77 protein-coding genes and 2 pseudogenes (1 of these 79 only partly in view) are annotated in these 84,503 nt (G+C 70.9%); 45 read left to right on the top strand and 34 right to left on the bottom strand.

The window, feature by feature from the left end; translation table 11 throughout:
* From ABZT02_RS33075 to ABZT02_RS33055, 5 genes and pseudogenes are all read right to left on the bottom strand, one after another.
* A pseudogene (locus ABZT02_RS33075) lies at positions 1 to 95 on the bottom strand (alkaline phosphatase PhoX); the annotation flags it as partial.
* Between the two features lie 127 nt (positions 96 to 222).
* A complete protein-coding gene (locus ABZT02_RS33070; RefSeq protein ID WP_356024114.1) occupies positions 223 to 2,400 on the bottom strand; it encodes a 3-hydroxyacyl-CoA dehydrogenase NAD-binding domain-containing protein in 2,178 nt (725 codons plus the stop codon).
* Positions 2,401 to 2,442: 42 nt separating this feature from the next.
* A complete protein-coding gene (locus tag ABZT02_RS33065; protein WP_356024110.1) occupies positions 2,443 to 3,657 on the bottom strand; it encodes an acetyl-CoA C-acetyltransferase in 1,215 nt (404 codons plus the stop codon).
* Positions 3,658 to 3,679: 22 nt separating this feature from the next.
* Complete coding sequence (locus ABZT02_RS33060) at positions 3,680 to 4,822, bottom strand: acyl-CoA dehydrogenase family protein (protein ID WP_356024108.1); 1,143 nt, start codon at positions 4,820 to 4,822, stop codon at positions 3,680 to 3,682.
* On the bottom strand, positions 4,819 to 5,973 hold the full coding sequence (locus tag ABZT02_RS33055; protein WP_356024105.1) for a CaiB/BaiF CoA-transferase family protein: 1,155 nt from the start codon (positions 5,971 to 5,973) through the stop codon (positions 4,819 to 4,821). Before ABZT02_RS33055 ends, ABZT02_RS33060 begins: the two co-directional genes overlap by 4 nt.
* Positions 5,974 to 6,199: 226 nt before the next feature.
* On the opposite strand from ABZT02_RS33055, the gene ABZT02_RS33050 reads away from it, so the two are divergent.
* Positions 6,200 to 7,378 carry a saccharopine dehydrogenase NADP-binding domain-containing protein gene (locus ABZT02_RS33050; RefSeq protein ID WP_356024103.1) on the top strand — a complete coding sequence of 393 codons (1,179 nt, stop codon included), beginning with the start codon at positions 6,200 to 6,202 and terminating at the stop codon, positions 7,376 to 7,378.
* Positions 7,379 to 7,385: 7 nt separating this feature from the next.
* Here the strand turns inward: ABZT02_RS33050 and ABZT02_RS33045 are convergent, their stop codons facing one another.
* Both ABZT02_RS33045 and ABZT02_RS33040 read right to left on the bottom strand, forming a co-directional pair.
* Entirely contained in the window at positions 7,386 to 7,544 is a 159-nt protein-coding gene (locus ABZT02_RS33045) for a hypothetical protein (protein ID WP_356024101.1), read from the bottom strand.
* Positions 7,545 to 7,629: 85 nt separating this feature from the next.
* Positions 7,630 to 8,319 carry an endonuclease V gene (locus ABZT02_RS33040; RefSeq protein WP_356024098.1) on the bottom strand — a complete coding sequence of 230 codons (690 nt, stop codon included), beginning with the start codon at positions 8,317 to 8,319 and terminating at the stop codon, positions 7,630 to 7,632.
* A gap of 42 nt (positions 8,320 to 8,361) precedes the next feature.
* On the opposite strand from ABZT02_RS33040, the gene ABZT02_RS33035 reads away from it, so the two are divergent.
* Positions 8,362 to 8,658, top strand: a complete 297-nt coding sequence (locus ABZT02_RS33035; protein WP_356024096.1) for a YciI family protein — start codon at positions 8,362 to 8,364, stop codon at positions 8,656 to 8,658.
* Positions 8,659 to 8,661: 3 nt separating this feature from the next.
* Here the strand turns inward: ABZT02_RS33035 and ABZT02_RS33030 are convergent, their stop codons facing one another.
* Both ABZT02_RS33030 and ABZT02_RS33025 read right to left on the bottom strand, forming a co-directional pair.
* Positions 8,662 to 8,991: a plasmid stabilization protein gene (locus tag ABZT02_RS33030; protein WP_356024094.1), complete on the bottom strand. Its 330-nt coding sequence runs from the start codon at positions 8,989 to 8,991 to the stop codon at positions 8,662 to 8,664.
* A gap of 50 nt (positions 8,992 to 9,041) precedes the next feature.
* Entirely contained in the window at positions 9,042 to 10,106 is a 1,065-nt protein-coding gene (locus tag ABZT02_RS33025; RefSeq protein ID WP_356024091.1) for an oxidoreductase, read from the bottom strand.
* A gap of 290 nt (positions 10,107 to 10,396) precedes the next feature.
* Between ABZT02_RS33025 and ABZT02_RS33020 the strand changes: the two genes are divergently transcribed.
* A complete protein-coding gene (locus tag ABZT02_RS33020; RefSeq protein ID WP_356024089.1) occupies positions 10,397 to 10,813 on the top strand; it encodes an SsgA family sporulation/cell division regulator in 417 nt (138 codons plus the stop codon).
* Here ABZT02_RS33020 and ABZT02_RS33015 read toward each other — a convergent pair.
* Positions 10,807 to 11,645: pseudogene (locus ABZT02_RS33015) on the bottom strand (isocitrate lyase/phosphoenolpyruvate mutase family protein). The gene ABZT02_RS33020 and the pseudogene ABZT02_RS33015 overlap by 7 nt on opposite strands.
* Positions 11,646 to 11,703: 58 nt before the next feature.
* Positions 11,704 to 12,351, bottom strand: coding sequence for a GPP34 family phosphoprotein (locus ABZT02_RS33010; RefSeq protein ID WP_356024087.1), 648 nt, complete (start codon positions 12,349 to 12,351; stop codon positions 11,704 to 11,706).
* 283 nt (positions 12,352 to 12,634) lie between these two features.
* On the opposite strand from ABZT02_RS33010, the gene ABZT02_RS33005 reads away from it, so the two are divergent.
* Complete coding sequence (locus tag ABZT02_RS33005) at positions 12,635 to 14,257, top strand: ABC-F family ATP-binding cassette domain-containing protein (protein WP_356024084.1); 1,623 nt, start codon at positions 12,635 to 12,637, stop codon at positions 14,255 to 14,257.
* Here ABZT02_RS33005 and ABZT02_RS33000 read toward each other — a convergent pair.
* Entirely contained in the window at positions 14,226 to 14,933 is a 708-nt protein-coding gene (locus tag ABZT02_RS33000; protein WP_356024082.1) for a MerR family transcriptional regulator, read from the bottom strand. The genes ABZT02_RS33005 and ABZT02_RS33000 overlap by 32 nt on opposite strands.
* Before the next feature lie 51 nt (positions 14,934 to 14,984).
* Here ABZT02_RS33000 and ABZT02_RS32995 point away from each other — a divergent pair, with 51 nt between their 5' ends.
* The 3 genes from ABZT02_RS32995 (at position 14,985) to ABZT02_RS32985 (ending at position 17,508) form a co-directional block, all read left to right on the top strand.
* Positions 14,985 to 15,419, top strand: coding sequence for a DUF6194 family protein (locus tag ABZT02_RS32995; RefSeq protein ID WP_356024122.1), 435 nt, complete (start codon positions 14,985 to 14,987; stop codon positions 15,417 to 15,419).
* Positions 15,420 to 15,548: 129 nt separating this feature from the next.
* On the top strand, positions 15,549 to 16,325 hold the full coding sequence (gene ddaH, locus ABZT02_RS32990; protein WP_356024079.1) for a dimethylargininase: 777 nt from the start codon (positions 15,549 to 15,551) through the stop codon (positions 16,323 to 16,325).
* 205 nt (positions 16,326 to 16,530) lie between these two features.
* Complete coding sequence (locus ABZT02_RS32985; protein ID WP_356024077.1) at positions 16,531 to 17,508, top strand: acyl-ACP desaturase; 978 nt, start codon at positions 16,531 to 16,533, stop codon at positions 17,506 to 17,508.
* A gap of 340 nt (positions 17,509 to 17,848) precedes the next feature.
* On the opposite strand, the gene ABZT02_RS32980 is transcribed toward ABZT02_RS32985, so the two are convergent.
* Entirely contained in the window at positions 17,849 to 18,097 is a 249-nt protein-coding gene (locus tag ABZT02_RS32980; RefSeq protein ID WP_356024075.1) for a WhiB family transcriptional regulator, read from the bottom strand.
* A gap of 228 nt (positions 18,098 to 18,325) precedes the next feature.
* Between ABZT02_RS32980 and ABZT02_RS32975 the strand changes: the two genes are divergently transcribed.
* Positions 18,326 to 19,117, top strand: coding sequence for a VOC family protein (locus ABZT02_RS32975; protein ID WP_356024073.1), 792 nt, complete (start codon positions 18,326 to 18,328; stop codon positions 19,115 to 19,117).
* Positions 19,118 to 19,130: 13 nt separating this feature from the next.
* Here the strand turns inward: ABZT02_RS32975 and ABZT02_RS32970 are convergent, their stop codons facing one another.
* From ABZT02_RS32970 to ABZT02_RS32960, 3 genes are all read right to left on the bottom strand, one after another.
* The gene (locus ABZT02_RS32970) at positions 19,131 to 20,156 is read right to left on the bottom strand and encodes a LacI family DNA-binding transcriptional regulator (RefSeq protein ID WP_356024071.1); all 1,026 of its coding nucleotides are present in this window, start codon (positions 20,154 to 20,156) and stop codon (positions 19,131 to 19,133) included.
* Between the two features lie 361 nt (positions 20,157 to 20,517).
* The gene (locus ABZT02_RS32965; protein WP_356024068.1) at positions 20,518 to 21,441 is read right to left on the bottom strand and encodes an ornithine cyclodeaminase family protein; all 924 of its coding nucleotides are present in this window, start codon (positions 21,439 to 21,441) and stop codon (positions 20,518 to 20,520) included.
* 14 nt (positions 21,442 to 21,455) lie between these two features.
* Complete coding sequence (locus ABZT02_RS32960) at positions 21,456 to 22,436, bottom strand: multicopper oxidase domain-containing protein (RefSeq protein WP_356024066.1); 981 nt, start codon at positions 22,434 to 22,436, stop codon at positions 21,456 to 21,458.
* A 189-nt stretch (positions 22,437 to 22,625) separates the two neighbouring features.
* Between ABZT02_RS32960 and ABZT02_RS32955 the strand changes: the two genes are divergently transcribed.
* A complete protein-coding gene (locus ABZT02_RS32955; protein ID WP_356024064.1) occupies positions 22,626 to 25,121 on the top strand; it encodes a ThuA domain-containing protein in 2,496 nt (831 codons plus the stop codon).
* On the top strand, positions 25,121 to 27,313 hold the full coding sequence (locus ABZT02_RS32950) for a family 16 glycoside hydrolase (protein ID WP_356024061.1): 2,193 nt from the start codon (positions 25,121 to 25,123) through the stop codon (positions 27,311 to 27,313). Before ABZT02_RS32955 ends, ABZT02_RS32950 begins: the two co-directional genes overlap by 1 nt.
* Here ABZT02_RS32950 and ligD read toward each other — a convergent pair.
* Positions 27,300 to 28,331 (bottom strand): non-homologous end-joining DNA ligase, encoded by a 1,032-nt coding sequence (gene ligD, locus ABZT02_RS32945; RefSeq protein WP_356024059.1) that lies wholly within the window; start codon positions 28,329 to 28,331, stop codon positions 27,300 to 27,302. The two genes, ABZT02_RS32950 and ligD, sit on opposite strands and share 14 nt — an antisense overlap.
* A gap of 65 nt (positions 28,332 to 28,396) precedes the next feature.
* On the opposite strand from ligD, the gene ABZT02_RS32940 reads away from it, so the two are divergent.
* On the top strand, positions 28,397 to 29,458 hold the full coding sequence (locus ABZT02_RS32940; RefSeq protein WP_356024056.1) for an ATP-dependent DNA ligase: 1,062 nt from the start codon (positions 28,397 to 28,399) through the stop codon (positions 29,456 to 29,458).
* Between the two features lie 9 nt (positions 29,459 to 29,467).
* On the opposite strand, the gene ABZT02_RS32935 is transcribed toward ABZT02_RS32940, so the two are convergent.
* Complete coding sequence (locus tag ABZT02_RS32935; RefSeq protein WP_356024054.1) at positions 29,468 to 30,658, bottom strand: zinc-dependent alcohol dehydrogenase; 1,191 nt, start codon at positions 30,656 to 30,658, stop codon at positions 29,468 to 29,470.
* Between the two features lie 195 nt (positions 30,659 to 30,853).
* Between ABZT02_RS32935 and ABZT02_RS32930 the strand changes: the two genes are divergently transcribed.
* A complete protein-coding gene (locus ABZT02_RS32930; protein ID WP_356024051.1) occupies positions 30,854 to 31,870 on the top strand; it encodes a DUF3048 domain-containing protein in 1,017 nt (338 codons plus the stop codon).
* On the opposite strand, the gene ABZT02_RS32925 is transcribed toward ABZT02_RS32930, so the two are convergent.
* A complete protein-coding gene (locus ABZT02_RS32925; protein ID WP_356024049.1) occupies positions 31,871 to 32,335 on the bottom strand; it encodes a MarR family transcriptional regulator in 465 nt (154 codons plus the stop codon). It lies immediately after the preceding gene.
* Between the two features lie 178 nt (positions 32,336 to 32,513).
* Between ABZT02_RS32925 and ABZT02_RS32920 the strand changes: the two genes are divergently transcribed.
* The 8 genes from ABZT02_RS32920 to ABZT02_RS32885 all read left to right on the top strand — a co-directional run bounded on the left by ABZT02_RS32920 (position 32,514) and on the right by ABZT02_RS32885 (position 39,933).
* The gene (locus ABZT02_RS32920) at positions 32,514 to 33,296 is read left to right on the top strand and encodes a CoA transferase subunit A (protein WP_356024046.1); all 783 of its coding nucleotides are present in this window, start codon (positions 32,514 to 32,516) and stop codon (positions 33,294 to 33,296) included.
* Positions 33,296 to 33,940: a CoA transferase subunit B gene (locus ABZT02_RS32915; RefSeq protein WP_356024044.1), complete on the top strand. Its 645-nt coding sequence runs from the start codon at positions 33,296 to 33,298 to the stop codon at positions 33,938 to 33,940. Before ABZT02_RS32920 ends, ABZT02_RS32915 begins: the two co-directional genes overlap by 1 nt.
* Positions 33,937 to 35,139, top strand: a complete 1,203-nt coding sequence (locus tag ABZT02_RS32910) for a thiolase family protein (RefSeq protein ID WP_356024042.1) — start codon at positions 33,937 to 33,939, stop codon at positions 35,137 to 35,139. The genes ABZT02_RS32915 and ABZT02_RS32910 overlap by 4 nt, the downstream gene beginning before the upstream one ends.
* Positions 35,140 to 35,260: 121 nt before the next feature.
* Entirely contained in the window at positions 35,261 to 36,034 is a 774-nt protein-coding gene (gene pcaH, locus ABZT02_RS32905) for a protocatechuate 3,4-dioxygenase subunit beta (RefSeq protein ID WP_356024040.1), read from the top strand.
* Positions 36,035 to 36,040: 6 nt separating this feature from the next.
* The gene (gene pcaG, locus ABZT02_RS32900) at positions 36,041 to 36,646 is read left to right on the top strand and encodes a protocatechuate 3,4-dioxygenase subunit alpha (RefSeq protein ID WP_356024037.1); all 606 of its coding nucleotides are present in this window, start codon (positions 36,041 to 36,043) and stop codon (positions 36,644 to 36,646) included.
* Positions 36,643 to 37,974: a 3-carboxy-cis,cis-muconate cycloisomerase gene (gene pcaB, locus ABZT02_RS32895; protein ID WP_356024035.1), complete on the top strand. Its 1,332-nt coding sequence runs from the start codon at positions 36,643 to 36,645 to the stop codon at positions 37,972 to 37,974. Before pcaG ends, pcaB begins: the two co-directional genes overlap by 4 nt.
* Positions 37,971 to 39,092 (top strand): 3-oxoadipate enol-lactonase, encoded by a 1,122-nt coding sequence (gene pcaD, locus ABZT02_RS32890; protein WP_356024033.1) that lies wholly within the window; start codon positions 37,971 to 37,973, stop codon positions 39,090 to 39,092. Before pcaB ends, pcaD begins: the two co-directional genes overlap by 4 nt.
* Positions 39,093 to 39,141: 49 nt before the next feature.
* Positions 39,142 to 39,933, top strand: coding sequence for an SDR family NAD(P)-dependent oxidoreductase (locus tag ABZT02_RS32885; protein ID WP_356024030.1), 792 nt, complete (start codon positions 39,142 to 39,144; stop codon positions 39,931 to 39,933).
* 58 nt (positions 39,934 to 39,991) lie between these two features.
* Here the strand turns inward: ABZT02_RS32885 and ABZT02_RS32880 are convergent, their stop codons facing one another.
* Positions 39,992 to 42,661: an AAA family ATPase gene (locus ABZT02_RS32880; protein WP_356024028.1), complete on the bottom strand. Its 2,670-nt coding sequence runs from the start codon at positions 42,659 to 42,661 to the stop codon at positions 39,992 to 39,994.
* A 254-nt stretch (positions 42,662 to 42,915) separates the two neighbouring features.
* On the opposite strand from ABZT02_RS32880, the gene ABZT02_RS32875 reads away from it, so the two are divergent.
* From ABZT02_RS32875 to ABZT02_RS32865, 3 genes are all read left to right on the top strand, one after another.
* A complete protein-coding gene (locus ABZT02_RS32875) occupies positions 42,916 to 44,160 on the top strand; it encodes an MFS transporter (protein WP_356024026.1) in 1,245 nt (414 codons plus the stop codon).
* Between the two features lie 4 nt (positions 44,161 to 44,164).
* Positions 44,165 to 45,319 carry an anhydro-N-acetylmuramic acid kinase gene (locus ABZT02_RS32870; protein WP_356024024.1) on the top strand — a complete coding sequence of 385 codons (1,155 nt, stop codon included), beginning with the start codon at positions 44,165 to 44,167 and terminating at the stop codon, positions 45,317 to 45,319.
* A gap of 85 nt (positions 45,320 to 45,404) precedes the next feature.
* The gene (locus tag ABZT02_RS32865) at positions 45,405 to 46,415 is read left to right on the top strand and encodes a DUF2510 domain-containing protein (RefSeq protein ID WP_356024021.1); all 1,011 of its coding nucleotides are present in this window, start codon (positions 45,405 to 45,407) and stop codon (positions 46,413 to 46,415) included.
* A gap of 150 nt (positions 46,416 to 46,565) precedes the next feature.
* On the opposite strand, the gene ABZT02_RS32860 is transcribed toward ABZT02_RS32865, so the two are convergent.
* Entirely contained in the window at positions 46,566 to 47,180 is a 615-nt protein-coding gene (locus tag ABZT02_RS32860) for a TetR/AcrR family transcriptional regulator C-terminal ligand-binding domain-containing protein (protein WP_356024019.1), read from the bottom strand.
* A 232-nt stretch (positions 47,181 to 47,412) separates the two neighbouring features.
* Here ABZT02_RS32860 and ABZT02_RS32855 point away from each other — a divergent pair, with 232 nt between their 5' ends.
* Both ABZT02_RS32855 and ABZT02_RS32850 read left to right on the top strand, forming a co-directional pair.
* Positions 47,413 to 48,213: a phosphatase PAP2 family protein gene (locus ABZT02_RS32855; protein WP_356024017.1), complete on the top strand. Its 801-nt coding sequence runs from the start codon at positions 47,413 to 47,415 to the stop codon at positions 48,211 to 48,213.
* The gene (locus ABZT02_RS32850) at positions 48,210 to 49,139 is read left to right on the top strand and encodes a hypothetical protein (protein ID WP_356024015.1); all 930 of its coding nucleotides are present in this window, start codon (positions 48,210 to 48,212) and stop codon (positions 49,137 to 49,139) included. Before ABZT02_RS32855 ends, ABZT02_RS32850 begins: the two co-directional genes overlap by 4 nt.
* 51 nt (positions 49,140 to 49,190) lie before the next feature.
* Here the strand turns inward: ABZT02_RS32850 and ABZT02_RS32845 are convergent, their stop codons facing one another.
* Together ABZT02_RS32845 and ABZT02_RS32840 are read right to left on the bottom strand one after the other, a co-directional pair.
* Positions 49,191 to 50,048, bottom strand: coding sequence for a phospholipid scramblase-related protein (locus ABZT02_RS32845; RefSeq protein WP_356024012.1), 858 nt, complete (start codon positions 50,046 to 50,048; stop codon positions 49,191 to 49,193).
* 63 nt (positions 50,049 to 50,111) lie between these two features.
* Positions 50,112 to 52,166, bottom strand: coding sequence for a phosphocholine-specific phospholipase C (locus ABZT02_RS32840; protein WP_356024010.1), 2,055 nt, complete (start codon positions 52,164 to 52,166; stop codon positions 50,112 to 50,114).
* Positions 52,167 to 52,334: 168 nt separating this feature from the next.
* Here ABZT02_RS32840 and ABZT02_RS32835 point away from each other — a divergent pair, with 168 nt between their 5' ends.
* Positions 52,335 to 53,621, top strand: a complete 1,287-nt coding sequence (locus ABZT02_RS32835; RefSeq protein ID WP_356024007.1) for an MFS transporter — start codon at positions 52,335 to 52,337, stop codon at positions 53,619 to 53,621.
* On the opposite strand, the gene ABZT02_RS32830 is transcribed toward ABZT02_RS32835, so the two are convergent.
* From ABZT02_RS32830 to ABZT02_RS32790, 9 genes are all read right to left on the bottom strand, one after another.
* Positions 53,568 to 54,539 (bottom strand): sugar phosphate isomerase/epimerase, encoded by a 972-nt coding sequence (locus tag ABZT02_RS32830; RefSeq protein ID WP_356024005.1) that lies wholly within the window; start codon positions 54,537 to 54,539, stop codon positions 53,568 to 53,570. The two genes, ABZT02_RS32835 and ABZT02_RS32830, sit on opposite strands and share 54 nt — an antisense overlap.
* Positions 54,536 to 55,147 carry a nucleoside deaminase gene (locus tag ABZT02_RS32825; protein ID WP_356024003.1) on the bottom strand — a complete coding sequence of 204 codons (612 nt, stop codon included), beginning with the start codon at positions 55,145 to 55,147 and terminating at the stop codon, positions 54,536 to 54,538. The genes ABZT02_RS32830 and ABZT02_RS32825 overlap by 4 nt, the downstream gene beginning before the upstream one ends.
* A 21-nt stretch (positions 55,148 to 55,168) precedes the next feature.
* Positions 55,169 to 56,677: a GMC oxidoreductase gene (locus ABZT02_RS32820; protein ID WP_356024000.1), complete on the bottom strand. Its 1,509-nt coding sequence runs from the start codon at positions 56,675 to 56,677 to the stop codon at positions 55,169 to 55,171.
* A 30-nt stretch (positions 56,678 to 56,707) separates the two neighbouring features.
* Entirely contained in the window at positions 56,708 to 57,853 is a 1,146-nt protein-coding gene (locus tag ABZT02_RS32815) for an ROK family transcriptional regulator (RefSeq protein WP_356023998.1), read from the bottom strand.
* Positions 57,854 to 58,022: 169 nt separating this feature from the next.
* Complete coding sequence (locus ABZT02_RS32810) at positions 58,023 to 58,844, bottom strand: carbohydrate ABC transporter permease (protein WP_356023996.1); 822 nt, start codon at positions 58,842 to 58,844, stop codon at positions 58,023 to 58,025.
* The gene (locus tag ABZT02_RS32805) at positions 58,841 to 59,782 is read right to left on the bottom strand and encodes a sugar ABC transporter permease (RefSeq protein ID WP_356023994.1); all 942 of its coding nucleotides are present in this window, start codon (positions 59,780 to 59,782) and stop codon (positions 58,841 to 58,843) included. The genes ABZT02_RS32810 and ABZT02_RS32805 overlap by 4 nt, the downstream gene beginning before the upstream one ends.
* Positions 59,779 to 61,080 (bottom strand): extracellular solute-binding protein, encoded by a 1,302-nt coding sequence (locus ABZT02_RS32800; RefSeq protein ID WP_356023991.1) that lies wholly within the window; start codon positions 61,078 to 61,080, stop codon positions 59,779 to 59,781. The genes ABZT02_RS32805 and ABZT02_RS32800 overlap by 4 nt, the downstream gene beginning before the upstream one ends.
* A gap of 224 nt (positions 61,081 to 61,304) precedes the next feature.
* Positions 61,305 to 63,260, bottom strand: a complete 1,956-nt coding sequence (locus ABZT02_RS32795) for an RICIN domain-containing protein (protein WP_356023989.1) — start codon at positions 63,258 to 63,260, stop codon at positions 61,305 to 61,307.
* A gap of 109 nt (positions 63,261 to 63,369) precedes the next feature.
* Positions 63,370 to 65,601, bottom strand: coding sequence for an alpha-L-fucosidase (locus ABZT02_RS32790; RefSeq protein ID WP_356023986.1), 2,232 nt, complete (start codon positions 65,599 to 65,601; stop codon positions 63,370 to 63,372).
* A gap of 445 nt (positions 65,602 to 66,046) precedes the next feature.
* Here ABZT02_RS32790 and ABZT02_RS32785 point away from each other — a divergent pair, with 445 nt between their 5' ends.
* From ABZT02_RS32785 to ABZT02_RS32715, 15 genes are all read left to right on the top strand, one after another.
* Positions 66,047 to 67,111, top strand: coding sequence for a sugar ABC transporter substrate-binding protein (locus tag ABZT02_RS32785; protein WP_356023984.1), 1,065 nt, complete (start codon positions 66,047 to 66,049; stop codon positions 67,109 to 67,111).
* A gap of 47 nt (positions 67,112 to 67,158) precedes the next feature.
* Positions 67,159 to 68,724 (top strand): sugar ABC transporter ATP-binding protein, encoded by a 1,566-nt coding sequence (locus ABZT02_RS32780; protein ID WP_356023982.1) that lies wholly within the window; start codon positions 67,159 to 67,161, stop codon positions 68,722 to 68,724.
* Positions 68,717 to 69,757: an ABC transporter permease gene (locus tag ABZT02_RS32775; RefSeq protein ID WP_007386062.1), complete on the top strand. Its 1,041-nt coding sequence runs from the start codon at positions 68,717 to 68,719 to the stop codon at positions 69,755 to 69,757. Before ABZT02_RS32780 ends, ABZT02_RS32775 begins: the two co-directional genes overlap by 8 nt.
* Before the next feature lie 94 nt (positions 69,758 to 69,851).
* Positions 69,852 to 71,177 carry an L-fuconate dehydratase gene (locus ABZT02_RS32770; RefSeq protein WP_356023978.1) on the top strand — a complete coding sequence of 442 codons (1,326 nt, stop codon included), beginning with the start codon at positions 69,852 to 69,854 and terminating at the stop codon, positions 71,175 to 71,177.
* Positions 71,170 to 72,072 carry an amidohydrolase family protein gene (locus tag ABZT02_RS32765; RefSeq protein WP_356023976.1) on the top strand — a complete coding sequence of 301 codons (903 nt, stop codon included), beginning with the start codon at positions 71,170 to 71,172 and terminating at the stop codon, positions 72,070 to 72,072. The genes ABZT02_RS32770 and ABZT02_RS32765 overlap by 8 nt, the downstream gene beginning before the upstream one ends.
* Positions 72,063 to 72,500 carry an RbsD/FucU domain-containing protein gene (locus tag ABZT02_RS32760; protein WP_356023973.1) on the top strand — a complete coding sequence of 146 codons (438 nt, stop codon included), beginning with the start codon at positions 72,063 to 72,065 and terminating at the stop codon, positions 72,498 to 72,500. The genes ABZT02_RS32765 and ABZT02_RS32760 overlap by 10 nt, the downstream gene beginning before the upstream one ends.
* On the top strand, positions 72,497 to 73,540 hold the full coding sequence (locus ABZT02_RS32755) for an alcohol dehydrogenase catalytic domain-containing protein (protein WP_356023970.1): 1,044 nt from the start codon (positions 72,497 to 72,499) through the stop codon (positions 73,538 to 73,540). Before ABZT02_RS32760 ends, ABZT02_RS32755 begins: the two co-directional genes overlap by 4 nt.
* Positions 73,537 to 74,298, top strand: coding sequence for an SDR family oxidoreductase (locus tag ABZT02_RS32750; protein WP_356023969.1), 762 nt, complete (start codon positions 73,537 to 73,539; stop codon positions 74,296 to 74,298). The genes ABZT02_RS32755 and ABZT02_RS32750 overlap by 4 nt, the downstream gene beginning before the upstream one ends.
* On the top strand, positions 74,295 to 74,927 hold the full coding sequence (gene eda / locus ABZT02_RS32745) for a bifunctional 4-hydroxy-2-oxoglutarate aldolase/2-dehydro-3-deoxy-phosphogluconate aldolase (RefSeq protein WP_356023967.1): 633 nt from the start codon (positions 74,295 to 74,297) through the stop codon (positions 74,925 to 74,927). Before ABZT02_RS32750 ends, eda begins: the two co-directional genes overlap by 4 nt.
* Positions 74,924 to 76,018: a sugar kinase gene (locus tag ABZT02_RS32740; protein WP_356023965.1), complete on the top strand. Its 1,095-nt coding sequence runs from the start codon at positions 74,924 to 74,926 to the stop codon at positions 76,016 to 76,018. The genes eda and ABZT02_RS32740 overlap by 4 nt, the downstream gene beginning before the upstream one ends.
* Before the next feature lie 46 nt (positions 76,019 to 76,064).
* Complete coding sequence (locus ABZT02_RS32735) at positions 76,065 to 77,093, top strand: aldo/keto reductase (RefSeq protein WP_356023962.1); 1,029 nt, start codon at positions 76,065 to 76,067, stop codon at positions 77,091 to 77,093.
* A complete protein-coding gene (locus ABZT02_RS32730; protein ID WP_356023960.1) occupies positions 77,084 to 77,806 on the top strand; it encodes a FadR/GntR family transcriptional regulator in 723 nt (240 codons plus the stop codon). Before ABZT02_RS32735 ends, ABZT02_RS32730 begins: the two co-directional genes overlap by 10 nt.
* Before the next feature lie 128 nt (positions 77,807 to 77,934).
* Entirely contained in the window at positions 77,935 to 79,008 is a 1,074-nt protein-coding gene (locus ABZT02_RS32725) for an aromatic ring-hydroxylating dioxygenase subunit alpha (protein WP_356023958.1), read from the top strand.
* Positions 79,005 to 79,193: a hypothetical protein gene (locus tag ABZT02_RS32720; RefSeq protein WP_356023955.1), complete on the top strand. Its 189-nt coding sequence runs from the start codon at positions 79,005 to 79,007 to the stop codon at positions 79,191 to 79,193. Before ABZT02_RS32725 ends, ABZT02_RS32720 begins: the two co-directional genes overlap by 4 nt.
* Positions 79,190 to 80,128, top strand: a complete 939-nt coding sequence (locus ABZT02_RS32715; RefSeq protein WP_356023953.1) for a PDR/VanB family oxidoreductase — start codon at positions 79,190 to 79,192, stop codon at positions 80,126 to 80,128. Before ABZT02_RS32720 ends, ABZT02_RS32715 begins: the two co-directional genes overlap by 4 nt.
* Here ABZT02_RS32715 and ABZT02_RS32710 read toward each other — a convergent pair.
* Complete coding sequence (locus tag ABZT02_RS32710; RefSeq protein ID WP_356023950.1) at positions 80,043 to 80,897, bottom strand: IclR family transcriptional regulator C-terminal domain-containing protein; 855 nt, start codon at positions 80,895 to 80,897, stop codon at positions 80,043 to 80,045. The genes ABZT02_RS32715 and ABZT02_RS32710 overlap by 86 nt on opposite strands.
* Positions 80,898 to 81,058: 161 nt before the next feature.
* Between ABZT02_RS32710 and ABZT02_RS32705 the strand changes: the two genes are divergently transcribed.
* From ABZT02_RS32705 to ABZT02_RS32690, 4 genes are read left to right on the top strand one after another with little or no spacing between them, the layout of a single operon-like run.
* Positions 81,059 to 82,030, top strand: coding sequence for an ABC transporter substrate-binding protein (locus ABZT02_RS32705; protein ID WP_356023947.1), 972 nt, complete (start codon positions 81,059 to 81,061; stop codon positions 82,028 to 82,030).
* Complete coding sequence (locus ABZT02_RS32700; RefSeq protein ID WP_356023945.1) at positions 82,027 to 82,800, top strand: ABC transporter permease; 774 nt, start codon at positions 82,027 to 82,029, stop codon at positions 82,798 to 82,800. The genes ABZT02_RS32705 and ABZT02_RS32700 overlap by 4 nt, the downstream gene beginning before the upstream one ends.
* Complete coding sequence (locus ABZT02_RS32695; protein ID WP_356023943.1) at positions 82,797 to 83,576, top strand: ABC transporter permease; 780 nt, start codon at positions 82,797 to 82,799, stop codon at positions 83,574 to 83,576. The genes ABZT02_RS32700 and ABZT02_RS32695 overlap by 4 nt, the downstream gene beginning before the upstream one ends.
* 26 nt (positions 83,577 to 83,602) lie before the next feature.
* Complete coding sequence (locus ABZT02_RS32690; RefSeq protein ID WP_356023941.1) at positions 83,603 to 84,418, top strand: ABC transporter ATP-binding protein; 816 nt, start codon at positions 83,603 to 83,605, stop codon at positions 84,416 to 84,418.
* Here ABZT02_RS32690 and ABZT02_RS32685 read toward each other — a convergent pair.
* Positions 84,387 to 84,503, bottom strand: partial view of a discoidin domain-containing protein gene (locus tag ABZT02_RS32685; RefSeq protein ID WP_356023938.1) — the end only. It continues 2,025 nt past the right edge of the window; the window shows 117 of its 2,142 coding nt (coding positions 2,026-2,142); its start codon lies off the right edge, out of view; its stop codon occupies positions 84,387 to 84,389. The two genes, ABZT02_RS32690 and ABZT02_RS32685, sit on opposite strands and share 32 nt — an antisense overlap.

Raw genomic sequence — 84,503 nt, 5'->3', positions numbered from 1 at the left:
ACGCCCTCGCCGTCCTCGGCGATGACGAGGCCGCCGTACGGGGAGACGGTGATGTTGTCGGGGCCGTCGAAGGCGCCGTCCTCGGAGGGGTCCGGCCCGTCCCGTCCCCAGGGGCGCTGCCCCTTCGACCCCGGTTCCTGGGGGCTGCGCCCCAGGCCCCCCATCGGCCCGAAGGGCCTCGTCCTCAAACGCCGGACGGGCTGAACAAACCGGCACCCACCGTCACTCGTCCCCGCACCGCTCCCCCTTCTCGGCCTTCTCCACCAGCAGGGCCGGCGGTGTGAAGCGGTCGCCGTAGCGGGCGGCGAGTTCGCGGGCGCGGGCGACGAAGCCCGGCAGTCCGCCCTCGTAGCCGTTGATGTACTGCAGGACGCCGCCCGTCCAGCCCGGGAAGCCGATGCCGAAGATGGAGCCGATGTTGGCGTCGGCGACCGAGGTCAGTACTCCCTCCTCCAGGAGCTTGACCGTGTCGAGGGCCTCGGAGAAGAGCATGCGTTCCTGCATGTCCCGGAAGGGGATCTCCGAGCCCGGGCGGGTGAAGTGTTCCCGCAGGCCCGGCCAGAGGGCGACCCGCTTGCCGTCGTCGCCGTAGTCGTAGAAGCCGCCGCCCCCGCTGCGGCCGGTGCGCCCGAACTCGTCGACCATGCGGTCGATGACCGCCTCGGCGGGGTGGGCCGTCCAGGTGCCGCCCGACTCCTCCACCGCCTGCCTGGTCTCCTTGCGGATCTTGCGCGGGAGCGTCAGCGTCAGTTCGTCCATCAGGGAGAGGACCTTCGCCGGGTAGCCCGCCTGCGCCGCCGCCTGTTCGATCGACGCTGGCTCGATGCCCTCACCGACCATCGCCACGCCCTCGTTGAGGAAGTGGCCGATCACGCGGGAGGTGAAGAAGCCGCGGGAGTCGTTCACGACGATCGGTGTCTTCTTGATCTGGCGGACCAGGTCGAAGGCCCGGGCCAGCGCCTCCTCGCCCGTCCTCTCGCCCTTGATGATCTCGACCAGGGGCATCTTGTCGACCGGTGAGAAGAAGTGCAGGCCGATGAAGTCGCTCTGGCGCTCCACGCCCTCGGCCAGCGCGGTGATCGGCAGGGTCGAGGTGTTGGAGCACAGCAGTGCGTCCGGCTCGACGATGTGCTGGATCTCCTGGAAGACCTTGTGCTTGAGCGCCGTGTCCTCGAAGACCGCCTCGATGACCGCGTCGCAGCCGGCCAGGTCCTGGGGGTCGGCCGTCGGGGTGATGCGGGCCAGCAGCGCGTCCGCCTTCTCCTGCGTCGTACGGCCCCGGGAGACCGCCTTCGCGCAGAGCTTCTCCGAGTAGGCCCTGCCCTTGGCCGCCGCCTGCGCGGACACGTCCTTCAGGACCACGTCGATGCCCGCGCGGGCGCACGAGTACGCGATGCCCGCGCCCATCATCCCGGCGCCGAGCACGGCCACCTTGCGGACCTGGCGAGGCCGCACGCCCTTGGGGCGGTTCGCGCCGGAGTTCACCGCCTGGAGGTCGAAGAAGAACGCCTGGATCATGTTCTTCGAGGTCTGGCCGGCGGCCAGCTCGACGAAGTAGCGCGCCTCGATGACCTGCGCGGTCTCGAAGTCGACCTGGGCGCCTTCGACCGCGGCCGCGAGGATGTTGCGCGGGGCCGGGTAGGGCGCGCCGTTGGTCTGCTTGCGCAGGCTCGCCGGGAACGCGGGCAGGTTCGCCGCGAACTTCGGGTTGGCGGGCGTGCCGCCGGGGATGCGGTAGCCCGGCTTGTCCCAGGGCTGCTGGGACTCGGGGTTGGCCTCGATGAACGCGCGGGCCTTGGCGAGGAGTTCGTCCTGTGTGGTGGCCACGTCGTCGACGAGGCCGTTCTGGAGGGCGCGCTGCGGGGCGTACTGCGTGCCCTGGAGCAGCACCTTCAGGAGGGCGTCCGCGATGCCGAGGAGTCGGACGGTGCGGACCACGCCGCCGCCGCCCGGGAGCAGGCCGAGCGTGACCTCGGGGCAGCCGATCTTGGAGCCGGGCGCGTCGAGGGCGATGCGGTGGTGGCAGGCCAGGGCGATCTCGTAACCGCCGCCCAGGGCAGCTCCGTTGATGGCGGCGACGACGGGCTTGCCGAGGGTCTCGATGCGGCGGAGGTTGCGCTTGATCGCGAGGCCGCCGTCGAAGAGGTCCTGGGCGGTCTCAGGGGTGACCCGGATGAGGTCGCGCAGGTCGCCGCCGGCGAAGAAGGTCTTCTTGGCGGAGGTGATGATGACACCGCGGATGGTGTCCTTCTCGGCCTCCAGGCGGTCGGTGATCACCGCGAGGGAGTCGCGGAACGCCTGGTTCATGGTGTTGGCGGACTGGTTCGGGTCGTCGATGACGAGGGTGACGACGCCGGTGCGGTCCTGTTCCCAGCGGATGGTCGTGGACTGAGTGCTCATGTGGAAGTGCTCCGTGTGATCCGTCGTATCCGTGGGAGGGGGTCAGATGCGCTCGACGATGGTGGCGATGCCCATGCCGCCGCCCACACAGAGCGTCGCGAGGCCGTACCGCTTGTCCTGGCGCTCCAGTTCGTCGATCAGGCTGCCCAGGATCATGGCACCGGTCGCGCCGAGCGGGTGGCCCAGCGCGATCGCGCCGCCGTTGACGTTGACCTTGTCCAGGGAGAGGCCCATGTCCCGCACGAAGCGCAGGACGACCGCCGCGAAGGCCTCGTTGATCTCGACGAGGTCGATGTCGTCGATGGTCAGGCCGGCCTTGGCGAGGGCCTTGCGGGTGGCCGGCGCGGGGCCGGTGAGCATGATGGTGGGCTCGGAGCCGGAGACGGCGGCGGAGACGATCCGCGCCCGCGGGGTCAGGCCGTAGCGCTCGCCGACCTCCCTGGACCCGATCGCGACCAGCGACGCGCCGTCCACGATGCCGGAGGAGTTGCCCGCGTGGTGGACGTGGTCGATCTTCTCGACCCAGTGGTACTTCTGCAGGGCCACGGCGTCGAAGCCGCCCAGGTCGCCGATGTCCGCGAAGGACGGCTTGAGCTTGCCCAGGGAGTCCGCGGTGGTGCCGGGGCGCAGGTGTTCGTCGTGGTCGAGGACGGTCAGGCCGGCGCGGTCCTTCACGGGGACGACGGAGCGGTCGAAGCGGCCCTCCTTCCAGGCCGTCGCGGCGCGCTCCTGCGACAGGGCCGCGTACTCGTCGACGTCACGCCGCGAGAACCCCTCGATCGTGGCGATCAGGTCGGCGCCGATGCCCTGCGGCACGAAGTTGACGGCCAGGTTGGTCATCGGGTCGTTGAACCAGGCACCGCCGTCGGAGGCCATCGGCACCCGGGACATCGACTCGACACCGCCCGCGAGAACCAGGTCCTCCCAGCCCGAACGCACCTTGGCGGCGGCCATGTTGACGGCCTCCAGGCCCGAGGCACAGAAGCGGTTCTCCTGCACGCCCGCGACCGTGTCCGGGAGGCCCGCGGCGATCGCGGCGATCCGGGCGATGTCGGAGCCCTGGTCGCCTACCGGGCCGACGACGCCGAGCACGATGTCGTCGACCGCCGCCGGGTCCAGGTCCGGGAAGCGGGCCCGGATCTCGTGGATGAGTCCCACGACCAGGTCGATGGGCTTGGTGCCGTGCAGGGAGCCGTTCGCCTTGCCGCGGCCGCGCGGGGTGCGGATCGCGTCGTACACGTACGCTTCGGTGCTCACGGGGAAGCCTTTCAAATGAGGGTCAGCTCAGCAGGGAACGGCCGATGATCTCTTTCATGATCTCGGTCGTGCCGCCGTAGATGGTCTGGATCCGGCCGTCGGTGAAGGCCCGCGCGACCGGGTACTCGCTCATGTAGCCGTAGCCGCCGTGCAGTTGCAGGCAGCGGTCGGCGACCCGCTTCTGGAGCTCGGTCGCCCACCACTTGGCCATGGAGGCGTGGACGGCGTCCAGTCCCCCGTCACAGTGGTCCTCGACGCAGCGGTCGACGAACGTCCGGGTGACGGCGCACTCCGTGGCCATCTCGGCTATCTCGAACCGGATGTGCTGCTTGGTGGCGAGCGGCCGGCCGAAGGCCTCGCGCTCCTTGACGTAGTCGGTGGTGATCTCCAGGAGGTGTTCGGCGGCGGCGATCGCGGAGACGGCGATGCTCAGGCGTTCCTGGGCGAGGTTGGTCATCAGGTGGCCGAAGGCGCCGTCGCGCTCGCCGAGGAGGTTCTCCTTGGGCACGCGTACGTCGTGGAAGAACAGCTCGGCCGTGTCCTGGGCCTTCTGACCGATCTTGTCGAGGTTGCGGCCGCGCTCGAAGCCGGCCGTGCTGCGCTCGACGACCAGCAGTGACAGTCCGCGGGCCCCGCCCTCGGGTGTGGTCTTCGCGACGACGATCACCAGATCGGCGATGATCCCGTTGGAGATGAACGTCTTGGAGCCGTGCAGCAGCCAGTGGTCGCCCCGGTCCTCCGCGTGCGTGCGGATGCCCTGGAGGTCGGAGCCCGCGCCGGGTTCGGTCATGGCGATGGCGGTGACGAGCGAGCCGTCGCAGAAGCCGGGCAGCCAGCGGCGCTTCTGCTCCTCGGTGGCGAGGCCGGTGAGGTAGGGGCCGATGACGTCGTTGTGCAGGCCCAGGGCGAGTCCGGGAGCGCCCGCGCGCGTGAACTCCTCGGCGAGCACGGTGGCGTAGCGGAAGTCCGTCGTGCCGCCGCCCCCGAACTCCTCGGGCACGGCGAGCCCGAGCAGGCCCTGCTTGCCGGCCGCCCGCCAGGCCTCGCGGGAGACGATGCCGTCCTTCTCCCACTGCGCGTAGTGCGGCAGCACCTCCCTGGCCAGGAAGGCGCGCACGGTCTCGCGGAACGTGTCGTGCTCGGGGGCGAAGAGCTGCCGCTTCATTCGGGGCCTTTCCGGAGTTCCTGGTCCTTCACGAGGTCCGGTACGTCCCACTCGCGTGCCACGTCCGCGGTGTCGGCGCCGTCCCGGGCGGGCCCCGTGCGGACGGCCGTGGGGGTCGCGGAGAAGCGGGGCGCGGGCGCGGGCTGGGTGATGCCGCCGTGGTCGGTGAAGGTGCCGCGGGCGGCGAGGTGCGGGTGGTGCGGGGCCTCGCGCAGTGACAGGACGGGCGCCACGCACGCGTCGGTGCCCTCGAAGACGGCCGCCCACTCGTCTCTCGTACGGCTGCGGAAGCGGGCCGCTACCGCCTCGCGCAGATCGCCCCAGCGGGTCCAGTCCTTGCGGGCGTCCGCGAAGTCCGGGACGCCCAGCAGGTCGAGGAAGAGATCGTAGAACTGCGGCTCCAGCGCGCCCACCGCCATGTACTTGCCGTCGGCGGTCTCGTAGGTGCCGTAGTACGGGCAGCCGCCGTCGAGGAGGTTGGCGCCGCGCCGGTCCTGCCAGCCGCCGGCCGCGGTCATGCCGTGCAGCATCGCGGCGAGGTGGGAGGTGCCGTCGACGATGGCCGCGTCGACGACCTGGCCGGTGCCGGTCGCGCGCGCGTGGTGCAGGGCGGCGAGGACACCGACGACGAGGTAGAGGGAGCCGCCCGCGTAGTCGCCGAGGAGATTGGCGGGGACGGCGGGCGGACGGCCCGGTTCGCCGATCAGGCCGAGGGTGCCGGTGAGGGCGATGTACGCGATGTCGTGCCCGGCGCGCTGGGCCAGCGGCCCCTCCTGGCCCCAGCCGGTCATCCGGCCGTAGACGAGGGCCGGGTTACGGGCGTGGCAGTCCTCGGGGCCGACGCCGAGGCGCTCGGCGACGCCGGGGCGGTTGCCCTCGATGAGGATGTCGGCGCGGGCGGCGAGATCGAGCACGCGCGCGGCGCCTTCGGGGGCCTTGAGGTCGACGACCACCGAGCGCTTGTTGCGGTTGGTGATGTCGAAGTCGGGGTCGATCGAGAGGGCGGCGCCGCCGGGGCGGGAGACGCGGACGACGTCGGCTCCCAGGTCGGCGAGGAGCATGGCGGCGAACGGGCCCGGCCCGATCCCGGCGAGCTCCACCGCGCGCACGCCGGTGAGCGGGCCGTGCCCGGGCGTCGTTGCCGTTGTCATCCAGCCCCCATTGGCGTGACACAACTGATGTAACACCAGTGATGCTATGAACGCGTTCCAGTGGACACAAGACCTGAGCGAGCAAGCGCTTAGCCAATTATCGGCCTCTTCAGGGCATTCCCGGGCACGGCCACCGTCCCACCTCCGGCCTCGTCGTCAGGCTCCGCAGTCCTCACGCTAGCCTCGGCCACCGACAACGGCGCGCGCGGCGGCATCCAGGAGTGTCATGAGCAGGCTGAAAAAGACGGACCGTCCCTACGACATCGTGCTCTTCGGGGCGACCAGCTTCGCGGGAGCGCTCACCGCGCACTATCTCGCCTCGCACGGCCCGGACGATCTGCGCTGGGCGATCGCCGGCCGCAGCGAGGACAAGCTCCGGGCGCTGCGCGCGAAGCTGCCGGAGGGCACGGACGTGGGGGTCCTCACGGCCGACGTCTCGGACCCGGACTCGCTGCGCGCCCTCGCCGGGCACGCACGCGTGGTCGCCACCACGGTCGGCCCCTATCTGACGTACGGCGGGGCGCTCGTCGCCGCCTGCGCGGACGCCGGGACGGACTACCTCGACCTCTCGGGCGAGCCGGAGTTCGTGGACCTGATGTACGTCCGGCACGACGCACGCGCGCGTGAGACGGGCGCGCGGCTGGTGCACGCGTGCGGCTTCGACTCGGTTCCGCACGACCTGGGGGCGTACTTCACCGTCCGGCAGCTACCGGAGGGCGTGCCGATCACCGTCGACGGGTTCGTGACCGCGGACGGCATGTTCTCCGGCGGGACCTTCGCCTCCGCCCTCAACCAGTTCGCGCGCGGTCGGCAGATGATCGCCGCCGCCCGTGACCGCGGACGGCACGAGCCGCGCCTGGTGGGCCGGCGGGCCTCCGCACCGACCGGCACCCCGCGGTACGCGCAGGAGGTCGGCGCCTGGGCCCTGCCGCTGCCGACCATCGACGCGCAGATCGTCCGGCGCTCGGCGAAGGCCCTGGAGCGTTACGGCCCAGACTTCCGCTACCGGCACTACGCGGCCGTACGGCGGCTGCCGGTCGCGGTGGGCGGGGTCGCGGCCGTGGGCGCGCTGTTCGCGGCGGCCCAGCTGCCGCCCGCGCGGCGCTGGCTGTCCGGCCGGGTCAGGCCGGGTGACGGACCGAGCCCCGAGAAGCGGGCCAAAAGCTGGTTCTCGGTGCGGTTCGTCGGAGAGGGCGGTGGGCGCCGGGTGTTCACCGAGGTCACGGGCGGCGACCCCGGATACGACGAGACGGCGAAGATGTTCGCCGAGTCGGCACTGTCCCTGGCCTTCGACGACCTCCCGAAGACGTCCGGTCAGGTCACCACGGCGGTGGCGATGGGGGACGCGCTGATCGAGCGACTGCGGCGCGCCGGGATCACCTTCCGCGTGGCGTCGAGCCGGTGAGCCCGCGTCACAAGGACCAGCCTGCCACCGTGTAGATCATCCCCGCGATCCAGCCGAGCCCCGCGAGCACGCCGAGGACCAGCGCTGCGGTCACGGCACGTTCCACGGGCCGGTTCGGGTCGGCGAGGGGCTTGGGGGAACGGTGGGTCATGCGGTGCGTCGTCATGCGGGACAGCCTGCCGAGTACACCGGGGCACGCACATCCGTACAGATACTCAGACGACGTACTCAGTACCGTTCCTGGAGGCCGGTCAGGAGGTCGCCTCCCGCAGCGCCCGTCGGCACAGCGCGTCCGCCCTGCGCGTCGTCTCCGGCAGGCGGTACGCCGGCGTGAGCGCGAGGGTGTGGGCGCAGGCGTTGTCGAGGCTCACGCGGTGGCCGACCGAGACGAAGACCGGCTTCACCGCCTCACGCGTGCGCAGGGCCCGGCCGACCTCCTCCGCGTCCGCCAGCAGCGGCGTCCACGCACCGCGCCGGACGCCGGGATCCTCGTACGTGAAGGTGAACGGGTTCTTCGCGACGCCGATGGTGGGCAGGCCCGTGAGCACGCCGAGGTGGCTGGCGAGGCCGAAGCGGCGGGGGTGGGCGAGTCCGTAGCCGTCGCAGACGACCAGGCCGGGCGGGCACGGCAGGGCGTCGAGGGCGGCGAGGACCGTGGGGATCTCGCGGAAGGCGAGCAGGCCGGGCACGTACGGGAAGGAGATCCGGCCCACGGCGGTCGCCTCGGCCACGACCTCCAGGCTCGCCGCGTCCAGCACCACGGCCGCCGCCGCGACGACGTCCCGCTGGTCGTCGTAGGCCACGTCGACCCCGGTGACATGGCCCGTGCCGGGCGGGGGGCCCTGCTCGTCGAGGACCGTCCCCGCCCTCAACTCGTCCTGGACCGCGCGGGCCTGCTCCTCGGTCGCGGGCCAGCCCGCGGGAATGTCCACTGTCGTCATGGTGGGGACGAGCGTACGGCGGGGCGGCGTAGGCTCGCGATCATGTTCGTACTGGAGCTGACCTACACCGCGCCGCTCGATGCCGTGGACGCCGTGCTGCCGGCGCATGTCGCCTGGCTGGACGAGCAGTACGAGAAGGGCGTCTTCCTGGCGTCCGGGCGCAAGGAACCCCGCGACGGCGGGGTGATCATCGCCGTCGCGGAGGACCGTGCGCGGATCGAGGAGATCGCCGCGGGCGATCCCTTCGTCGCGGCCGGGGTGTGCGCGTACCGCGTCACCGAGTTCGCCGCGACGAAGACGGCCCCCGCGCTGAAGGAGTACCGGGAGACGCTCGGCTGAAGGTCAGCTCTTGCCACCCAGGGCGCGCTGGAGCTGGCTCTTGTTCATGTCCGAACGGCCCTTGACGCCCTTGCGCTTGGCCTCCTCGTAGAGCTGGTCGTAGGTCGGACCCTGCGAGCCCTTGCCGGACCGCTGCCCGCCCCGCTTGCCCGAGGACATGTCCTGGGTCGAGGTCCGGCTGGCCGTCTTGGACTCGCCGGACCGGGCGCGTTCCTTGTTGACCGTCCGCGCCGCGATCTCCTTGGCCCGCCCGGTGCTCTCGCCCCGGTCCTCGGCGCTCTCCTTGATGTGCTCGTACTGGCGTTCGCGCTTCGAACTCGAACCGGCTGGCATATGGGATCACTCCTTTCGCCGTCGGCGACCGGGTACCCACATTCCGCCACTCAGCTCTCCAGACGAGCCACCCGTCCCTTCTCCCCGGCCGCCCAGCAGCCGCCGTCGACCGTGCAGTCCACGGTGTCGTACGAGCCGGTGTCCACGGTCCGCCAGGTCCGGCCGCCGTCCCTGGTGAGGTCCGTGCCGGTGGGGCCGACCGCGAGGGCGGCGGTGCGGCTGCGCGGGAGCCAGGCCACGCCGGAGCGGTAGGCGTTCACCGGGGCCGCGGCGGGCCGCCAGGTCGCGCCGCCGTCGCCGGTACGGGCCGCGGCCCGCGGAGAGTCCTGGTCGGGGCGGTAGTCGCCGCCGACCGCGAGTCCGTGCGCGCGGTCGCGGAAGGCCAGCGCGAAGACGCCCTTGGCCGGATCGCCCGCCGGGATCGGCGTGTCGGAGGCGGTCCAGGTCAGGCCCCGGTCGGCGGAGTGCAGTACACGCGCGCGTGCGGCGCCGCCGGTGGCCAGCCAGACATCGCGCGGGCCCGAGCTGACCAGGCACTGCCCACTCGCCGCGAAGCCGGCCTCGCCGTCGAGCGCGGTCGGCATGCCCTTGTTCGGCAGCACCTTCCAGGAGCGGCCGCCGTCGGAGGTCGACAGGATGCGGAACTTCCCGTCGACCGGGTCGCTCATGGCGAGGCCGTGGCGGCGGTCGAAGAAGGTGAGGCAGTCGTAGAAGGCCTTGGCGTCGGTGTTGCGGAAGGACTCGGTCCAGGTCGCGCCGCCGTCGTCGGTGCGGTAGACGCGGGACGCCTCGCCCTCCCCGATGGCCAGGACGACCGCCCGGCGCGCGTCGAACGCCTCGATGTCCCGGAACTGCAGCTCGGCGGCACCGGGCGGCGAGACGTTCCGCCAGCTCGCCCCGCCGTCCGTGGTGCGCAGCACGGTGCCCTGGGTGCCGGCCACCCAGGCGGTGTCCCGGCTGACCGCCGACAGCCCGCGGAACCGAACCTCGGGGGTACCGCTGTCCTTGAGCTCCCAGTGCGGTGTACGGCCGTCCGTGTCATGTGCCTCGGCCGGTACGACGGTGAGGGCGGCCAACGCCGCCGCACAGGCCGCCGCCGCGGCGATGGTCCGCATCGCCGGACCCGTCCGTCTCTTGCCTCGCGTGTTCCCCAAGCGCCTCATGGCGGGCGAAGCTAGCCCACGCGTCCAGTGCCGTCCAGATGCCCTCGGCGGTCGGCCGACCGGGGCGCGAGGTGTCACAAGTGCCTCCCGGGGCACGGGAGAAGGACTGGATCACACCGGTGCATGGAGACGGTGACAGAGGTCACTCGACTCTCGTGTACACGGATTGGCTCATTCCGACGTCTCTTCCAGTGCCCGTCCCACTCCGGAAGCACGATCAGCCGTCACAAGGGAGCAAGGCGTTGTCCACCGTCATCGAGCAGCCCGTCGAGGCCCGTCTCGTCGCCGCGGCGCCGCGGATGCCGAGCATTCCCGCCACACTGCGCTACGACCGCTGCGATCCGTTCGCCGTCCGCATGACCTTCCCCGCCCCGGCCACCCTGGAGGGCGTCGAGGTCTGCTGGACCTTCAGCCGCGAACTTCTCACCACCGGTCTCCACGAGCCCGAGGGCCACGGCGACGTCCGCGTGCGTCCGTACGGCTACGACCGCACCGTTCTCGAGTTCCACGCCCCCGAGGGCACCGCCGTCGTGCATGTGCGCACGGGTGAGCTGCGCCGGTTCCTGGAGGCGACGAACGACCTCGTGCCGACCGGTCTCGAGCACCTCCAGCTCGACCTCGACCACGACCTGGCCGAGCTGATCCGCGACACCTACTGACGGGAGCCGGCGAAGAGCGCGTCGAGCTCGCCGTGGTCCAACCCGTCGGCGAGCGCGTCGTACGTCCCCGCGTCCAGCAGCTCCCGCGCGGCGCGGCGGACCAGGGCGTGCGCGGCCTGGGCGATGCCCGAGCCGACGCCGACGCGGGCCACGCCGAGTGAGGCCGGCTCGGCGACGGACGGGGCGCCGGGTCGGGCCATGACGTTCAGCGGAGCGTCGATCGCGTCGACGAGGAGCTTGACGGTCCCCGGGTCGACGGCCCCGGGGACGACGATCCCGTCGGCACCCGCGGCGAGGAAGGCGGCGGCCCGCTCCGGAGTGAGGTCGACTCCTCCGGCGCCGCGCAGGAACGTGTCGATCCGGGCGTTGACGAACAGCGGCACGCCCTCCGCGTCGGCGGCCTCCCGGGCCGCGGCGATCCGCTCCGCCTGCTCGCCGGCCGGCCGCAGCGACTCGCCCCCGTCGCCGTACAGGGCGTCCTCGATGTTCACTCCGACCGCGCCCGCCGCGAGCACCCCGCGCACGGTGTCGGCGACGCCCGCCGCGTCCCGCGCGTAACCGCTCTCGATGTCCGCGCTGACCGGCACCCGCAGCACGGCGGCGATCCGTCCCACGGCGTCCAGGGCCCGCTCCCGGTCCAGGCGGTCACCGTCCGCCGCACCGAGGGCCAGGCGAGCCCGGCGCTCGTGGTGGCCACGGCGGCGGCACCCGCGTCCTCGACGATGCGGGCGCTCGTGAGATCCCAGGCGTTCGGCAGGACGAGCGGGGCGCCGGGGACGTGCAGGGAACGGAAGACGAGGGCGCGGTCGCGGAGCGTGTCCTGTTTCGTCATGCAGGTCACTCGACAGTCGGCTCCCGCGCCCGCGCCGGCAGGAATCCGACACCGACGTTCAGGCGCGCGCCGCGACCGAGGCCGCCGCCCCGCGCACCCCGTGGACGAGCTCCCGCAGGACCGGCGCCAGCTGCCCGCCGCGCTCGATCAACTCCTCGACCCGCGCGTCGTGATGCTCCCCGCGGGGCAGCAGGGTGCGCAGCTCGGCCGCCGCGGCGAGCGCGAGGAGGGCCGCGTCCCGGTCGGAGACGTCCACGGCCGGCACCGGACCCCGCAGGGCCTGCCGGGCCGCCTCCTGGAGCGCCTCCACGGCGGCCGGGCGGGCCAGGTCGTGCTCCACCGTCGGGAACACCCCGAGCACCCGCCTCTTGCGGGCGCGCAGATGTCCGCCCGCGGTGAGCTGCTCCCGTACGGCGTCCAGGGTGACCCGCGTGTGGGGCGTCACCCAGCTCCGCCACCGGTGCGGCCGGGACTCGCGGACCAGTTCGAGCAGCCCGTCCAGGACGGGATCCCCGGTGTCGGCGTCCATGTCGGCCGGTGTGGCGATGCCGTCCACGTCGAGGAGCAGACCGCGCCGGGCCAGCTCGGTGAGCGCGCCGGCCCGCACCAGCTGGGGGACCTGGGCGGCACCGGTGGTCTCGGACTTCGAGGTGTCCCAGGCCAGCAGATAGAGGTGGGCCGGCAGGGAGAGCGTGCCGTCGGGCACCGGTGCCTCCTAAGGCGCATTAACTCGTTGACAGCCCCACGGCCGCCTCGTACGGTGTAGAACGCTTCTGTTGCCGTCGATCGGAGAAGGACGTTGCTCGTCTGAGGTCCTGAGACACCGTGTCACACACCTGAGGTGTGTGCGCCGCGTGCGACCTCGGCATACGAGCCGTTCCGACGAGCAGGACCCTGTCCGTGCCCTCCGGTTTCTCGTCGTCTCCCGTGGTCGCGGGTGTCTCGATACGCGTTTGCCCCTTCTCGCTTCGAGCAACCGCGGAGACCGTATGTCTACTTCCATCACCTGCACCTCGCTCGCCTTCTCCTGGCCCGACGGCACCCCCGTCTTCGAGGGCCTCGACATCGCCTTCGGCCCCGGCCGGACGGGTCTCGTCGGCGTCAACGGGTCAGGAAAATCCACCCTGTTGAAGCTGATCGCCGGTGAACTCACCGCCGCCGACGGCGCCGTGCGCGTCGCGGGCGAGGTCGGTTACCTTCCGCAGAACGTCACGCTGGACACCGGCCTGAAGGTCGACGAGGCGCTCGGCATCGCCGCGCGGCGCGCCGCGCTGCACGCCATCGAGGCGGGCGACGTGGCCGAGGAGCACTTCGAGACGGTCGGCGACGACTGGGACGTGGAGGAGCGGGCCCTGGCCACCCTCGGCGAACTCGGCCTCGGCCACATCGAGTTGGACCGCACGATCGGCGAGGTCTCGGGCGGCGAGTCGGTGCTGCTGCGGCTGGCCGCGCTGCTGCTGCGCCGCCCGGACGTCCTGCTCCTCGACGAGCCCACCAACAACCTCGACCTGTACGCCCGCAGGCGGCTGTACACGGCCGTCTCCTCCTGGCCGGGGGTCATGGTCGTGGTCAGCCACGACCGCGAACTCCTCGACCTGGTCGACCAGATCGCCGATCTGCACTCGGGGGAGGTCACCTGGTACGGCGGCAACTACTCCGCCTACGAGGAGGCCCTCGCCGTCGAACAGGAGGCGGCGGAGCGGATGGTGCGGGTCGCCGAGTCCGACTTCCGCAAGCAGAAACGCGAACTGGTCGACGCACAGGTCAAGTTGGCCCGACGCAAGCGGTACGGGCAGAAGATGTTCGAGCAGAAGCGCGAGCCGAAGATCGTCATGGGGGCGCGCAAGCGGTCGGCACAGGAGTCCGCGGGCAAGCACCGCATCATGCACGAGGAGAAGCTCGCCGAGGCCAGGGACCGGCTCGACGAGGCGGTGGAGGCCGTACGGGACGACGACGAGATCCGCGTCGACCTGCCGTACACGGCGGTACCGCCGGGCCGTACGGTTCTGACCCTCATGGACCTGGAACTCGCCCACGGCGCACGGGTCGAGGGCGGCCTCGACCTGCGGGGCCCCGAGCGGGTCGCGCTGATCGGGCGCAACGGCGCGGGCAAGACGACGCTGCTGCGGACGATCGCCGGGGAGCTGGAGCCGGTGTCGGGCGAGGCGACGGCCCATGTCCCGCTGCGCTTCCTGCCCCAGCGGCTGGACGTCCTCGACGGCGAGCTGTCGGTCGCCGAGAACGTGGCCCGGTTCGCGCCGGGCGCCACCAACAACCGGGTGCGGGCCCGTCTCGCCCGCTTCCTGTTCCGGGGCGCCCGGGCCGACCAGCAGGCGTCGACACTGTCCGGCGGCGAACGCTTCCGGGCGGCGCTGGCCGCGCTGATGCTGGCGGAGCCCGCTCCCCAGCTGCTCATGCTCGACGAGCCGACGAACAACCTCGACATGGCGAGCGTGCGACAGCTGACCTCGGCCCTGGAGTCGTACGAGGGCGCGCTGGTCGTGGCCAGTCACGACCTGCCGTTCCTGGAGTCGATCGGCATCACGCGCTGGCTGATGCTGGACGGGGAGCTGCGGGAGGTCACTCCGGAGACCCTGGAGTTCCCCGCGTAGCGTCCACGACGGCCGACAGATCGGTTCCCGCCCGGAGCAGTGCCACGCTCCGGGCGGCGAGCCGCTCGAGCCGTCCCCGCAGAATGCGCCGGGCGTCCTCCACCCCGTCGAGGCCGTCCAGGGAGCCCATCACCTCCCGCACGGCCGGGATGCCGTACCCGCCGGCGCGCAGGGCGACCACGACGCGTGCCGCCCCGATCGCCGCCGGACCGTAGCGACGCGCGCGCAGGGTGGTCACCCGTTCCGGGAGGACCAGCCCTTCCTCCTCCCAGAACCGCAAGGTCGAGGACCGTACGCCGAGCGCCTCCGCGAGCTGCGTGATGGTCATGAAGTCGTCGTCCCGGCCCTCCTCCTCGGCCCGGACGCCCTCCAGGGCCCGCTGGGCGCGCAACACCTCCGCGCGCTCGCGTGCGAGCCGGGCGTGGACCTCGTCGACCGCCGAGGCCGCCTCCGTGATCGTCGCCGTCCGCAGCTCGGCGAGCAGCCGCCGCGCCTCGACGGGGCCGACGGCTGCGGCGAGCCCCCGGTAGGCGCGCAGCGCGTGCACGTGGAGCAGCGTGTAGGAGCGGTAGCCGTTGTCCGCCCGTACCGCGGGCGGGATCACCCCCAGCCGCTCCAGATCGCGCACCTGCTGCACCGAGTAGCCGCTCTCCCTGGCGACGTCGACGGTGCGCATCGTCCGGCCAACCCCACATCAGCACTTGAAGGTCACGCTTGAACCATGAGTATGGAGCAGATCATCGCGACCGTGCGCGGTTTCGACGGGGCCCTCGTGGTCGTCCCGGAGCCTGGTGGGGACTCCCCCGAGATCGCGTGGGGCGACGCGTTCTTCTACTGCGCCCCCGACGGCCGGGTGCCTCCCGGCGCCCAGCCCTACGGGACCGTCGTCACGAAGAACTACCCCGACGACACCGCCTCCGACCTGGACCCGCCGGACCGCTGGCGGGTCAACGTCCAGGTCGGCCGCAGGGCGCTCCCGGAACTCCTCGGGCAGCGCCACGACCCGGCGACGGCCGACGTGCTGCTGCCGCACCCGGTCTACGGCGCCCTCGGCTGGATCTGCGTCGTGAATCCCGCCGAGCGGACCACCGGGACGGTCCTACGGCTGCTGCGCGAGGCTCATGAGGCGGCACGCGCGCGTGCGGCGCGCCGGCACTCGTGAGGCGGGGAGCGTCTCAGGAGGGCCACAGCCTGACCCCGGGGGTTTTGTCGACAGTGACCGGCGCTGCATGATGGCTGACCGGCGCCCCTCACGGGCACCGCCCCTGTCCCGCCGATACGGAGTTCCCTCGTGCCCAGCAAGAAGGCCCTCGTCCGCCGCCCCGGTCCGCGCCTCGCCGAAGGTCTGGTGACGCACGTCGAGCGGGAGAAGGTCGACGTCGACCTCGCGCTCGACCAGTGGGAGGCGTACGTCGAGGCGCTGCGCGCGCACGGCTGGGAGACCGTCGAGGTGGACCCCGAGGACGACTGCCCGGACTCGGTGTTCGTCGAGGACACCGTGGTCATGTACAAGAACGTCGCCCTGATCGCGCGCTCCGGCGCCGAGTCCCGGCGCGAGGAGACCATCGGCGTCGAGGAGGCCGTGGCGCGCCTGGGCTGCTCGGTGAACTGGATCTGGGAGCCGGGCACCCTGGACGGCGGCGACGTGCTGAAGATCGACGACACGATCTACGTCGGCCGGGGCGGGCGTACCAACGCGGCCGGCGTCCAGCAGCTGCGGGCCGCCTTCGAGCCGCTCGGGGCCCGGGTCGTCGCCGTACCGGTGAGCAAGGTGCTGCATCTGAAGTCGGCGGTCACCGCGTTGCCCGACGGAACCGTCATCGGGCACATCCCCAAGGTGGACCGGCCCGCGCTCTTCCCACGCTTCCTGTCGGTGCCGGAGGAGGCCGGCGCCCATGTCGTCCTCCTCGGCGGCCCCAAGCTGCTCATGGCCGCGAGCGCGCCCAAGACCGCGGAGCTGCTCACCGACCTCGGATTCGAACCGGTCGTGGTGGACATCAGCGAGTTCGAGAAGCTGGAAGGCTGTGTGACGTGCCTCTCAGTACGACTGCGGGAGCTGTACGCCTGAGGGGAAGCGCAACGCGCCGACGGCCCTGGGACCTGCACGGTTCCCGAGTCGCTTGCCATGTTCGGGGAACACGCTGATCAGGGGCCTTTACTGCACCCTTAACCTACGGTGTCGTAACCTACGGTTTCGTAGCCTACGATTCCGTAGGTTCCCCGGCGCCGCTCGCCGACCCTCTCAAAAGTTCACGCGTCCCCCTGGAGTACCTGTGACGATCACTTCCCCTCACCTCGGCAGCCCGTCCTCCGCCTGGACCGACGCGCGGCTGCTGTACGCGCTGGAGGAAGTGGTCGAGAACGAACTCAACCGGCATCTGAAGGTCACCAAGGACTGGATGCCGCACGAGTACGTCCCCTGGAGCGACGGCCGCAACTTCCCCGGTTTCTTCGAGGACGGCGAGGCCTGGGAGAAGGACCAGTCCAAGGTCACCGAGATCGGCCGGATCGCCCTCGTCGTGAACCTCCTCACCGAGGACAACCTCCCCAGCTACCACCACGAGATCGCCTCGCTCTTCGGCCGCGACGGCGCCTGGGGCACCTGGGTGCACCGCTGGACCGCCGAGGAGGGCCGGCACGGCATCGTGATGCGGGACTACCTGCTCGCCTCGCGCGCGGTGGACCCGGACCAGCTGGAGCAGTTCCGGATGGCCCACATGAGCGAGGGCTTCGAGTCGGACAACCGCCACTCCATGCTGCACTCGGTCGCCTACGTGGCCTTCCAGGAGCTCGCGACCCGCGTCTCGCACCGCAACACCGGCCACCAGTCCGGGGACCCGGTCTGCGACCGCATGCTGGCGCGCATCGCCACCGACGAGAACCTGCACATGGTCTTCTACCGGAACCTGCTGAAGGCGGCCTTCGAGCTCGCGCCCGACCTGACGATGATGGCGGTGCGCGACGTCGTAGTGAACTTCCGGATGCCCGGGCACGGCATGCCCGGCTTCGAGCGCGCCGCCGCGCAGATGGCCATCGGCGAGATCTACAACATGCGCATCCACCACGACGACGTACTCCAGCCCGTCCTGCGCTTCCTGAAGGTCATGGAGATCGACGGCCTCGGCCCCGAAGGCCAGAAGGCGCAGAACGAACTCGGTCTGTACATGGGCGGGCTGGACGCGGAGGCCGCGAAGTTCGACGAGAAGCTGGCGGCGCGCAAGGCGCGGATGGCGGCTCGCGCGGGCGCCTGACGTCGGCCTGGCCGATCCGGCGGACATCCGGCGGGGCCGTCGGCCCTGCCGGGCCTGATCAACGCCGACGCCGCCCGCCTGATACGGCAGCGGATCGGCGCGCCGCCCCGGGGACGAACGAACGCCGGGTCGTTTCCTCTGTGCCGGTGTGGATCCCGCAGGAGGACGACCCGGAGCTCGGCCCGGACCGAACGGCACCCCCCACAGTACCGACCACCGCATCGCCGGGTCGGCCGAAGCGTGCCCGTACCGCCCGGCCGCGTTGAGCCCGCGATACGGCTGCCCCACCGCTACGCCCGGGTGCGCTCCGGCAACCCGGCCGCACGTCCGGCCCGTCGGCTCATCGGTCTCCCAGCCGCCTGATCGCCAGCCGTTCCTTCTCGGAGAGGCCGCCCCAGACGCCGAAGCGCTCGTCGTTGGCCAGGGCGTACTCGAGGCAGGCCGGGCGCATCTCGCACATGGCGCAGATGCGCTTCGCCTCTCGTACCGAGCTGCCCGGCTCGGGAAAGAAGAAGTCCGCCCCGGTCTGCGCGCACAACGCCTGCGCCTGCCAGGCGGGGTCGGTCGGGGTGATGGTGTCGATGTGCATGGCCGAGATCGTGCCGGGCGGCGAAAAACGTTCGATCAACGCGGGATCAACGGTGCCGTTCATGGCCTCCGGCCGCCTTGATGGTCCCGGACCCCGGAAGGGGGTGCACGGCGGCGCGCGGAAACGGTGCAGCCGATCCGAGGCGGGTTCGCGTCCCGGCAGCGATTGTCAGTGGAGGGTGCCAGACTCGGCAGTGCAGGCAACGGGACCCCTCAGAGGAGGGCAGAGATGCTCACGACCCGTTATGTCACCGGCGCTCCGAACTGGCTCGACCTCGGCACCCCGGACATCGACGGCGCCACCACCTTCTACGGCGGCCTCTTCGGCTGGGAGTTCCAGCCGGGCCCGCCCGAAGCCGGCGGTTACGGCTTCTTCCAGCTCGCCGGCAAGACCGCCGCGGGCGGCATGCAGACCACACCGGAGCAGGGTCCGCCGTCCTGGACCGTGTATTTCCAGACCCCCGACGCGGACGCCACCGCGAAGGCGGCCGAGCAGGCGCACGGCGCGGTGCTGATGCAGCCCATGGACGTGATGGACCAGGGCCGTATGGCGATCCTCGCCGACAAGGCGGGCGTGCCCTTCGGCATCTGGCAGCCGGGGCGGAACAAGGGGCTCGACGTCACCCAGGAGCCGGGCTCGCTGTGCTGGGTCGAGTTGTACACGGCCGACCTGCCGATGGCCGCCTACTTCTACCGCGCGGCTCTCGGCCTGGAGACCTACGCAGTGGAGTTCCCGGGCGGCACGTACACGACCGTGCTGCCGGACGGGCAGAGCGAGGACGGCATGTTCGGCGGCATCGTCCCCCTCGCCGAAGATCCGCTGGAGGCGCAGGCCGGGGCGTACTGGATGCCCTACTTCGAGGTCACCGACACGGACGGGACGGTGGCGAAGGCACAGGAGCTGGGCGGCAGCGTCCGGCTGCCCGCCACGGACGTGCCGGGCGTCGGCCGGGTCGCCAAGCTGGCCGACCCCTACGGCGCCCGCTTCGCGGTGATCAAGAGCGCGCCGCAGCAGACGTGAGCGGGGCGGGGGATCACGCCGAGGCGCGGCGGATCAGCGTGGTCGGCAGGACGACACCGGCCGGTGTGACTCCCCCGCTGCTGCGGTCGAGGTCCCGCAACAGCAGGCGGGCCATCAACCGGCCCATCTCCTCGATGTCCTGACGAACCGTCGTCAGCGGCGGATCGGTCTGCTCGGCGACCGGCAGCATGTCGTCGAAGCCGATCACCGCCACGTCCTCGGGCACCCGGCGCCCGCCCTCGCGCAGCACGCGCAGGACGCCGGACGCGGTGAGGTCGTTGGCGGCGAACACCGCGTCCACGTCCGGGCACCGCTCGAGGAGTTCCCGCATCGCCCGCTCCCCGCCGGCCGGGGTGAAGTCGCCGCGCACGACGAGCTGCGGGTCGGCGTCGCCCATGACGTCCCGGTAGCCGTCGAGCCGGTCCGCCGCGGAGGTCTGGTCGAGGGGGCCGGTGATGTGGGCGACGCGGGCGCGCCCGAGCCCCAGGAGATGCCGTACGGCTTCACGGGCGCCGCCCCGGTTGTCGCTGTCGACGTACACGACGTCCGTGGTCCCGTCGCTCCAGCCGGGCCGTCCGCCGAACACCGTGGGGACACCGGCCCGTTGGATCAGTTCCGGCAGCGGGTCGTCGAGGTGCAGCGAGAAGACGAGCGCGCCGTCGACGTGCCCTCCGGCGAGGTAGCGTCCGACGCGGGCGTGGTCGTCGCGGCCCTCGGTGAGCAGCAGGACGAGTTGGTTGTCGTGGGCGGTCAACTCCTTGCTGATGCCCCGCAGTTGCAGCGCGAAGAAGGGGTCGGCGAAGACCCGGGTCTCCGGCTCGGCCACGACCACGGCGACGGCGTCGTGGCGCCGGGTGACCAGACTGCGGGCGGCCTGGTTGGGGACGTAACCGAGCTCTTCGACGGCCCTGCGCACCCGTTCGACGAGGGGCTCCCTGACCCCGTCGCCGCCGTTCACCACCCGGGACACGGTGGCCCGCGACACCCCGGCCCGGGCCGCCACGGCCTCCAGTGTGGGGCGCGGCGCTGTGTCGGTCACTTCGGGACTCCTCGTCGGCGGGTGCGGATCAGGATAGCCCTGGACGGAGTCCCGGTGAGAGCGCTCTCGGAGTCGGGGAAGGAGGCTGCCGTCCGTCAGGGCGGAGCGGGCACACCGGCCGCCGAGCGAGCGGGCACACCGAACCGCTCACCGGGCGGGCAGCGGGGGTACCAGGCACGGCGGTGGGTCAGCGTCGGGGCGGCTTCCGGGATGGAGACACCAGGGCGCCGGGACGGCGGTCGTGTCGGCCGGCGGCCTCGCCGGACGGCTTCCTGTCGCGGTCACCGCGCCCGGGGCCGGGGCCGGGGCCGTGAAGGGCACGTCCAACCGTCCGTCCACCCCGGGCATCTCGTGAACGGCCTCACGCCAGCAGATCCACCCGCCGCCCGATCCCCTCCCGCTCGGCCCGCTCGTACGCCGTCCAGGCCAGCGCGAGGTCCTGCCAGGGCAGCCCCACGGGTGCGTAGACCGTGCGGTCCGTGTCGGCGGTCCGGCCGGGGTGGTCACCCCGCACCACCTCGCCGAGGGTCGCCGCCGCGGGCACCCCGCCCGCCAGTACGCCCATGCTCACGGCGAGCGAGCGGTCGTCGACCACAACCACGGACGCGTCGAGGAGATCGGCCGCCAGCTCCGCCTTGCCCGGCTCGTCGACACCCAGGCTGGTGAAGTGCTGGCCCGGTCGCGTGTCCGCCAGGCTCAGCAGCGGCTCCCGCGACCAGGTCGCCGACAGGACGATGTCGCAGGCCATGGCGACCTCCGCGGCGGAGGACAGCACACGGCCATCGTGCCGCGCGGCGAATTCCGCGGCGCGGTCGGCGGACGTGTCATGGACGACGAGGGCACCGCGGGGTCGTAGCGCCTTGAGGCCTCGCACCATCAACTCGGCCTGTGCGCCCGCCCCGATCACGCCGACGACGTCTCCCTGGCCGGCCAGCAGATGCGTGCCCAGCGCGGCCGCGAGCCCCGTCCGCCACGCCGTGACCGTCGCCGAGTCCAGGAGTGCCAGCAGCTCACCGTCGGTGCCGCTGTGCAGGCAGATCACCCCGCGCAGGGCGGGCCGGGCGCCCGGGAACTTGGCGTTGACCTTCACCGTGTAGGCCGGGACGCCGGGAAGCAGGCCCGGGATCAGCGCGGTGGCCGTACCGGGGAACGGGAGGTCCGTGCGCACTCGTTGCCCCGTGATCGACACGTGGTCCGCGGTGCGGAAGCCGTGCCGCAGGGCGTCGACGCAGGCGTCCGGCTCCAGCACCGTCTCCAGATCGCCGCGCGTGAGAAGAAGAGTCACCCGCCCATGATCCGTCAGTGGTGGTGCTCGGCCCGCTGCTCGCTGTGCTCGTGCGGCTCGTACCCCGGAATCGTCCCGTCCGTCTTCTTCACCAGGAACAGTCCCACCATCCCCATGTCGGAGTGGCTCTGGACATGGCAGTGGTACATCCACGCGCCCGCCCCGACTCCCTCCCCCGCGATCACCTGGAAGCCGAAGGAGTCCGCCGGACCCACGATCTTGTTGTCGATGACCTGGCTGGGGTCGTCGGGCCCGGTGAGCATGCCGGTGCGGTTGTCCGCCCAGCGGTGACCGTGCAGGTGGAAGGTGTGGTAGTACTCGCCGTGGGTGATCATCACGAACTCGACCCGATCGCCCACCGTGGCCTCGAAGTTCGGCCCCGAGTGCGCCGGCTTGTTGTTGATGAGCATGTCGTTGAAGACGATGGTGTGCGTCGCGTCGGGGAGGATGTCGCCCTTGCGGCGGACGATCACCGGGCCGTAGAGGCCCTTGCGGATACCGCCCGTGCCGTGTTCCGTGCCCACCACGTGGTCGTGGTAGTGCCAGTAGCCCGCGCTGCCCGCCCGCCAGGTGCCGTCGCTGCGGCGGCCCGGCAGATGGGTACGCCAGGTGTAGGTGCGGGTACCGCCCGGCTCCACGTCGCTGTTGTTCAACTTCGTGCCGTCGCTGGAGATCTCGTAGTCCAGGCCGTGGACGTGCAGGCTCGCCCTGACGTCCATGGTGTTCTCGAACTCGATGTGCAGGGTGTCGCCCTCGTTGAGCTCGATCAGCGGACCGGGGATCGTCGCCTTGCCCTTCTCCAGGCCGTAGCCCATCTGCCCGTCGGCGAGTTTTTCGGCGTACAGCTTGATGCGCCTGACCTCGCCGCCGCCCGGGGCGGCCTGCGCCGGACCCGTGTCGCTCCGGGCCTCCGGCGCCAGGGACAACGATGTCGCGACGGCCGCGCCGCCGAGCAGCACCCGCCGGTTGAATCCACGCCTGTCCAGTGCGCCCATGCAGAACTCCCCACCGTGATACGGATTTTGCGGAGACGTACCTGTGATGAACCTGTGAGACGGTACCGGCCCTCGAACCGTTTATCCACACTCAGGACAAAGTTCGTGCGATCCCGGTCATAGGTATTGGCGAGTGAGGCAAAGGGGTCTAGCTTCCATGGCGCTGTTGCTGTGACCGAGGAGGTGCCCATGCACTTACGAGGGTTGAGCGCGAGAAGCGGAGGAAGCGCGAGGAGACGGGTCTGGACGGCCACCGTGGCCGCGGGGGTCGTGACCGCCGGGCTGATGTCCGGACCGGCGGCGGGGGCGCTACCGGCGCCCGAGCCGTCCGCGACAACGATGTCCGTCAAGTCGCCACCGGGCGGCAGGGATGTACGGGTGCTGGTCTTCTACGGATCCGCGGCCGCCGGGGACGAGTCGCCGGTCGTCAACGCCGGGATCGCCGCCATCGAGGGGATCGGGCTGTCCGGTCCGGCGAACCAGCGGTTCGAGACCGAGGCCACCGACGACGCCAGGGTCTTCACCGACGAGAAGGCGCTGGGGAGTTACAACGCGATCGTCTTCCTGACCGGCGGCGGCGATGTGCTGGACCCCGACCAGGAAGCCGGTCTTGAGGCCTACATGGAGGCGGGCGGCGGCTTCGTCGGTATCCATGACGCGGCCCGCGCGGAGCCGTACTCCGACTGGTTCACGGGCCTCGTCGGCGCCCGGCCGGCCACCGCCAGTCCAACGGCCGTCCAGCGGGCCACCGTCGAGGTGGGTGACCGGCAGCATCCGGCGACCAGGGATCTGCCGGTGCAGTGGAAGCGTCCCGACCAGTGGTTCAACTGGACGAAGAACCCGTCCGGTGACGTGCACACCGTCGCCCGGGTGCGCGAGTCGACCTACCGGCCCGGAACGGGCGCCAACGGCTGGGACCATCCGGTGAGTTGGTGCCGGGACTACGACGGCGGCCGGTCCTTCTACACCGGCATGGGCGGCACGGTGTCCTCGTACGACGAGACCGACTTCCGGACCCATCTGCGCGGCGCGCTGCTGTGGACCTCGCGGCTCGTGCAGGCCGACTGCAAGGCGACGATCAACGCCAACTACAAGGCGGAGCGCCTCACCCAGCCCAACCAGCCGGGACAGAACGACCAGATCGGCGAGCCCCACGGACTGGTCACGGCGCCCGACGGGCGGGTGCTGTACATCGGCCGGGGTGGCGCGGACTCCTCCCAGCCCGTGATCACCGACTGGAACAACCCCGACATCGGCAAGGGCAAGGGCGAGATCCACGTCTACGACCCGAGGACCAAGAAGGTCACCCTCGCGGGCGCGTTGACCGTCTTCGGCAACAAGGGCGGCGGCGACGAGCTGGTGAAGGTCGAGGAGGGGCTGCTCGGGATCGAGCTCGATCCGCGCTTCGAGCAGAACGGCTGGGTGTATCTGCACTACACCCCGCACGCACAACTCAACCGCGACACCCGGATCGCCGAGCGCCGGGTCTCCCGCTTCACGCTCGACCTCGCCACGAACAAGCTGGACCTGAACAGCGAGAAGGTCCTGCTCAAGTGGCCGGTCCAGGTGCACAGTTGCTGCCACGCGGGCGGTGGGATGTCCTGGGACTCCAAGGGCAACCTGTACATCGCGACCGGCGACAACAACTCCAGTGGCTTCAGCGGCGGTTACTCGGGCAACAACCCGCAGCCGAACTTCAAGGGCGTCTCCTTCGCGGACGCGCGCCGCACCGCCGGCAACACCAACAACCTCAACGGCAAGATCCTGCGCATCCATCCGGAGTCCGACGGGACGTACACGCTGCCCGAGGGGAACCTCTTCACCGGCAAGGAGACCGCCGAGGGCGGTGGCAAGACCCGCGGCGAGATCTACGTCATGGGCGTCAGGAACCCGGCCCGGATCTTCGTCGACAGGAAGACCGACATCCTGTACGCCGGATGGGTCGGCCCGGACGCGAGCGCGCCCTCGACGACCTGGGGACCGGCCAAGTACGACACGTTCGCCGTCATCACCAAGGCGAGCAACCGGGGCTGGCCGTACTGCATGGGCAACAAGCAGCCCTACCGGGACCGCAATCTGCCCAACCCCGACCAGCCGCTGGGCTGGTACGACTGCGACCACCCGAAGAACGAGTCGCCCAACAACGACGGTCTGGTCAACCTCCCGCCGGTCACCGGCAACAACATCTGGTACTCGCCGCAGGGCGGTGCCCCGGACTACCCGCGTGACGCGAACGGCATCCCGTCCTACAAGCAGGAGGAGGCCACGTACCTGCTGCCGTGGCTCAAGGGCGGTGGCCAGGCCGCGATGAACGGGCCGGTCTACCGCTACGACACGGCGAGCGCGAGCACGACCAAGTGGCCCTCTTACTGGGACGGCAAGTGGTTCGTCGGCGACTTCTACGACGCCGACCAGCCGCGCAACGCGGTCATCACCGATCCGAGGAACCACGGCGACGGCGGGCTGCCCGTCCACTCGGAGTCACTCAAGAAGATCGTGCCGATCGGCAACGACGGCATCAAGAACCTCATGGACTGGAAGTTCGGTCCGGACGGCGCGCTGTACGTCCTCGACTACGGGCGAGGGTTCTTCACCTCGGACGCCAAGTCGGCGCTGTGGCGGGTCACTTACACGGGCGGCGGACCGACACCGGCCGCCGGACAGCTGGTGGGAGGAGGGCAGTGATGCACCCCCGAAGAGCTCTGACGGTCCTGTTGGCCGCCCTGCTGATGATGCTCGGCCTCCAGTCGACGTCCGCGGCACGGCCTGACGCGGCCCCCGCGGCGGCCCAGACACTCACCTGGACCGCCGGTGACGACATCACCAAGTACACCTCCGCCCCGACGACGGCCGTCGCGGGCACAGCCACGATCGTCTTCGAGAACAGCGCGGCCACCGGCAACACGACCGGTATGCCCCACACGTTGACCTTCGTGACCAGCGACCCCGAGTTCAACAACGACGTCGAACTCAACATTCTCGCCAACCCGAACGACGACATGGGCGGCCGCCACACCGCCGAGGTCACCCTCACCCCGGGCCGCTACTTCTACCACTGCACGATCCCGGGCCACGGCCAGATGCAGGGCATCCTCGTGGTGAGCGAGGGCAGCGGCGAGGACACCACCGCGCCCTCGGCCGCGGCCCAGGTGACCGGCACACAGAACGCGCAGGGCCAGTACGTCGGTTCGGCGAGCGTGGCGGTCACGGCGACCGACGAGGCCGGCGGCTCCGGTGTCGACCGGATCGAGTACGCGATCGGGGACGCGGGGGCCTGGCAGCCGTACACCGCCCCGGTCGTCGTCGACCAGGTCGGCGACCACCAGGTGCGGTACCGGGCCGTCGACAAGGCGGGCAACGTCTCCGGGGAGAAGAGCGTCGCCTTCACGGTCGTTCCGCCGCCCTCCGACGACACCGCCCCGCCGGACACCTCGGCGACGGTGAGCGGCGAGCAGAACCCGGACGGCACGTACATCGACATGGCGACGGTGACCGTGTCGGCCTCCGACACCGGATCCGGGGTGAACACCATCGAGTACGCGGTGGACGACGGGAGTTGGCAGCCGTACACCATGCCCGTCATGGTGCACCAGGTCGGATCCCACACCGTGCGCTACCGGGCGACCGACAAGGCGGGCAACGTGGCCGCCGAGAAGAGCGTCCGCTTCACGGTGGTCGCGGCGGCCCCGCAGGACACCACCCCGCCGGTGACCGGTGTGACCGTGGACGGCACCCGGAACTCCGACGGCGCGTACGTGGGCAACGCCAGGGTGACCGTGAGCGCCACGGACGAGGGCGGTTCGGGTGTCGCCGGTGTCGAGTACTCGATCGACGCCGGACCCTACCTGGCGTACACGGCTCCCGTGGTCGTCGACCGGGCGGGCACGCACACCCTGGCGTACCGGGCGAGGGACAAGGCGGGCAACACCTCGGGGGCCCGCACGGTGACCTTCACCGTCGTCTCCAGTCAGGTACCGGCGCCCAACTGCGCGGAGCTCGACGAACGGTTGACGGTGATCGTCGGCACGATCGACTCCGGGGTACCGAACCGGATCACCAACAGCCGGTGCCGCATCAACGAGTTGATCGAGGACGAGAAGGAGTGGACGTCCCACGCGCTGTTCCTGAAGCACGTGAAGGGCGTCCTGGACAAGCTCTTCCGGGAGGGGGTCGTCGACGAGCGCGAGTACGACGCGATCGACGCGGCGGCCCGTGCGTCCGGGATCGGCAAGCCCGGGCAGACCGAGGGCTACCGCACGATCCTCGACGGCAGCGCGGCCTCCTTCGCCAAGTGGCAGCAGGTGGGCGGCGGTTCCTTCGCACCCAACGGCGACGGGTCCATCACGTCCGGTACCACCAAGGACGGTCTCGGCATGCTCTGGTTCCCGGAGCGCAAGTACGGCGACTTCTCGCTCAAGCTCCAGTGGCGGGACGACGCCCCGGGCACCGGGAACGCCAACTCCGGTGTGTTCGTGCGGTTCCCGTGGGTCCACGACCACCCGGAGGAGTCCCGCCCCGAGTGGGTCGCCATCAAGTACGGCCACGAGGTGCAGGTGCTCGACCGGCCGGACGGCGACATGTACAAGACCGGGTCGGTCTACGGCTTCGACCGGGTGGGGCTGGCCGGTGCCGGCGTCACCCAGAAGGGCACGTGGAACGACTACGAGATCCGGGTGGTCGACCAGCACTACTCGGTCTACCGCAACGGCGTGCTGATCAACGAGTTCGACAACATCGGCGGCCAGGACTTCTACCCCGCCCGCTCGGACGACCCGGGCACGGACGGACGACGGTTCTCCTCCGGCTACATCGGGCTCCAGGTGCACAGCACGACGGACGTGGTCTCGTACCGGGACGTCAGGATCAAGGAGTTGTAGGGGGCGCCTTCTTCGCGGCGGCCCTGCTCGGCTGGACCCTCTTCGGCTCGCCCGGCATCTTCGGATACTCGGGCGGGTACGGCAGATCGCCGAGCCCGTGGTCGTGCTCGTCACGGCGGGCCAGTTCCAGCAGGGCCTCCAGCGAGAAGGCGTGATCGTCCATGTCCGCGTGCACGTCGCCGAGTTCGGCGAAGCGCGCGGGCATGGTCGCGATGTCGAAGTCCCGGGGGTGCGCCTCGCCGACCTCCTCCCAGCGCAGGGGTGCGGAGACGGGGGCGTGCGGGCGGGGCCGTACCGAGTAGGCGGAGGCGATCGTGCGGTCGCGGGCCGTCTGGTTGTAGTCGATGAAGATGCGCTCGCCCCGCTCCTCCTTCCACCACTTGATGGTCACGTGGTCCGGCATCCGGCGTTCCATCTCACGTCCGACCGCGATCGCGGCCCGCCGCACCTGGGTGAAGGTCCAGCGCGGTTCGATGGGCACGAAGACGTGCAGGCCGCGTCCGCCGGAGGTCTTGGGCCAGCCGCGCAGACCGCCGAACTCCTCCAGGACCGAACGCAGTTCGTGCGCCGCGCGCACGGCGTCGTCGTAGTCGGTGCCGGGTTGCGGGTCCAGGTCGATGCGCAGTTCGTCGGGGCGGTCGACGTCGTCGCGGCGGACCGGCCAGGGGTGGAAGGTGAGGGTGCCGTACTGGGCGGCCCACAGGACGGCGGCCTCCTCGGTGGGGCACATCTCGTCGGCGCTGCGGCCGCTGGGGAAGGTGATGTGGGCGGTCGGGATCCAGTCGGGCATGTTCTTGGGCGCCCGCTTCTGGAAGAAGTTCTCGCCGCTCACGCCGTCCGGGTAGCGCTCCAGGGTGGTGGGGCGGTCGCGCAGGGCGCGCAGGATGCCGGGGGCGACGGCCTGGTAGTAGCGGGCGAGGTCCAGCTTGGTGAAGCCGCGCTCCGGGAAGAAGATCTTGTCGGGGCTGGACAGCCGTACGGTCCGGCCGCCCGCCTCCAGTTCCACCGCGTCACCCATGCGAGCCACGGTAGGCGAGACGGACATATCAGGCATGTCGGGGTACGCGCATGCAGAATCGGACCATGGATCTGCCGGTGATGCCCCCTGTGAAGCCCATGCTCGCCAAGTCGGTGGCGAAGATCCCGCCGGACATGCACTACGAGGCGAAGTGGGACGGCTTCCGGGCCATCGTGTTCCGGGACGGGGCGGAGGTCGAGCTGGGCAGTCGTACCGGCAAGCCGCTGACCAGGTACTTTCCCGAACTGGCGGAGGCGCTGCGGGAGCGGCTGCCGGAACGCTGCGTGATGGACGGGGAGATCGTCATCGCCCGGGACGGCCGGCTGGACTTCGACGCGCTGACCGAGCGGATCCACCCGGCGGCCTCCCGGGTGCGCACACTGGCGGAGCGGACGCCGGCCTCCTTCGTGGCCTTCGACCTGCTGGCGCTCCAGGACGAGTCGCTGCTGAACGTCCCGCTGACCGACCGCCGAACGCTGCTGACGACGGCTCTGTCGGGAGTCACGGCCCCGGTGCACCTCGCACCGGCGACCACGGACATCGACGTGGCCCGGCAGTGGTTCGATGAGTACGAGGGCGCGGGCCTGGACGGTGTCATCGCCAAGCCGCTCACCCTGCGCTACCTCCAGGACGAGCGCGCCATGTTCAAGATCAAGCACGAGCGCACGGCGGACGTGGTGGTCGCGGGCTACCGGCTGCACAAGAGCGGCCCCGTCGTCGGCTCCCTGCTGCTCGGGCTCCACGACGAGAGGGGCACGCTCCAGCACGTCGGCGTGTCCGCGGCCTTCCCCATGAAGCGGCGCGCCGAGCTGATCGAGGAGCTGGAGCCGCTGCGGATGGCGGACGCGTCCGGGCATCCGTGGGCGGCCTGGGCGGAGGAGGCCGCCCACGAGAGCGCCCGACTGCCCGGGGCGCCGAGCCGCTGGTCGGGCAAGAAAGACCTGTCCTGGGTGCCGCTCAGGCCGGAGCGGGTGGCGGAGGTGGCGTACGACCACATGGAGAACGGCGCACGGTTCCGCCACACCGCCCGGTTCCGCCGCTGGCGGCCCGACCGGACGCCCGAGAGCTGCACGTACGCGCAGCTGGAGGAGCCGGTCCGCTACGACCTGGACGAGATCCTGGGCTGAGCCGCGAGGTCAGGGCCGCATCAGGACCTTGACCGCGCCCTCCTGCTTCTTCTGGAACATCTCGTACGCGTGTGGGGCGTCCGACAGCGGCACGTGATGGGTCGCGAAGTCGTCGACGCCGAGCGGGTCCTCGTCCGTGAGGTAGGGGATGATGTCGTCGGCCCAGCGGCGCACGTTGGCCTGGCCCATCCGGATCTGGATCTGCTTGTCGAACATCGTGAGCATGGGCAGCGGGTCGGCCATACCGCCGTAGACGCCGGTGAGGGAGAGCGTGCCGCCGCGGCGCACCAGCTCGATGGCGGTGTGCAGGGCGGCGAGCCGGTCGATGCTGAAGCGCTCGGCGAACGGTCCGCTGAGCTTCCTGGGCAGCACGGCGGTGGCGTTCTGGGCCAGGCGGGCGACCGCGCTGCCGTGGGCCTCGGTGCCGACGGCGTCGATCACGGCGTCCGGGCCGCGTCCGTCGGTCTCGTCGCGGATCGCCTGGACCAGCTCCTTCTCGCTGTCGAAGCTCCTGAGGTCGTACGTCTCCACGCCCCGCGTGCGGGCCCGGCGCAGCCGTTCGGTCACCAGGTCCACGCCGAAGACGCGCCCGGCGCCGAGCACCTGGGCGACCCGGCAGGCCATGTCGCCGATGGGCCCGAGTCCGAGCACGGCGACGCTGCCGCCCTCGGGGACGTCCGCGTAGGTGACGGCCTGCCAGGCGGTCGGCAGTACGTCGGAGAGGTAGACGAAGCGGTCGTCCGGCGGACCCTCGGGCACCTTGATGGGCCCGTACTGGGCCTGCGGGACACGCAGGTACTCGGCCTGGGCGCCCGGTACGGCGCCGTACAGGCGGGTGTAGCCGAACAGGGCGGCGCCCATGCCCTCGCTGGTGACCTGGGTGGTCTCACACTGGGTCGGCAGCCCGGTCATGCACATCCAGCAGTTGCCGCAGGCGATCTGGAACGGCACGACGACCCGGTCGCCCACCGCGAGGTCCGGCACCCCGGCGCCGACCTCCTCGACGATGCCCATGGGTTCGTGGCCGAGGATGTCGCCCGGCGTCATGAACGGAGTGAGCACCTCGTAGAGATGCAGGTCGGAACCGCACAACCCGGACGACGTGATCCGGATGACGGCATCGGTCGGTTCCTTGATGTGCGGATCGGGCACCTCCTCCACCCGTACGTCCCTCTTGCCCTGCCAGGTCACAGCCTTCATCTCCGGGCACTCCCTCCGTCACGTCGCGTGTCGGTCCTGGGGTAGGCGCCCCGGGTACCCGGGCGGGCTCCCGGCGAACCGCGATCCAGGGCCGTTCGGCGTAGTCGACGCGACTAATCAGAAACGGACGGGTATGGCCACCAATGAACTTATAAGCGCACAATCAAAGACACGAGACGGGCGGGCACGGTGGGCATGGTGGGTACGGAGCAAGGGGCGAGCACGCGACGCGCCCGTACGGCGGCGGCACTTCTGACCGCCACAGGGCTTTTCGCCGCGGGCTGCACGGGACACGACACACCCCGTGTCCCGGCCGACGACGGACGCGGACAGTTCCGCACGGCCGGGCCGAGCCCTTCGACACCGGACACCTCGGAACCGAGCAAGGAGGCCGATCGTCCCTCCGTGCTCGCCGTGAAGATCGACAACGTGGGGGCGGCGCGCCCGCAGACCGGTATCGACTCGGCCGACGTCGTCTACGCAGAGCAGGTCGAGGGCGGCCTCAGCCGCCTCATGGCGGTGTACGCGACGAAGCTGCCGAAGGCGGTCGGCCCCGTGCGCAGCGCCCGCGAGTCGGACCTGGAGCTGCTGCGGCAGTTCGACGACCCGACGCTCGCCTTCTCCGGCGCCCAGGGCAAGCTGATGCCGTTGATCAACCGGGCGCCGCTGGTCGTCCGGACCCCCGAGAAGGCGGCCGACGCCTATTTCCGCGGCGCCGGCCAGGTCTCCCCGCACAACCTCTACCTGCGCCCGAAGCCCCTGGTCCCCGCCACACCGGGCGCGGCCGCGCTGACGACCGGCTTCCGCTACGGCCCCGCTCCGGCCGGCGGCACCGCGGACACCTCGGAGACGGTCCGTTTCCCGGCCGCCCGCTTCACCTTCACCTGGTCGCAGAGCCGACAGCGCTGGCTGGTCTCGATGGACGGCACTCCGGACATGACGGCCGACGGGAAGCGGCTGGCCCCGGCCACGGTCGTCGTGCAGTACGTGAAGGTCCGCAAGTCCGCCTTCCACGACTTCCTCGGCAACAACACGCCGTACACGGTGACGGTGGGCTCGGGCCGGGCGAAGGTGCTGCGCGACGGCCGCGCCTACGACGTGAACTGGAAGCGGGCGAAGGCCACGGACGGCACGGAGTTCACCACGAAGGACGGCTCCGCGGTGAACTTCGCCGAGGGCCAGGTCTGGGTCGTCTTCGCGAAGGCGTCCTGATCAGCGCTGGTTGAGGAGGGGTTCCGCGGGATTGCGGAGCCCCTCCGCCGCGTCCGCGACCCGGCGGATCAGCTCGAAGAACCGGCTCTGTTCGTCGTCGGAGAGCGGGGCAAGGAAGACCTGGTTCATCCGGGCGGTGCGCACGGTCAACTTGCGGTGGGTGCGCACCCCGTCGTCGGTCAGGCGCAGCAGGAAGCGGCGGCCGTCCTGGGGGTCGCGCACCTTGTCGAGCAGTCCGCGCCGGCCGAGCCGGCTGATGACCTCGGCGATGGTGGACCGGTCCAGCCCCACCCGCTCCCCCACCGTGCGCTGATCGAGTCCCGGTTCGGCGACGAGCGCGTTGAGGACCGCGAACTGGGGCGAGGTGATCTCCTCGGAGACCATCGTGTTCCACAGCAGGTAGTGCGCCTGCTGGAGCCGCCGGGCGAGGTGCCCGGGGTGGGTGGTGAGGTCCACCGCGGCCATGTGCGCTCCCGAGTCAGGTTGATCGATGCGAGTGGGTCGGTGCGTATTGGTCGGTGCGTATTGGTCGGTGCACTGAAGAGTAGTGAGCCTTGACGCCAGGCTGCCACAGTGGCAGCTTAAGAGAAACCTCGCAGAAATACTCAGTGCACTGAGCACTTGGACAGATGGGGCTACGCGGATGGACAAGGTGGTCGCCACAGCCGCCGAGGCGGTGGCCGATGTGCCGGAGGGCGCGTCGCTCGCGGTGGGCGGTTTCGGCCTGAGCGGTGTGCCGAACGTACTCATCCAGGCCCTGTACGAGCAGGGCACCGGCTCTCTCTCGGTGGTCTCCAACAACTGCGGGGCGATGGAGTCCGGGCTCGCGGTCCTGCTCGCCGCCGGTCGCATCGCCCGGGTGACCGGCTCCTACATCGGCGCCAACAAGGAGTTCGCCCGCCAGTACCTGTCCGGTGAACTGGAGGTCGAGATGATCCCGCAGGGCACGCTCGCCGAGCGGCTGCGGGCGGGCGGCGCCGGGATCCCCGCGTTCTTCACCCCGGCCGGGGTGGGCACGCAGGTCGCCGACGGCGGCCTCCCCTGGCGCTACGACGGCTCCGGCGGCGTCGCCCTCGCCTCGCCGCCGAAGGAGGTGCGGGAGTTCGACGGCACGGAGTACGTTCTGGAGCACGGCATCCGCACCGAATTCGCGCTGGTCCGCGCGGCGAAGGGCGACCGGCACGGCAACCTGGTCTTCAACAGGTCCACGCGGAACTTCAACCCGCTCGCGGCCATGGCCGGCAAGGTCACCATCGCCGAGGTGGAGGAGCTGGTCGAACCCGGCGAGATCGATCCGGACGCGGTGCATCTGCCGGGGATCTTCGTGCAGCGGGTCGTCGCGCTGACGCCGGAGCAGGCGACGGACAAGCGGATCGAGCAGCGGACGGTCTCCGCCGCTCCGGCACGAGGCACGGTGAGCAGCTGATGGCCTGGACCCGGGAACAGATGGCCGCGCGGGCCGCGCGCGAGCTCCAGGACGGTCAGTACGTCAACCTCGGCATCGGACTGCCGACGCTGATCCCGAACTACCTCCCCGAGGACGTCGAGGTGATCCTCGAGTCCGAGAACGGCATCCTGGGCACCGGCCCCTACCCCACCGAGGACCAGGTCGACCCCGATCTGATCAACGCGGGCAAGGAGACCGTCACCGTGTTGCCGGGGGCGTCCTTCTTCGACTCGGCACTGTCCTTCGGGATGATCCGGGGCGGGCACATCGATGTCGCCGTGCTGGGCGCCATGCAGGTGTCCGAGACCGGCGACCTGGCCAACTGGGCCATCCCCGGCAAGATGATCACCGGGATCGGCGGGGCGATGGACCTGGTCCACGGCGCCCGCACGGTCATCGTGGTGATGACGCACACCGCCAAGGACGGCTCCCCGAAGATCCTCACCGAGTGCGCGCTGCCGCTGACCGGCAAGGCGTGCGTCAACCGGATCATCACCGACCTCGGCGTCCTGGACGTCACCGAGGACGGCCTGGTGCTCGTCGAGACGGCCCCCGGGGTGAGTGTCGAGGAGATCACCACCAAGACCGACGCCAAGCTGACCGTCGTGGAGGGCCCGCAGTGAAGAACGTCTACATCGTCGACGCGGTCCGTACACCGGTGGGCCGCTACAACGGCGGACTCGCCTCGGTGCGCCCGGACGACCTCGGCGCGCACGCGATCCGTGAACTCCTCGCCCGTACACCCGACTTGGACCCGTCCCGCATCGAGGACGTCTACTTCGGCAACGCCAACGGCGCGGGCGAGGAGAACCGCAACGTCGGCCGCATGGCCGCGCTGCTCGCCGGCCTGCCGACATCCGTGCCGGGCGTGACCGTCAACCGGCTGTGCGCGTCGGGTCTGGAGGCCGTGATCCAGGCGGCCCGCGCGATCGCCCTCGGGGACGCCTCCATCGCCGTGGCGGGTGGTGTGGAGTCGATGACCCGGGCACCGTACGTGCTGCCCAAGTCGGACAAGCCGTTCCCCGCCGGGCACGCCGAGCTGTACTCGACCACCTTGGGCTGGCGCATGGTCAACCCGAGGATGGAGCCGCAGTGGACGATCCCGCTGGGCGAGTCGGCGGAGCTCATCGCGGACAAGCACAAGATCACGCGTGAGCAGCAGGACGAGTTCGCGCTGCACAGCCATCGGAAGGCGGCGAAGGCGCAGACCGAGGGACTCTTCGACGCGGAGCTCGCCCCCGTCGCCATCCCTCAGCGCAAGGGTGAGCCGGTCGTCTTCGGCGGCGACGAGTGCGTACGGCCGGATGCGTCCCTGGAGGCGATGGCGAAGCTCAAGCCGTCGTTCCGCAACGACGGTGGCACGGTCACCGCGGGCAACGCGTCGCCTTTGAACGACGGTGCGGCCGCGCTGCTGCTCGTCGACGACGAGGGACTCGCCGCGACGGGTCGCGAGCCGCTGGCCCGGGTCTCCGCGACCGGGGTCAACGCGCTCGACCCGCACTACTTCGGGCTCGCCCCGGTGGAAGCGGTCAACCGAGCTCTCGCCAAGGCGGGCAAGGGGTTTGACGACCTGTCAGTGCTTGAGCTGAACGAGGCGTTCGCCGCGCAGGTGCTGGGGTGTGTCGCCGAGTGGCCCGAGTTCGACCCGGCGATCCTCAATCCGCAGGGCGGAGCGATCGCGCTCGGGCATCCGCTCGGTGCGTCGGGAGCACGGCTCGCGGGGACGGTTGCCCATCAACTCGCCCGCAAGGGCAGTGGGGTTGGGGTGGCCACGCTGTGCATCGGTGTGGGTCAAGGGCTTGCCCTTGTGCTTGAGCGATAAGAGCTTCGTTGCCGACTGCGGGCCGTCCCGTGGCTGGTCGCGCAGTTCCCCGCGCCTCTAAAGGGCGCGACACGTCCCCTCGCCTTCGATGAGAACGTCAGATTCCCCCAGGAAGTCCTCCATGACTCTCACCCAGCACGACATCGACCAGGAAATCGCCGCCGAGCACGCCGCCTACGAGAAGCGGCTCGCCGACGGCGCCCCCGTCGAGCACCAGCCGCGCCGCGACTACGCGCCCTACCGTTCCTCGGTGCTGCGGCACCCGAAGCAGCCGCCGATCGGCATCGACGTGTCCAAGGACCCGGAGCTGGTGGAGCTGCACTCGCCCGCCTTCGGGGAGCGGGACATCACCGAGATCGACAACGACCTGACCCGGCAGCACAACGGAGAGCCGATCGGTGAGCGGATCACCGTGGAGGGACGGCTCCTCGACCGGAACGGCCGTCCCCTGCGCGGGCAGCTGATCGAGATCTGGCAGGCGAACTCGGCCGGGCGCTACGCCCACCAGCGCGAACAGCACGACGCCCCGCTGGACCCGAACTTCACCGGCGTCGGCCGCACCCTGACCGACGACAAGGGCTTCTACCGCTTCACCACCGTCCAGCCGGGCCCCTACCCTTGGCGCCAGCACGTCAACGCCTGGCGGCCGGCCCACATCCACTTCTCGCTCTTCGGCACGGCGTTCACCCAGCGGCTCGTGACGCAGATGTACTTCCCGAGCGACCCGCTGTTCCCCTACGACCCGATCATCCAGTCGGTCACGGACGACGCGGCCCGCCAGCGGCTCGTCGCCACGTACGACCACAGCCTGTCCGTCCCGGAGTTCTCGATGGGCTACCACTGGGACATCGTGCTCGACGGACCGCAGGCCACCTGGATCGAAGAAGGACGCTGACCAGCCATGACGAAGATCGACACCAGCCGTCCGGAGACCGTGCTGCCGACCCCGTCGCACACGGTCGGCCCGTTCTACGGCCACGCCCTGCCCTTCCCCGGCGGCGGTGACATCGCGCCCGTCGGCCACCCGGACACCATCACCCTCCAGGGCTACATCACCGACGGCGCGGGCGCCCCGCTGCCCGACGCCTTCGTGGAGCTGTGGAGCGCCGACCCCGACGGCAACGTCCCGCAGGTCGACGGTTCGATCCGGCGCGACCCCGCGAGCGGCGGCTACCTCGGCCGCAACGGCGTGGAGTTCACCGGCTGGGGCCGCATCCAGACCGACGTTAACGGCCACTGGAGCGCGCGGACACTGCGGCCGGGCCCACGGGGGCGGAGCGCGCCGTACATCAGCGTGTGCGTCTTCGCGCGCGGGCTGCTGGTGCACCTGTACACCCGGATCTACCTGCCGGGCGACGAGGCGGCCCTCGCCGCCGACCCGCTGCTGGCCCGGGTGCCGGCGGAGCGGCGCGACACGCTGATCGCACGCCGGCAGGGCGATGGCACCTACCGTTTCGACATCCGCCTTCAGGGCGAAGGCGAAACGGTCTTCCTGGAGTTCCAGTGACTTCTCCCGATCCGGACACCGGCCTGCTCGCCCCCGGGTGGGCAGGCTCCCCCGCCGCCGCGGCGACCTCCGACGGCGCCTACCTCCAGGCGCTGCTGGACGCGGAGGCCGCACTGACCCGGGTGCAGGCCCGCCTGGGGCTCGCCCCGGACGCGGCGGCCCACGCAGTAGCCGAGGCGGCCCACGCGGACCGCTTCGACGTACGGTCCCTCGCCGACCGGGCGCGCGGCGGCGGCAACCCCGTCATCCCCCTGGTCGCCGACCTCACGAAAGCGGTCGGCGAGGAGTACGGCCCGTCCGTGCACCGGGGCGCCACCAGCCAGGACATCCTGGACACGGCGACGATGCTGGTGGCGGCGCGCACCCTCGATCTCCTGTCGGCGGACCTCGACCGCGTCCAGGGGGCCCTGGCCCGGCTCGCCGCCGACCATCGCGACACCGGGATGCCGGGGCGGACGCTCACCCAGCACGCCGTACCGACGACGTTCGGCCTCAAGGCGGCCGGGTGGCGCTCACTGGTGCTGGACGCGCGGGACCGGGTCGCGGTCGTACGAGGCTCCCTTCCCGTCCAACTCGGCGGTGCCGCCGGTACGTTGGCGGCCTTCACGGCGTACGGCGCCGAGGACCCCCAGGCCCTCACGGCGGCCTTCGCCGCGGAGCTCGGACTCCGGGCGCCGCTCCTCCCCTGGCACACCCTCCGCACTCCGATCGCCGACCTCGCCGGGGGCCTGGCGTTCACCGCCGGCGCGCTGGGGAAGATCGCCGCTGATGTACTGGTTCTCGGCCGTACCGAGATCGCCGAGCTCGCGGAGGGCAGCGGGGGCGGCTCCTCGGCCATGCCGCACAAGGCGAATCCCGTACGGTCGACGCTGATCGCCGCCGCCGCACGGCGAGTCCCGCAGCTCGCGGCCACCCTGTACGGCTCGCTGGCCGCCGAGGACGAACGGCCGGCCGGAGCCTGGCACGCCGAGTGGGAGCCGCTCAGGGATTTGCTGCGGCTGGTCGGCGGAGCCGCCCGGGACACCGCCGAACTGGCCGAGGGACTACGGGTCCGCCCGGACGTCATGCGCGAACACCTCGGCCTCACCCACGGGTTGATCGTCTCCGAGCGGCTGTCCGCCGAGCTGGCGTCCGTGCTGGGCCGGGCCCGCGCCAAGGCACTGCTCACGGAGCTCGCCCGACGGACGTACACCGAAGGTCTGTCGCTCGGTGAACTCCTGTCCCGGGAGCCGGAGCTGAAGGACGTCGACCTCGACGAGCTCACCGACCCCGCCCGCTACACCGGCGCTGCCAAAACCCTCACCGACCGTGCTCTGGAGCGACGTTGACCGAGACACTCCTCAACCACCGCGCCGAGGGTTCCGCTTCCGCTCCCCCGCTGCTGCTCGGACCCTCGCTCGGGACGTCGTACGCCCTGTGGGACAAGGTGGCGCCCGAGCTGTCCGTCACCCACCGGGTGATCCGCTGGGACCTGCCCGGCCACGGCGGGTCGGCGGCCGAGCTGATCGCGCCGGGCGCCACCGTGGGTGACCTCGCCGACCTGGTGCTGGCGCTCGCCGACTCGCTCGGTGTCGAGCGGTTCGCGTACGCGGGGGTGTCGCTCGGCGGCGCGGTCGGCCTGCATCTGGCCGTGCATCACCCGGAGCGCGTCGACTCGCTGGCGGTGATCTGCTCCTCGGCCCACTTCAACGGCAGCAAGCCGTGGCAGGAGAGGGCCGAGCGGGTCCGTCGGGAGGGCATGGGGTGGCTGCTGGAGAGCGCGAACTCCCGTTGGTTCGCGGGTGACTTCAGCGTGCCGGAACTGGTCCGCGACCACGCCGAGGCCGATCCGTCGTCGTACGCCGCCTGCTGTGACGCCCTGGCCTCCTTCGACCTGCGCGACCGGCTGACCGGGATCTTGGCGCCGACGCTGCTGATCGCCGGCCGCCAGGACCCGGCGACCCCGCCACCCCATCTGCGGGAGATCGCGGACGCGGTGCCGCGCGCCACGCTCGTCGAACTCCCCGGGGCCTCGCACCTGGCACCGGCGCAGTGCCCGGAAGCCGTCCTCACCGCTCTGCGCGCGCATCTCGACGGGGGTGCCAAGCGAGGCATGGAGGTGCGGCGCGAGGTGCTCGGGGACACGCACGTGGACCGGGCGCAGGCCCGGCAGACCCCGTTCACCGCCCGCTTCCAGGACTTCATCTCGCGGTACGCGTGGGGCGAGATCTGGACCGACCCCACGCTCAGCCGCCGGGAGCGCAGCATGATCACGCTGACGGCGCTGGTCGCGCACGGCCACTACGACGAACTGGCCATGCATGTGCGCGCGGCGCGGCGCAACGGGCTCACGCCGGAGGAGATCGGGGCCGTACTGCTCCAGACGGCCGTGTACTGCGGGGTTCCGGCAGCCAACTCGGCCTTCGCGACGGCTCAGCGGGTGCTGGCGGAGGAGGCGGAAGGGTGACCCCGGCAGGGGCAGGCGCGAGGCGCGCCGATGTGCCTACGGTGGGGGCATGTCTACCATCCTGATCACCGGTGCCACCTCCGGTCTCGGCCGCTACGTCGCCTTCGAGCTGGTCCGCTCCGGCCACACCGTCCTCGCCCACGGGCGGGACCCGGGCCGTACCGGGACTCTGGTGGAGGAGCTGCGGTCCGAGGGCGAGGCCGACGGGTTCGTCGCCGACCTCGCCTCCCTGGCCCAGGTGCGTGCGCTGGGCGCGGAGGTGGCCCGGGCCCACCCAGGACTCGACGTGCTGATCAACAACGCGGGTGTGGGCGCCGGTGCACCGGGATCCGGGCGGGAGCTCAGCGCTGACGGGCATGAACTCCGTCTGGCGGTCAACTACTTGGCGCCGGTGGCACTGACGCGTGCCCTGCTGCCGACCCTCGGTACGAACACCCCGGCCCGGATCGTCAACGTGGGTTCGGTGGGCCAGGAGCCGGTCGACTTCGACGACCCGGAGTTCACGCACGGCTATGCGGGCTTCGCCGCGTACTGCCGGGCGAAGTTCGCTCTGGCGGCGCACACCTTCAGCCTGGCCGAGGAGTTGGCTGGGACGGGTGTCGCGGTGAACGTCCTGCACCCGGCGACCTTCATGGACACGGCGATGGTCAGGGAGGGCGGGGTGGCCCCGTGGTCGACGGTGGCGGACGGAGCTCCGGGGGTGCTCGCACTGGCCACGCAGGACTTGGGATCGGGCGGCTACTTCGACGGGACGAGGCCGGCCCGGGCGAACGAGGAGACGTACGACAGGGAGGTGCAGACGCGCCTGGCGACGCTGACGGACCGACTCCTCGCGCTGTAGCTCCCCAGGGGCGCGGGGAACTGCGCGACCGGCCCCCACGGTGCGGCAGCCGAACGACTCACCGCAGCCCCCGCCCCGTCTCCAGCACCTCCCTGGCCTGGGACACCAGCCCGTCCGCCCCACAGGACCGCGCCAACGCCATCCCTCGATGGAGCTCGGCCACAGACCGCGCCAGGATCCCGTACTCGACCCGGGCCGCCGCGTGCTCGTACTGACAGGGCGAGGCCTCCAGATACGCCACCGCCTGCGCGGCCAGCCGCACCGCCCGCTGCCCCGTCTCCAGCGCGGCAGCACACCGCAGCGCCTCACCGATCGCCGTGTCGGTACCGAGCCGCTCGGCATGCCGACGTACCTCCGTGGCCAACTGAACGGCCCGCACCGGGTCTTCGACGGCGAGTGCGCGGGCGAGATCGACGGCCCACGGCACCAGCACCGGATTGTGGTGCCCCCGAACCGCCGCCGCCTTCTCCGCGGCGTCCAGTTCGTTGATCCCGTCCTTGGTCCTGCCGACGGCCAGCAGCAGCCGCCCCCGCACGGACCGCGGATCGGGCAGGACGATCGTGGACGGATACGGCGGCGTGAACCCGTACTGCTCGGCGATGGCCCACGCCTCCTCCACGTGCCCGCGGGCGAGCAGCGTGTCGACGAGGTTGCAGGTCGCCGACCAGTACAGCGGCAGCCCGCGTCCCACCCGCTCGGCGAGCCGCAGTGACTCGCGCAGGGAGGTCTCGGCCTCCCGGAGCCGTCCGCGCCGACGGTGGGCGAGGCCGACGTAGGCGTGGGCGAGCGCGAGGTGGCCGCCGCTCCAGCCGGCCGTCTCGTAGGTGCGCAGGGCGTCGGTGTACAGGGTCTCGGCGCGGTCGAGCCGGTCCGTGAAGGCGTACGCGCTGGCCAGCATCAGCGGCAGTTCGAGGCCCCACTCGGTGTCGGTCCAGCCGAGTCCGGGCGCGAGACGGCCGTTGACGAGGGCGCGGTCGCAGACTTCGGCGATCTCCTCGGCGCTCTCGCCGCGGGCCATCGCGTCGAAGCCGCGCAGGATGAGCAGGGCCCGCTCGGAGTTGTCCCGGCCGGCGCAGGTGGCGGCCAGGGTGGCGAGGCGTTCGGAGCGGGCCGGGGAGGTGGCCTCGCCCGGGTAGAGCCCCTCCCAGGTGTACTGCACGGCCTGGAGGCGGAGTCGGGCCGGGCCCTCCTCGTGCCGGGCGGTCTCCGCCTCGATGGTACGGACCGCCTCCTCCAGCTGGTTGTTGTGCATGAGTGCCTGGGACAGGCGGACGACCGCGTCCACCCGGGCGTCGCCCTCCAGTCCGGGCATGGCGAGCGCGGTCTGGAGGTGGCCGATGGTCCTGGCGGGGGCGGTCAGGAGGGTGGCGCAGCCGAGTTCGAAGAGCACGCGCGCGTGGACCTCGGGTGCCGGTGGCTCCACCAGGGCGCGCTCCAAGCAGCGGCGAGCGGCGTCGGGGGCACCGACGAGGAGGTGTTCGCGGGCGGCCTCACGCAGCTGCTCGACGAGTTCCTCGTCGTCGTCCGGGTGGACCTTGAGCAGGTGCCGGGAGGCGGCCGCGGCACCGAGCCCGGAGTCGGTGACGAGTTGGGCGGCGATGCCGTGCATGGCGGTGCGCAGAGCGTCGGGGATGGAGTCGTAGACGGCGGTGGCGATCAGCGGGTGCACGAACTCCAGCTCGCCGTCCTCCGCCCCGGAATCGGTCAGGATGCGGGCGTTGCGCAGCAGTTGGGCGCAGAGCGCCGCCTTGTCCGGCTTCAGGGTGGCGAGCCTGGCCACCAGGTCGACGGAGATGTCGGTGCCGAGGATCGCGGCCGCCCAGGCGAACCGGGTGGCGTCGATGCCGAGTTCCTCCAGGCGGGCGACGAGTCCGCCGCCGCGGGCCGAGCGGTTCAGCTCGCGCAGTTCGTTCGCCGAGCCCTCGCTGGGCTCGATCCCGCTGTCGCGGACCTTGGCGAGGAGTTCGACGGTCTCGTACGGGTTGCCGCCGGTGACGGCCCACACCTCGCGGCAGAAGGGGGCGTCGGCGTGCCCGCCCAGGGTGGCGCGGGTGAGTCCCTCGGTGGCCTCCGGGGTGAGGGCGCTCAGGTTGGTGACGGGGCGGCCCGCGGCGGAGGCCACCGTCTCCAGGAGGCCGGCGCTCTCGGTGGTGGCCTCGCCGGGGCGCCGGGCCACCACGACCAGGACGGACAGGTCGTCCAGCCGCTCGGCGAAGGCGGCGAGCCAGCGCAGGGTCTCCTGGTCGGCCCAGTGGGCGTCGTCGACCATCAGCACGAGCGGCCAGTCCCGGCGGGCCAGCCGGCGCATCGCGGCGACCAGTCCGTCGCACACACCCTGCGGGTCGGCCTGCCGCTCGCCCGGGTCCGCGATGCCGAGGGCGGGGCCCGCGATGTCGTACCAGTCGCCGAGGTACTCGCGGGCCTCCTCGGGCATCAGCGACAGGAGGGCGGGCTGGAGCAGTTGTCGTACGACGTTGAAGGGGACGGACCTGAGGGTCTCGCCGCCGCGGGCCGACCAGACCGTGCAGCCGCGCGCCTCGGCGATGCGGCGGGTCTCGGCCAGCAGGGCGGTCTTGCCGAAGCCCGCCTCGCCGCGGATGACCAGCACACTGCCCGAGGACGTGCGGTCCGCACACAGGGAGTCGATCACCCGTTCGACGGCGGCGAGTTCCTCGTCACGCTCCCACAGCGAGGCCGGGGCGGCCGCACTGGGCCGTACCTCCGTCATCCCGCTACCTCCCCAAGTCGCCCGAATGACGTACAGATCTCGAGCGTAGCCGTCCGGGTGCGGAAGCGGAGGGCGGTCGGGGTACCTGTTGCCTTGACGGGTGACCTGCGGTACGGGCAGGCGACGCGCCCTGCCGGTGACCCCCGCGGACCGACCTGACCGACAGTCAGCCGCCGTTCACGAGACGCCTGGAGGCAACGATTCTCCGAGACCGAAGCGCACCCCGCCCGAGCCGCGCCCTCATCGCCGGCTCGGTGGGCAACTTCATCGAGTGGTACGAGTTCGGCGTCTACGGCTACTTCGCGACGATCATCGCGGCACGCTTCTTCACCCCGGAGGGCGGCAGCGAGGTCGAGGCACTGGTGAGGACATACGCCTCCTTCGGCCTGGCGTTCTTCTTCCGGCCCGTCGGGGCCGCCCTGTTCGGCCGGCTCGGCGACCGGATCGGCCGGCGTCCGGTGCTGATCCTGGTGATCGCGCTGATGACCGGGGCGACGACGCTGATCGGCGCGCTGCCGACGTACGACCGGGTCGGGGCGCTCGCGCCCTGGCTCCTCACGTTCCTGAGGGTGCTTCAGGGACTGTCGGCGGGCGGGGAGTTCGGCGGCGCGGTGTCGGTGATGACCGAGTTCGCTCCGCCGGGACGGCGCGGGCTGTACGGGGCGTGGCAGTCGTTCACCGTGGCGTTGGGGCTGTTGGCCGGTGCGGGGGCCGCCTCGCTGCTCGCGAGTGTGCTGACGGAGCGTCAAATGGGTTCCTGGGGCTGGCGGGTGCCGTTCCTGCTGACGCTGCCGCTGGGTCTCGGGGCGCTGTGGCTGAGACTGCGGCTGGAGGAGACGCCCGCCTTCCGGGAGGAGACTTCCCGGGAGAAGCCGGGCGCGGCCGAGGTCGCCGGGGCGATCGCGCTCGGGGCCGGGCGGATCATGGGCTGGGCGGCGGCCGGTTACACCTTCCTGGTCGTCCTGCCCGCGTATCTCCAGAGCACGCTGAACGCCACCTTCCAGCAGGCGTTGATCGCGACCGTGCTCGCCAACCTCGGTTTCGCGGCCACGATCCTGCCGGCGGGGCTGCTCAGCGACCGGCTCGGACGGCGGCCGGTGATGGCGACGGGGGCCGTGCTCGTGGTGGTTCTGGCGCTTCCGCTGCTCAACCTCCTCCAGGACACGGGTACTTCCCACGCGGTGAAGGCGGTGGCGGTGTTCGGGGCGGGAGCGGTCGTGGGGCTGATGGCCGGCCCGGGACCGGCGATGCTGGCGGAGCTGTTCCCGACGAACGTCCGCCACACCGGTCTGGGACTCGCCTACGCCCTGTCGAACGCCGTGTTCTCGGGCTGCGCCGGGCTCATCATCACCAAGACGGTCGAGCGGACCGGGAACGTGGACGTCCCGGCGTACTACGCGGCGGTGACCTGCGCGATCAGCCTGCTCGCGCTGGCCAGGGCCCCTTCGGGAAACAGGACCACTTCGCGAAACAAAGTCCCTTCGAGGAAGGCGAGTTGACCGCATGCGGGTGATCGGACTGATGTCGGGCACGTCGTACGACGCCATCGACGCGGCGGCCGCCGACCTGCGCCTGGCCGGCGACGTTCTCGCACTGAAGCCGCTCGGGATGGTGAGCGAGGCATACGACGCAGAGATCCGGGAGGCCCTCGCCGCGGCGCTGCCGCCCGGGACGATCCCGATGGCCGAGGTGTGCCGACTCGACACGCGGATCGGACAGGCCTTCGCGGCGGCCGCCGTCCGGGCGAACCGTGAACTGTGTTCCTCGCAGGCGGAGTTGATCGCCTCGCACGGGCAGACGGTCCACCACTGGACCGAGGGGGGCCGGGTGCACGGCACCCTGCAGCTCGGGCAGCCCGCCTGGATCGCGGAGGCGACCGGCCTGCCCGTCGTCGCCGACTTCCGGCCGCGCGACATCGCCGCTGGCGGCCAGGGCGCGCCCCTGGTCAGCCTGGTCGACCTGCTGTGGCTGCGCGGCCGGCCGGGCACCCCGGTCGCGCTGAACCTCGGCGGCATCGCCAACCTCACCGCACCCGACGGGACCGCCTTCGACACCGGGCCGGGGTGCGCGCTGATCGACGCCGCGGCGCACGGGTTCAGCGGCGGAGGGCTCGCCCACGACGCCGACGGCGCCCTGGCCGCGCGCGGCGAGGTCCACCGGCCGCTGCTGGAGCGGCTGCTCGCCGAGCCGTACTACGCGCTGCCCGCGCCGAAGACGACGGGCAAGGAGCTGTTCCACCTGGGGTATCTGCGGGAGGCGCTGGCCGGGCTCGGCACGCTGTCGGCCGAGGACGTCATCGCCACCCTGACCTTCCTCACGGCCCGCACGGTCGCCGACGCGGTGGTCGCGGTCGGGGCCACGGAGGTTCTCGCCTCGGGCGGCGGGACCCGCAACCCGGTGCTGATGCGGATGCTCGGCGAACTGCTGCCGGGGGTCGCGTTGCGCGCCTCGGACGCGCTCGGTCTGCCGTCGGCGGCGAAGGAGGCGTACGCCTTCGCCGTCCTGGGATTCCTCACCGCGCACGGCGTGCCCGGCACCGAACCGGCGAGCACGGGCGCCCGGCACGCGCGGGTACTGGGTTCGATCACCCCGGGCCGGGACGGTCTCCGACTGCCACCGCCTGCGAGGCAACGGCCGGTGCGACTCGTCCTGGAGTGACCGGCGGCGCCGCGAAGGGATCTCGGCCGGAATCGGCCGACGCCCCTCTCATCCCTCTTTCACCGAGGGCTCATACGGTGGGGGCATGACGCAGGAGACTCCCCCCGGGTGGTACCCCGATCCCGGGCAGACAAGTGACGGTCCCGCCGCCGAGCGCTGGTGGGACGGCAAGGCGTGGACGGAGCAGACCCGGCCCGTCGGATCGGCGGCCGCATGGGGTCCCCCGGAACAGGTCGCGAGCCCCGGGGACGCCGGGCAGTACCCGGCCTATCCGCCGTATCCCGCCCAGCCGCCGACCGGATCGCGGCGCGGCCGTATGGGCATAGCCGTGGCGGTGGCGGTCGTGGTGCTGGCGAGCATAGGCGTGGGGGTGTACGCGCTGGCCGACAACGGCAAGGGCAACGACGACACCGCCACCTCGCAGGGGCCGGGAGGCCAGGGCGGCCCCGGCGGCACGGGGGGCCAGGGCGGACCGTTCGGCGGCAACGGAGGGTCCGGCGGCTCCGGTGGCAGCGGCGGCTCCGGCGGCGCTTCACCCTCCCCGCAGGGGTCGGAGGCGCCGAAGATCGAGAGCGGTTCGGTGACGGACTCGATCGACGGGATCAGCCTGCCCATCCCGGACGGCTGGTACGGCCAGGAGATCTCGGCCGGCGCGTCCGTGACCTCGAACGACTCCTACGCCTGCCCCGGCGACACCTCCGCGAAGTGCACGAAGGGCGGTGCCTACTCGGCGCCCGCCCTGGCGCTCGGCACCAAGGGCAGCACGGCCGAGGCGGTCGCCAAGGCCGACATCGAGGCGAACGCCGAGCAGTCCTACGGCGGCAAGACCTACGGTTCGATCACCTCGCACGACGTGCTCGACTCCCAGGCGGTGACCGTGGCCGGGCAGCAGGGCTACAAGGTCCGCTGGAAGGCCGTCACCAGCAAGGGATCCGACGGCTATGTCGAGTCCCTGGCCTTCCCGTCCCCGGCGAACCCGCGGCAGATCGTCGTGGTGCGCTTCGGTGTCGACGTCGAAGAGGGCCAGACCGTGATCGACGACATCACCAAGGGGATCAAGGTGTCGACGGGCGGCGGCAGCGGCCAGGACGTCTGACGGCCGGTCCCCGGACACCGGTCGGCCGGGTGGGGCGCCTCTTCATTCACGAGGAACCCCACCCGGCCGAGGGGTGCGCGCCGCCCCCGTCCCCACGGTGCGGCGCGAGCAGGTCACCGTCCAGTCATCCCGTGGACGGCGGCCTGGGTCTCAGGTCAGGCCGAGTGCCGGCAGTACGGCGGCCTCCACGAAGCGGACCAGGTAGTCCGGGTCGGCGTACTCCCCGTCGATGACGGGGCGGGCGCGGATGACGCCGAACATCTGAGCCGGGACGTACTCCAGTGCCGGGTGCCCGGTGGCGATCTCACCCCGGTCGACCCCACGCTGGAGAATGTGCCTCAGCGCGGCGATCTCCGGGTCGATCAGCGCCTCACGCAGGGCCTGCGCGAGCTCCGCGTCCTGCGTGACGGCATGGCCGAGCGCCTGGAGGAGCTTGGTGTCCTGCATCGACCACCGGCCCGCGGCCCGGGCGGCCTCGCGCAGGTCGTCGGCGAGCGATCCGGTGTCGATCCCGTCGAACTTCGACCTGCGGCGGGAGCGCAGGGCGGCCACCACGAACTGGGGTTTGGTCTTCCACTGCCGGTACAGGGTGGACTTGCTGCAGCGGGTGCTGGCGGCGACGCCCTCCATGGTCACGGCTTCGTATCCGCATTCGCGGACCTGTTCGAGCACGGCGTCGAAGAACTCCTGCTCACGCTCGGGCGTGATCTTGGAGCGGCGCGAGGCGGCGACCGTCTCCGGTCCGTCCGCGGCCTGCGACGTCATCAGCTCATCCCTTCACTCGCTCCGACGGCGGGCCTGCTGCGCGACCGCCGCGTTTCATTCCCGGATTCCAGTGTGTCGTATGTCTATCGATACGCCAGTGTACCGGTACCCGATCGTATCGGTACACTGACGTATCGGTACGATGTCGTATCGATGAGTTTTGGAATCCGGACGAGTCACCACGTTGTTCGGATTCAGTACCCGCACCACCGCCAGCGAAAGGGCCGGGGGAATGAATGCCCGCACCGAGCCTTCAGAAGCGGAGCCGGGCGCGACAGCGCGGCCGCCGCTCGTCCGTGAGCTCCTGCTCGTCGTAGGACTCTTCCTCGTCTACAAGTTCGGCCGGCAACTGGTCACAGGCCACACCGAGGCCTACCGCAACGCCGACCGCATGTGGGACTGGGAGCGGGCCCTGCACCTGCCGGGAGAGGGCTCGGTGCAGTCGCTGCTGCTGCACGGCGACACCCTCGCGCACATCGCGAACACCTACTACGCGACCGTCCACTTCCCGGCCACGGTCGCCTTCCTGGTCTGGCTGTACCTGAAGCGCCCCGCCCACTACGTCTGGGCCCGCCGCGTCCTCGCCGGCCTCACCGGCGCCGCCCTGGTGCTGCACCTCGTCTTCCCGCTGGCCCCGCCGCGGATGCTCGCGGCGGCCGGTCTGGTCGACACCGCGAAGGTCTACGGCCCCTCCGTGTACGGCCCGCCGCAGACCGACACGCTCTCCAACCAGTTCGCCGCGATGCCGTCGTTGCACTTCGGCTGGGCCCTGATGGTGGCGATCGGCCTCATCGTGGCCACCCGCTCGCGGTGGCGCTGGCTGTGGCTGCTGCACCCGCTCGTGACCCTGCTGGTCATCGTCGGCACGGCGAACCACTACTGGATGGACGCGATCGTGGCGACGGCCCTGCTCGGCGTCGCCCTGGCGGTCATCCACCTGCCGCACCGGACGGCGACCACCGCCGGCCGCGCCCAGGAGAAGCTCGCGCCGGCCGAACCCAAGGAGAACGTCCTGGTCGGAGCGGGCCGATGAACGCCACCCTGCTCGCCCTCGCCCTCTCCCTGCTCTCCTCCGTCGCCTACGCGGCCGCCGCCGTCGCCCAGGAACGCCTCGCCTCCCGCAACCCCGGCTCCGGTGTGCTGCGGATGCTGGGCTCGGGCGCCTGGTGGGGGTCGGTCGGGCTCAACGCGGCGGCCGCGCTGCTGCATGTCGTCGCCCTCAAGTACGGCCCCCTGACCGTGGTCCAGCCGCTCGGCGCCCTCACCCTGGTCGCCGCGGTGCCGCTGGGCGCGCGGATCGCGGGGCGCCGGGTCAGCGCGACGGAGTGGCGGGGCACCGCGTACACGCTGGCCGGCCTCGCCGCGATCCTCGTGGTGGCGTCGGGGTCCGCGCCCGGGAAGGTGCTGAGCACGTCCGAGGCGGTGGCGGTGGCGGCGGTGACGGCGGCCCTGATCGGTCTGCTGGCCCGGCCCGGCGCCCGGCCCGGCATACGGCACGCGTCGGCGTCCGGGGTCGCCTCGGGCGTGGCCTCCGCGCTCACCCAGACCGTGACGGTGGCCGCGACGGACCGTTCCGAGTCACTTCTCAGCATCCAGGTGATCGGCGTGGCCCTGCTCGTCGCCACCTTCGCCGCGGGCGGGCTCCTGCTCTCCCAGACCGCCTACCGTGACGGCCTGGGCGCCCCACTGGCGGTGGTGACCCTGGCCAACCCGCTGGCCGCGGCAGTCATCGGCCTGTCCCTCCTGGGCGAGGGCCTGCGGGGCGGCGCGGCGGGCGTGCTGCTCGCTCTGGCGGGCGCGGGCCTCGCGGCCTGGGGCGTGGTGCTGCTGACCCGGACACCCCCGGCCCCGGTGGAGGAGGAACACCCGGTCGCGGCCGTACTGGCCCTGGAACCGTCACTGCGCGACGTGAAGGTGCCCCGGCCTTCGGAGCCAGGGCACCTGACAGCGCCCCTTTAGGGGCGCGGGGAACTGCGCGACGAGCCACGACGGCGCCGCGGCCCACGATGGTCAGCCGAACCCACGAGCGTCCTGCTTCAAAGCCGTGTCCACGGTCAACGCCGTGGCGACGACGAGGCTGAGCAGCGGCTCGGGCAGCTGGTAGTGGATCTGCAGCACGTAGTTGTCCGCGGTCGTGAACATCGTCTTGGCGAGTCCCTCCCACGTCTTCGTGATCCGGGCGACCTCGTTCTCCGTGTGGTCGACGATCGCGAAGTTCCAGGCCCGCCAGTTCTCCGCCTTGATCGCCCCGACCTGCTGGCCGTTCACCATCAGCGCGAAGTTGATCTTCCCGATCATGTTCTGCTGGACGATCTCACCGACCGGCGAACCGTCCGGACGTTCCACGATCACGCGCGACTTGAAGATCTTCCCCGGCCGGGTCAGGAGCATGACCGGCTGCCCGTGGGCGTCGCGGATCTCCAGCTTGATCTTCATGAACTGATCGATGCTGTAGAAGAACCGCACGATCTTCCGGAAGGCGCTCTGCCCGACCTGGGTGACGGAGCCGACCTGGTTGCCGTTCTGGTCCATGACCTTGTACTCGTTGGTCAGCTCGATCAGCTTGGCCTTCTGGTTGACCACGAGCACCGGTTCGGAGAACAGCGTGCCGCCGCCCGCACCGCCCCCGGTGACCCCGGCCTGCTGCTGCACCTGACGTTGCACGCGCGGGTCGGGGCCGGCCGACTGCTGGGGCATCTGCGGCGCCTGCGGGACCGGCGGGGCCTGCACGGCCTGAGCCTGCCCCGCCCCCTGCTGGTCCTGGTGGGTGTGCTGCGTCCACTGCGCCCCGTCCCAGTACCGGAGCGTCTGGGACGCTCCGTGCGGGTCGGGGTACCAGCCTGCAGGTGTGTTCGAATGCGTGGTCACCGGGGCACACTACCCCGGGACCACTGTGATCCGGCCAGGTGAACGACGGCTCCCCGTACGGCTTTACCTGGTGATGACGGCGGGATCGCTCACCCCGGGGCGCCCGTTCTCGACATGTCCGGCGAATCGCCTGAGGAACGCCGGGTCGACGTCGGAGGTGACCGTGAGGTCGTACCAGCGACGGCTCTTGGCGAGGCCGAAGGTGTGCCGGACGGTGGCGCCGGCCCGCACCGTGAAGGTCCTCGCCGGGTCGCCGTAGCCGCTCACGACCTTCAGACGGACCGTGCCGGAACCCTTGTTGGTGAAGGTCAGCTCGACGTCGTCACCGGTGTGGCAGGCGGTGACCTCGGGACCGGCGCTCTTGTTCGGCCCCTTGAAGACGCGCAGGAAGCCGGCCGGGCCGTGCACGGTCAGGTCGTACGACCCCTTGGAGTACGCCGAGTTCCAGGTGTCCGAGACGCTCTTGCCGGCCTCGGTGGTGTAACTCCAGGGCCCGTCGGTGCGGTTGCCGGAGGTCACCAGGAAGGCGGCACCCGCCTTGGCGCCGGAGGCGAAGGTGAGCGTGAACCTGCCGCTCTTCGCGTCCACCGAACCGTCCACGCGCGGGGCGTACTTGAGCGGGCGGGCGGGGCGCAGGCCGCGCTCCTGCTTCGGCAGCGCGCCGACGGCGGGCGGGACGGGCACGTAGTCGGGGTGACGCTCGCGGTCCGGCGGCTCGTAGCCGTCGGTGTCCGGGAGGGCGACCGGCTTGGTGTCCCTGCGGGAGAAGTCGAAGGCCGAGGTCAGATCGCCGCAGACCGCGCGCCGCCAGGGCGAGATGTTGGGCTCGTGAACGCCGAAGCGCCGCTCCAGGAAGCGGATGATCGAAGTGTGGTCGAGCGTCTCGGAGCAGACGTAACCGCCCTTGCTCCAGGGCGAGACGACGAGCATGGGCACGCGCTGGCCGAGGCCGTAGGGTCCGGCCGGGTGGCTGCTGTCGCCCTTGAACAGGTCGAGAGCGGGGTCGACCGTGGACTTGCCCCGGTCCGCCGAACCGGGCGGGAAGGCGGGGACCACGTGGTCGAAGAAGCCGTCGTTCTCGTCGTAGGTGACGAACACGGCCGTCTTCGCCCACACCTTCGGGTCCGAGGTCAGCGCGTCCAGAACCTGGGCGATGTACCAGGCACCGTAGTTGGCGGGCCAGTTGGGGTGCTCGGTGAAGGCCTCTGGGGCGACGATCCAGGACACCTGGGGCAGCTTCCCGGCCTTGACGTCGGCCTTGAGCTGGTCGAAGTAGCCCTCGCCCTTGGTGAAGTCGGTGCCGGTGCGGGCCTTGTCGTACAGCGGGTCGCCGGGCTTGGCGTTCCGGTACTGGTTGAAGTAGAGCAGCGAGTTGTCACCGTAGTTGCCGCGGTAGGCGTCCGGGATCCAGCCCCAGGAGCCGTTCGCGTCGAGGCCGTCGCCGACGTCCTGGTAGATCTTCCAGGAGACGCCGGCCTTCTCCAGGCGCTCGGGGTAGGTGGTCCAGCCGTAGCCCACCTCGTCGTTGCCGAGGACCGGGCCGCCGCCCCGACCGTCGTTGCCCGTGTAGCCCGTCCACATGTAGTAGCGGTTCGGGTCGGTCGAGCCGATGAACGAGCAGTGGTAGGCGTCGCAGACGGTGAAGGAGTCGGCGAGGGCGTAGTGGAAGGGGATGTCCTCGCGCGTCAGGTACGCCATGGTCGTGGACCCCTTGTTCGGGACCCACTTGTCGTACTTGCCCCCGTTGAAGGCGGCGTGTCCGTCGTTCCAGCCGTGCGGGAGGTCCTGGATGAACTGGAGCCCCAAGTCGTCGGCCTCGGGGCGGAACGGCAGGATCTCCTTGCCGTTCTTGTCCGTCTGGTGCCAGACCGACTTTCCGTTCTCCAACGTCACCGGACGCGGGTCGCCGAAGCCGCGAACGCCTCTGAGCGAGCCGAAGTAGTGGTCGAAGGACCGGTTCTCCTGCATCAGGACGACGACGTGCTCGACGTCCTCGATCGTCCCCGTGCGGTGGTGGGCCGGGAGCGCGGCGGCGCGCTGGATGCTGTTCGACAGGGCGGTGAAGGCGGTGGTGGCGCCCGCGAGTTGGAGGAATCTGCGCCGGTTGACGTCGGACATGAGTGAGGGAACCTCTCAATCCTGCGCATCGTTGGCCCGAATGTGACGGAAGGTGCGCGCAGCGAGTGTTCCAAGCGCAACAAACGTCAGGGAAGGGTCCGGTGGCGCTGATGTGAAAGTCGCGGGTACGGGAGGTGTGGCGGACCCCGATCTGGGGAGGTCGCGATCATGACAGCGACACCGCATACGGACGCGCCACCCACCGAACGACCTGTACGGCAGCTCCTCGCCGCCTCCGTGGGCAATGCCGTGGAGTGGTACGACTGGTACGCCTACACGTTCTTGGCCACCTACATCGCCGGCGCGGTCTTCCCCAAGGGTGCGAACGACTCGCTGGTGCCGCTGCTGTCGACGTTCGCGGTGTTCGCGGTCGGCTTCTTCGTGCGGCCGGTCGGCGGCCTGCTGATGGGGGCGATCGCGGACCGGCACGGGCGGCGCTCGGCGCTGACGGTCACCATCTTGCTGATGGGCGGCAGCAGTCTCCTGGTCGGGCTGACACCGACGTACGCGGCGGTCGGCGTCCTGTCCCCGGTCGTGCTGGTGCTCGCGCGCCTGCTCCAAGGGCTGTCCGTGGGAGGGGAGTTCGCGGCCTCGACGACCTTCCTGGTCGAGTCGGCGCGGCCCGGCCGACGCGGGCTGTTCTCCAGCTTCCAGTACGTGTCGACGACGGCCGGACAGCTACTCGCGTCCGGGATCGCCACGCTGCTGGTGGACACGCTGGACGAGGGGCGGATGGACAGCTGGGGGTGGCGCGTCCCGTTCGTCCTCGGGGCCGTGCTGTCCCTGGTCGGGTTCTGGATCCGGCGCGGCGCGCAGGAGACGCGCAGCGAGGAGCAGCGGCGGGCGCCGCGTCCCGGTCTCCTCGAGGGCCTGCGGCGCCATCCACGCGAGTCCCTGCTGATCTGCGGGATCACCATGGGCGGCACGATCGCGTACTACACGTGGACGTCTTATCTGCCGACGTACGCCGAACTGAACGCCGGTGTCGCCAAGTCGGACGCGTTGCTCGCGGGGACGATCTCGCTCGCCTTCTTCGGGGTGCTCCAGCCGCTCGGCGGGCTGCTGTCGGACCGCTTCGGGCGCCGGCCGTTGCTGCTGTTCTTCGGGCTGGGCTTCGCGCTGCTGAGTGTGCCGCTGCTGCACGCGCTGCGGGACTCCTTCGCGGTGCTGCTGCTCGTGCAGTGTGCGGGGATGGTGTTGCTGACCGGGTTCACGTCGATCAGTGCGGCGGTGAACGCGGAGGTGTTCCCGGCGCGGGTGCGGGCGGCCGGGATCGGGTTCCCCTACTCGCTGACGGTCGCGGTGTTCGGGGGGACGGCACCGTATGTGGGCACGCTGTTCAAGGAGTTGGGCCACGCGGGAGCGTTTCCCTGGTACGTGGCCGCCCTCTGCCTCGGCTCGTCACTCGTCTATCTGCGGCTTCCGGAGACCGCCCACGGAGAACTGCGCCGCTAGCGCACGCTTCGCCACCGCCGTGCCCGACCTCAGCGCGGCCACCGGATCGGCGGCCTCGTCCAGTTCGATCAGGACCGTGTCCGCGCCGGGCGTCGCGGACATCGCGTCCGCCCAGCCCGCCCAGTCGACGATCCCCGTGCCCAACTCCGTCATGTACGGCTGCTGTCGGGCGTACACCGTCTCGTCGATCGTGAGGTGGACGTCGATCGGGGTGACCGCGTCCTTCCAGTGGGCCAGGGCCGTGCGCGGGGTGTGGCGCCGGGCCACCGCGACGGGGTCGCCACCGCCCAGGGCGATGTGGCAGGAGTCGGGGCACAGCCAGACATAGCGCGGGTCGGTCAGGGCCATGAACAGGTCGATGTCCCGCTCGTACCACAGGGTGCTGTGGGACTCGGTGTGGAAGGCCAGCCGCACCCCGTACCGGGACACCGCCTCACCCACCGCGTGCGCGATGTCGGCCATGCGGTTCATGTAGGCGGCGTCGACGAAGAAGGGCGGGCGGGTGCCGTACGTCGCCCTCATCGGTAGTCCGGCGACGAGGACCTCGGCGCCCACCTCGGCGAGGAAGGCGGCGCGGCGCTCGGCGTCGGCGACGATCGCGGGGAGGTGGTCGCCGTGCCGCCAGTCGGGGGCGTCGCTGTCGGCGATGAAGGCGCTGACGACGGCCAGGCCCCGGCCGGTCAGCTCCCGGCGGAACGCCTGTGCGCTGCCGTACGCGCGCAGCGCCGAGTCTATGCCGCCGGGCGCGAACGTCAGCTCGATGCCGGTGACCTCGGTCTCGGCGAGCGTGTCCAGCACCCGCCGCCAGAAGCGGTCCGGATGATCCGCGGCCCAGTCGCGTACCGCGTCGGCGGAGCCGAGGTCCCAGAAGCCGGGGTGGTAGAAGGTGACGACGTCCGTCGCGAAACGAGGGCTCATTCCGTTCCCCCGCGCGCGTTGTAGACGACGACCCCGTCGGACTCGTCAACGGCCTTGCGGTAGTCGCGGAACACCGCGAGCGCCTCGTCCCTGAGGACATCGCGCACGACCTCGATGCCTCGCGTCTCGAACTGCTCGGCCCAGTCCGCGCCGACCGGGCCCTCGTCGAAGGTGGTGATCTCCTCCAGTTCCGGGCCCTGACCCGCGACCACCAAGCCGCGCACCCCGGACCACATCGTGGCGCCGTAACACTGCACGCAGGGGCGCCAGTTGACGACCAGTTCGTGGGACGGCAGGCCGTCCCCGCCGAGGTCCCAGCTGCCGGTGGCGATCTGGGCGAGGCCGAGCGCGACGACCTCGGCGTGCGCGCTGGAGACTCCGGTGGACAGGACGACGTTCACGCCGACGGAGACGATCCTGCCGGACTCGCGCTCGGCGACCAGCGCGGCGAACGGACCGCCGTTGCCTTCGCGCCAGTTGCGGTCGGCGAGGCGGTGCACCAGACGCATCCGGTCCTCGCGGGAGGGTACGGCGGCGGGAGCGTCGGCGAGTTCGTCGTCGATCCAGGCGGGCAGGGCCACGCGGTATTCCCTGGCGATGTCGATCACGGTTCGGTTCCTCTCGGTGGTTCAGGTGCGTGCGGTCACGGCACGGGCGGCCCGTACCGCGGTGACGGCGCCGGTCAGGGTGACGTTGGCGGCCATCGCCGTGGGAACGACTCCGTTGCCCGCCAGGTACAGGTTGTCGAAGCCCCACACCCTCCCGTCCGGGTCGCACACGCCGGCGCCGTCGTCAGTGACGCCTGCCCGGACCGTGCCGGTCAGATGCAGCGACGAACCGGGCGGAAGCGCCGCGGACTCGGTGGCGGGATCGAAGGGGCCGAACTCCTCGGCGAGGGACCGGACTTCGGTCAGCGCCCGCCGGATCAGCGCGCGGTCGGTCTCGGAGTAGCCGAACTCGACGCGGATGCGGGGCAGTCCGGCCAGGTCGGTCTCGTGCGCCGAGAACACGAGCCGGTTCTGCGGGCGCGACTCGACGGGGACGTACAGCGACAGACCGACGGAGTGCGCGAGGGGCCGGCCGGCCCCGTCGACGTAGGTCCGGTTCATGATCTGGCCGTGAAAGGGCTGGTCGGGTCCGTTGCACGGCAGCCACAGCGAGTCCGTGCTGAACTCGCCGGGGCGCGGCAGGGGCAGGGCGTCGGGGTCCATGCCCAAGCGGTCGAGGTCGAGCAGGACGCGGGCGGTGACGAAGGCGTGCTCGTTGAGGTGGCGGCCCAGGGCCTCGGGGCGGATGCCGGAGGCGTAGAGGAGTTGCGGGGTGCGCAGGGCGTCGGCGCACACCACCACGGTGCCGGCGCGGAGTTCGGTCTCGGTGCCGTCGGCGACGCGGCGCAGGCGGGCCCCGGTGACCCGGCCGGCGTCCCGGACCAGGGCGGTCACGAGGGTGCCGGTGAGCAGGGTGAAGGCCGGATCGCCGCCCTCCGCGAGGGCGGGGAAGATCGTCCCGGGTGCCGTGCGGGGCTTGGGGCCCGAGGGTGTGGGGGTGACGGCCATGGGCATGGGCTGCGGCGCCCGGTCGGCCGGCCCGACATGGCCGTAGCGTCGGCGCAGGACGTCGAGGACGAGTTCGCCGACCTTGGTCGGGCCGATTGCGGCGGGTGTGACGGCGAGCAGTCGGCGTGCGGTGTCGAGGTCGGCCGCCCAGGCATCGGGGTCGCCGAAGTCGAAGACCTCGTCCCCGGCGGGCCACGGCGTGGCCGCGGTCCAGTGGACGCCCATGCCGCCCGCGTTCCAGGCGAGCGCGGCCTGCGGCATCGCCTCGGCGTCCTCGCCGAAGGCGAGCGCGTGGAACATGCCGGGGGTGAGGTCGGGGAGGCTGTCCGCGACCTCCCGGACCACCTCCGCTCCCGTGTACATGCCCTGAATGCCGGTGGCGACCTTCTCGTTGTAGCGGGACCACAGCTCGGGGTCGTCGAGGTCGTGCAGGTGCCGCCCGGGCGTACCGCCGATCGGGCTGCCGCCGTCGGCCATGGTGATGTGCAGCGCGGGATCGCTCTCGCGCAGGAGGCGGGCCATGAGGGAGCCCATGATGCCGCTGCCCACGATGAGGACGTCGGTGCGGGGGGTGTGGGTCAAGTGGAGCTCCGGGTACGTGGGGTGTGGGGGTCAGTCGACCGGGACGAGCGGTCCGAACAGCTCGGTGTCCATGCGGTCCAGGGCGAGCTTCACCGCGCCGATGAGCGGGGCGTCGTGGCCGAGTGCGGTGGCACGCAGTTCGACCGCGGGGGTGCGGGCGTCCCGCAGCGCGTCCCGCACCCGGGGCAGCAGGACGTCGGCCGCGTCCTCAAGGCCGCCGCCGAGGACGATGAGCGAGGGGGCGACCGTCCAGGACAGGGTGGTGAGGATCGACGCGATGTTCTCCACGAACTCGTCGACCTCGGCGAGCGAGGCGGCGTCACCGTTGCGGGCCGCCTCGAACCGGGCCAGGGCGAGGGCGCGTTGGGCGGGCAGCGGTGAGGTCAGGGCGGCGACGGGCCGGTCCTCGACGGAGCCGGCCGGCATCGAGCGTGCCTCGACGATCTCGCCCGCGGCCCCGTCGAGCCCGCGGTGCACGGCTCCTCGGATGAGGATGCCGAGGCCGGTCCGGTTCCCGAGCATCGCCCAGACGACGTTGTCGTGATCGGACGCCACTCCCCGCCAACGCTCTGCCAGCGCGCCGAGGTTGGTGTCGTTGTCGGCGAACCAGGGCACCGGGACGCGACGGCCGAGCTCCTCGGGCAGGTGCACGCCCTCCCAGCGCGTGGTGTGCACCAGGCGCCGTACGACCCCTTCGTCGTCGATGGCACCGCCCCCGGCGACGGCGCCGGCGCGCAGCCGGTCCACCGAGCCGCCGGCGTCTTCGAGGGCCTGGAGGACCAGTGCGGCGGCGTCGTCGAGGGTGGTGCGCGGATCCTTGTAGGCGCGCAGCGGCCGGTGTGCCCGGCCGAGGATGTGGCCGCGCACGTCGGCGACTACGGCGCAGACGTCGACGGTCGTGATGCGTACGGCGGCCAACAGGGCGTGTTCGGCCCGCAGTTCGTAGCGGCGGGCCGGGCGGCCTGGGCAGCCGTTGTTCGGCACCCGGTCGAGTTCGGCGACCCAGCCCGCCTCGACGAGCGAGTCCAGGATCAGCTCGATCGTGCGCCGGGACAGACCGGTCTGCCAAGCGAGTTCGGTGAGTTTCCTCGGTCCCGACGACACGGCCAACGCCCGCAGGATCACAGAGGTGTTGACCCGTCGTACGGCGCTCTGGTTCATGCCGGCCGTCAGCATGGCTCCCCTCCTGTCACCGGGTCGTACACGCCCCGCATGTCGGCCACGAGTGGTCGGCCGTACTCACGAGCCGAGTCGCCGAGCCGCCCACCCAAGTACCGCCGCACGGCACCCACTTGGCGACCGACGACCGTGCCCGCAGGGGTGTCCGGGACGGATGTGGTCACGGTCATCGCAGCCCTGTTCCCGCGACGCCCTGCACGAAGTACCGCTGCAGGAGGAGGAAGAGCACGAGCACCGGCAGCATCACGACGATCGCTCCGGCGAGCAGCAGGCCGTAGTCGGTGACGTGGGCCGCGGCCTGACTGGTGGCGGCGAGGCCGACCGGGAGGGTGTAAGTGGACATGCTCTGGGCGACGACCAGCGGCCAGATGAAGTTGTTCCAGGAGTTGAGGAACGACATGATCGTGATCGTGGCGACGGCGGGACCGGCCAGCGGCAGGAAGATTCTGAAGAAGATCCGGAACTCGCCCGCGCCGTCGATGCGGGCCGCTTCGAGGAGTTCGTCGGGGACCGACAGGGCGTACTGGCGCACGATGAAGACCGACAGCGGAAGCGCCGCGCCGGGCAGGGCGATTCCGGTGAGGGTGTCCGCGAGCCCCAGGTCGACCGTGATCACGAACTGGGTGACGAACACCGCGGTGAACGGCACCATCATCGCCGCCATGACCGCACCGAACGCGAGCCGCCGTCCCGCGAAGTCGAGTTTGGCGAGGGCGTATCCGGCGGCCGACGCCGCCATGATGTTCCCCGCGACCACGATCAGCGCGACGACGACGCTGTTGACCACGAACCGGCCGAAGCCCTGGGTCTCGAACAGTCGGCTGAAGTTGCCGAAGGTGAGGTGGTGCGGGAGCAGAGCCCCGGGGTCGGAGCGGATCTCGTCCAGGCTGCGCAGCGCTCCGCTCACGCCCCACGCGAAGGGCAACATGGTGAGCAGGGCGCACAGCACCAGGGCGGCGTACATCACGGGACGGGCGGTACGGCTCATGTGCGGGACCTCAGCAGCCGGAACTGAACGACGCTCACCACGGTCACCAGCGCGAGCGTCACGAAGGACGCCGCCGAGGACATCCCGAACTCGCCCACCCCGAACTGGCGGTAGGTGTACAACGCGACCGACTCGGTGGAGCCGAGCGGGCCGCCGCCGGTGAGGAGGTAGGGCTCGTCGAAGACCTGGAGGTAGAAGACGGTCAGCAGGACTGAGACCATGAGGGTGGTGGGCAGCAGCAACGGCACGGTGATGTACCGGAGTTGGCGCCACCGGCCGGCCCCGTCCAGGGCGGCGGCCTCGTACACGTCCCGCGGGACGGCCTGGAGACCGGCGAGGAACAGCACCATCGCGATGCCGAAGTTGCGCCAGACGCCGAGCAGGATGACCACCGGCATGGCCAGGTTCGGGTCGTCCAGCCAGTTCGGTCCGGCGAACCCCACCGCCCCGAGCAGCTTGTTCACGGTGCCGTCCCTGTGAAAGGCGTACTGCCAGATCAGCGCGACGGCGACGACGTTCGTGACGACGGGCGCGAAGAAGACGGTGCGCAGGACACCGCGCAGCCGGCTGATGCCGGAGTTCAGCGCGAGGGCCAGCGTGAAGCCGATGCCCATCGTCAGGGGCACGCCCACGGCCACGAAGAGGGCGGTGTTGAGGATGTCCCGTACGAAGGTCTGGTCCCGGAACAGCCGGAGGTAGTTCTGGACACCGGTGAAGTCGACGGCGAACGGGGTGCGCAGGTCGGCACCGCGGATGTCGGTGAGGCTCAGGGCGAGGGCGGCTACGGTGGGGATCGCCGTGTAGACCAGGAAGACGAGGGCGAACGGGGCGAGGAACAGCCAGGCGACGGCGGTGCGGCGGGCTCGGGACGCCCTGCGTGCAGCCGTCTTCGGTACGGCCGTGGCCTTCCCGGCGGCCGGTACGGCGCTCGCGGTCATCGTTTCGTGCCCGTGCCGACGCTCTCGGCGTACGCCTGGATGTTCGCGGCGGCCTTCGCAGCGGTCTCCTTGCCCTTGGCGACGGCCTCCATCTCCTTGCCCAGCCGGGTCGCGACCTGCTGCCAGGTGCTGACCTGGGGGAACGCCCGGGTGTTCTTGAGCTGGGTGAGAAAGGCGGCCATGAGCGGCTGCCCCTTGATGGCGGGGTCGTCCCAGGCGGAGATGACGGCCGGCAGCGAGCTGTACGCCTTGTACTGCGCGACCTGGGTGGCGGGCTTGGCCAGGTACCGGACGAGCTTCCAGGCGGCGTCCGCGTTGCCGCTGTCGGCGAGGACGCCCCAGGTGCCGCCCGCGGAGAAGGACACGCTGCCCGACGCTCCGGCGGGCAGCGGGGCGGTGGCGACATGGGAGGCGGTCCAGCCGCTCTTCTTGGCGGCGGTGTCGAGCTGGCCGACGACCCACGGCCCGGTGATCATGCTCGCGGTCTTGCCGGAGACGAAGTACGGCTGTGCGTCGAGGAAGGTCGGCCCACTGGTGTCGGCGGTCCCCGAGGTGAAGAAGGACGCGTTGTACTTCAGCGCGTCGACCATCTGGGGCGTGTCCAGGTTCCACTTGCCGGCGGAGGTCACGAGTGAGCCTCCGGCCTGCCAGGCATACATGGCGACGTCCTGGCCGTTGAAGATGTCCCACCCGATGTCGGCCCCGAGCGCGTGGGCCGCGCCAGCGCCCTGGAGGGCCTTGAGGAAGGGCTCCATGCCGGCCCACGTGGTCGGTGCCTCGACGCCCGCCTTCTTGGCCAGATCCGATCGGTAGACGAGCGCGTACGTGTACGCGTACCAGGGCACCGTGTAGGCCACGTCGCCCACGACCCCGGCGTCCCAGAGGCTCTTGAAGAAGCTGTTCGGATCCACCAGGCCGTCCGGCACGGGCCGCAAGGTCGAGGAGTCGAGGAACTGTGCCTGCGACTCGGGGAAGAACTGGGCGACGTCCGGTCCCTTGCCCGCCGCGATCGCCGCCTGGAGCTTGGTGTAGTACTCCGCGTTCGGGATCAGCGTGGTCTTCACGACCAGGTCGGGATGGGCGGACTTGAACGGCTTGACGACCGTGCCGAGCACGTCGGCGTCGCCCTGGGCGGCCCAGACGTTCAGGGTGCCGGTGGCCGGGGACGCGTCGATCTTCTCGGCGGTGCCGGCGGCGGCCGCGTCGTCGTGGCGCCCGCAGCCGGTCAGGGGAAGCGCGCTGCCGACGGCCAGGCCGGCGGTCAGCCGCAGGGCGGCGCGGCGGGAGATTTTGGGCACGGAGGACTCCTGTCACACGAGGTGCCTCACGGGGGCGGAGGTCAGTGACGTGATGTGCCCAGACGCTATGAACCGCGTGTTTCGGCCACGTGGCGGTCCTCGCGCTGAATAATTTCGGAACTTGTAGCGAAATCGGCTGGGGTGACCGCACCTCGATGTCGGCGTCCGACAGGCGACGACGGGCGCCGGTCCGTCGTCGCCCGTCGTCGCCCGTCGTCGGGTCCTCACACGGCAATGATCTGCCACTGCTCCTCGGGCGCGCGGCTGTAGGTGAACTGGTTGATGTTGGCGCCGTCGGCGGTCGAGCCCCCGTCGACGTTGAGGGACAGCCCGCTGAACCGGTTGGTGAGGTAGTAGTAGCCATCGCCCGTGGGCGTGACTGCCCAGTGCTGCTGGGGAACGTTGTTGTCGGCGTAGATCGCGACGTTCCCGCCGTCCACCCGCGAGAGTCCGGCCACCTCCATCAGCTTGCCGCTGTTCACGTTCTTGATCTCGTAGTAGCCGTCGCCGGTGGAGGCGAAGGTCCACTTCTGCGCGGTGTTGTTCAGCCACGGCCACTGCTGGATGTTGGTGCCGTTGGCGGTGCCGAAGTTGAACACGTCGACGACCTTGCCGCTCTTGCGGTTGACGATGCGGTAGACCGTGCCGTCCCCCGGGAGGACCCTTGACACCAGAGCCGGCTTGGCGGTCCGGCCACCGATGTGGAGGCCGCCGACGTTGGCGTAGCCGCCAGTGGCAGCGATGGCCTGGAGCCGTACGAAGCCCACGTTCCGGGCGGGCCATTCGGCCACCTTGGTGGCGCGGTCGCCGGCCCAGGTGCCGGTGGCGACCTGGGTGAAGTTCGTGCCGTCGGTGCTGGTGGAGATGGTGTAAGAGAGGATGTCGCCGTCGGTGGTGTTGTTGCGGTTCCACTGCTTGGGCAGGTACTCCAGGGTGGAGACGTTGCTCCACACCCCGCCCAGGTCGACCGTGATCGAGTGGGGCAGGGCCGGGGACAGGCCCCAAGTGGACCAGCAGGTCTCGTAGTTCCTGTCGCTCAGTCCGTCGATGGCGTTGAGGGGTCCCTCGCCGGTGTGGAATGCGGTCGCGTAGGCGCTGACCGGTGTGACGGGGTGCTCGGCGCGCAGCATCTGCGTCGGCAGTGGCGGGCGGGAGCTGTCGGGGTTCCAGGCCGCGCCGACTTCGGCGAGTCGGTTGACGATGTTGGTGTCGAGCCTGCCGTTCCGGTTGGGCGGGCAGTTCAGGATGAAGGAGGTGTACTTCGGTTCCAGGTCCGCCAGATGGGAGAGGATCGCGTCCTTGCTCATCAGGCTCTCGGTCGGCGTGGCCGGATGCCAGAACCAACCGTTGCTGATCGTCTGCCCCTGCGTGGCGGCGTAGGTGTTTCCGGCGGGCGCGCTGACGCCCAGCGGCTCCTCGAAATAGATCGCGTCACCGAGGAACGGCACTGACAGCGCACCGTGGTCGATCATGACGATGTCCGGCTGGAGCGACTTCACATGCTCGCGGATCCGCTGGTAGGAGACGGCCTGCTGGCCCATCTGCCACGCGTAGCCGTCGGTGATGAAGAGGTCGATAGTGCCGTAGTTGGTCAGCAGTTCGGTGATCTGGCCGAGGATGAAGGTCATGTCGCCGGGCTGGATGGCATCCGTGGTGTCGAGCCCGGACACCTTGTGCCGGCTCTCCCACGCCTCGACGCCGAAGGTGCGGTCCCATATCGAGTAGTAGAGTCCGACCTTCAGTCCCTTGGCCCGGAAGGCGTCGCAGTACGCCTTCACCACGTCCTGCTTGTAGGAGCTGTTGGCGACGTTCTGGGTGCCGAAGGCGCTCGGCCACAGGGCGAAGCCGTCGTGGTGCTTGGTCGTCAGGATGCCGTAGCTCATCTTCGCCGCCGCGGCGGCATCGGCCCACTGGGCGCAGTCCACGGCCGTGGGCGCGAACAGAGCGGGGTTCTGGTTCGGGGCGGCCCATTCCTCGTTGGTGAACGTGCCCATGTTGAAGTGGTTGAACATGCCGAAGCGCATGTTCACCAGCTTCTCCAGATTGGTCTGGGGATCCGCGGCGGCTGCCTCCGGCAACAGGGGCGACAAAGCGGGGACCACGGGCAGCGCTGTCGCGGCCACAGCGGCGCCCGCGGCGCCCAGCAGGGTACGACGGGACAGTCTTCTCTCTGATGACATGGGTGTACTCCCGGTCGGGTGGCTCTGATGTGGGGGGGTGAGGCGGTGAAGGCGGCGGGCAGGCCCGAGAGCACGCCCGCCGCGGCCGTGGGTCATGGCGCTGCGGGACTCACAGGGCGGTGAAGGTCCACTGCAGGTTGGTGCTGCTGCCGTAGGTCCACTGCTTGGTGATCGAGCCCGAGGTGACGTTGCCACCGCCGTCGAGGACCAGGCCGGTGGTGCGGTTGGCGATCGTGTAGCTGTTGCCGCCCCGGGAGGTGATCTTCCACTGCTGGTTGGGGCCGCCGTTCCAGGGCGCCTGCTGGGCCGGGGAGCCATCGGCGGTGTTGCCCCAGCCGTCGGCGACCATGCCGTTGGTGCGGTTGACCAGCTTGTAGTAGCCGCCGCCCACGTCCACCGCCTGCCACTGGAGGTTGTTGCTGGAGTCCCAGCTCCACTGCTTGAGGTTGGATCCGGAGGCGACGTTGCCGCCGCTGTCCAGGGCGAGGCCGTCGGTGACATTGGTGATCCGGAAGTACCTCGACGGGTTGAACTGGACCCTGAGCGAGGTGATCTGGTCGTTGTTGCCGGTGACCCTGAGGTCGGGGTTGTCGGCGGTGAAGGTCCAGGCGGTCCCGGTGAAGTTGTCGCCGGAGTAGCCGATCACCTGGTAGCCGGGGGCGGGACGCAGGCTGGAGATGGTGCGGGTGCCCAGTCCGGCCGCGCTCAGGTCGGCCGCGGTGTAGTCGCCGACGGGCAACGGGGCCGAGCCGCCCGTGTAGTTGACGTCCGTGAAGGCGGCGGCGCCGGCCAGCGGCAGCAAGGTCGGGATGGCGCCGGAGAAGGCCAGCTTCAGGACGTAGGCGCCCGCGCTGTACGGCGCCGAGGACGGCAGGGTGACCGTGAGACCGGAGGAAGTCTGCGTGGGTGCGGGCAGGTCGATGTATGTACCGGCCGTGGAGCCGAGCAGCTTCACCGAGGTCAGCGAGGAGAGGTTGACGCGGTCCGAGCTGAGCGTCTTGATCGTCACCGAGCTGCCGGGCCAGCCCAGGACGGTGGCGTACAGGACGTTGTCCGCCTTGTTGCGGGTGAAGCGGATGTCCTGCGCGGTGCCGGCCGTCGGAGTGGTGAAGGCGCCGCCGCCCATCTTCGTCGGGCCTTCGCCGTACACGGTCCAGGCGCGGGTCGAGTACACCGACTCGCCGAAGCGCTTCAGGTAGTCGCCCATGCCGAGAAGGATGTCCTTCTGCGCCTGGGGGATGGTGCCGTCGGCCATCGGCGCGATGTTCAGCAGCACGTTGCCGTTCTTGCTGACCCGGTCGAGGAACGAGTGCAGCATCTGCTGGCTGCTGTAGTAGCCGATGCCCTGCGTGTAGCACCAGCTGGAGCTGGAGATGCTGTCGTCGGTCAGCCAGTACGGGCTGGTGAGGTCGCCCGGCCCGCCGCGCTCGTAGTCGAAGACCTCGCCCTTGCCGTTGAACCCGTCCTTGTAGGTGGCGACGACCTCACGGCCCCAGGCGTTGGCCTGGTTGTAGTAGTACGACAGGAAGTTCAGGCGCTGCGTCTCGTCGACCGCGTCCAGCTTGAAGTCCTGCCACAGGATGTCCGGTTGCGCGAGGTCGACGACCTCCTTGAGCTTGTCGTACCAGAGCTGGTTCTCCGCGGCCGCACCGAGCTGGCCATAGAGCTTCTTGAGGCTGGGGTCGGTCTGGGCGGGGGCGAACTCGTAGAAGCCGTTGTAGTGGTACGCGTGGTGCATGGCGACCAGCAGCTTGAGGCCCTTGGCCCGGATCGCCGTGGTGAACAGCTGCAGCAGGTTGAGCTTCGGGCCCTTGGCGACCGAGTTCCACTCGTTGACCTGGCTGTTCCACATGGAGAAGCCGTCGTGGTGCTCGGCGACCGGGCCGGCGAACTTCGCACCCGCGTCGACGAACAGCTGCGCCCACTCGTTGGGGTCGAAGTTCCCGCCGGCCGACTTCAGCTTCGGCGCGAACTGCACGAAGTTGCCCGCCAGGTCCTTCGCCCCGTTGATGAAGTTGTGGTACGGCCATGCCGAGGGCTGGCCGTAGGTCGCGATGTGGTGCTGGTTCACGCTGTCGTCGGCGTGATACATGGACCGCGGATACCACTCGTTGCCGAAGGCGGGAACGCTGAAGACGCCCCAGTGGAAGTAGATCCCGAACTTCGCGTCCTGGAACCACTCCGGAGCCGGCGGGTGCTGGTCGACCGAGTTCCAGTCGGGCGTGTAGGTGCTCGGTGCCGCCTGGGCGACGCCGGCGCCGAGGCCACCGCCTGCTATGGCTGCCGCCGCCACACAGGTGGCGGCGGACAGGAACTGGCGTCTGTTGAGCGAACGCGACATGAGGACATCCCTGAGGTAGGGGGACGGGGGGAGACGCGGGACGCCGACGGTTCTGGAGCGTCGGAGGTTACGCATGAAGTTCGACCATGTGACGCACTGATGTCAACGGGTGTGCAGGGATGAAAGCCCATATCACGCTTGGCTTTTGTCCATATATAGCCGCTATCGGCACATTGCAGTAACGGCAAACATGGAATGTCTAGGGACCCGACACAGGTGCGCCACCACACGGACAATCCACTGGCAAGCCGTCCGCGCATCACGAGAGCGCATCATTGATGGGATGGATCTATGGCAGAGGAAGGTCATCTCCAGCAGTTTTGCCGCACCCACTAGACAACCTCACTTCTCCCACTCTATAAACATCCCATCTCTCCGCCGACGACACACAGCCGTCGCATCGGCGTAACAACCCCCGCTCCGGGACCAGCGCGAGGAAGTACCCATGAGACTCAGAACCGCACTCGGCTCCACCGCCTCCGTCGTCTGCGCACTGACGCTGCTCAGCGCCTGCAGCAGCGGCTCCGGCACCACCGCATCGTCGAGCGGCAAGCCGCTCGTGGGCGTCGACTACCCGCGGTCCGACACCGACTTCTGGAACTCGTACATCAAGTACACGCCCCAGTCGGCCAAGGAGCTGGGGCTGGACCTGAAGACCACGAACTCCCAGAACGACGTCGCCAAGCTCACCGCCAACGCACAGACGTTCATCAGCCAGGGCGTCAAGGGCATCGCGATGGCCCCGCAGGACACCGCCGCCATCGCGCCGACGCTGGCGCAGCTGGACGCCAAGAAGATCCCGGTCGTCACCGTCGACACCCGGCCCGACAGCGGCAAGGTGTTCATGGTGGTGCGGGCCGACAACCGCGCCTACGGCGAGAAGGCCTGCCAGTACCTCGGCACCAAGCTCGGCGGCAAGGGCAAGGTCGTGATGCTGGAGGGCGGTCTCGACTCCATCAACGGCCGTGACCGCACCGAGGCGTTCAACGGCTGCATGAAGAAGAACTACCCCGGCATCAAGGTGTTCGGCGAGGCCACCAACTGGGACGGAGCGGTCGCCGCACAGAAGCTCCAGACCGACCTGACCGCCAACCCGGACATCAAGGGCGTCTACATGCAGTCCAGCTTCGCCCTGGCCGGCACGCTCCAAGTCCTCAAGCAGAAGGGCCTGTTGGTCGATCCGAAGGACAAGAAGCATGTCTTCGTCGTGTCCAACGACGGCATCCCCGAGGAGCTCAAGGACATCGCCGCAGGCCACATCGACGCCACCGTCTCCCAGCCCGCGGACCTGTACGCCAAGTACGCCCTGTACTACCTCAAGGCCGCGATCGACGGGAAGACGTTCAAGCCCGGCAAGACCGACCACGACAGCACCATCATCCAGGTGCGCGACGGCCTGCTGGAGGACCAGCTCTCCGCTCCCCTGGTCACCGTCGACGGCGGCACCTACGGCGGCGTGCCCAGCGTCAAGAGCGACGACACCTCCCTGTGGGGCAACAACCTCGGCTGACCGACCCTCTCAGGCATCCAACGGCTCACCACTACAAGGCGGTTGAAATGAGCGACGGGGAGCGAGCAGTCACCCCCGCGCCCGCCCCGGCGGACGACGGACGGGCCCCCGCAACCCCGCCCGTCGTCGAGGCGACGGGCATAGTCAAACGATTCGGTCCGACAGTTGCCCTGAACGGCGCCCGGATCACCATCCGGCCGGGCGAGACCCACGCACTCGTCGGCCGCAACGGAGCCGGCAAGTCGACCCTGGTCTCCGTCCTGACGGGCCTGCACGCCCCCGACGAGGGAACGGTCACCTTCGGCGGCGGCCCCGCCCCCCGGCTCAGCGACCGCGACGCCTGGCGTCGGCGCGTGGCCTGCGTCTACCAGAAGTCGACGATCATCCCCACGCTGACCGTCGCCGAGAACCTCTTCCTGAACCGTCACCACCATGGCCCCAACCGGCTGATCAGCTGGACCGGCGTACGCCGCCGGGCCCAGGAGCTGCTTTCGACCTGGTCGGTGGACGTCGACCCGCAGTCCCCGGCCGCCGAACTCAGCGTCGAGCAGCGGCAGTTCGTCGAGATCGCCCGGGCGCTGTCCTTCGGGGCCCGGTTCATCATCCTCGACGAGCCCACCGCACAGCTCGACGCGGCGGCGATCAACCGGCTCTTCGACCGCATCCGCGACCTGCAACGCCAGGGCGTGACCTTCCTGTTCATCAGTCACCACCTCCAGGAGGTCTACGAGATCTGCGACATGGTGACGGTCTTCCGCGACGCCCGGCACATCGTCACCGCCCCCGTCGCGGACCTCCCCCGCACCGAGCTGGTCGCCGCCATGACCGGCGAGGCGGCCGCCGACCGGCAGCAGGTGCGCTCGAGCACCCTCGACCCCGCCGCGGCCCCCGCGCTGTCCGTGCGGGATCTGGGCAGGGACGGCACGTACGAAGACGTCACCTTCCAGGTGGGCGCCGGCGAGGTCGTCGGCCTCGCCGGTGCCGCCGCCAGCGGACGCACCGAGGTCGCCGAGACCGTCGTAGGGCTGTGGGCGGCCGCCACCGGCGAGGTGGAGATCGCGGGGCGGCGGCCCCGGCCGGGCAGCGTGCCCGCCGCGCTCGCCACCGGCGCCGGGTTCGTCCCCCAGGACCGGCACCACCAGGGCTTCGTGCCCGACATGTCGATCGCCGACAACGCCACCCTGTCCGTGCCCCACCGGCTCGGCAGGAACGGCCTTCTCAGCCGTGACCGACGCGACCGGCTCGCCGACAACATGATCGAGAAGCTGGCGATCAAGACGCCGGGCCCCGATCTGCCCGTCTCCTCCCTGTCCGGAGGCAACCAGCAGAAGGTCGTCATGGCCCGCGCCCTGGCCGACGACCCGCGGCTGCTGGTCCTGATCAACCCGACCGCGGGCGTGGACGTGCGCTCCAAGGAATTCCTCCTCGGCAAGGTCGAGGAGACCGCCCGGACCGGCACCGGAGTGCTCATCGCCTCCGACGAACTCGACGACCTGCGGATGTGCGACCGGATCCTGGTGATGTTCCAGGGCCGGGTCACGACAGAGATAGCCCGCGGCTGGCACGACCACGAACTCGTGGCCGCGATGGAAGGAGTGGACCTCAATGCCTGAAACCGTCCTCGCGGACACAGCCGCCAAGGCCGCGGAACCGAAGCAGAGGCGCACCGCGCTGCTCGGCGGCCGGATCCCCCTGGCCCGGCTGCGCGACCTCGCCCTCGTCCCCGCGATCGTCGTCATCGCGATCGTCGGCCAGATCGTCAACCCGGTCTTCCTGCAGACGGACAACCTCATCAACGTCCTGCAGACGATGTCCGAGATGGCCCTGCTGGTCCTCGCCCAGACGATGATCCTGATCGTCAAGAAGATGGACCTGTCGCTGGAGTCCACCATGGGCCTTGCGCCCGGTGTCGCGGCCTGGCTGGTCGTGCCGGCCGGCGCCGGACACGGACTCGGCCTGCTCTCCGGTGCCTGGGCGATCCCCGTCACCCTGGCCGTGGGCGTGCTGGTCGGTGTGATCAACTCACTGCTGATCATCCGCTTCGGCCTCAACGGCTTCATCGTCACCCTCGGCATGCTGATCGTGCTGCGCGGCATCCTCACCGGCATCTCCGGCGGCCAGACGTTCTTCCAGCTGCCGCAGTCGATGCTCTACCCCGGCACCGCGCAGTGGCTCGGGATGCCCGCCTCCATCTGGATCTGCCTGGCCCTGTTCGCCGTCGCCATCGTGGTCCTCGGCTGGACCAGCTTCGGCCGCTCGCTGTACGCCATCGGCGGCAACGTCGACGCGGCGAAGGCGGCCGGCATCCGCACCGACCGGGTGCTGTGGATCGTCATCGTCACCGGCAGCGTGCTCGCCGCAGTCGCCGGACTGCTGCTCTCGGGACGGCTGGCCTCCGTCGCCTCCGCGCAGGGCAACGGCTACATCTTCACCGTGTTCGCCGCCGCCGTCATCGGCGGGATCAGCCTCAACGGCGGCAAGGGCACCATGTTCGGCGCGTTCTGCGGCATCCTGCTGCTCTTCATGATCCAGAACGTGCTCACGCTCGGCGGCGTCCCCGCCCAGTGGATCGGCGCCCTCAACGGCCTGATCATCCTGGTCGCCCTCGCCATCTCCCGCATCACCGGCGGCAAGGTCCAGGACTGACGCGGGCGGCCGTCGCCGGCCGCCCGTCCCGCGCCGCGTTCACCGCTCATCGCAGGGGACCCGATTCCCCCTTGCCCTCACAGGAGTTGCCGCCATGTCCTCCACCCTGCCCGCATCCGCCCGCATCACCGCCCTGGACGTCCTGGACGTGCGGTTCCCCACCTCCGAACACCTCGACGGCTCGGACGCCATGAACCCGGAGCCCGACTACTCCGCCGCCTACGTCGTCCTGCGCACCGACGCCGGCGACGGACTGGAGGGCCATGCCCTCGCCTTCACCACCGGCCGCGGCAACGATGTCCAGGCCGCCGCCATCGCGGCCCTCGCCCCGCACGTGGTGGGCCTGTCCGTCGAGGCGGTCTGCGCCGACCTCGGAGCCTTCTCCCGCTCCCTCGTGCACGACCCCCAACTGCGCTGGCTGGGCCCGGAGAAGGGCGCCATCCACATGGCCACCGGCGCCGTCGTCAACGCCGCCTGGGACCTGGCCGCCAAGCGCGCGGGCAAGCCCGTGTGGCGCTTCCTCGGCGAGATGTCGCCCGAGGACCTGGTCGCACAGGTCGACTTCCGCTGGCTCAGCGACGCCCTCACCCCCGAGGAGGCGCTGGAGATCCTGCGCCGTGCCGAACCCGACCGCCAGGAGCGCGTCGCCCGTCTGCTGGAGCGCGGCTACCCCGCCTACACCACCACCCCCGGCTGGCTCGGCTACTCCGACGAGAAGCTGGCCCGGCTGGCCCGCGAGGCCGTCGCCGACGGCTTCACCCAGATCAAGCTGAAGGTCGGCGCGGACCTGGAGGACGACGTACGGCGCATGCGCACCGCCCGCGAGACGGTCGGCCCGGCCATCCGCATCGCCGTGGACGCCAACCAGAGATGGGACGTCCAGCCCGCCATCGACTGGATGCGCGCCCTCGCCCCCTACGACCCGTATTGGATCGAGGAGCCCACCTCGCCCGACGACATCCTCGGCCACGCCGCGGTCCGCAAGGCCGTCAGCCCGATCAAGGTCGCGACCGGCGAGCACATCGCCAACCGGGTCGTCTTCAAGCAACTGCTGCAGGCCGGTGCGGTGGACATCGTGCAGATCGACTCCGCCCGGGTCGGCGGCGTCAACGAGAACATCGCGATCCTGCTGCTCGCCGCGAAGTTCGGCGTGCCGGTCTGCCCGCACGCCGGCGGCGTGGGCCTGTGCGAGATGGTGCAGCACCTGTCGATGTTCGACTACGTCGCCGTCTCCGGCACCACCGAGGACCGCGTCATCGAGTACGTCGACCATCTGCACGAGCACTTCGTCGACCCGGTCCGCATCGCCGACGGCCACTACCTAGCGCCTGCCCTGCCGGGGCTCAGCGCGCAGATGCACCCCGAGTCCCTCAAGGAGTACACCTACCCCGACGGCCCCGTGTGGACGGCCCGTGTCTGACGCCCAGGTCCTCGTCGACGCCCACCACCACGTGTGGGACCTGGACATCCGGCCGCAGTCCTGGCTCGACGAGCCCGGACACGAGCCCCTGCGCCGCAGCTTCGGCACCGACGACCTACGCACGGCCGCGACCACGCCGATCGCGGGACGGCGGCTGGAGTGCACGGTGCTCGTCCAGTGCGTGGCATCGGTCGAGGAGACCCGCGAGTTCCTCGCCCTCGCCGACGGCGACCCGCTCCTCGGCGCGGTCGTCGGCTGGGCGGACCTCACGTCCCCGGCGATCGGCGACACCCTCGACGCGCTGCGCGCCGGGCCCGGCGGCACGTACCTGCGGGCCGTACGTCACCTCGTCCAGGGCGAGTCCGACGCCACCTGGCTCCAACTGCCTTCGGTGGAGCGGGGACTGCGGGCGGTGGCCGAACGGGGCCTCGGGTACGACCTGCTGATCCGCGACCACCAGTTCCCCCAGGCGATCCGCCTGGCCGAACGCCTCCCCGGCCTTCCCCTGGTCCTCGACCACGCCGGCAAACCACCCATCGCCCGAGGTGACCTCGGCGACTGGGAGCGGGGCGTGCGACGGCTGGCCGCGCACCCCCACGTGCGGTGCAAGGTGTCGGGACTGATCACCGAGGCCGACCACCAGAAGTGGACCGTCGACGACATCCGGCCGGTGTGGGAGGTCCTGCTGACCTCGTTCGGCCCGGACCGGCTGATGTTCGGCTCGGACTGGCCGGTCTGCGTCCTGGCCGGCGGCTGGAACCGCTGGGCCGCCACCGTCGAGGAACTCCTCGCCGACTGCTCCGCCGCCGAGACCGAGGCGATCCTCGCCGGCACCGCCACCACGTTCTACGGCCTCGACCCCGCTCGAAGGAAGGAGCGCACCGCATGCTGCTGACCGAACTCCTGCACCCGGGCATCCTCGAAGCCCTGGCGGGCGCCGGGCACGGCGCCCGGGTCCTGCTCGCCGACGGCCACTATCCGGCGAGCACCGCCACCGGCCCGCGCGCCAGGACCATCCACCTCAACCTGGCGCCGGGGCTGCTGGACGTCACCACCGTGCTCGACGTCCTGCTGCGGGCTCTGCCCGTCGAGTCGGCGCACGTGATGGTGCCGCCCGAGGGCGAGCCGGAGCCGCCGGCCATCGCCGAGTACCGCTCGATGCTGGCGCCCGTCCCCGTCGAGACGCTCGACCGCTTCGAGTTCTACGACGCGGCCCGCTCGCCCGACCTCGCCATCGTCGTCGTCACCGCCGACATCCGCACCTACGCCAACCTGCTGCTCACGATCGGCGTTCGCGCTGAAGGGACCCTGAGAACACGATGACACTCGCCGTCCGCTACCTCGCCGCCCGCACCCTGGACACCGCGCCCGCCGAAAACCCGCCCCCCGGCCCCGGCCAGGTGGAGATCGCCCCTGCCTACGTCGGTATCTGCGGCACCGATCTGCACATCTTCCACGGCGACATGGACGCCCGGGTCGCCGCGCCCGCCGTCCTCGGCCACGAGATGTCGGGCCGGATCGTGCGGGTGGGCGCGGGTGTGGAGGACTGGTCGCCCGGTGACGCGGTCACCGTGATGCCGCTGCGCTGGGACGACACCTGCCCGGCCTGCCGTGCCGGCCACCAGCACATCTGCCAGCACCTCGACTTCATCGGCATCGACTCCCCCGGTGCGATGCAGCAGCGCTGGACTGTGCCCGCCACGACCCTCGTTCGGCTGCCCGGCTCCCTCCCGCTCGACCACGCGGCCCTTGTGGAGCCCACCGCGGTCGCGGTGCACGACGTCGGCCGGGCCCAGGTCCGCGCGGGCGAGAAGGCCGTCGTGGTCGGCGGCGGTCCCGTCGGCGTCCTCATCGCCCTGGTCGCCCGCGCCGCCGGAGCCGAGGTCCGGGTCGTGGAGCTGAGCTCTCACCGTCGGCGGCTCGCCGAGAAGTTGGGGCTGACGACCTGGGACCCGGCCGCCGACGACCTGCCCGAACTGGTCCGTGAGTGGACCGGCGACGCCGGTGCGGACGTGGCCTTCGAGGTCTCCGGCGCACAAGGCGGGGTGGACACGGCGGTCGACGTGCTGGGGGTGCGGGGGCGGCTGTGCCTCGTGGCCATCCACCCCCGGCCCCGCGAGGTGAACCTGCACCGCTTCTTCTGGCGCGAACTCACCCTGGTGGGCGCCCGGTTGTACGACCGCACCGACTTCGAGAAGGCGGTGACCCTGGTGGCCGACGGCACCGTTCCGGCCGAGCAGCTGATCAGCAAGGTCGTCCCCATGGCACAGGCGCCCGACGCGTTCGAGGCCCTGGAGGGCGGCGGCGACGTGATGAAGATCCTCCTGGACTGCACCGACGACTCCCAGGGAGCCGCCCAGTGAACGCCTTCGACCTGACCGGCAGGCTCGCCGTCGTCACCGGGGCCCGGCGCGGCATCGGCCGGGCCATGGCCCGCGCCCTCGCCGAGGCCGGCGCGGACGTCATCGGTGTCAGCGCCCAGCTGGAGGACACCGACAGCGACGTGGAGAAGGACGTCCTGGCCGCGGGCCGCACCTTCGAGGCGATCCGCACCGACTTCGCCGACCCCGAAGCCGTCCGCGCCCTGGGCGCCGACCTGGCGGGACGGGAGCGCCCGGTGGACATCCTGGTCAACAACGCGGGCACCATCCGCCGCGCCCCGGCCGCTGAACACACGGACGAGGACTGGGAGTTGGTGCTCCAGGTCAACCTCAACGCGCAGTTCGCCCTGTCCCGCGCGGTGGGCGCGTCGATGGTGGCCCGCGGCCACGGAAAGATCGTCTTCACGGCGTCGCTGCTCAGCTTCCAGGGCGGTATCACCGTCCCCGGCTACACCGCCGCCAAGCACGGTATCGCCGGACTGACCAAGGCCCTGGCCAACGAGTGGGCCCCGCACGGCGTGAACGTCAACGCCATCGCCCCCGGCTACATCGCCACCGACAACACCCAGGCCCTCCAGGACGACCCGGTACGCAGCAAGGCGATCCTGGACCGCATCCCGGCCGCCCGCTGGGGCAGCGCCGATGACCTCGCGGGCGCCACCGTGTTCCTCGCCTCGGACGCCGCCGCCTACGTCCACGGCGTCGTCCTGCCCGTCGACGGCGGATGGCTCGGCCGATGAGCGACACCGACCTGGCCGCCGTGCTGGACGGCGCCCGCGTGCTGCCAGTGCTGACCGTGCCCGCCGCCGCGATGGCCGGCCCGCTGGCCGACGCGCTCGCGGCGGGCGGCGTCCAGTGCGCCGAGGTCACCTTCCGCACCCCCGACGCCGAGCAGGTGCTCAAGACGATGGCCGCCCACGGAGGGCTGACCGTCGGCGCCGGTACGGTCCTCACGCCCGACCAGGTGGACCGTGCCGTGGCGGCGGGAGCCCGCTTCGTCGTCTCGCCGGGCTTCGACGAGGACGTCGTCGCCAAGTGCCGTGAGCTGGGCGTGCCCGTGGTGCCCGGCATCGCCTCCGCGACCGAACTGATGCGCGCCCTGCGGTCCGGCCTCGACACCGTCAAGCTCTTCCCCGCCGAACCCCTCGGCGGCATCCCGATGCTGCGCGCCCTCGCCGCTCCCTTCCCCCAGGCACGGTTCGTGCCGACGGGCGGCATCGACGCTCCGCGCCTGCCCGACTACCTTGCCGTCCCGGCGGTCCTCGCCGTCGGCGGCAGCTGGATGGCCACCCCCGCCCATCTGGAGCGCGGCGAGTACGGCGAGATCCGCCGGTTGACCGCCGAGGCCGTGCACGGGAGCGCGACGTGAGCGACGTGGTGGCCCTCGGCGAGGTGATGCTCCGCTTCGACCCGGGCGAGGGCAGGCTGCGCACCGCCCGCACCTTCCAGGTCTGGGAAGGCGGCGGTGAGTACAACGTCGTCCGCGGACTGCGGCGCTGCTTCGGCCTGCGTACGGCCGTCGTGACCGCCCTCGCCGACAACCAGGTGGGGCGGCTGGTCGAGGACCTGATCCTCCAGGGCGGCGTCGACACCTCCCTCATCCGCTGGGTGCCCGACGACGGCATCGGCCGCACCGCACGCAACGGCCTCAACTTCGTCGAGCGCGGCTACGGCATCCGGGGCGCGGTGGGCGTCAGCGACCGCGCGAACACCGCCGTCTCGCAGCTGCGCAAGGGGGACGTCGACTGGGACGCGGTCTTCTCCGCGGGGCCGCGCTGGTTCCACACCGGCGGCGTCTTCGCCGGTCTGTCGGACACCACCGTGGACGTCGCGGACGAGGCCATGGCGGCCGCTCGACGGCACGGTGTCAGGGTCTCCTACGACCCCAACTACCGCCCCAGTCTCTGGGCCGGCAGGGGCGGCGCCCACGCCGCCCGCGAAGTCGACCTGCGGCTCGCCCGCCACGCCGACGTCATGGTGGGCGCCCTGGGCCTGGCAGGACCGTACCCGGGCGCGGTACGCGTCGCGGCGGACGAGGTGCCCGACGCCCTCGTCGAAGTCGCCGCGCTCCTGCCCCAGGCCGGGGTGCTCGCGACCACCCTGCGGGACGTGCCCTCGGCCGGCGTCAACGACTGGTCCTCGGCCGCCTGGTCGCCCCGTACCGGCTTCGTCCGCGGCCCGGAACTGCCCGGCCTGCACGTCCTGGACCGCATCGGCTCGGGCGACGGCTTCGCGGCCGGCCTGATCTACGCCCTGCTGACCCCCGGCGGTGACGAGGACGGACCGGCGGGCCGTGCCGCGCCCGTGGCCGACCTCGACACCGCCGGACTGAGCCGAGCCCTGGCCTACGGCACCGCGCACGGCGCCCTCACCATGACCACCCCCGGCGATGTGTCCATGGCCTCGCTCGCCGAGGTCGAGGCACTCATGGCAGGCGGCTCCGCCGCCGTCAGAAGGTGACGGGCCCATGGGCCCTCACGCCGTCGCCGCTTCCCAAGGAGCACAGTTGACACCGCACAGCATCGGGCGCCGGAAGGTCGCGAGCACCCCGGTCGAGCTCACCGGACTCGGCTTCGGGGCCTCCGTCATCGGCAACCTCTACAGAGTCACCCCGGCCCACGACGCGCAGGCCGCAATCGAGGCGGCCTGGGAAGCGGGCATCCGGTACTTCGACACCGCCCCGCACTACGGGCTCGGTCTCTCCGAGCGCCGCCTGGGGGCGGCGCTGGCGGGCCGGCCACGTGACGCGTACGCCGTCTCCTCCAAGGTCGGCCGCCTGCTCGTGCCCAACGAGCACCCGCGCGGCACCGACACCGAGGGCTTCGTGGTGCGCGACGACCTGCGCCGGCAGTGGGACTTCAGCCGGGACGGAGTGCTCCGCTCCATCGAGGACACGCTGGAGCGCACCGGCCTGGACCGCCTGGACGTCGTCTACCTGCACGATCCCGACGACCACTGGAGGCAGGCGGCCGAGGAGGCCATGCCGGCCCTGGCCGAGCTCCGGGACCAGGGAGTGATCGGCGCGATCGGCGCCGGAATGAACCAGTCGGCCATGCTCGCCCGCTTCCTGCGCGAGACCGCGGCCGACGTGGTGATGCTGGCCGGCCGGTACACCCTCCTCGACCAGTCGGCACTGGACGACGTCCTGCCCGCCGCCGAGGAACTCGGCAAGAGCGTGGTGGCCGTCGGCGTGTTCAACTCGGGGCTGCTCTCCCGCGACCACCCCACCGAGGGCATGAAGTACGACTACCAGGAGGCCCCGCCGGAGCTGCTCGACCGCGCTCGGGCGATCGCCGACGTCTGCGCGGCCCACGGCACGACCCTGCCCGCCACCGCGATCGCCTTCCCCTACACCCACCGCAGTATCATCAACGTCACCCTCGGCATGCGAAATCCGCAGCAGGTCGTACGGAACGTGGAACTCCACCGCCGGTACGTCCCCGACGGGCTCTGGGACGATCTCCGCGCCCGGGGACTCATCAGGTCGGACGTGCCCGCGGCGCACGGGCCCGGAAGGAGCGCGCGGTGTCTCTGACGGACAAGGCCATAGTGCAGATCCGGGAGCTGATCCGCAGCGGAGCGCTGCCGCCGGGCTCGAAGCTCCCACCGGAACCGGAGCTGGCCGCTCAGCTGGGCCTCTCCCGCAACCTCGCCCGGGAGGCCGTGAAGGCGTTGGCCGTCGCCCGGGTCCTGGAGGTCCGGCGGGGCGACGGCACCTACGTGACCAGCCTGCAGCCGAGCCTGCTCCTGGAGGGGCTCGGCGGTGCGGTGGAACTGCTGCAGGGCGATACCGCCGCGCTGCAGGACCTCATCGAGGTACGGCGGCTCCTGGAACCGGTCGCCACCGCACTGGCCGCCACCCGGATCTCCGACGGGCAGCTGGCCGAGGTCGAACAGCACCTGAACGCCATGCGCGATGCCCAGGACGACGTGGAACGGCTCAACGCTCACGACGCCGCGTTCCACCGCGCCGTCATCTCGGCCACCGGCAACGAAACGCTCCTCACGCTCCTGGAGAGCATCTCCGGGCGCACCCTGCGCGCCCGCATCTGGCGCGGCCTGGTCGACACCCAGGCCTCCGGCCGGACCCTCGCCGAACACGAGGCGATCTTCCGGGCCCTGTCCGTCCGCGACGCCTCCCTCAGCCAAGCCGCCGCACTGCTGCACGTCAGCAACACCGAGCTGTGGCTCAAGGACCACCTGCGTTCGGGAGAAGCCCTCCCGTGGGGCGTGTTCACAGGGCTCTGACCAGCCCTTCCCGAGACGCTCTTCCGTCTGGCAGAAGCCGCCTTGCGGAGCCACCGCCGGCGTCAGGAACCTGTTCCCAACCACGGCACGCGGGGCGACGAAGCCCCGCCGACAGGGACGGGAACCCCATGCCTCACACGACCGCCTTCGCCAGGAACCAGTGGTACGTCGCCGCCTACAGCCATGAGGTGGGGCGCGAGGAGTTGCTCGGCCGGACGATCCTCGGTGAGCCGCTCGTCTTCTACCGCACCGAGGAGGACGGGACGCCCGTCGCGCTCGCCGACCGGTGCGTGCACCGCCGGTTCCCGCTGCACGAGAAGCCGAGCCGGCTCGACGGCGACCGGCTCGTGTGCGGCTACCACGGGTTCACGTACGACACGACGGGCACCTGTGTGTACGTGCCGGGCCAGAAGCGCGTACCGCGCACCGCGCGTGTCGCCTCCTACCCCGTCGCCGAGCTGGACTCCCTGATCTGGGTGTGGATCGGCGACCCGGCGCTCGCCGACGCCGACACCATCCCGCGGGCCAGGCACCTCGACTCCCCCGGCTGGGTCACCGTCCGCGGCATGGAGCCGATCGACGCGGACTACGGCCTGCTGGTCGACAACCTCCTCGACCTCTCCCACGAGACCTATCTGCACGGCGGCTACATCGGCACCCCCGAGGTCGCCGAGACGCCGATCACCACGGAGGTCGACGAGGGCGCCGGCATCGTACGGGTGAGCCGGCACATGGACGACGCCGAATGCCCGCCGTTCTACGCCAAGTCCACCGGCATCGAGGGGCGGATCACGCGCTGGCAGGACATCGAGTACCACGCCCCCTGCCTGTATCTGCTGCACAGCCGTATCGCCCCGGTCGGTGTGCTGCCCGAGGCCGACGGCAGCGACCCGAACGGCTTCCACACCGAGATCACGTACGCCATCACGCCGTCGAGCGACGGTCACGTGTACGACTTCTGGATGGTCTCGCGCGACTGGGCGACCGAGGACGCGGAGGTCACCGAGTTCCTGCGGGGCAACAACCACACCGTCGTCATGCAGGACGTCGACGCGCTCAACCTGCTCCAGCGGACGCTCGGCACCGAGCGCTCCGGTTACCAGGAGCTGAGCATCAACATCGACACCGGCGGTCTCGCCGCCCGCCGTATCCTCGCCCGCCTGGTCGAGGAGGGCGACAAGCCCGTGGAGAAGGTCCTGTGAGTGCCGGAGCCACGGGGGAGATCTACCGCATCGACTGGCTGCCGGGCACCGACGTCCTGCACGGCACCTGTCACTGCGGCCGCGAGCACACCTCGCAGGACCCGATCGAGATGTGGGAGTGGATGCTCGCGCACCCGAACGGGCACTCCCCACAACAAGACGAGCCGCAAGGAAACAGTTCATGAGTGACGCGTACGAAGCCGAACTCGTCGTCGACCGCAGGGACTCGGCGGCCGACGGCGTGCTCGCCCTCACCCTGCGCCACCCGCTGGGCGAACAGCTCCCGCAGTGGGAGCCCGGCGCCCACATCGACGTGCTGCTCGGCCCCGGCCTGGAGCGCCAGTACTCCCTGTGCGGCGACCCCGCCGACCGCACTGCCTGGCGGATCGCCGTACTGCGTGAGCCGGCCGGTCGCGGTGGATCCGCCCATGTGCACGAGCAGTTGGAGCAGGGCGGCAAGGTCCGGGTGCGCGGTCCGCGCAACCACTTCGCCCTGCGGCCCGCGCCCCGCTACCGCTTCATCGCGGGCGGCATCGGCATCACCCCGATCCTCCCGATGCTCGCGGCGGCGGAGGCCGAGGGCGCGGAGTGGACGCTGCTGTACGGCGGGCGCACCCGCGAATCCATGGCGTTCACCGAGGAGTTGAGCCGTTACGGCGATCGCGTCACCGTCGCCCCGCAGGACGAGACCGGTCTCCTGGACCTCGCCTCGGTGCTGGACGGCGTTCCCGAGGGCACCCTGGTCTACTGCTGTGGACCCGGCCCGCTGCTCGACGCGGTGGAGGCACGCTGCCCGGCCGGGCTGCTGCACGTGGAGCGGTTCACGCCGAAGGAGCAACCGGTCGGCGAGAACACGGAGTTCGAGGTCGAGCTGGCGCAGACCGGCACGACGGTCACCGTCCCTCCGGACGTCTCCGTGCTCGACGCCGTCCGCGCCTCCGGTGTCGAGGTGCTCTTCTCCTGCACCGAGGGCACCTGCGGCACCTGCGAGACCGACGTCCTCGACGGCACCCCTGACCACCGGGACTCGGTGCTCACGGACGAGGAGCGGGAGGCCGGGGAGACGATGATGATCTGTGTGTCCCGGTGCCGGGGGAAGAAGCTGGTGCTGGACCTGTAGCCATCCGCAGGTCGGCCTCGATGCCGGCCACGGTCTCCAGCAGCGCCGGCAGCAGATCGCGCCGTACCGCGGCGAGCGTCGTACGCCCCGCCTGCACCGGGATGTTGACCGACGCCACCACCTCGCCGCCCCGGTCCCGCACCGGGGCGGCGATCGAGCGCAAGCCCTCCTCCAGTTCCTGGTCGACGACGGCGTACCCCTGCCGCCGCACCCGGTCGAGTTCCGCACGCAGCAGGTCGACCGAGACGATCGTGCGGGCGGTGAGCGGGGTCAACTCGGCGCGGGCGAGGCGGACTTCGATGTCCTCCTGCGGCAGATGCGCGAGGATCACCCGTCCGACCGACGTGACATGGGCGGGGAAGCGGGTGCCGACCGTGATCGCCGCGGTCATGATGCGGCGGGCGGGCACCCGGGCGACGTAGACGATGTCGTCGCCGTCGAGCACGCACAGGGACGACGACTCCCTGGTGTTCTCGACGAGTTGCTCCAGATGTGGTTGGGCGAGCTGGGCCAGGGAGAAGCTCGACAGATAGGAGTAACCGAGTTCGAGGACGCGCGGGGTCAGCCGGTAGGCGCGGCCGTCGGCGCGGACGTAACCGAGGTCGGCCAGGGTCAGCAGGAAGCGGCGGGCCGCGGCGCGGGTCAGTCCGCAGCCGCGGGCCACTTCGCTGAGGGTCAGTTCCGGGTGGTCGGCGTCGAAGGCGCGGATGACGGCGAGGCCGCGCTCCAGGGAGCGGACGAAGTGGGGGGCGCGGTCTGCGTCGGTCATCGTCGCCTCCGTGAGCAACTGTCAACAATATTGTCAGCCAAAGGCATTGACCCAGCCCCCGCTAGCCCCATACCTTTCGCGCTGAGCACCACTGTGCGGTCTGCGCACAGCCTGTCGAAAGCACAGCCTGTCGGAACAACGAAGTCTGCACAGGAGGAGCCATGCGTCGTCTGCTCGTCGCCCTCGCGGCCGGAGCATTACTGGTCACCGCCTCGGCCTGTGGTTCGTCCGGCGACTCGGGGGCCGCGGACTCGGGATCGTCGTCCGGCGGCACCACCACCGTCAAGCTCGGCCTCATACCGATCGTCGACGTCGCGCCGATCTATCTGGGCCAGAAGAAGGGCTTCTACAGCAAGCACGGCCTCAAGCTCGACATATCGACCGCCTCCGGCGGTGCGGCGATCGTGCCCGGAGTCGCCAGCGGGCAGTTCCAGTTCGGTTTCTCCAACGTCACCTCCCTGCTGATCGCCCAGTCGTCCGGCGTGCCGGTCAAGGCGGTGTCCAACGGCATCGCCTCAACCGGCGTGGAGGGCAAGGACTTTGCGGCCATCGCGGTGAAGAAGGGCAGCCCGGTCAAGTCCGCGAAGGACCTGGAGGGCAAGAAGGTCGCCATCAACACCCTGAAGAACATCAACGAGTCCGCGGTGCGCGAGTCGGTCCGGAGGGACGGCGGGGATCCGGACAAGGTGAAGTTCGTGGAGCTGGCCTTCGACCAGATGCCGGCCGCTCTGGACGGCGGCCAGGTCGACGCGGCCTGCGCGGTCGAGCCCGCGCTCGCCACCATCAAGGGCCAGGGCGGCCAGGTGATCGCCTCCCCGATGGTGGACGTGGCCGCGAACACCACGGTCGCCATGTACTTCACCTCGACGCGGTACCAGCAGCAGAACGCCGACGTGGTGAAGAAGTTCCAGGAGGCCACCGCCGAGTCCCTCGCCTACGCCGACGCCCACCCGGACGAGGCGCGCGGGATCATCACGACGTACACCAAGATCCCGGCATCGGTGCTGGCGCGGGTGACCCTGCCGAAGTGGCCGGCCGAGCCGAACAAGGAGTCCATCGAGGCGCTCGCCAAACTGGGCGAGGAGGACGGGTTCTTCAAGAAGACCCCCGACGTCGACGCGCTGCTTCCGTGAGGTTCCAGAACGCGGCGCTGGGCGCCGCCGGGCTCGCGGCCTTCCTCGCCCTGGGCGAGGCCGTGCCGCGGCTCGGTCTGGTCAAGGAGGAGTACTTCCCGCCGACCAGCCGGATCGCGCGCGCCCTCGCGGACGAGCTCTCCGACGGCACCTTCTGGACGGCGCTCGGCGACACCCTCACCGGCTGGGCCCTGGGCCTGGCCATCGCCGCCTCGGCGGGGATCGTCATCGGCGTGATCGTCTCGGTCGTGCCGTATCTGCGCGAGGCGACGGCCTCGACGATCGAGTTCCTGCGCCCGATCCCCTCGGTCGCCCTCATCCCGCTGGCGGTGCTGTTGTACGGCAGCGAACTGCGCTCGGTGCTGTTGCTCGTCGTGTACGCCAGCTTCTGGCAGGTCCTCATCCAGACGCTCTACGGCGTCCAGGACGTCGACCCCGTCGCCGACGAGACGGCACGGTCGTACGGCCTCGGCACCTGGGCGCGCATCCGGCACGTGCTGTGGCCGACCGCGCTGCCGTATGTGATGACCGGCGTGCGACTGGCCGCGGCAGTGGCGCTGATCCTCGCCATCACCGGTGAACTCGTCATCGGCGCACCGGGGTTGGGCGCCAGGATCGCGGTCGCGCAGAACTCGCAGGCGGTGCCGGAGATCTACGCGCTGATCGTGGTGACCGGCCTTCTGGGGCTGCTCATCAACGTCGGCGCGCGTACCGTGGAGCGACGGGCGCTGGCCTGGCACCAGTCGGTGCGCGGGGAGGTGGCGGTGTGAAGCGGCTCGTTCTGCGGCTGCTGTTCGTGCTCGCGCTGCCCGCGCTGCTGGTCGTGGTCTGGTGGCTGGCGTCGGACGGCAGCACCAACGTCTTCTGGCCGCCGCTGCGCACGATCCTCCGGACCTTCCCGGACGTGTGGACGGCCGAGCGGCTGCGCGACGACGTCCTGCCCAGCATCTGGCGCCTGACGGCGGGTTACGCGCTGGCTGCCGTCGCCGGGGTCGCCATCGGCACGGTCATCGGCTCCTACCGGCGGGTGCGGGCGGTGTGCGAACCGGTCCTGGAGTTCCTGCGGGCGGTCCCCCCGCCGGTCCTGATCCCGGTCATCATGCTGTTCGCGGGCATCGGCGACACCATGAAGGTCACCGTGATCGCGAGCGGCTGCGTCTGGCCGATCCTGCTCAACACCGCCGAGGGTGTGCGCGCGGTCGACCCGGTGATGCTGGAGACGGCCCGCTCCTACGGCATCACCGGCCCGTCGCGCCTGCGCCACCTGGTGCTGCGCTCGTCGAGCCCGCAGATCTTCGCGGGTCTGCGCCAGGCGCTGTCCATCGGCATCATCCTGATGGTCATCAGCGAGATGTTCGCGGCCAGCAACGGCATCGGCTTCACCATCGTCCAGTTCCAGCGCAGTTTCGCCGTCCCCGACATGTGGACCGGGATCCTCGTCCTCGGTCTGCTCGGGTTCCTGCTCTCCGTCGTCTTCCAGCTGGTCGAGCGGCGGGCCCTCGCCTGGTACCACGGCCTGCGCGCCTCGACCCGGCGGTCCCCGTGAATCACCCGAACGCGAAAGGGCGGTCCATGCTCGACGTACGTGGCCTGAAGAAGGTCTACGAGGGATCGGGACGCCGTGTGGAGGCGGTCCGTGATCTCACGTTCACCGTCGAGGCGGGCGAACTCGTCTGTCTCGTCGGCCCGTCGGGCTGCGGCAAGACGACCCTGCTGAAGTGCATCGGCGGCCTGCTCACGCCGACGGACGGCGAAGTCCACCTGGCGGGGCGGAAGGTCAGCGGTCCCCCGCCCGGGATGGCTTTCGTGTTCCAGGAGTACGGCCGCAGTCTCTTCCCCTGGATGCGCGTCGCCGACAACATCGAGCTCCCCCTGAAGCAGAAGAACCTGACCACGTCACGACGCCGCGAACTGGTCGCCGACGCACTGGAGTCCGTGGACCTCTCGGAGGCCGCCGGGGCCTATCCCTGGCAGCTGTCCGGCGGTATGCAGCAGCGGGTCGCGATCGCCCGTGCCCTCGCGTACGAGCCCGAGGTCCTGCTGATGGACGAGCCGTTCGCGGCCGTGGACGCACAGACCCGGGCCGATCTGGAGGATCTCGTACGACGGCTGTGGCGCGAGCGCGGCATCACCATCCTGTTCGTCACCCATGACATCGACGAGGCCGTGTACCTGGGAGAGCGCGTGATCGTGCTGTCCGCCTCCCCCACGGTCGTGCAGGAGCAGCTGAAGGTCGATCTGCCGGAGGAGCGGGACCAGTTGCACACACGGGTGGCCCCGCGCTTCGCCGAACTGCGCACCCATGTCTATGAGCAGATCCAGGCGGCGAAACGCGGGGTCGTGCGGGACGCTCCGGTCACGGAGTCGAATACGCCTCCACTTCACTGAACTGCCCTGCGGGCCAGCCGGTGTTGCCGCTCACCGACAGGCGCAGGTACCGCAGTCCGGTGCCGTCGGGCAGGGAGACGGTGGC

Source organism: Streptomyces sp. NPDC005402, from assembly GCF_040606575.1.
Taxonomy (GTDB): domain Bacteria; phylum Actinomycetota; class Actinomycetes; order Streptomycetales; family Streptomycetaceae; genus Streptomyces.
Note: the sequence above shows the minus strand (reverse complement) of the source record. Positions and strands in the feature narration are given on the sequence as shown.

Coding starts and splice junctions, on each gene's coding strand:
- ABZT02_RS32950 (WP_356024061.1), top strand. CDS start 25,121: ATGCACCCCCGAAGAGCTCTGACGGTCCTGTTGGCCGCCCTGCTGATG.
- ABZT02_RS32850 (WP_356024015.1), top strand. CDS start 48,210: ATGAACGCCACCCTGCTCGCCCTCGCCCTCTCCCTGCTCTCCTCCGTC.
- ABZT02_RS32795 (WP_356023989.1), bottom strand. CDS start 63,260: ATGTCATCAGAGAGAAGACTGTCCCGTCGTACCCTGCTGGGCGCCGCG.
- pcaG (WP_356024037.1), top strand. CDS start 36,041: ATGACGAAGATCGACACCAGCCGTCCGGAGACCGTGCTGCCGACCCCG.
- ABZT02_RS32830 (WP_356024005.1), bottom strand. CDS start 54,539: ATGAGCCCTCGTTTCGCGACGGACGTCGTCACCTTCTACCACCCCGGC.
- ABZT02_RS33000 (WP_356024082.1), bottom strand. CDS start 14,933: ATGCGCACCGTCGACGTCGCCAGGGAGAGCGGCTACTCGGTGCAGCAG.
- ABZT02_RS32920 (WP_356024046.1), top strand. CDS start 32,514: ATGGACAAGGTGGTCGCCACAGCCGCCGAGGCGGTGGCCGATGTGCCG.
- ABZT02_RS33035 (WP_356024096.1), top strand. CDS start 8,362: ATGTTCGTACTGGAGCTGACCTACACCGCGCCGCTCGATGCCGTGGAC.
- ABZT02_RS32980 (WP_356024075.1), bottom strand. CDS start 18,097: ATGCACATCGACACCATCACCCCGACCGACCCCGCCTGGCAGGCGCAG.
- ABZT02_RS32705 (WP_356023947.1), top strand. CDS start 81,059: ATGCGTCGTCTGCTCGTCGCCCTCGCGGCCGGAGCATTACTGGTCACC.
- ABZT02_RS32805 (WP_356023994.1), bottom strand. CDS start 59,782: ATGACCGCGAGCGCCGTACCGGCCGCCGGGAAGGCCACGGCCGTACCG.
- ABZT02_RS32960 (WP_356024066.1), bottom strand. CDS start 22,436: ATGGGCGCACTGGACAGGCGTGGATTCAACCGGCGGGTGCTGCTCGGC.
- ABZT02_RS32770 (WP_356023978.1), top strand. CDS start 69,852: ATGTCCTCCACCCTGCCCGCATCCGCCCGCATCACCGCCCTGGACGTC.
- ligD (WP_356024059.1), bottom strand. CDS start 28,331: ATGGGTGACGCGGTGGAACTGGAGGCGGGCGGCCGGACCGTACGGCTG.
- ABZT02_RS33055 (WP_356024105.1), bottom strand. CDS start 5,973: ATGACAACGGCAACGACGCCCGGGCACGGCCCGCTCACCGGCGTGCGC.
- ABZT02_RS32955 (WP_356024064.1), top strand. CDS start 22,626: ATGCACTTACGAGGGTTGAGCGCGAGAAGCGGAGGAAGCGCGAGGAGA.
- ABZT02_RS32790 (WP_356023986.1), bottom strand. CDS start 65,601: ATGTCGCGTTCGCTCAACAGACGCCAGTTCCTGTCCGCCGCCACCTGT.
- ABZT02_RS33005 (WP_356024084.1), top strand. CDS start 12,635: ATGTCTACTTCCATCACCTGCACCTCGCTCGCCTTCTCCTGGCCCGAC.
- ABZT02_RS33060 (WP_356024108.1), bottom strand. CDS start 4,822: ATGAAGCGGCAGCTCTTCGCCCCCGAGCACGACACGTTCCGCGAGACC.
- ABZT02_RS32880 (WP_356024028.1), bottom strand. CDS start 42,661: ATGACGGAGGTACGGCCCAGTGCGGCCGCCCCGGCCTCGCTGTGGGAG.
- ABZT02_RS32865 (WP_356024021.1), top strand. CDS start 45,405: ATGACGCAGGAGACTCCCCCCGGGTGGTACCCCGATCCCGGGCAGACA.
- ABZT02_RS32975 (WP_356024073.1), top strand. CDS start 18,326: ATGCTCACGACCCGTTATGTCACCGGCGCTCCGAACTGGCTCGACCTC.
- ABZT02_RS32780 (WP_356023982.1), top strand. CDS start 67,159: ATGAGCGACGGGGAGCGAGCAGTCACCCCCGCGCCCGCCCCGGCGGAC.
- ABZT02_RS32810 (WP_356023996.1), bottom strand. CDS start 58,844: ATGAGCCGTACCGCCCGTCCCGTGATGTACGCCGCCCTGGTGCTGTGC.
- ABZT02_RS32690 (WP_356023941.1), top strand. CDS start 83,603: ATGCTCGACGTACGTGGCCTGAAGAAGGTCTACGAGGGATCGGGACGC.
- ABZT02_RS32925 (WP_356024049.1), bottom strand. CDS start 32,335: ATGGCCGCGGTGGACCTCACCACCCACCCCGGGCACCTCGCCCGGCGG.
- ABZT02_RS33070 (WP_356024114.1), bottom strand. CDS start 2,400: ATGAGCACTCAGTCCACGACCATCCGCTGGGAACAGGACCGCACCGGC.
- ABZT02_RS32835 (WP_356024007.1), top strand. CDS start 52,335: ATGACAGCGACACCGCATACGGACGCGCCACCCACCGAACGACCTGTA.
- ABZT02_RS32915 (WP_356024044.1), top strand. CDS start 33,296: ATGGCCTGGACCCGGGAACAGATGGCCGCGCGGGCCGCGCGCGAGCTC.
- eda (WP_356023967.1), top strand. CDS start 74,295: ATGAGCGACACCGACCTGGCCGCCGTGCTGGACGGCGCCCGCGTGCTG.
- ABZT02_RS32885 (WP_356024030.1), top strand. CDS start 39,142: ATGTCTACCATCCTGATCACCGGTGCCACCTCCGGTCTCGGCCGCTAC.
- ABZT02_RS33040 (WP_356024098.1), bottom strand. CDS start 8,319: ATGACGACAGTGGACATTCCCGCGGGCTGGCCCGCGACCGAGGAGCAG.
- ABZT02_RS32930 (WP_356024051.1), top strand. CDS start 30,854: ATGGTGGGTACGGAGCAAGGGGCGAGCACGCGACGCGCCCGTACGGCG.
- ABZT02_RS32935 (WP_356024054.1), bottom strand. CDS start 30,658: ATGAAGGCTGTGACCTGGCAGGGCAAGAGGGACGTACGGGTGGAGGAG.
- ABZT02_RS32815 (WP_356023998.1), bottom strand. CDS start 57,853: ATGCTGACGGCCGGCATGAACCAGAGCGCCGTACGACGGGTCAACACC.
- ABZT02_RS33030 (WP_356024094.1), bottom strand. CDS start 8,991: ATGCCAGCCGGTTCGAGTTCGAAGCGCGAACGCCAGTACGAGCACATC.
- pcaH (WP_356024040.1), top strand. CDS start 35,261: ATGACTCTCACCCAGCACGACATCGACCAGGAAATCGCCGCCGAGCAC.
- ABZT02_RS32995 (WP_356024122.1), top strand. CDS start 14,985: ATGGAGCAGATCATCGCGACCGTGCGCGGTTTCGACGGGGCCCTCGTG.
- ABZT02_RS32860 (WP_356024019.1), bottom strand. CDS start 47,180: ATGACGTCGCAGGCCGCGGACGGACCGGAGACGGTCGCCGCCTCGCGC.
- ABZT02_RS32855 (WP_356024017.1), top strand. CDS start 47,413: ATGAATGCCCGCACCGAGCCTTCAGAAGCGGAGCCGGGCGCGACAGCG.
- ABZT02_RS33045 (WP_356024101.1), bottom strand. CDS start 7,544: ATGACGACGCACCGCATGACCCACCGTTCCCCCAAGCCCCTCGCCGAC.
- ABZT02_RS32710 (WP_356023950.1), bottom strand. CDS start 80,897: ATGACCGACGCAGACCGCGCCCCCCACTTCGTCCGCTCCCTGGAGCGC.
- ABZT02_RS32725 (WP_356023958.1), top strand. CDS start 77,935: ATGCCTCACACGACCGCCTTCGCCAGGAACCAGTGGTACGTCGCCGCC.
- ABZT02_RS32775 (WP_007386062.1), top strand. CDS start 68,717: ATGCCTGAAACCGTCCTCGCGGACACAGCCGCCAAGGCCGCGGAACCG.
- ABZT02_RS33025 (WP_356024091.1), bottom strand. CDS start 10,106: ATGCGGACCATCGCCGCGGCGGCGGCCTGTGCGGCGGCGTTGGCCGCC.
- ABZT02_RS32715 (WP_356023953.1), top strand. CDS start 79,190: ATGAGTGACGCGTACGAAGCCGAACTCGTCGTCGACCGCAGGGACTCG.
- ABZT02_RS32840 (WP_356024010.1), bottom strand. CDS start 52,166: ATGTCCGACGTCAACCGGCGCAGATTCCTCCAACTCGCGGGCGCCACC.
- ABZT02_RS32940 (WP_356024056.1), top strand. CDS start 28,397: ATGGATCTGCCGGTGATGCCCCCTGTGAAGCCCATGCTCGCCAAGTCG.
- ABZT02_RS33050 (WP_356024103.1), top strand. CDS start 6,200: ATGAGCAGGCTGAAAAAGACGGACCGTCCCTACGACATCGTGCTCTTC.
- ABZT02_RS32785 (WP_356023984.1), top strand. CDS start 66,047: ATGAGACTCAGAACCGCACTCGGCTCCACCGCCTCCGTCGTCTGCGCA.
- ABZT02_RS32760 (WP_356023973.1), top strand. CDS start 72,063: ATGCTGCTGACCGAACTCCTGCACCCGGGCATCCTCGAAGCCCTGGCG.
- ABZT02_RS32870 (WP_356024024.1), top strand. CDS start 44,165: ATGCGGGTGATCGGACTGATGTCGGGCACGTCGTACGACGCCATCGAC.
- ABZT02_RS32755 (WP_356023970.1), top strand. CDS start 72,497: ATGACACTCGCCGTCCGCTACCTCGCCGCCCGCACCCTGGACACCGCG.